Source organism: Streptomyces sp. NPDC059740, from assembly GCF_042733155.1.
Lineage (GTDB): Bacteria > Actinomycetota > Actinomycetes > Streptomycetales > Streptomycetaceae > Streptomyces.
On sequence record NZ_JBHWGP010000007.1, the window covers coordinates 56,867 to 172,209 of the forward strand.

The following is a 115,343-nucleotide window of genomic DNA, read 5'->3' on the forward strand; positions in this document are numbered from 1 at the left end:
CCCGGGTGTCGCATGACCTTCTGTCCGCGGCCGTTGACCTTCACCTCCCGTTCGGCCCACACTCGTGCGAAGTCCTCGTTACGGGTGGCGCATTCCGTGATGAGGTCGGTCAACGCCTGGTCCTCCGGGTGCGCGGCCCACGCTGCACGCAGGTGGGCAACACCCTCACGTACCACGCGTTCGCGGTCGACGTAGTACTTGCGTATTTCCGGGTGTACCAGGCACAGCCACATCGCATTGCGCTGCGCCGGCAAAAGGGTGCCGAAATCCCACAGCAACCTGGCCATTTCGCTGTTCCAGGCCAGGATGTCGTAGCGGTGGTTCGTCAGCATGGCCGGCAGCGGTGACAGATCGGCGACCAGTCGTGCCAGCGCAGGCGCTGCCGTGGTGGCAGGCTTGCCGGCGTTTCGGGGGCGCTGCTGGGCCAGATCGAAAAGGTAGGTGCGCTCGTCGGGCGTCAGCCGGAGGGCCCGGGCCAACGCCTCCACCACGTCCGCTGAGGGCCGTAGCCCCCGGGCCTGTTCCAGCCGCACGATGTAGTCGACGCTGACCCCCGCCAGCTCGGCTACTTCTTCCCGGCGCAGTCCCGGGGTCCGCCGGAACTGCCGACGTGTCGGCAGGCCGACGTCGTTGGGGTCCAGGCGTTCGCGCTGGGTGCGCAGGAACGCGGCCAGCTCCTGAGTCGGGTCCACCGTGCGGCTCGTCATGTGCCGTCCAACAGCCAGGGTGGTACCGGTGTTCCCAGGAACTTCTCTCCCTTACCTCCGGACTGCGCCGGCCACAGTCTTGGTTGTGACAACGGACCACAGGCACAGGAGGACACGATGTCGCTCACCCTCGATACCTATCGGCTGCTGGGTCGCTCCGGGCTGCGGGTGTCACCGCTGGCGCTGGGCGCGGCGACCTTCGGCACGGATTGGGGCTGGGGCGCCGAGCCTGACGAGGCGCGCAAGCTGTTCGACCTCTACGTCGAGCGCGGTGGCAACTTCATCGACACCGCCAGTACCTACACCAATGGCACCTCCGAACGTCTGCTGGGCGAGTTCACCCGCGACAACCGTGAAAGCCTGGTACTGGCAACGAAATTCTCGACGCTTCGCCGGCCGGGCGATCCGAATTCCGGAGGGAACCACCGCAAAGCCCTGTTCGCGTCTGTGGAATCCAGTCTCCGAAGGCTGAACACGCACTACCTGGACGTGCTCTATCTGCACGTGTGGGATTTCACGACGCCGGTCGAGGAGTTCCTGCGGGCCATGGACGATCTGGTTCGGCAGGGGAAGGTCCTGTATGTGGGGATCTGCAACGTCCCGGCCTGGCAGGTATCGCGTATGCAGGCGATCGCAGACCTGCGCGGCTGGACACCGCTGGTCGCTCTGCAGACCGAGTACAACCTGGTCGAGCGTACCGGCGAGCGTGACCTGATCCCCATGGCACACGAGATGGGACTGGGAGTGGTTCCCTTCTCGCCGTTGGCCGGCGGGGTGCTCACCGGCAAGTACAGCCGCGACGACCTGACCGCGGCGAAGGCCCGCGGCGAAGGCACCCGCAAGAGCTTCAACATCGCCAACGGCGCGCTGTCCGAACGCCACCTGGCCGTCGCGGACGTCGTGAAGGAGGTCGCCAGGGAGTCGGGGCGCACCCCTGGTCAGGTCGGGTTGGCCTGGCTCCTGCAGAACCCGGGCGTGACGGCACCGATCCTCGGCGCCCGCACACCTGCGCAGCTGGAGGACAATCTGGGTGCTCTGGAGGTCGATCTCACCGACTCACAACTGACCCGGCTCGAAGAGGCCGGCGCGATCGGGCTGGGCTACCCGCACGACCTCCTCGCCAGCGACAGGGGCCGCAGGCTCAACAGCGGTGACCTCAGGATCGAGCCCCGCCGCTGATGTTCGAGCGCGCGGCGACTGGGCTCCGGACGCGGTTCCGCCCAGCGCCGGCGCGCCACGTTCAGTGCGTTGCGGCTCGCCCACCTCCGGCAAGTCGGCCTTCGCCGCCCCGGAGGAGGCCCGGGGCCTTCGCTGGACCACGGTCCCGGGTGCCTCCCGGTGGGCTGGAGCCGGCCGCCGCCGACGCCTCAGGTGCGTTCGCAGGGGCTATCAGCGCCTGACGTCCGCCGGTGGTGCCCGTTCGGGAGGGTGCCGGCAACGGGCAGCGTGTCACCTTTCGACTGGTGACGTAGTTCACCGGTCCGTCCTGCGCCGCAGTGTCGCCTTCACTGTCCGGGTCGCCCCGGGCGCGGTGTGGTCCTCCCGCCCGGGGCGACCCGCACGACCCGCTGGGGCGGAAACCGTCCCCGGCGGGTCGTGCGAGTTGATCCGGAGGTCCCGGCTCAGGGATCCTTGCAATATGAGCGTCCGATGAGGTCGCGTGGTCTGGTGCCGTGCATCGCAAGGCGCCGGAGAGTCCTCGTAGCGGAGCTACCAGGGCTTTTCGGCAACGCCGCGAGGTGCGGTGCCAGACCACGCGACCCGGGCGGGCATATGGCAAGGACCCCTCAGGCCCGGGAGGGGGCTTCCCGCACGGAGGAGGAACCCTGTGCCGGGGGCCACTGGGTGGCCACCGTCCTGTCTCCGGCCCCGTGCGCCCCGGACGCCGCGGGCCAGACCAGGCCGAGCACCGACAGTGAAAGTACCGCTGAGACAACCACAGCGGTCAGCTTCTTCTTCCCGTTGGGCATGGGGTTCTCCGCAGTGCCTCGACGGGCCGCCGGAGGTCAACTCCCCGTCGACTGGGCGCAATCGGACACATGCTGGCGCGTCAGCGTAACAGGGCGTGCGCGGGTGTCCGCGGCCCTGTGCCCGACCGCGTCCGCCTGCCGGAGTCACTGTCAAGATCGGTGGATCGAGCCGGCATGAGGCTGCTTGGTGGACATCCGGATCTTGATGTGGTTCTCGCCATGACGAGTGACTTCGCGCAGGCCCAGTCGCCGGTAGAGGGCCTGGGCCCGCTGGTTGACGACGAGGACGTCCAAGGTGAGGTCCCGGCCCTGCTGGCGGGCCTGTTCCAGGAGGCCGCGGATGAGCCGGCGGCCGATGCCGCGTCCCTGGTGGTCGGGGGGGAGCTCGATCCGCGCCAGGTAGACCTCGGTGGCCCGGTGCTCGACGTGCAGCATGCCGGCGTCCGTGCCGTCGACGGTGATGATCTGCCATCGGTCCGGAGTGAATGCGCGGGCGTGGAAGTCGCGTTGGGCCTGCTCGTCCCAGCCCCAGACGGCCGTGATGTAGGTGCCCATGGCGGCCTTGTGCAGCTGGAAGCAGTACTCGCTGTCCGCAGAGGTGACCGGCCGCAGGCCGATAGCCGTCATGCCGCCCGCTCCTGGGGCCGTTCGATCAGCCTGCCGTTGAGCACGAGCGCGCCTTCCCGACGGGTGCTGCGAACACCGGCCCACTCGACGACCACCATTGATCGCTCGGGAATATACGCCCTTCGCGTGCTCCCCGAGCTCGATCCACCGGTTCTGAGCATGGCTCCAGTTGATGCCGGGGGTGCCGAGGTGCCGGTGAGACGGGGTGCCGGTGAGAAGGTTTCACTGGTGGAACTGTCGGACCCCAGCCTCAAAGTCGAACACGTACAGCCCTCGAGAACCACCGACAGCAAGCGCCCGGTCATCGTCGAACCAGCGACATGCCGCGAGGGAGCCGTTGGTGCGCATCTCCGTGATGAGGTCGTCGTCGAAGTCCCAGACCCGCACTGTGCCCCGGCTTTGAACGGCGGCGATCCAGGCACCGTTGTCAGAGAAGGAGAGTCCGTTGACTTCTCCTCGGTCGGGGTCAGTGGTCAGGTAGCGCACGGCGTCTCCCGAGCGGGCCCCCCATATTCGTATCGTTCCATGGCGGTCAGCAGTGGCCAGTTGTTTGCCGTCTCGCGAGAAGTTTCCGCTGGTGACGTTCCTGGCGTTGAGGGAGCGCAACAGGGTGTGGCTGTGAACATCCCAGATCTGCACCGCGTCGACCTCATCGACGAGCGCCAACGCCTTCGTCCCAGCGGACAGTGCCAGGAGCCGCACCGGCTTGCGTGTGCTGATGACGGGCCCCATCAAGGTGTTGAGGTTCGGGCCCTCATGGTGACCGTAGAAATGGCGCAACCGCACGTTCCCCGCACCGTCCAGGCTCGCGGCCGTGGCCCCGTCAGGCGACAGCACCGGCCGGAACCCGATGATCGTGTCGTGCTGCCAGCGCCGCTCGACGCGGCCGGTGTCGATGTCACGTATCTGGTGGGAACCGAGGCGCCTGCCGACGATCAGCTGAGCGCCGTCCCGTGTCACGGCGATCGTCTCGACGCCCTTGTCGTCCTCCCCTTCGACTGCACCCGCCGAGCCTTGGCGCGTGTCCGACGGTACGGTGTTGAGGCGTAGGAGGCCGCACGCACCGCGAACGTCCACGTAGAGGAGAGCGGTGACGTCGGGGGTGAAGGCCGCCGCTCGTAACCGTGCCGGTGCCCCGGGCACTCCCAGAGCCTCGCCGGTGGCCGCGTCCCACAGGTTCACCGTCCCGTCGAACGCCGAGATACCGACCTGACCGTCGCGGCGGGAGCAGGCGAGGGCCTGGATGCCGGGGCCGCCGCCGTCGGTGAGCGTCCGCGTCGCGCGGTGCCCCTCAAGGTCCCAGATCCGCACGGTCCCGGAGTGATCTGCGGTAGCCAGAGTCGAGGCGTCGGCTGCGAGGGCGACCGTGTCCACCCCGACGCCGGGTGTGAACGAGTGGAGAAGCTGGTTGCCGGCGAGGTCCCAGACGTGGACAGTCCCCCGTCCATGGACCGTTGCGAGGTGGGAGAGCCCCCGGGAGAAGGCGGCGGCCCGAACCAGGCCACCGCTCGCACCCGGCAGCAGGTTGAGCACCTCACCGGTGTGGGGATTCCGCACTCGCACCCTGTCGATGCCCTCGACCGTTGCGATCCGAACCGAGTCGGCGCAGAGGGCGACCGTGCGTACGGACTCCGTTCCCTCCGCCGAGTGGACGCTGATCACCTGGCCGTCGGCCGGATCCCACACGCAGACGTCGCCTGCGCCGTAAACGGCGGCGACGCGTGTGGTGTCCGGAGAGATGGCGACCTGGCGCACCAGACGGTCGCGATAGGCGGCCGGCCGCTGTATGGTCCTGCGGTTCGGGTCCGGTTGGTCGACGTCGGGAAGTGCCCAGCGAGGCCGGAGCACGGGGTGCGATGACTGCCAGGCCAACGCCTGCTCCCGCCAGGGGGCATAGGCGCCCAACCTGGCCCGCAGCACTGAGGCGCGGGCATGAGCAGGCGTGGTGGGCCCCAGCAGGTGTGCGGTCGCCGAGAGGTACTCGCCCGGGGAACGGGCACCGTGGCCGCCGGCGTGGTCGTAGTCGGACACCACGCCTGCGACGCCACCGTGATCCAGGCGCCACTCGATCCAGCGTAGGTCGGTGACGAGCGCTGTCACCTGCTCCTCCTGGCCCGCCTCGGACAGGTGGGCCGTCAGGTGGTCGATGAGGTACCTGTCAGAAATGTGCCACCAAGCGTATTCGGGGCCCGCGCCGTCTCCGGGACGCGGATCAGCGGCCGGTACGGTGCGCGCAGCGGTCTCGATGAGGACGGAGTTCAACCGCTGCAGGCTCTCCCCGCCCAGGCGGGCTCGCAGGAACTCGCGGATCACGTCGTGGAGCTTGAGGCGGCCGCCTCCGCCGGGGTCGAGATGAACCAGGGACATCCTGGCGAGCACAGTGCACAGGTCGCGGGTCGCGGACTCGCTCAGTGACGCGGTCACCCGCCAGAGTCCCGCGACGAGGGAGACGGGAACGTACTCGTCCTCAGCGAAGACGCCCAGTTCGGTGAACCGTTCGTACCCGCCCGGAGGCAGCAGGAGTGCGGCAGCCTCGATCGTGGCCCGCACGGCCTTGTTGCGCTGGCGGGGGTCGTCCAACTCCACGGACAGGGTCGGGTCATCAACCGCGGCGGGTCCGCTCCGACGCAGTTGCTCCATGATCTCGGCCGCCACGGCGGTGGGATCGGCGCCCGTCGCGATGCGGCGTGCGGCGAGCCGGTTGACCAGTCGCAGCAGCAGTGGCCAGCGACCGGTCACGTCGAGCAGACCCTGCAGGATGTCCGGCGGCCAAGGAGGATCGATGTCCCGCGTCAGCAGGCTCTCCGCCTGGCGCGGGGACATCTCGTCGACGAGCACGCACTGCGCTCCCTGGGGCAGCAGGTCAGGGACGCGCGTAGTCACCAACCGGACGCACTGGCCGGCATCCCCGGTCATGAACGGCCGGATCTGCTCCGGCCACCAGACGTCGTCGATGATGAGCAATGTCGGCGGGCGCACCCTGAGAAGCCGGTCCAGGTGTGCCCCGGCCAGTTCAGGGTCCTCGAAGACCGTGGCGTCGCCCGTGATGAACCGCGCGGCCTCGCAGACCTTCGCGGCCACCTCCGCGCGGCTGCGTACATCACGCCCCAGGACAACCCGGTAGATTCTCCCTCCGAACCGGCGCTGTACCCGTCTGTCCGACCAGACCAGCTCCGCCACCGTGGTCTTTCCGAAACCCCCCGCGCCGTGGAGGGCCGCAGCGGCGGTGATGCCGACGGTGGCTGATCGTCGCTCCTGTCGCAGCGCGGCCACCACCTGGTCGACCTGGTCCCGGTCGACCACCCACTCGGGAACCGTCGGAGCCGTCGGAGGCGGCGGATCGTCCGGGAAGCCGGCAGGGACGGACGAAGGGCGTAACGAGCGCAGGGCGATCACGAAAGCCACGGCCAATCCCACGGCCAGTACGGGCCATGCGTGCCGCCGCACCTCCTCCAGGGGACCCGGCCAGTGGTCCTGCCCCGTGGCGGCGTTCTCCGCCATCGAGGTCACCGCCGTCACGGCAGTGGTCAGAACCGCCGACACGACCAGACCAGGACGGTGTCCGACCGCCATCGTCCCCGCGCCTCCCGTCTCTTCGGAGCCCGCCAACCCCAGCGCACTGCCGCATGGTCCCACTTTCGGGTCCGCGCCGTCCCTGGTTCACCGGCGGGCAGCGGGGATCAACGGGAGGTTCCTTCATGCGACCTGTGCCCCGACCGCAGAAGTCGACCCAGAACCGAACTTGTGGACATCCGACAGTGAGTCTGACTTTCTCCCGAAGAAGGACTGAGAGCAGGAGCCTGCAGTGAAGTTGGGCGCCTGGGGCGGAACCCCCGCGGGGCCGGGCCGCGGCGCTGACGCAGAAGAAAGTGGAGCGGCTCTCCGCCACAGAGGCGCGGTGGGTGCAGGCCAGAGGTTCTCAGGAAACCTGGGGGCAATCCGCCACCGGGTCGACCTGGTCCGTTTCGCTCTTCTTCTCCTCCTCGCCACGATGCGTGTCCGCTGCCTCGGAACCGCTCTTCGAAACCCTGGAACGTCGGCGTGCGTCGGTTGCCCAGACGATCAGCGCACAGGTTGCGAATCCGGCCCCGAGGAGGCTTGAGGCGACCCAGCCGTGGGAGGTGAAGACGGCGGTGGTGGCGGCTGCACCCAGGGCGGAGCCGAGGGAGTAGAAGACCATGTAGCCCCCGATGACGGTACTGGTGCGCTCGGGATACACGGTGGTGAGGAAGTGTTGGTTGCTCACGTGTACGACTTGGACCGCGAAGTCGAGCACCACGACGCCGACACCGAGCGCCCATAGGGACCACGACAACTGAGCGGTTGCAGCCCAGGAGAGGATGAGCAGAGCCAGCGCGAGGCCGCTGACCGGGATCGCGCGCCCCGCGTCCGCCCACCGTCCCGCGCGCGCGGCTCCCAGTGCGCCGGCGAGTCCGGCTATGCCGAACAGTCCGATCCGGCTTTCGCTCAGATGCCACGGCGCGTTCGCCAGCGCGAGGGACAGAGCACTCCACAGGGTGCCGAAAGAGGCGAACAGGAAGAACGCGATGAGGCCCCGGAGCAGAAAGAGACGCTGCCTGAACAGCCCGCCGACCGGGACGACGGCCTCTCGGTAGCCCGCGGGCCGGCGTGCTCCGCCTTCGGGCGGCAGCGCGCGCAGGGCGCGGGCGGCGAAGGTGAGCGCGAGCACACCGAGCACGGCGTATGTGCTTCGCCAACCCCACGCTTGAGTGAGCACGCCGGTGACGAACCGAGCGCCCAGGATGCCCACCACCACGCCTGACGTCACTACGCCGATGTTGCGTCCGCGCTCGGCAGGCGGCGAGACCGACGCGGCGTAGGCCACGGTGGTCTGCACCACGACTGCGAACATTCCGGCCAGCGCGAGCCCTGCGAAGGCCGTCCACGCGGCCGAAGCGACAGCTGTCAGGAGCAGGCCTGCCGCGGTGACGGCCATGTGCACCGCGATGAGTCGACGCCGCTCGGCGACCACGTCACCGAGCGGCACCAGCAGCACCAGGCCGACCAGGTAGCCGCACTGGCCGGTCGAGACGATCCACCCGGCGTGCCGCGCCGTCACCCCGAGGCTCTCTGCCATGGGTGGCAGCACTGTCTGCGCAGCATAGATGCCGGCTACCGCTACGCCGCACACGGCCGCGAGGAGTAACCGTCGCCATACGTCCATCGCTCCCCCGAAAAGATGAGTAGCAAAGTGAAACCAATTTGACGGTAGGGCATGATGGTCTTGATCCGCAACTCGTCGGGAGGTGTCGTGCCGCGCCCCGCCACAAGCACTCCGAGCTCTGCCTGGACCGATTCCGACTGCCCGGTGGCCCGCGCGCTCGACCTCGTCGGCGACCGGTGGAGCCTCCTGGTCATCCGGGACGCGATGGACGGGGCACGGTCCTTCACCGAGTTTCAGCGACGGACCGGCGTCGCCCGCAACATCCTCGCCGACCGCCTGCGCAAGCTGACCGCCCACGGAGTCCTGGCCCAACAGACCGCGCCCTCGGGACGCCGCCAGCACTACGTACTCACCGACGCCGGCCGCGACCTCTTCCCCGTCCTCCTCACCCTGCGCCAGTGGGGGGAACAGCACACCTTCGAACCCGGTGAGCCACACTCCACACTGGTCGACCAACACGGTGCCCGCGTGCCGCACATGAAGCCGACCGGCGCCGACGGTGCCCTCGTCGATGTCGACACCACCCACGTGCAGAAGACCGGCGGCGAAGAACACCGGTGAGTCGGCGGCCGACGAGACCGTCAGCGTCTGTGCGCTCCGGCACGTACAGCGACGCGGTGTGCCCCGCCCGTCCGCGGGCTGTCCCGTCCCCCACGGTCCTGCTCGCACTCGCTGCGGCCGGGCTCGCGCGACAGCGAAGTCCAGCAGACGCCGAAGCGGCGAACCCGCTGCCGGGTCCCGGTGCCTGACGGACGTGGCCGGTGCCTCAGCGGTGGTCCCGCAGGAGCGCTGCGGCCGGCACACCGCGCGAAGAGCGTCTACGGGCAAGGGAAGCCCTTGCGGGTGCCGTTGGGCGGAGGCGCCCGGGTGCAGGCCGGTGGGGTGAGGCCAGTCGCCGGCGACGTCGCCGCCGCGCTCAGTCACGCGTTCCTGATCCGGCCGGCGATCCGGACTTCGGCCCTTCGGAGAAGCTCGCGATGCTGCCGACCTGATCAGGAACGGTCACCAGCTCCTGCCCGCCCACCTCGGGCTCAGCGCTGGCGGTCCCCGGGCGCCGTGAGGGTGCCGGCGGGGGCCGGCTCCCGCGACGGCGCTCTCAGATAAGTCCAACAGCCGGCGAGGGAGAGTCCTGGCGCCCCCGCGAGTGCGGGCGTTGGATACCGGGGACTCCCCCGCCGACCGGAGGCCATGTGATGCCGCACTCCCGCCGTTCCGTCCTCGGAGCCCTCGCCGGCGCCGCCGTCCTGGCCGGCACTGGTGCCGGAAACGCCCTCGCCGCCCCGGCGGACGCGGTCGGCCGGGCGTTGCGGCGCCTGCTTCCGCGCCACGCCGGGCAGGTCTCCTTCCGCCCGTTGCCGCTGTCGTCCTCCGGCCGCGACCGCTTCCGCGTCACGGGCCGCAGGGGGGCGATCCTCGTGGAGGGGACCACGCCCGGCACGCGGTTGACCGGCTTCCACACCTACCTGCGTGAGGTCGCCGGCGCGCACTTCTCCTGGAACGGGCAGCAGACGGAACTGCCCGGCCTGCTGCCGGCCGTGCCCTCGGAGATCGCGCGCGAGGCGGTCGTAGGCCACCGCTTCGCCCTGAACGACACCAACGACGGGTACACCGGCGCCTACCACGACTGGGCCTACTGGGAGCGCGAGCTGGACGTGCTCGCGCTGCACGGCTACAACGCGGTGCTGCTGACCATCGGGACCGACGCCGTCTACCACCGTGTGCTGCGCGAGTTCGGCTACACCGAGGAGGAGGCGCGGGCCTGGGTCCCGGGACCCGCCCACCAGCCGTGGTGGCTGCTGCAGAACATGTCGGGCTACGGCGGTCCGGTGTCCGCCGGCACGCTCGCAGAACGCGCCGCGCTGGGCCGGCGCATCGCCGACCGGCTTCGCGAGCTCGGCATGACCCCCGTACTGCCCGGCTTTTTCGGGACGGTTCCGGTCGGGTTCGGCGACCGGAACTCCGGCGCGCCGACCGTGCCCCAGGGCACCTGGTGCGGGTTCAGCCGCCCCGACTGGCTGGACCCGCGGTCGAGTGCGTTCCGCGCCGTCGCCGCCTCCTTCTACGCCCACCAGGAGGCTCTGCTCGGCAGCTCGTCCATGTACAAGATGGACCTGCTCCACGAAGGCGGCGATCCCGGTGACGTGCCGGTCGGCGCCGCTGCTGAGGCCGTCCAGACCGCGCTGCACACGGCCCGCCCCGGGGCGGTGTGGGCCGTCCTCGGCTGGCAGAGCAACCCCCGCGCGGAGATCCTGGCGGCCGTGGACCGCTCGCGCATGCTGATCCTCGACGGGCTGAGCGACCGGTTCCCCACCGTCACCGACCGGGAGTCCGACTGGCAGGGCACCCCGTACGCCTTCGGCTCGATCTGGAACTTCGGCGGCCACACCACGATGGGCGCCAACACCCCTGACTGGCACGACCTGTTCACCAAGTGGCGCACCAAGGCGGGCAGCGCTCTCGACGGGATCGCGCTGATGCCGGAGGGTGCCGACAACAACCCTGCGGCGTTCGCCCTCTTCAGCGACCTGGCGTGGGCGAGAACCGCACCCGACCTCAAGGTCTGGTTCCGGGACTGGAGCCTCTCCCGGTACGGCCGGCGTGACGCGCACGCCGAGGCGGCCTGGGAGGTACTACGGACGACGGCCTACGGCACGACGCGCGCCGACGGCTGGAGCGAGGCGCAGGACAGCCTGTTCTCCGCTCGCCCCGCGCTGGACGTTGCCTCCGCCGCGGCCTGGTCGCCCCAGGAGGCCCGGTACGACGTGCGGGCATTCGAAGCCGCCTTGCCCCACCTACTGGCCGTCGCACCGGCGTTGCGCTCCGGCCCGGCCTACCGCTACGACCTGATGGACGTCGCCCGCCAGACGGTGGCGAACCGTTCCCGGACCCTGCTGCCGCTCATCCGGGCGGCCTTCGAGGCGCGGGACGGCGACACCCTGGCGCGGCTGTCCTCGCAGTGGCTGGACTGGATGGACCTGCTGGAGAAGATCGTGGCGACGGACCGGGGTCACCTGCTGGGCCGGTGGGTGGCCGACGCGCGTGCCTGGGGTGGCACGGCGTCCGAGCGCGACCGGTACGCCGGGGACGCGGTGTCGCTGATCACCACCTGGGCGGGCCGCGTCCCGGCGGACGACGGACAGTTGGCGGACTACGCCAACCGCGAGTGGTCCGGGCTGGTCGGCGGCCTCTACCGTCTGCGGTGGCACCTCTTCCTGGCAGAGTTGCGGAACGCGCTGCGCGAGGACAGGGCGCCCGCGGCGATCGACTGGTTCGCCGTCGAGTCGGACTGGCTCGCCGACCGGCCGGCACTGTCCACGTCCCCCGCCGGTGACCTGGAGGCGCTGGCGCGGAAGGTGGTCGCACGGCTGCGGCGGTGACGCGGGGACCAGCGACGGGCGGTACCGCCGGGCCTGGCTGCCGTATCCGTGACGGCAGCCCTGGTCGCACTCGGCATCCACGCAGCCACCGACTGACGCCGGCGCGTGGTAGGTCTGGGCGGCGCGGAAGTGCGCGGATGGCGGTGGGAGGTGCCTGGGATGTTGGTGACGCTGAGCGGAGGAGCCGGTGCGGGGAAGACGACTCTGGCCGCGGTGATGGCCAGTAGTGCCCCTGCGGGGCCGGTATGCGTGCTGCACGGTGACGACTACTACTTCCAGGTGCGCGGGCGGGGCGTGTGGGTCCGCGATGAGACAGGGGTCCCACGGCTGGATGTGGGTGATCCCCGCTCGCTGGACATGGAGCGGTTGGGGCGCGATACCGGGGCTGCTCTGGCCTGCTGTGCCGTCGTCATCGTCGAGGGGGCTCTTCGTCCGCGATGTCGCTCCGTGCAGTGCGGGAGCCCGATTCGACGTGTTCGTGGACCTGGCCGCGGACCTGCGCCTGGTACGCAAGATCGAGCGGAAGTGCCTCCGCGAGGGGTCCCCCCTGGAGGTGCTGCTGAGCAACTACCGCAACCACCGCCGCGCCGCCCACGACAAACACGTCGAACCCCTGCGCCACAGGTGCGACCTGGTCGTCGACGGGAACCTCGCAGCCGAGGTTCCCGCCCGGCAGGTATGGACAGCAGTCGCAGCACACGGGCACGCACCGGGAAACCGGTAGGCCGGGCAGGTGTCTCCCTGCCCGGCCTCACCGGTGCGCCTGAGCCCCGCCGCTCCCGGCTACCGGGGCAGCTGTCCCCGGAGCTCAGACGGGCTGTGTCAGTCCGCTCGGCCTGATCAGTAGGCGGAGTTGACGTTGTCCATCGAGCCGTACCGGTCGGCCGCGTAGTTCGTGGCCGCGACGATGTTGGCGACGGGGTCGGTCAGCGAGTCCTTGGTGCCCTTGACGTGGTAGGTGTCGAAGGTGGGCTGGATCACCTGGAGCAGACCCTTGGACGGCACGCCCTTCTGAGCGTTGACGTCCCAGTTGTTCTGCGCGGTCGGGTTACCGCCGGACTCACGGATGATGTTCTTGTGAATGCCGTGGTAGCTGCCGGGGATGTGCTCGTAGTGCATCACGTCCAGCGCCGTGCGGATCCAGCCGTCCAGGTTGTCGCCGTGCTTCTTCTTGCCCTGCTCCACCAGCTTGGCGACCTTCGCCGCCTCCTTGGCCTGCGCGCCCTTCGCGTCGCCCTTGGCCGTCTTGGCCTTGTCGGCCTGGTGGGCCACAGCGGCGGCGGACACGCTCACGGGGGCGTGCGTGGGGGCCGGGGCAGCATGCGCCGGAGTCGGCGCCAGAGTCGCGGCGGCAGCGGCGGCAGCGGCGGTGGCGATACCGGCGACGGTGTACTTGCGGAAACGGGTGGCCGTGAGGGTGGTGGCAGTCATGGCGTACCTCTCCATACGGGGGACATCGTGGGGAGGCCGACAGGCTGTCGGCGGCAGCACCCAGGCCCGGAGGCTCCGGTGCGTGCCCGACGCGGCGGGCGCGTCATGGGGCCGGTGTCAGGCTCAGGCGAGAAGGACTCCCGCCCGGTCCGGCGCTGGCTCCCCGGTACGTCCACCACCTTGGGAACCGGCTCCCGACCGGCGCGAACATGTGACCTACGGCCCGGCGTAGCAGGCAGCGTCCGGCCGGACCGTGTCAGGGGCACATGATGCTGATCCGGCCTACTAACAGGCTTCCGGGGTGACGGGGGTCCCGTGCCCGCCCTCACACCGCAACACCGCAACAGGCAGACCGGGCAGCCGTGATGTGACTGGGGGGTCAGCGACTGACCACAGCCCAGCCGGAGCGCAGCGCGGCAGGGCCGGTGGGTTGCCCGCGACTGCGGCCGAGCAGGTCGCGTGCCAGTGCCAAAGCGCCCGCACGGGACGACAAGGGAGAGAGAACTCCGTGGCGGAGCGCCCCATCACCCGACCTGCCACGGCCGTTTCCTCACGGTGGCGGCTCTCTCACACCTGGCGCGGGGCTTCTGCGTCGGCGACGCCGTCCTCGGGCGGGTGCGGATCGTCCTCCGCGTCCACCGGCCCGTCGGCCATCGGAACGCAGCTCCCCTCCGACGGTGCCGCGCCTGCCGCCTGCCGCTCCCCGGCACCGGTGCGGGACCCGCCGGCGGCCGCTATCCGGCCTGCCGTGCGGGACCGCAGTCTGTCACGCAGGGCGACCAGCACCACCAGGGCGGCCAGTGTGCCGCCCAGCGGGACCAGGAACCCGCTGTGCGCCTCGTAACGGTCCACCAGCCGCCCGGTGATCGTTGCCGCGGCTGCCTGTCCCAGGCCCACCGCCCCCGTCAGCCAGGTGAACGCCTCGGTGCGGGCCGACGCCGGCACCAGCCGCTCCACCAGCGCGTACCCGGTGACGAGGCCGGGTGCCAGCCCCAGGCCGATCAGCACGCTCACGCTTGCGAGCAGCGCGGGTGAACCCAGCGCCCACAGCGGCGTCAGCGTCACCACCAGCACGGTGTACGCCATCAGCATGCGCCGCACGTCGCCGCCCCGGCGCGGCAGCGCACCGCAGGCTGCGCCGGCGAGCATGTTGCCGGTGGCGAACACCCCGTAGAGCAGCCCGTTGAGGCCCGGCTGCCCGATCTCGTCGGTGAACGCGGTCAGCGAGACCTGCATACCGCCGAAGACCGCCCCGATGCCCAGGAATGCCACGGCCAGCACGCGCACCCCGGGGACGGCCAGCGCCGACGCCGCCGAGCGCTGCCCACCGGACGTGGTGCGCACCGGCGGCTGGCTGTCGTGGCGGGAGGCGAACAGCAGACCACCGAGGACGGTCAGCACCAGCTCCGCCGTCAGGCCGGCGGCGGGGTGGAGGCCGGTGCACAGCGCCGTGACGACCACGGGGCCGACCACGAAGGTGAACTCGTCGGTGACCGACTCGAAAGCCGCTGCGGTGGCCGCCAGTTCACCGCCCGAGAGACGGGTCGCCCAGCGCGCCCGCACCATCGGCCCCACCTGGGGCGTGGTGGCACCGGCGCACACCGCCACCACCACCAGCAGCCACAACGGCAGGTGCGCCAGGGCCAGTACGACCAGGGCGGACACCGCCGCGGCGTGCAGCAGCACGCAGGGTACGAGGACCGCGCGCTGCCCGAACCGGTCCGCGAGCCGGCCGCAGCGCGGGGCGGCGAGCGCCATGGCGACGCCGGTGACCGCCGAGACCGTGCCGGCGTCGCCGTAGGAGCCGGTGGTGTGCTGGACCAGGAGCAGGATGCCGATGGTCAGCATGGCGAACGGCTGCCTGGCCAGGAACCCCGGAAGCAGGAACGTCCAGGCACCGGGGGTTCGGAGCAGGCGGACGTAGCCGGGGCGGCTGCGAGTGGTGGCGGATGCCACGACCTGGGCCTTTCTGCTGCCTGGTGACACGGCGGCCGTGACGGCCGGTGGGCGTGCCGAGAGCTGTCCTCTCGCGCGGAACCGAGTGATACCGCGTGGTCCGCACCGGGAAGGTGGCGCTGCGCGTGGCAGGGGACCGCGGCCGCCGAGCGGTCGCGCCAGCTCTGCGTCAGGCAGAGGTGGATCGTTGTGGTTCGTCTTCGGTGCACGAACCGTCCTGCGGGGCGTACGGCACAGCGCACCCGCACCGACCGGGGACCTGTCACCCCCGGGAGCCTGCCCGGACGAACGGCACCACCGGTAACTGTACAACCCCGCCCCGGTACCGCTCGCGCCGCATCCCCGACCTGATCAGCGGCCTGGACCACCGCACGACACCGGCTCCCACCACACTGCCGAGGTGATCGCGAGGGCGGCGACCACTGCGCGGCCCGGCCCGGTATCCGGTCTGCTGTCCACCGTCGTACAGCGCACGGGTCCCCGCTTGTTGCCAGGTACCGAGCCTTGACGGTCCGGGCCGGGGGTACGCCTGCTTCCGGCAGGTGTTGCTCGACCACACGGAAAGCGAACCCCGGGGGGCGGGTTCCTCGGCGTGCGCGCCGAGGACTGCGCTGCCCCTGGTCGACGGTGCACCTCGCGCCGTCGTCCAGTCCGGGGCCGGAGCGTGCGGCCGACCTGTTGGCTGTCGGCCGGGTGGAAGAGGCCGGGCCCGCCCGGTCGCGGCACCGCGCGAGCGGGCGGGCCCCAGGAGGCCGCCGACGCCCACCGGGCGAGCGCCCGGTGGGCTGGGGGTGAGGGTCTCTGACGTGCCCCGGCCTCTCAGCCGTCCCCCCTCATGGTGCGGCCGCGTCCCGGGTCTCCTGCCTGCACCGCTCCTGCAGCTCTTCCAGGTAGTGGGCGGGATCGGCGTGGTGCTGGTCCTGAGCGCCGTGTCGGTGGAGCTCCAGACGGCCGTCGGAGTGCAGGCGGACGGTGGTGGTGGCGCGCCGCCGCGTTCCGGACACCGGTGAGGGTGCGTCGCGCGGTTCCGGCACCGTCAGGACGGGGACGGCGTCGGAGAACATGGCCAGCGCCTCGGCCGTGGTGGCGGCAGGCTGGTGTCCGGTGCGGTTGGCGCTGGAGACGTACAGCAGCGGGTGTCGGTCCAGCAGGGGCCGCAGGGACTCCCAGCGGGCGCCGAACAGCAGCATCCAGCCGTCCTTGACGGCCGGGGGCGCCCAGTCCGGTGTGCCGGTGCCGTCGTGGACGGGTACCAGGACGGTGAGACGTTCCTGCGTCAGCAGCCGGCGGGCTGTCGCGCGCTCCTCGGGGCCCAGGGCCCAGATCTGTTCGACGGCACTGAGGGTGTCGGGGTGGTGCGCCCACAGGGCGACGGATTGACCGGCGGGGCGGCCCTTCGCCTCGTTGACGGTGGAGGCCCGGCGGGCGGTGACGACGTGGGTGAGTGGTGCCGGGTTGGGCACCACCACGGCCGCCCCCTCCGCCAGAGCCTGTTCGGCCTGCGCCAGATCCGCCGCGGCACGCTCCGCGCGTCCGTGCAGTGTGCCCGTCATCGGTCCCTCTCGCCTCGTCCCGCTCCGGGCGAGACCTGCCCGAGGACGGACCCCGGCAGTACGGCCGGACTCTGCGCGCAGCCGGCACAGCCGCTGCGCGATGCCGGGGCACCGGACCGGCATGCCGGCATCCCCACCAATCCGTTCACCCCTTGGGCCGCAGCCGTTCCCGTAGCCCGTCGAAGTGCCGGTGCATGGCCTCGACCGCACGGTCGCCGTCGCCCGCCTCCAGGGCCGCCACGATCTCGCGGTGCTGCTGCCAGGTCTGAAGCGGGTCCGCGTGGGGGCTGCCGTCGAAGTCGTCCCGCACCCGGCGCAGCGCGTCCCAGAAGGCATCCAGCACCTCGCTGAGCAGGTGGTTGCCGAGCGAACGGTAGAGCGCGAGGTGGAAGGAGCGGTCGGTGAGCACCTCGACCCTGCCCGCGGCCGCCTCCTCGGCCATCCGGTCCACCAGGCCGTGCAGCACCGCCAGGTCCTCGGCGGGCAGGCCGCTGGCCACCGCGCCGATCAGTCCGGCCTCCAGCGCCTCCCGCACCTCCATCAGCTCGTAGAGGCTGGCCTCGCCCTGGTGGTGGCGGACCGCCGCCCGGAAGGCGACCCCCTCGACGAACGGGTCCAGGGAGAGGGAGCCCACGTAGGTGCCGAAACCGTGCCGGATCTCGACGATCCGCATCGCCTGGAGTGCCTTGAGCGCCTCGCGGACCGAGTTGCGGCTGACGTCGAGGAGTTGGACGAGTTCCGCCTCGGTGGGCAGCGCGTCGCCGGGGACCAGTCGCCGGGCCAGGATGAGCTGCTTGATCTGACCCTGGACGTCCTCCGACATCGTGCCGCGTGGCATGTGATCTCCCTCTCCGTGTGCCGACCGCCGAGCCAGGAACCCTTGACCGATGGGATTCTCCCGTGCCTATTGTGACCCACACATAGGACATCCCATGTCCTATGTCCGGTCCTCGGGTTCCGTTCGTCGACCGGTGAGCCCAAGGCCGAGGCCGGACGCCTCCCCGCTGCCCTTCCGCACCACCTGGAGCCACCCCATGGCACTGCCCACTCCTCTCCGCGGCGTCGTACCGCCGGTGTGCACCCCCCTCGACCAGCAAGGCGAGGTGGACACCGCCTCCCTGGCCCGGCTGGTGGACCATCTGATCGAGGGCGGCGTCCACGCCCTGTTCGCCCTGGGGTCGACCAGCGAGGTCGCCTACCTCACCGACCGGCAGCGCGACACGGCGCTGGAGACCGTCCGCAAGGCCTCCGACGGGCGGGTGCCGGTACTGGCAGGGGTGATCGACACGACCACGGGGCGGGTCGTGGACCACGCCCGGCGCGCCCGTGACCTGGGCGCCGATGCGATCGTCGCCACCGCGCCGTTCTACACCCGCACCCATCCCCGGGAGATCGCCGCGCACTTCCGCGGCATCCGGGCGGCCGTGGACCTGCCGCTGTTCGCCTACGACATCCCCGTCTCGGTGACGACCAAGCTGCCGGCCGGGCTGGTGCGCGAGCTGGCCGTGGACGGGACGCTGGCAGGGCTGAAGGACAGCAGCGGCGACGAGGGCGGGCTGCGTCGGCTGCTGGTGGAGCTCGGCGGCCGCGACGCGAGGGGCGACGGCCCGGCGCCCGGCTTCAGCGTGCTGACCGGCTCCGAACTCACCGTGGACGCTGCGCTGCTGGCGGGGGTGGACGGCGTGGTCCCCGGTATCGGCAACGTCGATCCGGCCGGGTACGTCCGGCTGTACGAGGCCGCGCTCGCCGGGGACTGGGCCCGGGCAGTCTCCGAACAGGAGCGGCTGACGGCGCTGTTCTCGATGGTGGACGTCGGTCCCGAGGCCGACATGGGTCGCTCCTCCTCGGCGCTCGGCTCGTTCAAGGCGGCGCTGCACCTGCTCGGCCTCATCGACCACCCCGCCACCGCGTTGCCGCAGCAGCCGCTGAGCGAGGCCTCCGTGGCCGAGGTCGGCCGCCGGTTGACCGCCGCCGGGCTCACACCGGTGCGGTGACGGCCGGGGCCGGGCGCGGTGCCGTGGACCGGCTCCGGGCTCGCCCGGCAGCATCCGGTGGGCCGCCCGCTCCCCTGCTTCGACGGATGCGGACCGCGGGAACGGGCGCGCCCCGGCGGCCCAGGCGACAGCCGCGACCGGTCCCGTCCGCCTCGGCAACCGTCACCAACCTCTCCGAACAACACACCTAGGACCGTCGCCACGGGCCTGGCCGCGTCTGCCGGCAGCCGCCGCCACCGGTCACGTCACCGCACCCGTCCCCCGGCTCGTCCGTCCCGCCCGGCCCCCAGCCGGACCGGCCGCCAGGCCGCCGGAGGCGGGTACGCACCGCAGGGCCCCCGGCAGCAGCCACCCGGCACGCCCCGAGGGCCCGCCTCACGGCGGCGGTACCGTCGCCACCCCGGCCCACCCGCCCCTCCGTGAAACGCACTGACCACCGCGCTCGACGGCGAGCGTCCGGAACCCTGGAGTCACCGTGCAACCGACCACCGCCCCGCGTCCGCCCTGGTACAGAGAAGTCGGGGCGACCCAGTGGAAGTCGTTCCTGGCCGCCTGGATCGGCTACGTCCTCGACGGCTTCGATTTCGTGCTCATCACCCTGGTGCTCACCGAGATCAGCGACGACTTCGGGCTGACGACCGTGCAGGCGGCGAGCCTGGTCTCCGCCGCGTTCATCAGCCGGTGGCTGGGCGGAGCAGCTCTCGGCGCGCTCGGGGACCGCTTCGGCCGCAAGACGGCGATGATCGTCAGCATCCTGCTGTACTCGCTGGGCACCTTCGCCTGCGGGTTCTCCTGGAACTACCTCAGCCTGTTCACGGCCCGGCTGGCGATCGGCATGGGCATGGCCGGGGAGTACAGCGCGAGCGCCACCTATGTGCTGGAGAGCTGGCCGACCCGGGTCCGCAACCGGGCCTCCGGCTTCCTCATCTCCGGCTACTCCCTGGGCACCGTGGCCGCGGCGGAGGTCTACAAGTGGGTGGTGCCCGCCTTCGGCTGGCGCTGGATGTTCTACATCGGGCTGCTCCCCGTCCTCATCGCGCTGTGGGTGCGCCGTTCGCTGCCCGAGGCGCAGGAGTGGAAGGCGACGGTCAGCGCGCGGGGCGAGAAGCCACCGAACCCCTTCGCCCCGTTGTTCGCCACCCCGAGCAGGGCACTGGTCAACGTGGTGCTGACGGTGGTCGCGGCCGGGTCGCTGTTCTGTGTTTTCACCCCGGTGGGCGCGGGGCTGGTGCCGGTGCTGTCGGTGCTGGCGGGGCTGGCGCTCGCCGCGTTCGCCGTCCAGTTGGGCGGGCGCCGCGGCTGGCTGCTCTACCTGTCGCTCATCGTCACCGTCTTCGTGGCGTTCCTCTACACCTGGCCCATCCAGGCACTGCTGCCGACGTACCTCAAGAGCGTCCTGCACTACAGCCCGGGCCAGGTCACCGACGTGATGTACTTCGCCGGATTCGGCACCATGGCGGGGTGCTGGCTGGCCGGGTTCGTCGGTGACTGGCTGGGCACCACCAAGGCGTACGCCCTGACCCTGGTGGCCTCGCTGGTGCTGGTCTTCCCGGTGTTCGCGGTCAAGGACGACCTGCTGCTGCTCGGCGCGCTGCTCTTCGTCCTGCAGGCCCTCAGCTTCGGCATCTCGGGGCTGCTGCCGCGCTACATCGGCGGCCACTTCCCGACGGCGACGCGGGGCGCCGGGCTCGGCTTCACCTACAACGTCGGGGCGCTCGGCGGGGCGGTGGCGCCGGTGCTGGGCGCGCGGCTGGCCGAGGGGATGGAACTGGGCAGGTCGCTGGCGGTGCTGACCTTCGCGTTGACGATCCTGGTCGTTCTGCTGGTCGGCTTCGACGTTCCGGGGCGTCTCAACCGGCTGCTCAACCCCGGCGCGGTCCGCGACCATCTCGGCGCCCAGGCGGCGGCGGGTGCCCCGGCCGAACCGGGCGCGCACCGTCCGGCCGGTCGCGCGGCCGGGTGACGCGACGGCGGCGGCGGGGCACCAGTGCGCCGCGGTGGTCGTGCGGAGACCGTCCGACGGGCGGTCCCGCACGACCACCGCGGCGTCTTTGCGTTCCGCGGCGATGCCGTCTCAGCCGGCGGCGGCCGGCCCGGTCAGTCGATGGTGATCTCCCCCATGGCGCTCCACCCCTCGGCCCCCGGGATGGTGGTACTGACGATGTCGGGGGTCCGGCGGAGCAGCGGGCGCATGGTCTCCAGCGCCGCCCGGAAGTGGTCGGAGGTGACGTGCGCCTCGGCCGCGTCGTCCTGGAACGCCTCGACCAGGACGTAGGTGTCGGGCTCTTCGAGGCTGCGCGACCACTCGAACCACAGGTTGCCCGGCTCCCGGCGGGTCGCGGTGGTGAACGCCTCGACGTGGCGCGGCCAGTCCTCGGCGTGCTCCGGCTTCACGGGAAATTTGACGACGATGAAGATCATTGCTTCATCCTACGAGCCCTGGCCCGGACGGACGCTGAGCTCCCGGCGGGGGCCGGCGGGCGTGCCGGTCCGGACACGGACGCTGAGCGCCCGACCGAGGCCGGTGAGCGTGCCGGTCCGGACACGGACGCTGAGCTCCCGGCCGGGGCCGGCGGGCGTGCCGGTCCGGACGGGGTCATGGCGCAGCCCGCCGACCCGCGACCGCCGATCCGGGACGGTCGCGGGACCGTCGGGGCGGCCCGCGGAGCCGGGAGCGGCCCGGCCCCAGCCGATGGGGCCGCGCGGGGTCACGGACCGGCGTCGCGGCCCCGGTCTCGCGAACGGCGGGGCCGCGAGCCCCGGTCCGCACCGGCAGGCGCCGCCGCCCCGCGGTCCGCCTCTGCCGCGGCGGGCCGGCAGCGATGAGCCGTCAGCCGTCCGTGGGCAGCGCCGCAGCGAACCGGGACGCGATGGCGGCGGGCGCGGTGATCGCACCGCCGACGACCACGGCCCAGGCACCGGCGGCGATCGCGGCTCCGGCCTGCTCGGGGGTGTGCAGGCGGCCCTCGGCGACCACCGGGACGTCGATCAGACCGGCGAGTTCGGCGACGAGTTCCAGGTCGGGGCCGAGTTGCTGCCGACTGTGGGACGTGTAGCCGGAGAGCGTGGTGGAGACCAGGTCGGCCCCGAGCGCCGCGGCCGCGACGCCCTCGGCGGCGGTGGAGACGTCGGCCATCAGCAGGCGCCCCATGGTGTGCACGGCCTCGACGGTCTCCCGCAGCGGGCGGCCGTCGGGCCGGGGCCGGTCGGTGGCGTCGACGGCCACGATCTCCGCGCCCGCCTCGGCCACGGCGCGCGCGTGGGCGGCGGTCGGGGTGATGTAGACGCCCTCGGCCCCGTCCTTCCAGAGTCCGACGAGGGGCAGGTCGACAACCTCGCGGACGGCACGGATGTCGGCCGTGCCCTGCACGCGGATACCCGCGACGGGCGCGCCGGCGGCCACCGAAGCGGCCATCGCGGCCATGTGCTCGGGCGCGCGCAGCGGATCTCCCGGGGGCGCCTGGCAGGAGACGACGAGGCGGCCGCGCAGCGCGTCGAGCAGTTCCCGCACGCGTTCGGGGGGCAGAGTGGTCCGGCTGGGCGCGGGGTCGGTCATGGGATGCTCGGCCTTTCTGGTGGGTTCACACCGGTCGTGCGTCAAACCGGCGGGGGCTCCGGGGGCGGGGTCGGGCGGGCAGGGCGGGGGTCACTCCGCGCCGGACGCGCGGTCCTCCAGGAGGAGGGCGGCGGCGCCGACGACGGCGGCGCGGGGGCCGAGCGCCGCCATGACGGGGCGCAGTGCGGCCGGTCCCGGCAGCAGTTCCGCGGCGAACGCGGCGGTGAGCGGCTCCCAGAACAGGGCGCCGACCGAGGCGACGCCGCCACCGACCACCACCCGCTGCGGGTCGAAGGTGTTGACGAGGCCCGCCAGGGCCCGGCCCAGCGCGCCGGCGCCCGTGGCCAGGGCGGTGCGGGCCGCCCCGGCGAGCGTGCCGTCCGCGGCCTGGGCCAGGGTGACGACCTCGCGCAGGTCCCTGAGGTCCGGACGGCCGGTCAGTTCGCGGCCGAGCGCGGTCATGGCGGGTCCCGCGGCGACGGCTTCCAGGTGTCCGGCGCGGCCGCAGTTGCAGGGGCGGCCGGCGGCCTCGGGGACGGCGATGTGACCGAACTCGCCCGCGGTGGAGTGCGCGCCGCGCAGCAGCCGGCCGCCGGCGACCAGGCCGCCGCCGATGCCGGTGCCCACGCTGACGTACAGCGCCGAGTCGCAGCCCGAGCCGGCGCCGAAGGTCTGCTCGGCGAGGGCGAAGACGTTGGCGTCGTTGTCGGCGGCGACGGGCAGCCCGAGCCGGTCCGAGAGCTCCTGGGCCAGCCGGGTGCCGGCCCAGCCGGGCAGCAGGTCGTTGGCCGAGCGCACCACCCCGTCCCGGCGGTCGACGACGCCGCCGGTACCGATGCCCAGGCCCGCGGCGGCCTCGTGGCCGGGCAGTTCCCGGACCGCGGCCGCCACGGCGTCGAGCACGGCGAGGGGTCCCTGCGCGGCGGGGGTGGGCCGTACCAGGGAGGTCAGCAGGGTGCCGTCCGGCGAGACGAGTCCGGCGGCGATCTTGGTGCCGCCGACGTCGACGCCGAGGAGCGGACGCGGTGCGGCGGGTGGGCGGGGGGCTGTGGTCATGGTTGCGTCCTGCGTACCGTGAAGCGGATGTCGTAGCGGTCGGCGCGGTAGGTGGTGGTGGTCGCCTCGACCGGCGTCTCGCGGTGGTCCAGGCCGACGCGCTCGACGCGCAGTCCCGAGCCGCCGGGTGCCACGCCGAGCAGCGCCGCCTCGGTGTCGTCGAGGTCGGCGGCGCGCACGATCTGTCTGGCCGAGCGGATGAGGAGCTGGTGCCGCTCGGCCAGCAGGTCGTAGAGCGAGCCGGTGAGGTCGGCGTCGAGCAGGCCGGGGACTCGGTGGGCGGGGAGGTGCACGTTCTCCAGGCACATCGGGGAGCCGTCGGCCAGCCGCAGCCGGCAGACCCGGACCACCTCGGCGTCGGGGGTGGTCTCCAGCAGTTCGGCCATGCGGCGGCCGGCCCGTACCGTCTCGGCGGCCAGCACCCGGGTGACGGGCTCCAGCCCGCGGGCGTGCATGTCCTCGGTGAACGAGGTGAGGGTCAGGGATTTGGACACCACGGCCGGGGAGACGAAGGTGCCGGCGCCCTGCACGCGGTAGACGCTGCCGGCCGCTACCAGGGCGTCCATGGCCTGCCGGACGGTGTTGCGGGACACCCCGTGGCGGGCGGCGATCTCCCGCTCGGTGGGCAACGGGGTGTGCGGGGGCGCGCCCGCGGTCTCGGCCAGCAACGCCAGCCGCAGCTCCTCGTGTTTGGCCGTCCTGGCCACTCACACCACTCCTTCGTCCCGCCCGAAGACACCGGGCTCCCACCGCGAGGCGCGAGTCGGCTCGACGGCGTCCGATGAGGCACCCAGATAGGTACCAACCAATACGTCGATTATTACGTCGACTCTTGTGTAAATCCAAGAGCAATGCCAAATTGGACCCATCCAATGCGGGATGCTGAGGCAGGCGATGCACTCTTCGCCGGCTGCCGGGCCGTCCGCCGGGCGTCCCGGCGCACGGCCGGGTGGCGGCCACCCGCCGTACGTGAAGGGACGTTGCCCATGGCGTCACAAGGAACGACCGTGACACCGGGGGGCGGCGGGCTGCGACCGGTGATCGGCGTCGCGATGGTCGCCGCGCTCGGTGGTCTGCTGTTCGGCTACGACACCGGCGTGATATCCGGTGCGCTGCTCGCCATCGAGAAGGACTTCCACCTCACCTCGCTGGCGTCCGGTGTGGTGGTGAGCTCGATCCTGGTGGGGGCCATGATCGGGGCGGCCGGGGCGGGGACGCTCGCGGACCGGTACGGGCGGCGGCCGGTGCTGGTCGGCGCCGCCGGAGTCTTCACGGTGGGCGCCCTGCTGGCGGCGCTGGCCCCGACGGCGGTCCTCCTCACGACGGCGCGGGTGGTACTGGGCCTGGGGATCGGCGTGGCCTCCAACGTGGTGCCGGTCTTCCTCGCCGAGGTCGCCCCGCCGCGCTACCGGGGACGGCTGGTGAGCCTGAACCAGCTCATGATCACCCTGGGGATCGTGCTCGCCTACGCGGCCAACTACGGTCTGGAGAACGTCGCCCACAGCTGGCGCTGGATGTTCGGCCTCGCCGCGCTGCCCGCCGTGCTCTTCGGCACGGGGATGCTGGCGCTGCCGGAGTCCCCGCGCTGGCTGGCCCTGAACGGGCACTCCGACCGCGCCCGCGCCGTCTTCTCGCGGCTGCGGGGCGCCGACGGCCCGGAGGCGGTGGAGCGGGCACTGGCCGAGGCGGCCGCCGGGGTGAGGGAGACGCAGGCCCGGGACTCCCGCCGCGGCAGGCTGCGGGCGCTGACGGACCGGTCGGTGCGGCCGGCGCTGGTCGCGGGGATCGGCATCCAGATCCTCGGCCAGGCGTCCGGCGTCAACACAGTCATCTACTACGCCCCGAAGATCTTCGAGAGCAGCGGGCTCGGATCGTCCTCGTCCGTGCTGGCGACGGTCGGCGTGGGCCTGGTGAACCTGCTGATGACTCCGGTCGGCATGGCGGCGGTGGACCGGTTCGGCCGCAAGCGGCTGCTGGCCGCCGGTGCCCTGGTGATGACCGTCGCCCTGGCGGGCCTCGCGACGACGCTGGCCGCCGGCGGCTCCTCGGTGGCCTGGCTCGCGGTGCTGTTCGTGGTTCTCTACATCGCTGCCGTCGCCACCACGCTGAACGTGGTCGTCTTCGTCATCCCCTCCGAGCTGTACCCGCTGCGGGTCCGCGGCACGGCGATGAGCGCCACGATGTTCTCGAACTGGACGATGAACTTCCTGGTCTCGCTGACCTTCCTGAGCCTGCTCGACGCGCTGGGCGGGGCGGGCACCTTCACCGTCTACGCGGTGGTCTGCGCGGCGCTGACGGTGTTCGCGCTGCGGAAGGTCCCCGAGACCAAGGGGCGGAGCCTGGAGCAGATCGAGCAGGATCTCACCCGGCAGGCGGGCGTCACCGCCGGGGAGCCCGCGGGGCGGTGACGGCGATTCCGGCGCTGCCCGGCCCCGGCCGCCGGAGGCGCACCGGCGTGTGCCCGGCTGTGCTCAGCGGGCCGGCGGCGGCTCCCGCAGGACCTCGTGCCGGTCCGCCTCAACGGGATCGGCCGCCGGGCCGAGCCGTCCTCGCCCTCGACGGCTGCACCGGTCGAAGGCGGCGGTGGCCCGCGCGGGTACCGGCCACAGCTGCCTCAGGCGGTCGCGGGTGCGGCGGCTGAGGAACGCAGTGTGCGCAGGATCAGCCACTGGTCGCCCCAGGCCATGACCGTGCCCAGTACGGCCATCAGGACGCCGACGAGGGTCCCGCCGGTGGCCGTGCCCAGCGCGAAGCCCAGGGCACCGAGTGCGCCGCGCACCGCGAAGCGGACGCCGACCAGGCCCAGTACGAGGAGGCGGGTGCGCCTGTTGCGCCACAACGCCTTCATCAGGCGCATGCGGGTGCGCAGCACGGTCAGCGTCAGAACCAGGTTGGCGCCCACCACGACCGGGATCGCCCAGTAGAGGACCGGGTGGACACGGGCCAGGTCGAAGACGCCTGCGAGGCAGCCCATGATCGGGAAGTACCAGAGGGGCAGGCCCCTGAAGTCCGCCGCCCGCGCCGCCTGCTGCGCCTGCTCCACCGTCATCGTCTTCGTCGCGCCCATGTCCTGCCGCTCCTGCGTCCGCTCGGTCCTCCGACGTCACCGAGCGTCCCGCAGCGGCACTCCCCCACGGTAGAACGAGCCGTCCCGACCCGGCCGGTACAAATGTCACCGCGTGGTGCGGTCGCGGTGTTCGCACCTCGGCGGAGGGCAGAGCGCCACCTGTTCGGTGTCATTCCGCGGCGGGCGGTGAGGAGCGCACGGTCCCGGTCGTCAGCCACCCTCGGCACCGGGCGGGCGGTGTCGGTGAAGCATCGGTTTTCAGCTGACGGCGACGCGCCAGGCCGCGGCCGGCGCCCCTGTGCCGAGCACGGAGTCGCCGCAGCCTTCTGGGGGCTGTCCAGTGATTCCTGGTGGATCAGCGAGCGGCCTCCAGTGCGGTGCATCGCACGGCGGAGAGTCGCCCGCATACTGGTTGTATTCGGTCGATTCGACAACGCGGCGAGGCGTCGTGCTGGGCGTCGCGAGGCCGCCGGGGATGACGGGACAACCCTTAGCATCGCCCGGTGGACACGACTCGGTTACGCGACCCGTTCATCGACGCCGCCGTCGCGATCGGCTTCGCGGTGGTGACCGGTATCGCCGGTGCCTGTTACCAGCCGCCCGGGTGGCGCGCGTTCGACGGGCTCGGGTACGCCCTGGCCGCCCTGACTGCGCTGCCTTTGGCGGCCCGGCGGCGTGCGCCTTCCCTGACGGTGCTGGTGTCCGCCGGCGTCTACACCGTCTACCTCGGCTGCGGTTACCAGCCGACCGTGGACTGGTGGGCCCCGGTCGCCGGACTGCTCAGCCTGGCCGAGTGCCGTCCGGTCCGGGTCGCCTGGGCGGTGGCCGTTCCGGTGGCGACGGTCATCGCGCTGAGCGGGATCGCTGGTCGCCTGCCCCTGGCGCTGACGGCCGCCCAGGCGCTCCTGGTCCCGGTGGTGGCGGTCTGGTTCGGCCGTACCCGTTTCCTCCTGGCCCGCGTCAACGCCCGCCTGCGTCAGGTCACCGCGGACCTGGCGGCCGAACAGGAGGCACGCGCGCGCGACGCCGTCACGCTCGAACGCATTGCCATAGCGAGGGAACTCCATGATGTGGTGACCCACCACATGTCGGTGGTCACCATCCAGGCCGGGCTCGCGGAAGCGGTGCTCACCTCGGACGTTGCGGCGGCGCGCGGCGCCCTGCGGACCATGGCGGAGGCCGGGCGCGGTGCACTGGACGAGCTGCGGAGCCTGCTCACCGTGCTGCGCGTCCGGTCCGACGAAGACGGCGAGGAGACCACCCGTCAGGCGGCTCCCCGCCTCGACCGACTGCCGGACCTGGTCGACGGCGCCGCGTCGGCCGGCCTCGGCATACGGTTCGTGGTCACGGGGGCACCCGTACCGTTACCGCCCGTGGTGGAGGCATGCGTCTACCGGGTCGCTCAGGAAGCACTCACCAACGTCATCAAGCACGCGCCGGGCGCGGGGGTGCTGCTCACCTTCGGCTACACGCCCGACGAGGTCGTCCTTGAGGTCCGCGACGACGGAGGTGCCGAGCCCCCAGCAGGCCGACCGGATCCCGCCCCCGGAGCAGGCCTTGGCTTGATCGGCATGCGCGAGCGGGTCAGGATCTGCGGAGGACGGCTGTCCGCGGCGCCGTGCGACGGGGGCGGTTTCGAAGTCAGGGTGGTCCTCCCGGCACATGCGCGTCGGCGCGCGTGCCCGGAGGGGCCGGGGGGCGATTGCAGTGACACGTGTGCTCGTTGTGGATGACCAGGACCTCACCAGGGCCGGTCTGGCCGCCCTGCTCCGGACGGCTCCGGACATCACCGAGGTGGGCGAGGTGTCCGACGGTGAGGCGGCCGTTGAGGCAACCGTCCGTGAGCGGTGGGACGTCGTCCTCATGGACATCCGGATGCCGGGCATGAGCGGTGTCGCCGCCACCGAGGAGATCCTCCAAAAGGTACCCGACCCGCCCCGTGTGGTGGTGCTGACGACCTTCGACATAGACGAGTACGTGTACTCGGCACTGCGCGCCGGCGCTGCCGGTTTCCTGCTCAAGGACACGTCGCCGGGGCGGCTCATCGAGGCGGTCGGCGTGGTGGCCCGTGGGGAGATGCTCTTGGCTCCGGCGGTGACCAGACGCCTGGTGGAGACCTATACCCGGCGGCCGTCGGCGGCGGTCGATCCGGCGGCGCTGTCGGAGCTGACCGCACGGGAGAAGGAAGTGCTCCGGCTGGTCGGCCTGGGCATCGACAACAGCGCCGTCGCCCGCCGACTCCACGTCACCGAGGGCACGGTCAAGACACATCTGCACCGGCTCATGGGCAAGCTCTCGCTCAGCAGCCGGGCGCAGGCCGTCGTCATGGCATACGAAAGCGGGCTTGTCGTCCCCGGACAGGCGGGGTGACCGCGCGGGGCCCGCCTCCTTGCGGAGCACCGCGCGGTCGGCGGGTCAGCCGTCGCTCGTCTTGTTCGCGCTGGCGCAGGAACTCAGGACGTTGTCCGAGTTGAAAAGGCACACCTTGAGACCCACATTCTGCCCGTTGGTGACGTTGCCGAAGGGGTCCCAGACGACGGCGGACCCGTTCAGGCCGTTGGTGTTGTTCCTGGCGCCCAGGTACTTGCTGCCGATCCAGGCGTAGGCCCTGACGCCCTTGCCGTCCGAGCAGTAGTCGTGGATGACGGCGTAGTCGTCATTGTTGCCGCCGCCCGCGGCGCCCGGCCCGTAGTCGACGAACTCGACCGAGCCGCATCCTCCGTTCGTCTTCACCGTGAAACTGTCGTCCGTGGCCGCGGAGGCGGCCTGGGCACCGATCAGCATCGTGGCGACCGCGATCGCGGAGGTGGCGAAGGCGGCGTGCGTCGCCATGGCACGGAAGGTCATGGTGATCCCCCAGTTTCGTGTCGTCAGCCGCCCGGTCGGTTCCCGGCGGCCGTCCCTGACGGGCCGTTGCGCGGACCCGGAAGCGACACTACGAGCGCCCGTCCCGGCGGTCGTCAGGCTCAGACCTGATATGCACGGGCACTTCCTCTACGCCCCGTTGTACGTCTGTGGTTGACCGGGGACGCCAGAGTTCAGCCGGCTGGACACCCGCATGGCGCTGGGTGACACCCGTCCTCACCGGAGCCCCCGGTCACCTGCAAACCCTCAGCCCAGTAGCCGCCCCCGAGCGGGCGGTCGGTCTGCCCTTCGCAATGCGGTGGGGAGACCGACCTCGGCGGTGTCACGCCAGGGGGACCGAGAGACCGGCCAGGTCCCCCGCCTGAACCGCTTCCCTGTCGACGGTCAGGTCGCAGTAGTTGCCGACAGCGGCGCAGACCGCCTCGGGCAGCCGGGGCCCGCGCTCCGGGTCATACGCCACAACGGCGACTTCACCCACGTCCCCGATGGCTGGAAAGACCGCGCCCGCCGCGTGGAGGGCCGCGTCCAGACGGAGCCCTGGCCGGTGTCCTCGCCGAACTCGGCCCGCCGGGGCATCTCGTCGGCTGCCACATGGACGAGTGTCTGCGGCGGGCTGACCGAGTTCAACGTCAGGCAGACGATCTCCTCGCCAGGGCCCGGCCACATCGACTCCACTTCCCAGTAGCCGCCGGCCCACGTGGCCATGCCCCAGTCCTCCAGCACGTACACCCACTCCCCCGGACTTCGGCTACCTGTTCCGCCGATGCCAGCCAATCGCAAGAACGATGAAGGCGATCAGCACTACCGCCACGAGGGCCCAGATCGGCAGACCAGCCATGCCTTTGTACGCCAGCGACACTACAGGTGTGATCTTCATTCGCACTCCAAGAAGGCAATGACGACCGTGCCTCAAGAGCTCTTGCGGGGTACGGCCCTCAACACTCCGCACTTCGCGACCCGCCCCCACGCCACATTCCACCTGGTAGGGGGTCTCCCCCTGGTCTACACGGAGTCGCGCATGCCCGCGGGTTCGCCGATGAATCCTTTCGGTCGGCGCCGCCTGTGATCTGTCCGGTGACGCCGCACCGCCGGCTCCCAGGCGAGTGCCACCTACTCCTTCCAGCCCAGGGGGCCCTGACCGGCACCACGAGGAGGAGGCTGTAGCGGTGTTGCGGGCAGCGAGGACCGATCCGGCCGCCCTGTTGGGCGAGGACATCGTGGCGGCGGGCCATGTTCCATCTGGCCTGGGGAGGCGGGCCGAGGGAGCCGGGTCAGACTGCGCGGGGACTGGGACGCCCTGGGTGCGGGGCATCCTTCCGGCTGCACAGGGCTACGGGACGTTGGGGACGGGGGCCGACTCGGGACGCCGCGGCGGTGCGCCGCCATACCGCCGCTGCGTGCTGCCGCCTTCGCGCCCGGCAGCACCGATGTCCGTCCCTCAGGTCCGGGCCCGGGCCACCGGCCGCCCGGCGCGGTCGGCATGGGGGTTGACGCGGCGCAGCCGGGCCTTGCGGACCACCTGCGGGCCCACCTCGGCGGCACGGCGTACCAGTGCCGGGCCGTCCCAGTCGGTGGGCCAGCCGTGCCACAGCCGCAGCCGACCGTCGACGAAGACCGCGGTGATCTGGTCCCGGTCGGCCATCCGCACCAGTTCCCACGACAGGTCGTAGGAGGGGGTGAGTTCCGGCAGCCGCAGGTCGACCAGGAGGAAGTCGGCGGCCTTTCCGGCGGCGACCTCGCCGGTGACGCGGCCGAGGCCGAGGGCGTCGGCGCTCAGGGACGTGGCGTGGGTGAGCCACAACGCACCGGCCCCGCACACCGTGTCACCGTTCGCCAGGCCCGTGGTCAGGCGCTGCGCGGTCTCGGCCGCCTCGACCAGGCGGAAGCCGTCCCCGCGGGTGCTGTCGGTACCGGTGCCGAACCGGATCCCCATCGCGTCCATCACCGCGGCCTGGGCGACCGCGTTGCCCTTCCAGACGCTGGCCACCGGGTTGTAGCTCACCGCCGCCCCGGTGTCGGCCAGGTAGCGCAGCTCGGTGGGCGACAGGAGTGTCGCATGGGCGCCGAGAGTGTGCGGGCCGAGCGCCTTGATGTGGTGGAGGTAGGCCACCGGTCGGCGACCGACGCTCTTCAACGACCTCTCCACTGCGGCCAGATGCTCGTTGACATGGGTCTGGAAGACGGCTCCGGCCTCGGCGCACAGGTCGGCCGTCTGCTTCAGGACGGCCGCGGTGGCGTCCTCGGGAACCGGAATGGCGAGGGAGGGGTGCACCAGCTTCGTTCCGTGCCAGCGCTCCAGGTGGCGTTCGCCGCCCTTGCCGTCCGAGACGACCTTGCCCAGCACGCAGCGCACGCCGACCTGCTGTGTGGCCTCGGCCAGCACCGCGACGTCGACCGGCGCCCTGGTGCCGGCGTCCGCGACCGTGGTGAAGCCACCGCGCAGCGACTCCAGCGCGGCCAGCTTCGCCGCCAGGTGTGCGGTGTCCTCGTCCAGCGCCTTCTCCAGGGGCTCCCAGATCGTGGTGAAGATCTCCGACGGCTGCCCGTAGGCCAGTGCCTTGCCGAAGCTCTGGGTGAGGTGGTGGTGGGCGTCGACGAAGCCCGGCATCAACAGCGTGCCCGGCAGCCGCAGCGGGGTGAGCTCCCGGTGGCGCCCGGTCAGCCGTTCGACCGGACCGACCTCCTCGAAGACTCCCTCGCGCACCAGGACCGCCTGCCCGGTCGCCGGTCCGGTCGCGAGCAGGACGACCTCCGGTACCAGGAGGAGGGCAGGGCCGTGCAGGTCCTCGGGACGCAGTGCGTGGGGCCGACCCGCGGCGGTGGTGGTGGCAGCGTGGACAGGGGGAGCCGCACCGGCGTCGAGCAGCCCGGCACCGGCGAGCCCGGCACCGATGACGAATCCGCGCCGTCCCACACCGGTCCGGCCCCCCGCGTCCACTCCCGCCGCTTCGGTGGGTCGGGACGTCGCCGCATCGCACGGGACCGGCTCCTCGCGCGCAGCCGCCGGCTGGTAGGGACGTGGTGGCTCCTGGCCGCCGGCCGGCCTGCCGGTGGGCGGCCCGCTCGTGTTGCTGCCCGTCCTCCCGGCCGGCCCTCCGCTCCGCGGGGCGCTCGCTCCGCCCCGGCTGTCCGCCAGCAGTTCCGACCGTTCCGGCCTGGTTGGCTTCGCCACCACGTGTTCCTCCGTGTCTTGCGCACCGCCGTGGACACCCCACCGCGGGCGGCGGCGGGGTTCGAGCGGCCCGACCCTAGGACAGCCCACCAAGCGGAACAAGGATTCCGACACATGGAAAGCACAAGGGGCGCGTCCGGGGTGGCGCAACCGTCCACGTCTGACTCCATCGCTGCACGTCCCAGCGTTGTCGCAGGTCAACGTGGGTGGCGTAACGCGGGCGAAACATCGGGCGCCTACTGTGGACGTCATCGCCAGCGCGTCCGCCGTCCGACGGCGCCGTAGGGGCGGACACTCCGTTCGTCGCCCCCGCACCGGCGGTTCCAGACCGCCGGCCGGCCACGTCCCCTCGGCGGGAGGCACCGCAAGCGAGCTCCTGGAGATCCCATGCACCAGCCCCCTGGCGAGCCGACCGGCACCACGTCGGCCAGCACCCCCTCGCCCCGCCCCGACGCTGCCGCCCGCCGCACTCCGGGTACCGCGGGGGCGAGCGGTGGGCCCGCCCGGCGCACGCGCGCGGACCGGGCGCGCCAGGTCGCCGAAGTCCTGCGCCGGCAGATCACCTCCGGCGCCTTCCCCTCCGGTGTGCTGCCCGACGAACGGACGCTGATCGGGGACTTCGGCGTCTCCCGCAACACGGTCCGGGCGGCACTGGGCAGCCTGCGGGACGAGGGGGTGGTCGAGCGACGCCGGGGCGTGGGCACGGTGGTCAGGCGCCGCCCCCTGGAGCACACCCTGGAACGGCTGACCGGCCTCGCCGAAACGCTGGACGTCCACGGTCCGGTGAGCAACCGGGTGCGGGTGGCCGACACCGTCCGCCCGCCCGCCGAGGTGGCACGGAAGCTGCGTGTACCGGAGGGCGGGAAGGTGGTCTACATCGAGCGGCTCCGACTGCTCGCGGGCGTCCCGCTGTCCCTGGACCTGACCTATCTCAGCGAGGACGTCGGCACGCCGTTGCTGAGGGCCGACCTGACCGGCCGGGACCTGTTCGGGCTCATCGAGCAGAGCACCGGCGGCCGGCTCGGTTCGGCGAGCGTCACGGTCCAGGCCGTGAGCGGCGACCCGCACACCTGCGCCCTGCTCGAAGTCCCCGCCGGTTCCGCCGTGTTCTCCGTGGAACGGCTGAGCCGGCTGCCCGACTCCCGCCCGGTGGACCTGGAGTTCCTCTACATCCGGGGCGACCGGCTGGCCTTCCACGCCGAGTTGCTGCGTGAACCGGCCACCGGCGCGGGCCCCGTACGTCCCCCCTTGGAGGGCCACGCCGATGACTCCCGTTCACCGGACGGAACCGACGGAACCTGAGTTCGCGCCGTCCGCGCCTCCCCGGCGGCCGACGCCCTGCGCCGCGGGCGGACCGGACCGGCTCACCGTGGTGGTGCTGTGCCTGTGCGTCGCCCTGGTGGTGGGCATGGTCTCCGCCGTCAACCTGGCCATCCCGGCCCTGTCCCGCAGTTCTCTGCACCCCTCGGCGGAGGCGGTGCTGTGGATCGTGGACGGTTACGTGGTGTTCTTCGCCTGCCTGCTGGTGCCCGGCGGAGCACTCGCCGACCGGCTGGGCCGCAAGGGCACACTGGCCGCCGGGATGGGCCTGTTCACTGCAGGCTGTGCGGTGTGCGCGCTGGCGCCGGACGTCGGTGTGGTGATCGCCGGACGGGTGGTCAGCGGGGTGGGGGCCGCCGCGGTACTGCCGACCACACTGGCCCTGATGGTGGGCGGTGCCGATCCGGACCGCCGTCCCCGGCTGGTCGCGGTGTGGGCCTCCATGACGGGTATGGCCGCGGTACTGGGCAACGTGGGCGGTGGCGCGGCCTTGCAGACCGGTTCCTGGCGGGCGCTGTTCTGGTGCGTGGTGCCGCCGGCTCTTCTCGCCCTCGCGCTGGTCCTGGCCTGCGCGCCGGCGCCGCCCCGGCACGACCATCCGGTGTCGGTCGTCTCCGGCGGGCTGCTGACCGCGGGTTTCCTCGCGCTGCTGTCCGGCATCGTCTCGGGGCCGCAGTCCGGATGGACCAGCGCACGCGTACTGGCCGGGTTCGCGGCCGCCGCCGTGCTGCTGACCGGCTGGGTGGTGCACGAGCTGCGCAGCGCACGTCCGTTGCTCGACCCGCGGTTGTTCGCCGTTGCGGAGGTACGGGCCGGGGCGGTCGGCATGGCGCTGGCGTTCGTCGGGATGTTCGGGCTCTTCTACGTCAACGGCCAGTACCTCCAGTACGCCAAGGGGTACACGCCACTGGGTGCGGGGGTGCGGTTGCTGCCGATGGCGGCCGGCCTCTTCTTCGCCCCGCGCCTCGCGGTGGGGCTGCAGCGGCGGCTCGGCCCCCGGGGCACTCTCGGGACGGGGCTGCTGGTGCTCGCGGCCGGCCTGGCCACGGTGTCGTTCGCCGGGCCGCAGACGCCCTATCCGCTGTACGCGGCCGGGGCGACACTGACGGCGGCCGGCTGCGGTCTGGCCACACCGCTGCTCTCTCACGCCATGATGTCGGCCCTGCCGGCCCACCGGGCCGGAACGGGTTCGGGGCTGCAGAGTCTGGCCCGGGAGCTGGGCAGCGCACTGGGTGTCGCGGTGAGCGGCAGCGTGGTGGCGGCCGTCTTCACCTCCCGCCTGCCGGCTGCGCTGCGCGGACCGCACGCGCCCACCACGGTGCCGGCCGCCGAGGAGCGGCTCGCCGCCGCGTCCGGGGGCGCCTCGACCGGGGCGGGCCATGCGGTGGTCGCCGACTTCACCGCCGCCATGGACACCGCGATGCGGGTGCTGGCCCTGGTGGTACTGGTCGTCGGCACCCTCGTCGTCGCCTGGTACCCCTCGGACGCGCCGGCCGCCACCCCGCACGAGGAGTGAGCGGGCGCGGACCGCCTGGGTCCACCTCTCGCCGAGGGCTGCCAGCGCAGGTACGCCAAGGCCTGGTCAGCGCTCGGCCCCTGCCGTGCGCAGGTCGAGGATCTCCAGGGCTCGGCGCCCCCAGCGGAGGTTCTCCTCCTCCAGGGAGATGCCGCGCAGCAGCGTCAGGTACGGACCGATCCGCTCCCCGTCGCGCAGGAACTCCTCCTCGGTCATGCCCTGCAGCAGGTGGGCGCGTACGCGCTCGTAGCGCGCGAGCTTGCCCGTCGCCCACGCCATGCGCTCCTTGATGTGGGCCCGCACGGCGGCCGTGTCGCCGACGTCGGCAGCCTGCACCTTGACCATCAGTTCGTCCCGTACCGCGATGGGCCGCGGCTCCTCGGCCGTGAACGCCGCGAGGTGTGCGCGTCCGGCGCCGGTGAGCGTGAACAGCCGCTTGTTCGGCCTGCGCTCCTGGAGCACGACGCGGGCCTCGATCAGCCCGTCGGACGCGAGCCGCTCCAGCTCGCGGTAGAGCTGCTGGGGCGTCGCCGCCCAGAAGTTCGAGACGGACACGTCGAAGATCTTCGCCAGGTCGTAGCCCGAGGCCTCACCCTCCAGCAGGGCCGCGAGCACCGCGTACTTCAGAGACATCTGGACACCATACAGCGATGCGATTACCTTCCATCACACCTATTCAACGAATTGAGTACAGGGCTGCGGGCCCTGGAGAGGTGGCGTCATGCAGGCGTTCCGCAAGGCCGTGGAGGCGAACGACCACGACGCGATCGAGGCCCTCCTCGCCGAGGACGTCGTCTTCACCAGCCCCGTGGTGTTCAAGCCGTATGCGGGCAAGGCGATCACGGCGGCGATCCTGCGCGGGGTGACGCGTGTCTTCGAGGACTTCCACTACGTGCGGGAGATCAACGATGCGGGTGGCCGCGACCACGTCCTCGTGTTCGCGGCACGCGTCGGCGACCGCGAACTGGGCGGCTGCGACCTCCTGCACGTCAACGACGAGGGCCTGATCGACGAATTCACCGTCATGGTGCGGCCGTTGTCGGCGGCCCAGGCCCTGCAGGAGGCGATGGCCGCACAGTTCGACCGGATCGCCTCGGAGGTCGCGCAGGACAGCTGAGCGGCCGCCGCCGGCGCGGTCCGCTCAAGTCCGCGCCGCGCGGCCCTGCCGGCAGGGGTTTCGCCTCGGGTCGATTCGTGAGCCCGTCGACCTCCACGGTCCTCGCAGCGCTGCCGAGTTCCCTGGGGGCGACGCGCTGCCCACACGCGTTCCGAGTCGGAGGATGGACTGCGTTCAGCAGGTAGGCAGCGGTCGGCGCAAGCAGTTGACAGGTCCTGCCCGGGCCGGATCCGTGACGGGCTCCGACGACGGGCACCCTTGCCCGTGTTCTGCGGATGCTGCTGGGGCCCTACCGGACGGCAGGGCCCCGGATCGGTTACTTCATGGCGGCGAGCGCTTTGTCCACTCCCGCAGCGGGGGAGCCCAGCCCGGTCACGGTGTCGTAGCCGGGGCCTGCCTCGCACTCCGCCCCGCAGGCTCCGTTGGACCCCTCGGTGATGTCGCGCAGGGCGCCGCCGAGCGCGTAGACCGAGGCGTGGACGCTGTCGCCTTCCGGACCCGCGACGGCGAGCGGCTTCTTGCCCGCTCCGGCGCGGAGTTGGTCCGTTGCGGCCATGATGGCCGCCCAGATCGGGGAGGAAAGGCTGGTGCCTCCCACCTCCAGCCACTGCGGCGTGCCCGTGGCGGTGGTGTACACGGCGACACCGGTGTGCGGGTCGCCCACGAAGCTGACGTCCGGAGCACCCCGGTGCGCTGCGGGGTTGACGCCCTTCTGGTAGGCCGGACGCGGCTCGAAGTAGCTCAGGCCGCCGCCGGTGGCCGTCCACGCCGTCTCGTCCGTCGTCGCACCGCTGTCATCGAGGACCAGGTGAGTGCCGCCGACGGCCAGGGCGTAGGGGTTGGTGCTGGAGTAGCCCGCGGGGTGGCCGGCGTCGCCGGTGGACTGGGTGCACACCGAGGCCGACAGCTTGCAGTGCTTGTCGTAGTAGGCCTCCCCGGAGAACTCCGGCATGCCCCAGCTGTTGTTGACGGCGGCCGGGTGGTAGGTCGCCGCCACGTCGATCGCCTTGTTCAGTGCGGTGGCGGAGGCGTCCGAGGCCTCCACGAGCACGATCTTCGCCTTGGGTGCGACGGAGTGCGCCCATTCGATGTCGAGGGCGGCCTCTTCCGACCAGTTGGCGTTCGCCGCGGGCCTGGTGCCTTCGGCGTGGACCTGTTCGAACGTGAAGCAGTCCGTGCCCTCGGCCACGCTGTCGCAGGTGGGCGGCAGGCCGAAGTGGGCGGCGAAGTGGTTCAGGTCCGCCCGGGCGCTCGGGTAGTCGTACGCGACCGTCACGGCGACCGTCTCACCCGTACCGTCGCCTGTGAGCCCCAGCCGCTTGCTGATCTGCTGCGGGGTGTAGCCGACCGTCGCCTCCTCGCTCGGGGCCTGCTCACCGGTGGCGGCCAGGGACTTGCCGACGCGTGTGAAGGGGGCGGCCGTGCCCAGCGGCAGGGTCGGGGCGTGGACCGGTGCCGCAGTCGTCGGTGCGCTGGTCGGCCGGGAGGCCGCGGCTCTCCGGCCGGTGGCGCCCGTGCCCGCGTCGGATACGGACAGTACCGAGATGCCGTGCTGGTAGTTGTCGGTGGCCACCGGGTCGGCGCCGAAGCCGCCGACCTCCTCGTCGAGGTCGTAGGCGGGCCAGTCGTGCTGCAGTGCGATCAGGTCGGTGGCCTTGTCGCCGTTCAGGTCTGCCGGGACGACGGCGCCGGCGAACAGGGCGAAGGCGGAGTCGGCGGAGCTGGTGTAGGCGTCCTCGTCGTCGGGGAAGGGCTGGTCGTACCGGAGCAGGCCGCCCGCTGCGCCGACGAACGTCTGTGCGCCGCTGCTCGTGCGGGGGAAGAGGGCCTGCTGGACGTTGGGGATCGTGCTTACGTGGTACAGGGCCGAGCCGTCGGCCGGGTGGACGGTCATCATCGCGTTGTGCAGCTCGACCAGTCCGTACTTCTTCGAGGCGGCGAACCCCTGGAACGTGGCGGAGCCCGCGGAGCGGTCGCTGGTCAGCACCTTTCCGGTCCGGCCGTCGACGGTCTGGACGAGGTGGGCCCGGGTCTCCATCCGGTCACCGCCCCAGGCGAAGGCGACAGCGTGGCCGCCGGCGCCGGGGATCGCGGAGTCGGCGAGCACCCCGGCCTGCTGCTGTATCCAGGCCGCGGCGTCGGAGTCGGGGCGCAGGGACCACAGCTCGGTGCCGTGCGCGGGGTCGAGGGCGACGGCGGTGGGCGCCGGGTCGGAGGGGCCGGTGCCGACGGTGCCGCGGGCCCCGCCGTACTCCAGGTAGATCCGGCCGTCCGCGGTGGCGGGCACGGAGTAGTAGACCTGCTTGCCCGCGGTGCCGGCCGGGCGGTAGCTCCAGGTCTTCTTGCCGTCGGCAGTGTAGGCGGCGAGCGTGTCGCCGGAGGCGATGACCTCGCCCCGGGCGACGGCGATGCCCTGCTGGTAGGCGCCGGTGGTCACGTCGGAGACCACGGTGCCGTCCTTGGGGGTGAGGACGGCGAAGCCGTAGGAGGTCGCGGCGACGAGGCGGGTGGCGCTGCGGCCGCGGCCGTCGACCAGTTCCGTTGAGGTGAGCTGGTGCACGGCGCCCTTGACGGCCACGTGCCACAGCATGCGGGGGCTGCTCGCGCTCAGGGTGCGGCCGTCCAGGGCGAACACGCCGCGGCTCTGGCCGCCGACGACCAGGTCCTCGACGCCGTCGCCGTTGACGTCGGTCGCCACGGCGGCGTAGGTGTCGCCGAGCAGTGGCTGCGCCGTCGCGGCGCCCTTGTCCGGGTCGATGCGGTAGGCCGTCAGGTCGTAGCCGACCGTCAGCAGGCCGCCGCGGTATGCGGTGACCTGGTCACCCACGACGGGGCCCTCCTTCTGCCAGGTCAGGCGGCCGTCCGTCGCGTCGAGGGCGAGCAGTTGGCTGTGCACGGGGCCGTCGGGGCGGGAGAGCGTCTGCGGCACCGGGTCGGCGACCGCGGCGTAGACGTGGCCGCGTCCGCGCGCGTCAGCGGTGACAGCGAGCGTCGGTGCGCTGTCCCGTCCGACGGTGCTCCGTGTGGTGTGCGTCCACAGGGTGCGCCCGTCGCCGTTCCAGCCGGAGACGCGGCTGGCACCGTCGGAGAGGTCGGCGTTGATGCCGAGTTCGGCGACGGCGTACCGGGCCTGCTTGCCGTGGGCGTCCTTGTTGACGACGAGTGCTTCGGGGATCGTGTCGGTCCGCGTGGTGATGACGGACCGTTTGCCGGAGGGGACGGAGATGGCTGTCAGGTCCCAGCGAACGGCGTCCAGGGGGTCGTTCTGCTCGGCCACGAGTACCCGGTCGGCGTCCGGGTCCTTTCGCACCATGCGCGGGTAGCCCGGTGTCGCGACGTCGGTGAGGACGCGGCCGCGGGAGACGTCGAGGACGAGGACGTGGCCGGCGGCGGGCCGGTCGCTGCCCAGGCCCATCGGGGTGTCCGTCCAGGCAGTCGCCACGCGTCCGGCACCCATGTCCTCAATGTCGGACCACAGGGCCCAGGGTGCCTTCGTGCTGTACGTCCACGCGGTGCGTCCGTCGACCTGACCGTGCCGGTCGGCGGTGAGGTCGTAGGCGACCAGGGAGCTGCGGCTGTCCCCCTGCTCGGCGACCGGGTTGGCGTTCCAGCTGGGTCCGGTGACGTCGGCGGCGATCAGCCTGCCGTCCTGAGCGGCGAGCGAGCCGACGTAGCCGGGGAGCAGGGTGTGCCAGAGCATGGCACCGGTGCGGCCGTCCAGCAGCGAGACGAACGTACCGCTCTGCAGGTCGGATCCGGGCGAGGTGAAGGGGCGGGCCGGGTCGGCGCCGACGCTGTAGGCGACGGCTATGTCGTCGGTGCCGTCGCGGTTGAAGTCGGCTTGGGCAAAGGGGTGGGTGCCCGAAGTGCCCGGCTGGTAGGGGTCGTAGCCCTGGTACAGGACGGGGCTGTACTCCTCCTGCTGGTAGGACTGCTTGGGCTTGACCTTCCAGTCGGTGTACAGCGAGTGCGAGGTGCGCTGCCACACCGGGGTGCCCTGCGCGTTGTAGCGGGTGATCTGGCCGCCGCTGAAGATGCCCACCCAGTCGCGGGTGCCGCCGAGCGCCAGCGTCGATGCCACGCCGCGGGGAGTCTCCCAGCTTCCTTTCGTGGTCAGCGATCCGGCCGCCGGAGCGGAGGAGGCCGCACCGCCCTTGGCTGCTTTGCCGCCGGGCTGGTCCACCGTGTCCGACGGGGTGTGCGTGCCCTGCCGGGCGGCCTGGGCGACGAGGCCGGGGATTCCGTCGCTGCGCTGAGCGTACTGCTCGCTCAGTCGGTCCAACGCCTTGGCGGTCAGCCGGACGGGCGCGCTCGGACCGGGGGCCGCCTCGGCCACGGGCGCGGCCTGCAGCGCGCCTGCCAGGGCGAGGACGGCTGCCAGGCAGGCCGAGCGTATGCCCGGAAGTCTGTGTCTCACGGAGGTCTGCTCCTGTCATGCGTCGGGGGTGGTCGCACCCTGCCAGTCGCAGCCCTGCTGTTGAGCGGATCTCACTGGCCGATACCGGTCAGCGTCCGGTTCCGGTCAGGCGGTAGTTTCCACGCCCGAAGCTGCGGCCGAGGGAGAGACATGCTGGGACCGGTGGGGCTCGACGACCCGACGGAACGCGGATACCTGCTGCTGCTGCGCGAGTTGCACCTCACCGCCCAGGAACTGGCCCGGCTGACGGAGATGACGACGGGCCAGGCCCGTCAGATGCTGGACCACCTGGTCTCCCTGGGCCTTGCCACGGCCACCGGCCGGCCGGCCCGCTACCACGCCGTCGACCCCCGACTGGGACTCACCGCACTGATCCGGGCCCGGCAGAGCGACCTCAACAGCGCAGCGGTCGCCCTGGAGTCGTACGCCGCCGAGTACCACGAACGCGCTCTGCGGGCCGACCCGCACCGCCTCGTGGAGGTGATCGAGGGCCCGGCAGCGGTCACCGGCCGCCTCAACGAACTGCTGCACGGCGCCGAACGGGAGATACTCGCCTTCGACGCGCCGCCCTACCTCTCTGCGTCACCCAAGGCGTCCGAGAAGGAAGCCGAGGCTCTCGCCCGCGGAGTGACGGTGCGGGCCGTGTACGCGGCGGAGGCGCTGGAGGTGCCGGAGCGGTCCGACTCGATCAAGGCGGTCGTGCGCCTGGGGGAACAGGCCCGGCTGGTGTCCCGGGTGCCGTTGAAGATGGTGATGGTCGATCGGCGGGCGGCGATGGTCCCCCTCACCTCCAACGAGGAGAGCACCCGCACCTCGGCCGCCGTGGTGCGCCAGTCCCGTCTGTGCGACGCGCTGGTGGAGCTCTTCGAGGCGAAGTGGACCCAGGGGGTACCGGTGTTCGCCGCCCACCAGTCTCCGTGGCAGCCACTCCCCCACCCCGACGACCGGGCCCTCCTCTCGCTGCTGGACGCCGGCCTCAAGGACGAGGCGATCGCACGGCACCTCGGCGTGAGCGAGCGCACGTTGCGTCGGCGGATCGCGGCCCTCGTGGACCGGCTCGGCGCCACGAGCCGCTTCCAGGCCGGGGCCCAGGCGGTACGCCGCGGCTGGCTGTGAGTCCCCGCGCCGCCCCGCCGAGGGGCGGGGTGGACGGATCGGGCCGGCCCCGGCGAGCCCCTACCACCCGGGGGAGCCTGCAGACGGGCAGGACGCCGGCCGTGTGTCGCGGTCCGCCGACCCAGGCGGGTGGACGGTGCGGCGCCGGCGTCCCGGCCCCACCCGCCCCGCGTGACGGGGGCGCCGCGTAGGGTCACACCATGGGTGAGCAGCAGGGGCAGGGCGCGCGGAGGGGGCCGGGCAGACCGCGCCAGGCACACGTCACCCGGGCCGTCCTGGACGCCGTCGTCGAGCTGGTGGCGGAGAGCGGCATGAACGCGCTGACGATGGACGCCGTGGCGGCCCGCGCGGGCGTGAGCAAACCCGCGATGTACCGGCGCTGGCCCACCAAACAGGAGCTCGTCATCGCCGCCGCCGAGTCCCGGATCGGTCCGCTGACCGTGCCCGACATGGGGGACTTCCGCGCTGAGCTGCGGGCGGTGCTGACCGCGCGCCTGGAGGCGTACCGGCAGCCCGGCGTCGGCCGGCTGCTGGCCGGAGTGATCGGTGCTGCCGCTGAGGCCGGTGCGGAACCCGGAGGGTACCGGGACTACACCTCGCGTGTAATGGGCGAGACGCGGCACCTGCTGGAGCGCGGGATCGCGCGCGGCGACGTCCGACCGGACCTCGATGTGGCCGACGCGGCGACGCTGGTGGCGGCCGCACTGGTCTTCCGCATGGTCGGCGAGCAGCAGATGCCGGACGAGTCGCTCGTCGAGTCGATGGTCGACCTGATCGGCCGGGCGGTCGGCACCCGGCACTGACCCGGGCTCACCTCACGCGGCGCGCGCCGGGCCGTTGCCCCGGCGCGCTCTCGGCCGTGCCCCGGAGCGGGAACGGCGGCCGCCTGGCCGGCCGTCGAAACAACTTCCTCCCACCCCTTGCCCCTGCCATGGACCTATATCGATACTGCCGGTTACGTAATCCGTTGACCCGCTGTCGGGAGGTTCCCCATGCAGGCCGTCGCTGCGACCCCTGTGACCGACCCCAAGCCCGTGCTCGACAAGCCCCTCATGCATTACGGCAGCCGCGTGCTGGAGCGACTGGCCCCGGGAACGGAGCAGTTCTCCTACCGGCTGCTCGAAATCGCTCCGCTCACCCCGCACTTCGGCGCCGTGCTCGGTGGCGTCGACCTGACCCGGCCGATCACCCCGGAACTGGCCGCGGAGCTGCGCCAGGCACTGCTGGAGTGGAAAGTGATCTTCTTCCGCGGCCAGACCGGCTTCACCTCCGAGCACCAGCTCGCCCTCTCCGGGGTCTGGGGCCCGCCGGAGGCCAACCCCTTCTTCGCCCGGACCGGGACACCCGGCGTCTCCCGGCTCGCCAAGGACGCCAAGGCCGCCGGCAACAAGAACATCTGGCACAGCGACCACTCGTTCATGGCCAACCCCTCGCTCGGTGCCGTCCTGCGTGCCGTGGAAGTGCCCGCCGCGGGCGGCGACACCATGTGGGCGGACATGGCCGCCGCCTACGACAACCTGCCCGACGAGCTCAGGCAGCGCATCGAGGACCTCACCGCCGTCCACGACTGGGAGGCGAGCTGGGGCGCCCTGATGGACGCCGAGCAGAAGGCCGCGTTCCGCAAGTCCTGGCCGCAGGTCGAGCACCCGGTCGTGGTGCGCCACCCGCGCAGCGGCCGCAGGACGCTGTACGTGAACGAACCGTTCACCCGCCGCATCAAGGGGCTGTCCGAGGCCGAGAACCGCGAACTGCTCGACATCCTCGTCCTCCAGGCCCGCATCCCCGAGTTCCAGGTCCGCTTCCGCTGGGAGCCCGACTCCGTCGCCGTCTGGGACAACATCGCCACCCAGCACTACGCGGTCAACGACTACTTCCCGCAGCGCCGCGTGATGGAGCGCATCGCCGTCGCCGGTGTCCCGCTGTCCTGAACGGCCTCCCGTCTCTTCCCCAGGAGTAACCATGACCGCGGCGTCCGCCGTGTCCCCGCACCCACCGGGGGCGTGCCAGGCCTCCAGCGGAAGCCGCCGGCGTGCCTGGACGGTGACCGTGCTGCTCGTGCTCTTCATGATGGTCAACTTCGCCGACAAGTCCGTCCTCGGGCTGGCAGCCGACGAGATCCGTGCGGATCTCGGCCTGACTGCCACCGAGTTCGGGCTGGCGGGCAGTGCGTTCTTCCTCCTCTTCTCCGTGGCCGCGGTCCTCGTCGGGTTCGCCGCCGACCGGCTGTCGCCGAAACTGCTGATCCTGGTGATGGCCGTGGCGTGGTCCGTGGCCCAGGTGCCGGCAGCCGCCGGTGGAGGCCTGGCCGTCCTGGTCGCCTCCCGCGTCGCTCTCGGGGCGGCAGAAGGCCCCGCCTTCCCCCTCTCCCAACAGGCCACGCTGGCGTGGTTCCCCGACCACCGGCGCAACCTCCCCGGCGCCCTGATCACGCTCGGGGTCACTCTCGGTGTGATCGTCTCGGCCCCCGGCCTGTCCTGGGTGATCCAGCACCACGGGTGGCGAGCGGCCCTGTGGGTGCTCGCCGCCGCGGGGCTCGTGTGGACCCTCGCCTGGGCGGTGCTCGGCGCGGACGGGCGGCACCGCACCGCCGCAGCCGGTCGCACTCATCCCGCTGAGCCACGCCGGGCCGCGGTCCCCTACCGAAAGATCTTCACCAGCCCCACCTGGATCGGCGCCACCCTCGCCTACTTCACCAGCTACTGGACCGTGGCCCTGATGCTGACCTGGCTGCCCTCCTACCTGCGCAACGCCCTCGGCTACTCGGCCCACACGGCCGGCACCGTCGTCGTCGTGCCCTGGGCGATCGGCGCCGTGGCGCTCCTGGCGCAGGCCGGTCTCACCGGTCGGCTCATGCGGCGCGGGGCCGGCAGCCGCCGCGCCCGGGGCTGGGTCGGCGGCTGGCTGCTGACGCTCGGAGCCGCCAGTTGCCTGGCACTGCCGCTGGTCGACGGTACGGCGGAGAAGACCGTGCTGATCGCCCTCGGTTTCGGGTTCGGCGGCTCGTACGCCACCGTCGCCGCGACCACCGTCGCCGAACTCGCCCCACCCACCCGCGACGGCGGCGCACTCGGCGCCATGAACGCGGTGGTGACGGCCGCCGGTCTCGCCGCGCCTGCCGTCGTCGGAGCTCTCGTCGACGCCCAGGGCAGCGGCGGCTACCAGAGCGCCGTACTGCTGGCCGGAGCACTGCTGGCCGTGGGCGCCGCAGCCTCCTTCGTACTCATCGACCCCGCGCGGGACACAGCCCGCCTGGCCCGCTGACGCGCCCGCCCCACCCCACAGGAGCAACCTTGACCACCGCGCCCCCACTCGACACCGCCCCCCTCGACCTGGCCCTCGCCGACCTGCGCAGGCACGCCGAGTCGTGGACCACCACGTCACTGGCCGAGCGCATCGGCCTGCTGGAGAGGATGCTCCGCCGGACAGGTCAGGGGGCATCCGCCATGGTCGTCGCCTCCGCCACCGCCAAGGGCTACGAGCCGCAGTCCGGCTGGGCAGCGGAGGACTGGGTCGCTGCGCCCTGGGCGCTGGCCCAGACCGTCAGTGCCTACCTGCACGTGCTGCGGCGCCTGGCCGCCGGGCGCGAACCGCTGCCCGCGAGGGCCGTGCGCTCCCGCGAGGGCCGCACCGTCGTCGACGTCTTCCCCGCAACCGGCGCCGACCGCCTCCTGCTCAGCGGCTTCACCGCCGAGGTGTGGACCCTGCCCGGCACGACCCGTGAGCAGGCCCTGGCCCGCGCCGCCGGCGAGTACCGCGGCCGGCCTGGCGAACCGGCCGTCGCCCTGGTGCTCGGCGCCGGCAACGTCCCTGCGATCACCCCGCTCGACGTCCTGCACAAGCTGTACACGCAGGGCCAGGTCGTCCTGGCCAAGATGAACCCGGTCAACGCCCACCTCCGTCCCCACTTCGAGGCGGTCTTCGCGGAGTTCGTCGCCCACGGCTGGGTCCGCTTCGTCGACGGCGGCGCTGCGGAAGGTGCCTACCTCACCTGCCACGACGACGTCGACACCATCCACGTCACCGGCAGCGAGCGGACCCACGACGCGATCGTGTGGGGCACCGACGCGCACAGCGAGGAACGCCGGCGCACGGACACCCCGCTCAACGACAAGCCGTTCACCAGCGAACTGGGCGGTGTGAGCCCCTGCATCGTGACACCCGGCCCCTGGAGCGCCGCCGACTTCCGCTTCCAGGCCGAGCACGTCGTCACCAGCAAGCTGAACAACTCCGGCCACAACTGCGTCGCCACCCAGGTGCTGCTCGTGCCGCGCGACTGGGACGGCACCGAGCGACTGCTCACCGAGATCCGTCGCGTACTGCAGGAGTTGCCGCAGCGCCAGGACTACTACCCCGGCGCCGCCGACCGCCTGGCAGCGGTGATCGGCGCGCATCCCGACGCCGAGACCTACGGCCAAGGCACAAGCCGCGTCCTGGTCCCGGACGTCGACGGCGGCGCCGACGTGATGCTCACGGACGAGGTGTTCGCCAGCGCCCTGGGCGTGGTGCGGCTGCCGGGCGACGACGCGCCCGCGTTCCTCCGCGCGGCCACCGACTTCGCCAACGACAGGCTGCCCGGCACCCTCGGCGCCACCCTGCTCGTACACCCCCGTACCCAGCGCGTCCACCGCGCCGCCGTGGACGAGGCCGTCGCCGCGCTGCGCTACGGCACACTCGGCGTCAACTGCTGGTCGGCCTTCGGTTTCCTGCTCGGCTACACGCCGTGGGGCGCCTTCCCCGGCCACACCCGCCGGAGCATCGGCAGCGGCGTCGGTTTCGTGCACAACGCGTTCATGCTGGAGGACGTGGAGAAGACCGTCCTGCGGGCACCCTTCGCTCCTGCGCCGCGCGGCCTGTTCGCCGGCTCGCCCTCGCTTTCCCCACGGCCGCCCTACTACGTCACCAACCGCACCGGACGCACCACCATGGCCCGCCTCACGGCCTACACCACTGACCCCAGGCCGGCCCGGCTGCCGGGCATCTTCACCTCGGCTCTGCGCGGCTGAGCCACCCCACGGCCCCAGCAGTCCAACCGGGCCCCGCCCTCTCAGCGCGCCTCGACTCTCCGCGCGGGAACCTGCTAAGCCGCCGGCTGGCCCGGACCGGGGGCCGGGGCCGCGGCACGCAGCGAGGCTTCGACCCGGCGGTTGGTGGTCATGGTGGCCGTGACGCCCGTCATCGCGAGGAGGAGGACGGCGGCGGCGGCGAGCGGGGTGCGGACGTCGTAGGTGGTGGCCAGCCAACCGCCGAGGAAGGCCCCCACGGGGGCGGCGCACATGGCGAGCATGCGGGAGGTGGAGGCCACCCGGCCCATGAGGTGGGCCGGGACGATCGCCTGCCGGAGGGAGGGACCGAGCACCGTCGTGGCGCCCATGCCGGCCCCGCAGACGGCGAGCGCCAGCCCGGCCACGTACGGGTTCGGGGCGGCGGCGAGACCCAGGACGGCGAGCCCTTCGGCTGCGGCCGTGCAGGTCAGCGCGGTGCCGGTGCCCAGTCGCCGGCCAATACGGGAGGCGACGCCCGCACCGAGGAGGCCGCCGGTGGCCTCCGCTGTGAGGAGCAGGCCGAAGCCGTAGGTGCCGGTGCCGAGGCGGTCGTGCGCGAAGAGGGCGAGGACGGTCTCCACGGCGAGGAAGGCGATGTTCCCGACCGCCGGGCGGAGCGCGAGCCCGAGCAGCAGCCGGTCCCGGAAGACGTACGAGGCCCCGGCCCGCGCCTGCCGGAACAGGGGCTCGCGAAGCTCCGGCGCCGGCCGGGGTACCGGCGGGAGCGACCGTACGAGCAGCGCGGAGAGCAGGAAGGACACCGCGTCGGCGAGCAGCGGAGCCGTTCGCCCGAGCGCGAGCAGCGCACTGCCCGCGGGCGGCCCCACGAAGCCGGACGTGGCGCTCTGAGCGCCGCGCAAGCGGGAGTTGGCCCGCTCCAGGAGCACGGGGTCGCGGCCGAGCAGATCCGGCAGGAAGGCCGTGGCGGCCGTGTCGAAGAACAGTGCGCCGAGGCCGAGCAGGAAGGCGACGGCCGCGAGCAGCGCAATGCTCAGCGCGTCGAGTGCGGCCGCCACCGCGGGTATCGCGAGCAGCGCCGCACGCAGCGCGTCCGTGACCCACATCGTGCGCCGCCGGTCCCAGCGGTCCACCAACGCGCCGCCGAGCACCCCGAAGAGCAGCCACGGCAGCGTTCCGGCGGCCGTGACGACGGCGAGCTCCATCGGGTCCCGCGTCAAGGTCAACGCGAGCAGCGGCAGCGCGGCATGCGTCACCCCGTCACCGAGCGAGGACACCGTCTGCGCAGTCCACAACCGTCCGAACCCGATCGGCAACTTCCCAACGGCTGACGTCACTTGTTCTCGCCTTCGGTCTGCTCGCGCGATGCCGGGTGGAACAGCGCGAAGACGAGTGAAGCGTCCGGCAGCGACGGATCGGACAGCTCGCGGTACTCCTGCGCCAGCGCCTCCAACCGCGCGCCCAACTCCGCGAAATGCTCCTCGCTGAGCCGCAGATGCGCCATCCGCACGTACCGCTCGCCCGCCGCCGGTGCCGCCTCCAGGTCCGCCACCGCATGCCGCATCAGCACGTCCGGGCCTCCCTCGCCCGGATCCGGCAGCACGATCGCCCGTGCGGCCATCGCGTAGTACCGCTCGGTGACTCCCCGGACCTTCCGCGTCCGCACCACCTTCACCAGGCCGGCCCGCTCCAGCAGCCGTACGTGATAGCTGGAACTCCCCTTCGCGAGGCCCACTCGCTCGGCGATCTGCGTGATCGTCGCGGGCTCGAAGCGGAGCACCGCCATGATCCGGTGACGCGTGAGACTGGAGACGGCGCGTAGCTGCTCGTCAGTGGTGACGTGAAACGCCTCGGGGACGTCATCGGTAGGCATGACCCAATGGTCAACATTTCTTGACCATTGGGCAAGGGATTTTCGTCCGGGCTTACGGACCCTTCTTCTCGGCCTCGCCCGGCCGGCCCCCGGGCGCCGGCCCGCCCGGCGCGGAAACACAGCGCTCCCAACCCTCCGGCCATGACGGACGGTCGGGGCCGGCACGGAACGCGCACACGCTCACTGTCGCGACCTCCGCCACGGCGGTACCGGGGCCTCCCGTTCGCCGCCGAGCGACGGAGGGCGGTCGGACCGGCATCGCGAGGCGGTCGGTCACTTGGAGTCGATCCGCCCCAGGGGGTCGTCGGCCGCGGCCAGGGCCCGACGGACTGCGGGCCACGCGTCGCCGTCGAGGCCCAGTGCGGTGCGCAGATACGCCAGGGTCGCGTGCTGGACGAGGGCGACACGCTCGGGGCTCTCGTCGGTGGTCCGCGTGTCGTGGGTCCCCTGGATGCCGCCGAGCCCGTGTTCCGCGCCGAACAGGGTCAGGAGATCGGTGGCACCCGGGCTGAGGTGGTAGCCGTCAGTGAACCAGTCGGGGCCGCGCACCGTCAGCGGGGACTGGTCGCGGTCTCCGGCGACGACCAGGCTCGGCGTCTTCATCTGGGCGAAATCAGGATGCATGAACGGGAAGTACTGGCTCGCGAGCGGACTCAGGTCGGCGCCGCCGGCGCCTGGCAGGCACAACAGCAGCGCCGCCCCCACGCGCGGGTCGGCCGCGTTCTCGCCAGGGATGCCGTCGGCGTCGAGCACTCGCGCCCCCGCGAGTGTGCTGGCGGTCTGGGCGCCCCAGGAGTGCCCGGCGACCGCGACGCGGTCGCGGTCGATGCGTCCGGCGAGGCCGGGCACACCGGCCTCCACGGCGTCCAGCCGGTCGAGGACGACGGTCAGGTCGTCGGTCCGGATCCGCCAGATGAGCGGCGTGCGCGGGTCGTCGGGGAGCAGTCCCAGCGAGTCGAGGTGCGCGGGCTGGACGACGACGAAGCCGCGGGCGGCCCAGAAGTCGGCCAGGGGGGCGTAGTCGTTCATGGTCAGGGTCATGCCGTGCGAGAGGACGACCACCGGCAGACCGCGTCCCCTCGTCGGGGCCGAGACCCGTATGTGCAGGTCCTGCCCGCGATCCGGGGTGGCGAGCACGATCGGTGCGACCGAGACGACCGGGGTGGTGGAGTCGTCGGCGACGGGGAGGGAGGGGGCGTGGGTCATGAGGCGCATACCTTTCCTGGTGGGCGCAGGTGCCTGCACGGCGCAGCGCCCTGAGATGATGGAAATGCGGAGCCCTGCTCCGCATCACGATACGGAGTCTCGCTCCGCTTTGCAACGGGAGGTGTTCACGATGTCCCCGGACAACACGTCGTCGCCCAGGACCGGTCGGCGCAAGAGGTCCGACGTCCGCCGGAACGAACAGGCGCTCCTGGACGCCGCCGCTGCGGTGTTCGTCCGTGCGGGGGTCAACGCCCCCGTGCGGGAGATCGCCGCCGAGTCGGGGCTCGGCATGGGCACCATCTACCGCCACTTCCCCACCCGGGCGGATCTGGTCGTCGCGGTCTTCCGGCACCAGCTCGACGCCCTCGCCGCCACCGCAGACGTGCCGCCTGCCGCCGGCACCCCGTACGACGTCCTGCGCTCGTGGGTCGACCGGTTCGCCGACTTCCTGGTCACCAAGCACGGCCTGGCGGAGGCGATGCACTCGGATCAGGCCGGGTTCGAGAGTCTGCACGCCGAGTTCGTCGAACGACTGATGCCCGTACTCGACCAGTTGCTGACCGCCTCCGCCGCCGCCGGTCAGACGCGCGCGGACGTCCGCGCCTACGACCTCATGCTCGCCATCGGCAACCTGTGCATCGGTGCCGGGACCTTCCCTGACTACCAGGCGCGCCGCATGATCGACCTGCTGCTCGCCGGCCTCGCACAGCCCGGACCGGGCGCCGAGGAGCAGTGAGTTGGAGAAGCGGGACGGCCGCGCGGGGCTCGGCAGGGTCCCGCCCCCCGGGGCCCGCCGGTGGGATCGGACGGCGGCAGTGTCGCGCCCCGCCCGAGCGGGCGGCCTCCGCCACTCGAATCGGGCGGCGGAGACCCGCTCCCCCGCGCCTGCACGTCCTCCTGAGCCGGTGCGTACGCACCGGCCGGGCAAGCCACCGTCCGCGCGTCACGCGGACGGTGGGAACCCGTGGGGCGGCCCGGGTCAGGCCAGCAGCGGCAGGAGAAGCGCCGCCGACCAGCTGAAATTGGTCGAGTTCAGCTGCTTTCCGGTCTCCGAGTCGTAGTTCTCGCCGATCGGTGCGTTTCCGCTCAGACCGGCGGCGCGGCTGATCAACCTGTCGGTGAGGGCCCGGGCGTCCCTGTCGTAGCCGTAGCGGCGCAGCCCCTCGAGCGCGAAGTACGCCTGGTCGATCCAGACCGTGCCGCGCCAGTACGCCGTCGGGTCGTAGTGCGGCGAGCTCTTGGCGGTGACCGGCAGGGGCACGAACGTGTCGAACTCCGCCGGGTCGGTGAGCTTGTGCCGTACCGCCCGCGCCTGCCCGGCGTCCGCCGTGCCGGCCCACAGGGGCACAGCGCCCTCGATGCCCCGGCCCCGCGCGGTGAGTGGCTCACCGTCCAGCGAGGTGTCGTAGAACCAACCGGAAGCCTGGTCGTACATCCGGTTCCGCACGGCCCGGTGTGTCCCGGCCGCGCGGGTGCGCCACCTGGCGGCCTCGGCCGGCATGCCGAGGATGTCGGCGATCTTCGCCAGGAAGTCCTGCTCGGCGGCGAGGTAGGCGTTGAGGTCCACCGACTCCTGCCGGAGCGAGTAACCCAGGAGGCTTCCGTCGGCGGCGCGGTTCTCGGTGCTGGTGGCGCCGAGCGCGGCGTCAAACCGCGGGGCGTTGTCCATCCCGCTCTCCCAGCACGCGGCGAGCCGACGCTGTTCGTCACTGTCGTTGGCCGGATCGGCGGTCGCTCCGTACTCGGCCAGACCGTCACCGTCGTGGTCGCGGTTGCGGTACCACCACGCCTGGTATGCGGCGAGCTTGGGATACATCTCCCGCAGGAAGGCACGGTCACCGCCGTACCGGTAGACCTCCAGGACCGCCCACGCGGCCAGGGGCGGCTTGGAGTTGCGCTCGTTCCAGTTGGTGCCGCCGGTGCTGGGGTCGTTGTAGAAGACGCAGTCCGGGATCATTCCGGCGTCCTGCGGGCGGTCGGCGGAGTCAGGCTGTATCTGGTGGTCGAACATGGCCCGGATCTGGTCGGCGCCCAGGTCCGGGGCGAAGCGTGCGGTGCCGACCGCCTGCTTCCAGGTGTCCCAGGCCCACATGCCGCTGAACCACTTGTAGGAGATGGACGGGGTGATGCCGTCGTGCCTGATCTTCCCCGCGGCGGAACGCCAGTTGGTGATCAGCGTCTGCACCGACTTGGCAGCCAGCCGGCGGCGGTCGGCGGGCACGCCACGAGTGGCCCGGGAGAGGTAGGTGGACCAGCGGGCCGTGCCCTGGGCGGCCACCGCGACAGGTGCCAGCAGGGCACGACGGGCTGCTGCGGCGTCACGCTCGCGTTCGGCGGCGGTGAAGGTGTAGCTCTCGACCCGGTCCAGGGTGCGTGCGGCGCGGGGTGCGAGGGTGACGGGCTCGACCAGCTCGGTCCGGTAGCCGTCCCCGTGCACCGTGGTGCGGACGGCCTCCCGGTACGTCACCTCGAAGCGTTCGGTACCGTCCGTCAGGTAGTCCGAAGCCTCCCGCACCCGGGCGAACCCGACGGCCACACCCCGGTCGGTGGCGTGCAGCGACGGCGCGTCCCGCTGCGGCCCGTCCGCGGGGCGCAGCAAGCTGGCTCCCCAACTCACGCTGAGGGTGCGGGTGGTGCGGCCCGTATTGGTCAGCAGGGCTCGCACCAGCGCCGTCCGGTTGGAGGCGTAGCGGAGTTCCAGACACAGGGAGAGGCCGGAGCCGATCCGGTAGCTCTGCCGCAGCAGCCCGGGCAGGGAGGTGAGGCGCGGGGTGCCGCCACCCACCAGGTCCAGCTCCCTGCCGTCCTCCACAAGCCGTATCCGGGTGAAGCCGCTGCTCAGCCACCAGGGGTACTCCTGCGCGAGGTAGAGCGGGCCGGTGAAACCGCCGAGCGAGTCGGGCTGGTCGGCGCGCGGGAGTGCGTAGGCGTGCCAGGCGCCGAGGTCGGCGAAGACGTTGATCGGGTTGTTGTCCGCCGAGTCGCCGGGCAACGCCGCCGTGGGCACGCCGCCCAGGTCGAGGACGTCGGCGAACTCCTCGGTCGGTTCCGGGTGGCGGGGATCGCGGTCCTCGGGGCCTTCGGTGAGTGCCGGTTCGGCGGCTGCGGCCGTGGTGGCGGCTGCCGGGGGGAGGACAGCGGCGGCGGTGAGGGTGAGTGCACCGGCCGTGGTGATGAAGCCCCGTCGGTTCAGTTCGGTCATGCGTCCACCTCGGCGGGTCGGGCGGCGCCCACCGCGGTGGTCCCGTGCCAGGTCGGACACACCGGTCCGGCCGCAGCGACGCCGATGCGGCAAGTCCGGACGACATTACCCCTGCGTGAACTGGGCGCTTCCCCCGCATCGTTCCTGGGCCGGCCCGCGCATGCGATCGGTTGCCCGCCGCGCACGGCACCGCAAGGATGGACGTATGCGCCGACTGCCGCTCCTCGCCCCGCTGTTGCTGTTGACCGTCGGGTGCGGGGTGGTGCAGTCGTCCGAGGAGGAGGCGACGGATGCTGCTCGGGAGGCGGCCAGGAAGGTGGGCGAACAGCTCTACGGTCAGCGACCGCGCACGGCCGAGGAGGTCGGGCGCTCGGCTTCTCACCTCGACGGGGTCGACGTGCTGCGGGTGACGGGGATCTCGACGCGCGACGCGGACGGTGTCGACGTGGTGGTCCGCACGTCCGGCTCGGCGTACAGCGGATGGCTCGATCCTGAGGCGATCGTGGTGCGGCGCTGCTTCGCGGTGCGGGTCTCCCCCGACTCGCAGTGGGGTGAGGAGCCCCGTGACGTGGACTGCCCGCACGGTCCCCCACTGACCTTCGCCCCGCCGCCCGAACCGCCCCGGCTGCCCTACGAGCAGCTCCGAGCAGCACTTCCGCGCGTACCGAAGGACGGCAGGGTGGACGAGGCGGGGGTGCGGCGTGCGCTCACCGCACTGCGTCTTGATGCGGCGATCCGTACCGAGGTGAAAGCAGACGACGGCCGGGTCGGCGTTCTCCTGTCGGTCAAGGGCAACGGATTTGACGCCCAGGACTGCCTCCTGGCCCGCGTGGCTCCCGGCAGTACCGAGGTGTGGGTGCCGCCTCACATCCAGCGCATGCCCGGAGAAGGCGGCTGCACCGTCGGCAACGCCCTGCATCCCAAACCGTCACCGCACTGAACACGCTGCTGGGCCCGCTGCACCTGCGGTGGACGGCGTGCCCTGCGCGCCTGGCAGCGCTGAGCCCCGGCAGTGGTGGCCGGGCGCCCGGAATACCTCGCTCCGCAGCGAAGTTCATCAACTGGCCCTGCGCAGCGGCATCCTCTTCCTCGGCGCCGGGCGCACCGCAGGGACGAGCGCAGGACAGGTGAGAGATGAAGGCCATCATGCGGACGGCTGCCGGCGGACCTGAGGTCCTCCAATTCGTCGAGCGGCCGGTTCCCGAACCCGGGCCGGGCGAGGTGCGGGTCCGGGTGCGTGTCTCGGGTGTCAACCCGACGGACTGGCGCAGCCGCCGGCGTCCGCTTCCGGCGGGAGTGGACGAGCAGGTGCCCCACCAGGACGGTGCCGGGGTGATCGACGCCGTCGGTCCTCAGGTCGATCCGGAGCGGGTCGGGCAGCGGGTGTGGATGTGGGAGGCCGCCTGGGAGCGGCCCTGGGGAACGGCTCAGCAGTACACGCTCGTCCCCGACCGGCATGCCGTGCCCCTGCCCGACCACGCCTCGTTCGACCTCGGAGCGGCCCTGGGCATCCCTGCTCTGACCGCCCACCGCGCGCTGACCGTCCACGACGGCGGGCCCGGGCGCATCGCGCCCGGCTCTCTGCGGGGTGTGACGGTGTTGGTGGCGGGCGGTGCCGGTGCGGTCGGCAATGCGGCCGTACAGCTCGCCTGCTGGGCGGGGGCTCGGGTGATCACCACCGTCAGCAGTTCCGCCAAGGCCGCGCTGGCGCACGCCGCCGGTGCGCACCGGGTGGTCGACTACCGCAGGCAGGACGCGGTCGGGGAGATCCGGGACTTCGCCCCCGAGGGTGTCGACATCGTCGTGGAGGTCGCACCGGGCGCCAACGCCGGTCTGGACATCGCGGTGGCTGCACGGGGGGCGGTGGTGGCCTACTACTCGGGCGGCGAGGACGAGCGGCTTTCGGTCCCGGTACTTGCCTCGCTGCCGGCGAACCTCCGCTGGCAGGGCGTCTTCGTCTACACCGTGCCGACCGCCGCGAAGCGGCAGGCAGTCGCGGATGTGACGGCAGCCGTGGGCGCGGGCGCGCTGCGCGTGGGTGAGGAGGCCGGACTGCCGTTGCACCGCTTCGCGCTGGAGCGCGCCGCCGATGCCCACGCCGCACTCGAAGAGGGCCTGGTCGGGAAGGTCCTGCTCGACGTCCCGTGAGCGTCGTACCGGTCGGGGCGGGGAGACTCCGGGCCACAGGGCAGCCGGCTCGGTCGGGATCTCCACCACGGACGGCATGGCGCCGGCCGATGCCCAGTACGCGGGCCACCGTTACTGAGGCGGATCGCACCGGTTTCCCTCCCCGCTCTGGTGGCACGGTGGCCACGCCCCCCGACTGGCGGCCCGAGTGTGCAGTACGGGGTGGCCGACCTGAGGTGGCTGAAGCGGGTCCCGACCCGGACGGCGGGCTGCGAAGGGGCAGACCGAGCCGTGCGGGCAGCGGGCAGGGTGCCCGGAAGCTGACAGGGTAGCGACAGGGCGGCAGCCGACCGGGACAGCCGGTGGGGGGCGAGGGCCGGACGTGCTCAGGGAAGCGTGCACGCCCTGCCCCGGAGAGCCGTTCGCCTGCTCCCGGCCCCACGACCCGCGCGCCCGCGAGAGGGAAGGAGCACCTGTGGTAACGAAGCACTTACCAGGCCACCGGGCCCCGAACGACCGTCCCGGCCCGCCTGAGGGCCGGGACCCGAAGGCTCCGGCCGTGGGGCGCACCACGGTGGCTGCGGGGTGTGCGACGGGCGAGGCGATGCGGCGGACGGACGAGGACGGCGTCCCCGCACTGGGAGGACAGCATGCGGCGAGCGGTGCGGTGGGGTCCGGCTGAGCGGCTCGAACGCGACGTCCGGCGGATTGTGCGGGTCGGCAACGAGTTGGAGTTGCTTCACCGCGCGATGGCCTTCGCGGCGTTCGGCCTGGTCACCATCGCGCCGCTGTTGATCGTCGTAGCGGCGACCGATCCGCGCGGGCCGCGGGGTTTCGGCAGGTGGATCGTGGACGGCATGGGTTTGTCAGGCCACGCGGCGCGGGAGGTGCACGCGCTGTTCAACGCGCCAGGGCAGGCCCTCACGGCCACCGGCGCACTCAGCATGCTCGCCGTCGTGCTGTTCGGCCTGAGTTTCGCGGCGTGCGTGCAGACCGGCTACGAGCGGATCTGGGGGCTGACCACGGCGCTCTGGCACCGCCTGTGGCGACAGACGCTGTGGCTGGTGGTGCTGGTGGTCTACCTGTACGCCGAGGAGCAGACCGCGGACGTCTCGCCCGGCGGACTGCGGGTCGCCGTCACACTGGTCACCGGCACTCTGTTCTTCTGGTGGGGGCAGCGCATGCTGCTCGGCTCCCGGGTCTCCTGGCGGGCCCTGCTGCCCGGCGCCCTCCTGACCATGACCGGGCTCATCGGACTGCGCGAGGTGTCCGTGCTGTTCTTCGCGCCGCTGCTGGTGACCAACGCCCTCACCTACGGTCCGGTGGGCACGGTCCTCGTGGTGGAGAGCTGGCTCGTGGGCGTCGGCTACGTGGTGTTCGGCGGCGCGGCGCTCGGCGCACAGTGGGAGTACCGGCGCAGGCGGCACGGCAGGGCTGCACGGGCACTGCGGACGGAGGACGACGGCAAGCCCGGCCCACCGGGCAGTGCGTGAGGTGACCGTTCGGGGCGGGTGGACGGCCCGGGGGTTCCAGCCCACTGGGCCTTGCCCTCCCTTCACGGGCACACCTACAATTGCGCATACGTATGCACGTTTACGGTGCCCGTCCGCCCACACCGCCTCACGGACCGCGCCATGGGCGAGGCGACGCCGGACGACACCCCGTCAACGGCACAGTGGCCACGCTCCTCACGTACGACACCTGAGAGTATCCACGTGCAGGAGGCATTCCGGTTTGGCATTCGTATCTACTGGTAGCCCGGGACAGCGGGATCGGCGAACCGTCGCCCACGCGGTCGCCCTGGCGGTGTTCATCCCGCTGCTCGCCGCCGCGGGTCGCCTCCCGGACCGGATCGGTCGCAGGCCCCTGCTCCTGGCCGGGTCCGTGTGCACGGTGGTGCTGATCCCACTGAGCTTCTGGGTCGCGCACGGCCGCACCCTCGGCGCCGCGCCGGGCGCCCAGCTCATCTATCCGGTACCCGAGTTCTGCATCGCCGTGCCCCTCGCCGCCTGGCTGCCCGAGATGGTGCCCACCCGGCTGCGCGTCACCGCGACGGCCCTCGGCTTCAACGTGCCGTTCGCCCCCTTCTCCGGCACCGCCACCGTGATCGCCACCGCCCTCGTGGGCCGGCCCGGGAGGCTGTACTCGGTCTGCCTCTACCTCGGCGGGCTCGCCGCGATCTCCTTCGCCGGCCTCCTGCGTGGTCTGCAGGAGGCCGCCCAGGGGGACTCCCCCGCGGCCGTTTCGCCGGAGCCCCTGCCCGGCACGGCCTCCGCCCCACCCGTTCCCCAGGAGGGATGGCCTGTGCCGACACCCACCACCCCCGATCCCGGCGCCCACGCCCCGTACGCGACGGTCGAGGAGTACGTCCGGGTCTGGACCGACCGTATCTGGCAGGAGAGGGGGGTAGGACTGATCCGCGAGTGCTACGCCCCCGAGGTCGTCGTCCACGGTGCGCTGGGCACCGTCACCGGTGTCGAACCGGTGGTGCACGGCACGCTTCAGCGCATCACCGCCTTCCCCGACCGCATAGGCGGAGCTGAGGACATCATCTGGGAGGCGCGCGGAGCCGACGCGTTCCTCAGCTCCCACCGGTCCCTGCACACCGGCAGCCACCGCGGCCACAGCGCCTACGGCCCGCCCACCGGTCGCCCCTTCGCCTTCCGGGGCATCGCACACTGCCTGGTGCGGGACGGCTGGTTCGTCGAGGAGTGGCTGGTGCGCGACGAGTACGAGCTGGTGCGCTCCCTCGGCCTGGACCCGGCTCAGGTCGCCGCCGGGATCGCCGCGCACGGCGGTGCCGCGTGTCCCACCGTCCAGGAGCCCGGCGGTGACCTGCTGGCCGCCGGCGTCTCCGGGGGCCGCCCTGCTGCGCACAAGGCGGAGTGCGAGCTGGTACTCACCCAGTTCCACGAGCTGTGGAACCAGTGCCTGCTGGACCGCACCGAGCGGTTCTTCGCCCCCGACGTCCGCTGCCACACCACCCGCTTCCGTACGCTCCAGGGCCGCGACCAGTACCGCGACGAGGTGATCTCGCTGCTCGGCTGCCTCCCCGACGCACAGGTCACGGTGCTCGACCTGGCGGCCCACACCGCCGCTGACCGCGGAACCCGGGTGGCGGCCGTGTGGCGGCTGGAGGGCCACTACACCGGCGTCCCTGCCTACGGCCCGCCCACCGGTCAGCCGGTCACCGTCCTCGGCATCAGCCACTACCTCGTCCGGGACGGGCACATCACCGAGGAGTGGCGGGTGTACGACGAACTGGCCCTCCTGGTGCAGATCGAGGGGCAGCGCCAGGCCGGCTGACGGCCCGCAGCGACCCGTCCCCGGGCGCCGGCTTCTCAGAACCAGAGAGGGCCGTGGCCGGCTGGAGAAGGGAGCCGACCACCGTCCTGCCGCGGCCCCGCGGGTCTCCCCGAGGGGCGGCGGGGCAGGGCCGGACAGCCGGCGACGTGACTGGCCGGGCGGGGGGGGGTGGTGTGTCCGTACGTCCTGCAGGCAGGATCGCGTGATGACCCATCTCGGACTGACGACCATCGTGGTGCAGGACTACGACGAGGCCATCGCCTTCTACCGGGACGCCCTCGGCTTCGAACTCCTGGAGGACACCCGGCTCGACGACGGCAAGCGGTGGGTGGTGGTCGCTCCGCCGGGTGCACGGGAGACCGCCGTGCTCCTGGCCAGAGCCGTGACCGGTGAGCAGGAGGCCCGTGTCGGGGACCAGACCGGGGGCCGGGTCGGCTGGTTCCTGAACACCGACGCGTTCGACCGCGACTACGCGCGGATGCGGGCGGCCGGAGTCGTGTTCGAGGAATCACCACGGCAGGAGCCGTACGGCACGGTCGCCGTGTTCCGGGACCTGTACGGGAACCGCTGGGACCTGCTCCAGCTGCGCCGGCCCGGCGGCCCCGCGCGGTGAACCGGCTCCGGACTGCGGCGGCGTCGGTCACGAAGGACGTCCGTGAGGACGTCCGTCCCAGCGGACGCACCTGAGGCGCTTGACGGATCCGACCGCGGGTTCCCGGTCGCCCACGGGGTCAATCGACTCGCCCTTCACGCGGGTCGATCGGTGTGAGAACGCCGAGCCGCTCCTCGATCAGCTGCGCCGCAGCCAGACACAGGTCCTCACGGAACGCGCGCCCGACGACCTGTACCCCCGTCGGCAGCCCGTCGGTCACTCCGGTCGGTACGGCCACGCCGGGGACGCCGACGAAGCTGGTCACCGTGCACAGGCGCATGGCCAGGCCGACCCGGTCCCGCCCAGCCCTGTTGTGGGACTCCAGCCCCGGCTCGACGGGTGGTTCGGTGAACACCGGGCCGAGCAGCAGCGGATACGCGTCGAGGAACTCGGCCCAGGAACGGCGGATGTTCATCCAGGTACCCATCAGCTTCATGAACTTCTCCACGCCGACCGGCGGGGTCTGCTCCATGGCCATCTCGATGTAACGGTCCCCGCCCGCTCCGAGCAGCCCGCGCACCGCCGGCCACGTCGGGGCGAACTCGGTCACGGTGATCCGGCCGTACGCCTCGAGTGCCTCGTCCAGTCGCGGCACGTCCGGTACCTCACGAACCTCGTACCCGGCGTTCCGCAGCACCTCGGCCGCGGCCTCGACGGCCTCCCGGACCACCGGGTGGACGCCGTGCCCACCCGGGTCCGCCACGACCGCGACCTTCACCGGTCCCGGGAGCGGCTCTCCGTGGACGGGCACCGGTACGGCCCTTGGGTCACGCGGGTCGGTGCCGGCCAGCACCTCGTGGACCAGCCGCAGGTCGTGCACGCTCCGGGCCAACGGGCCGTCCGTGACCAGGATCTGCGACGCCGGACCGGGGTCGTCGGAGCCGAGGACGCGGTGGTCCGCGGGGAAACGTCCGCTGGTCGGCTTCAGTCCGGCCACGCCGCAGAACTGGGCGGGGATGCGCACCGAGCCCCCGGAGTCGTTGCCGAGCCCGAACCCTGCCATACCGGTGGCGACGGCCACCGCGTCGCCACCGCTGGTGCCGCCCGGGGTCCGGGTGCGGTCCCACGGGTTGGCGGTGTCGCCGAACAGCTCGCTGCGCGTGTGCATGCCCGCGAGGGCCAAGGTGGGCATGTTGCTGTGCCCGATCGGGATGGCCCCGGCTGCGCGCAGTCGGGCAACGGGAGGTGCGTCCGCCGGTGCGACCAGGTCGCGGAAGCGTTCCGTGCCGAACGTGGTCGGGACGCCTTCGACAGCAGTGCTCTCCTTCACCGTGAACGGCACGCCCGCGAGCGGCCCCAGCACCTCGCCGGCTGATCGCCGACGGTCCGTCTCCTCGGCGGCCCGGCGTGCGCGCCCTGCCAGGAGTTGGGTGACCGCGTTCACCTGGGGGTTGACCTCGGCAATGCGCTCCAGGTGGCTGTCGACCAGTGCGGCAGCCGAGACGGATCCGCTGCGCACCGCGTCCGCCTGTGCGGCAGCCGGCATCCTCCACAGGGGGCTCTGCATGGTCTCGCCTTCCTCATCGTATCGATGCGCTCGTATCGGAACTGTAGCCTCGAAGCGATACAGGTGCATCGAATAAGCTGGCCCGCGACGCGGAACGCGGCACAGCAGGGAGGCGGCAGGGGTGCCCAGACAGGTGGATCACGCGAGCCGGCGCCGCATCATCGCCGAGGCGGTCTGCCAACTCGCCGACGAACGCGGGTTGGAGGGCGTGACGTTCCGGGACGTCGCCGCCCGTGCGCAGGTCTCGACGGGCGCGGTTCAGCGGTGCTTCCGCACCAGGGAAGAGATGCTCGTGTTCGCTCTCGAGTACATCGGCGAGCGGATCAGCGAGCGCATGCACGCCCGTCTCGTCAGGAGCCCGGCCCAGTCGGCGGGCACCGCCCTGGGTCACGCGGCCACCGAGATCTCACTGCTGGACGAGGAGCATCGCGCCGAAGCCAGGGTCTGGCTCGCCTTCGTCGCACAGGCGGCTGTCGACGAGGCGCTGGCCGAAACGCTCAGAGCGAACTACGCAGCTCTGCAGAACGCGTTCGCCCGTCTCGTCTCCGAAGCCGGCGAGAGCGCCGACCGGACCCGTCCCCTCGACGCGCAACGCGAGGCCCGCACCCTCCTTGCGCTCACGGACGGCCTCACCGCTCAGGTCCTCGTCGGCCACCTCACGCCCCAAGCCGCGCAGGACGTCCTCCACGCCCACCTGAGCAGGCTCTGGGAACGGTGAACCCGGTCGCCGCACACCACCGCGTACACCCCCGGCCACCAGCACCGGCCCGGGCCGCGCCGAGGTGGCGACAGCGAGGGCAGCGACGGTGAACCGGGCGGTCCGGGGAGGCCGCCTCCTTCGTACGCGGTCGTCCTCGTACCGGTCGCCGGCCGGCACTGGCCACGGCACAAGCCGGGCTCAGGACCGGCTCATGTTTTTTCGCCGCTTGTGAGGGGCGTGAGGAGGAACACCCGCACCTTCCGGTGGCTGCGTTCGGCGTACGCGTCGAAGGGGGGCATCAGCTGCAGAATCCGTCCGCGGGCGGCATCTTGTTCTTGCGGCGTGAGCTGCCGGGCCCGGACCCGAACGGAAGTACCTCTCCAGTTGATGACGGCCCGAGGGTCTCGCAGGAGGCGATCGGACCATCTCGGGTGCCGTGTCCGGCCGAAGTTCGTCGCCACCACCAGAAAACCGCCTGAACTGTCCCGGTCGGCGAGCAGGGGAGTCAGCCGTGGTGTGCCGTCACGGCTGACGGTGTGCAGTACGGCCACCGGACGCAGCAGGCGGCTGGGCATCCACCGGCCGTTGGTGCGGCGATAGGTCCAGAGGTCCAGTCGTGGGAGAAGGCGCGGTCCCCAGCGGCGCAGAAGCCCACTGTAACCCACCCACAGCAGGAGTTTCCGGTGCAGACGGGCAGTTGCTCCAGCGGATCGCCCGGTCATGACGGGGAGGCCCGGGGGTGGGCTGCCCTGGGAAAGGGATGGCCGGTGAGTCGCTGCGACAGTCGCCACAGGTGCTCGGCGCTACGGGAGTCGCCGGCGCGGCGTGCGGCTCTGGCCTGTACGGGGGGACCGGACCATTCCCATCGGCCGCCGGGGCCGACCAGCGTCCCGCCGGCGAGGTGCGGGTCGGTGGCAGCGCGCAGCAGCGGTAGGGCCGCCTGTTCGGGACTGTGCCATCGGGCCTGAAGCCATTCCAGGGCCCGGGCCCGCGCACGATGGTCGTCGGTGCGCAGGGCCCGGGAGCCGAGCGTGGTGTTGACCAGGCCGGGATGGGCCGCGAGTGAACGCAGCGGCAGGTCACGGGCGTTGGCCCAGGTGTGGAGGCCGTGGGTGAACAGGAGGTTGGCCAGCTTGGAGTCGAAGTAGGCCGTCCAGCGGCGGTAGGGGACCGGTCGGAGAATCTGGTGGGGGCGGAAGCGGCCGAGCCAGTGGAGCACTGACGTCACGTTCACCACCCGCGGCTCGGGCGAGTTCAGCAGTGCGGGCAGCAGGTGGCCGGTGAGAGCGAAATGCCCGAGGTGGTTGACGGCGAAATGGGCTTCGTAGCCGTCCGCGCTGCAGGTGGGAGGGAGCGCGGCCACACCGGCGTTGTTGATCAGGATGTCCAGCCGGCCTCCGGTGAGGCGGGCGATGCGCCGAGCCGCTTCGCGGACCTTCCCGAGGTCGCCCAGGTCACAGGCGACACTCTCCGGGTGAGCCCGCGGCACCCGGCGCCGCACCGTTCCTGCCGCCGCGGCTGCCTCCTCGCCGCACTCGCAGGCCAGGATCACCTCAGCGCCGTGACGGGCCAGGTGCTCGGCGACTGCCAGACCGATGCCGCGGCTGGCTCCGGTGACCAGCGCGATGCGCCCGGACAGGTCGGGCACTTCTCCGGGCGACCAGGACTGCTGCGCCGGGCCCCAGCGTCGCCATGGTGGCGGGACGGCGAGATCATGCGCGCACGTCCCGGCACGCACTGCCGGTCTCCGGTCTTCGCTCACATCCGCTCAACGACGACGCGAGGACGAGGTGGCGGCCGCTCAGCGCACTGGACACGGACGGGAAGGGCGCCACGCGTTGCCGGGTACGCCGCAGCATCCACCCAGGCGTCAGCGGCTCCAGTACGCGGTGGCGCAGCAGACTGCTGTGCCCAGCCCGGCTCCCGTCAGGACCTGGGGCGGGGTGTGTGCGCCCAACTGCAGGCGGGACCAGGCGATCGCGGCCACCAGTACGTAGAGCACGGCCCAACGCACGTCCACCAGGAGGACCAGGAGAGTGGTGCTGGCGGCGGCCGCACTGGTGTGCAGGGAGATCTTGCCGAAACACGTGCATGCCAGTACGAGGGCGACCAGCAGCGGGGCCACGGCTCCCACCGCAAGCAACGGGCGTGGCGCCCCCAGGTGCCTGCAGAGGAGCCACACCGCAGCTCCTGCCATGACACTCGCCGTCAGCAGTACGATCCGGTGCCCGCGCCGGGAAGGAACCGGGTCCGGCCACCACCGCAGTCGTGCGCCCACGAAGGCGAGGGCCGCGCAGGACAGCGCCCAGGAGCCGCTGCCACCCAGCCCCCACAGGAGGCCGGCCAACGGAGGTTCGGAGCCGTACCAGCTCACGGCGCCGCCTGCGAGAACCGGCAGGAGCGGTGGAGGGAAGCAGGTGCTCAGGTAACGCGCCAGTCGTGACCGGCCGGACGCGGAGATCGTGATCGTTGCCACGCCAGATGAACGAGCCGGCAGCAGTGAAGTTGCCGGCACACCACAGCCGACGGGACACAACCGGCGGACTTTCTGGGTCAGTTGCCGTGACCGTGCCTGCTCGCGTCAGTTGAGAGGGGCGACGTCTGGATTCCGGTCAGGGGAACGGTCATGGCAGAAGGCCCACAGTTGCACCTCAGCGCAGTGCACAAGGCGTACGGTCGGCGTTCTGTACTGCGCGGAGCCGATCTCACCGTCGAGCCCGGCACGCTCGCGGGAGTGGTGGGCGAGAACGGGTCGGGCAAGAGCACACTGCTGCGCATCGCGGTCGGGCAACTCGCCCCGGACCACGGCACCGTCCGGTGCGGCAGCCCGCCGGGGTACTGCCCGCAGCAGGCGGTGGTGAACGACATGCTCACCGTCGCGCAGCACCTTCGGCTGTTCCAGGTCGCCTACCGGTTGCCGCAGCTGCGCTATGCCTGGCAGCTGGTGGACCTGCTCGGCTTCCAGGACGAACGTCGCACCCGGGCGGGAGAACTCAGCGGCGGTACCCGGCAGAAGCTGAACCTGACCCTGGCACTGATGCACGACCCGCCGCTCCTCGTGCTGGACGAGCCCTACCAGGGCTTCGACTGGGACACACACCAGCGCTTCTGGGATCTGGCGATCCGCCTGCGCGACCGAGGACGCTCGGTGGTGGTCGTCTCCCACCTCCTGCACGACCTGCAGCACTTCGACACCGTCCACCACCTGCGGGAGGGCCGACTGCATCGGGAGGTGACGCGATGAGACACCAGTGGACCGCGTTCACGGTGGCCCTCGGCTTCACTCTCACCGGCCATCTGCGCAACCGCCTGGCGGCGAGCATGACCGCGTTCTTCGTCCCGACCTGGATCTACCTGGTCCGCGTCACCGCCCTGAACAAGGACATCACCTTCCACAGCAGCGCCCTCGACATCGAGGTGACCGCCTCGATGAACCGCACCATCCAGGTCTCCAGCGCCCTGCACGCCGTCATCGTGGTCGTCGGGTTCATGATGTTCATGGCCACCTTCAACTCCCGGCAGCTGGACCTGCGCCTGGTGCTGGCCGGTTACCCCCGTCTGCAGTTGCTGGCCGCCAAACTCGTGGCCCTGCTCGTCATCACCACGCTGCTCACCTGCTACTGCGTCCTCTTGCTGGAGCTGTCCTGGCCGCTGGCCCGGCCGTGGGACGTGGCCGCCGCTGCGGCGTCGGCCATGCTGGCCTACGGAGGACTGGGCCTCATGGCCGGCTTCCTGCTGCGCGGCGAACTCGAGGGCTTCTTCGTCGTGGTGATGACCACGCTCATCGACGTCGGCATGCAGAGCCCGGTCTCCAACCCCGCCGGAGACCAGTGGGGGTTGAGCGCCCTGCCTCTGTACGGACCTGCCCAAGCCGCCCTGGCCTCGTCCTTCACTCACACGGCTTCCCTGACGTGCGCCGCCAGAGCTCTTGCGTGGTTCGCGGCCACCGGTGCCGGGGCCCTGTTCGTTTTCTGCATGCGCACACGTCACTACGCGCGCTCCGGCGCAACTTCGCCCCGACCCGACCCGCTCGGTGCCGACCGGGCGGGCAGTTCTGCGGCCGGCAGGTGTGCCGCGACCGCCGACTCGACGACGAGGCGGAGCGAGGACGCGGACCCTTCCAGGACGGTGGTCGATCCGTAGACCTGCACGCTTCCCGCGCCGCGAGCAAGGTGTCGGCGGGGTCATCATTCCGCCTCGTAGGCACAGGTGTTGAGGCGGGCCGTGGCGGGCGCGGTCGTCCCGGCGCCGTCCGTGGTTCCCCGGCATCGACCGGAAGTCGTACGCCGGCATGGCCGGGCACACGACATGGCGGGTGTCGACCCGGCCCGGAGTCGTCAGAGGTGCGGCCGTCCCCCTTGTGGGGAGCGACCGGCACTCCTACGATCGACCGCACTTAGTTAAGCCCTTAGGTAATCGTCGTCACCACGGGGCCGCGGCGTCGGCGCCTGTGCGGAGGGCGGTCGAACCGGCCTCGCGGGCTGTCGGCGGGCCGACGGTGAGGTGGAGGCCACGGTGGAGAAGTCCTCGACGAGCGTCCCGGAGCGTGACGGACGGCACGGGGTGGCGCGGCGCCGCTTCCTGGGGGCGTCGGCGGCGGCCGCCACGGGACTCGTGGCCGCGGCGCCCCCGGGGTACGCAGCGGCCGGCGTTGACACCCCGGCGACGCGCCCCCGGACCGCCCCGCAGCCGTCGGGGGGCGGCGGGCGGAGCCACCGCAGCGAGGTCGTGCTGCTCGGCGTGCTCGGCGGGCCGCCCCCGGAGGCGACGGCGAACGGCATCGCCAGCGCCCTGGTGGTGGGTGACCGCGTCCACCTGATCGACTGCGGGCGCGGCGCCGTCTCGCAGTACCTCCGGGCCGGACTGCGCCTGGCCGACCTGGCGTCGGTTTTCGTCACCCACCTGCATGCCGACCATGTCTGTGACTACTACGACTTCTTCCTCCTCGGCGGCTTCGGGCCGAACGACGAGGGCGACGCGGTGCGCCGGCCGGTGCACGTCCACGGTCCCGGACCCGCGGGTGCGCTGCCGCCGGCAACGGCCGGGCAGAGCACCGTCTCACCGGGCGACCCCACCCCGGGCCTGGCCGGGCTGACCACGTACCAGATGGCCGCGTTCGCCTACCAGACGAACCTCTTCATGCGGTACTCCGGCACCACCGACCCCCGTGAACTGGTGCGGGTCCACGAGATCGACGTGCCGTCAGTGGGCGCGAGTCCCCTGGGCGCCACCGCTCCCGACATGGAACCGTTCCTCGTCACCGACGACGGGACGGTCCGGGTGAGTGCCGTGCTCGTGCCGCACGGCCCCGTGTTCCCCTCGTTCGCCTACCGCTTCGACACCCCGGACGGGTCCGTGGTCTTCTCCGGCGACACCACCGTCTCCCGGAACGTGGAGCGTCTGGCCCGCGGCGCGGACATCCTGGTGCACGAGGCGATCGACCTCGACGCGCAGGCCGCGGCCGGAGCGCCGCCCGGGCTCCTGGCCCACCTGCGGGAGTCGCACACCGACGTCGACGCCCTCGGCCCGCTCGCCGAACGCGCGGGGGTCGGCACCCTGGTCCTCACCCACCTCATGCCCTCCGCGGTCCCGGCCCGGCGGTGGGCCCGCAGGGCGGGGCGAGGTTTCCGGGGCCGGGTGGTCGTCGGCACCGACCTGGCCCGGATCGCCCTCCCGGGGGGCCGAGGCTGACCGTCCCGGACACCGGCTGAACCGTCAGCCCCCTCGCGGAACGCCGCCGCCCCGCGTCCCGTGGGCACCGTTCGGCGGACGTCCCTCCGCCGACGTGGCTCGAACCCGCCTCGCCGCTGCCGGTCGCGACAGCAGTAGGCCGCGGAGGACGCGCGCCGCAGGCGCAGTGCTGCCCTCAGGCGTTCCCGGCCTGCGCGCCCTCGTCCTCCGCCGGCCCGGCGGCGACCACACGGGACTGCGTCCGGGCACCGGTCGCGCGCCACGGCAACCTGCCCTGCGTCACCGCGATCACGGCGCCCAGCACCAGCACCAGCGCCCCGATGCCCTGGACCCAGCCGAGGGACTCGTCCAGGAGAAGGGTGGCGCACAGCGTGTTGATGACGGGCACGTTGAACATCATGAGGGAGGCCCGGGCCGGGCCGACGGTGCCCACTCCCCGGTAGTAGAGGAGGTTCGCCACGGCTGCGGCGCCGACGGCCAGGAAGGCCGTGTTCAGCCAGACGCCGACCGGCAGGTCGCTCCACGCCACGTCGGCCGCGTCGGGCGCCGCGAGGACTCCGAGGAGCAGGGCACCCGCGCAGGTCGCGTACGTGGTGGCCTTCAGTGGCTCGACGCCCGTGAGGACGCGTGGACCCGCCAGGGTGTACGAGGCCCAGCACACCGCACTCAGCAGGAACAGCGCGTCGCCCGGAAGACGGGAAGATCCGCCGCCCCCGCTGCCGCCGGCTCCGAGGAAGAAGGTCCCGGCGCCGGTGAGTCCGAGGGCCAGGCCGGTGACGCGCGCCCAGGTCGGCTTCTCCTTGCCGGTTGCCAGGAGGAACGTGCTGGTGAGGACCGGGCTCATGACGGGGATGAGAATTCCGGCGTCCAGGGAGGGGGCGAGTGACAGCCCCCAGAAGAAGAAGCCGTTGTAGGCGAAGACGCCCAGCACCCCGGCGGCCGCCGCGCGCCAGCCGTTGCGGGCCGGTACGCGTGCCCTCCTGCTGCCCGACACCGCCATGGCGAGCAGCAGGGCCAGCGCGGCGCCACCGAATCGCAGGAAGGCGCCCACGGAGTGCGGTACGTGCCCCACAAGGGACTTGGAGCTGGAGAAGGCACTTCCCCAGAGCAGCATCGTCACCATCAGCAGTGCGTACGGACTGCGCAACCTGTTCGTCTTTCCCATCCGTCGACCCTGCCCGACGGTTCTCTTCCTGACTTGAACGCTCGTGCGCCACGCGCCGGCCTGCACTCGCTGGTGTGCACTCACCGGCCTCCCCCACTCCGGCATGAACTCAGCGGTCTGCACGCGCCGCTCTGGTGCATCGGTCCGGTGCTGTGCTCGCATGCCGTACCCGCGCAGGCGGTGGTGCGGCGTGGACGAGCCACCAGGACGACCCGTCCACCCCACTCCCCCGGGTACGGGACGAGCAGCCCTCCCCCATCGGCGTCCGCCGGCCATGGCGAGGCGCCGACGCCGGGCGCCGAGGCGGGTAAGGGGTCCTTGCCATATGAGCGTCCGATGAGGTCGCGTGGTCCGGTGCCGTGCATCGCAAGGCGCCGGAGAGTCCTCGTAGCGGAGCTACTAGGGCTTTTCGGCAAGGCCGCGAGGTGCGGTGCCGGACCACGCGGCCCGGGCGGGCATATGGCAAGGACCCATAAGCGCCCCGGCGCCCCTCACCGTGGGGAGGAGACGGACGTCTACCGCGCCGCCGGGCGCTCCGGCCAGTCGCTGTCGCCGGCCGCCGCGAGCCGGCGGCGGCACAGTTCGGCCGCTGCGAAGAGGTCGCTGTCCGGGCCCTGTGCGTACAGGTCCATCTCACGTGCCGCCTCGGCGAGGTGGCGCCAGAAGGCGTGCGGTGGAGCGAGTTCCTCGCCCAGGTAGACCAGCATGTCGAAAGCGAGTTCGGTCTCGTTGAGGCGGAGGAACTCGTCCGTCTGCGGCAGTGCCGCCTTGGGCACCCCTGCCGCGCTCAGGTCTGCCTCCGGCAATCGGGAGAGGAGGCGGCGGGCAGTGTGGAGGTGACCACGGGCCCGCCTCCAGCTCGCGTGAAGTTCCGCTCGGTCCACGGCCATGACAACCAGTCTCTCCACCGCAGCAGAGGCTGTCCGCAGAAATCGGCAACCGGTGACTGCGCCACCGCACGGACCGGCCACCGACACGGCCGCCCAGCCGTCGCGCGCGTCCCGGGCGGGCGGACCCCGGTGAGGCGGGCACGGCGTCCCGCACCGGTCGGCCCGGGTCGACCAGGCGGCCGAGGCCAGGTGTCCCTGGAGCCGTGGCGGCCGGCGGCCTGGTCGGTCGCCGCCACGCCGCCGGGCTGCGGCGAGTCCCGGGGGTCCTGGACACGGTAGGCGCCGAGGTCCGGCGTCTCGCATCCGAGACCGAGCCGGTCGCACGCGGCGGTCCGTACCGGAATGCGGCTTACGCTACGAGCATGTCCACGGTCCCCGCAGCCGCTCAGGTGCTGGCCGTCCTGCGGTATCTGGCACGTCAGGTGGGTCCGGTGCCGGCCGCCGCCATCAGCCGTGACGTGCACCTGCCCCGTTCCACCACCTACCACCTGCTCGACACCCTGGTGCAGGAGGGCTTCGTCGTCCACCTGCCGGAGGAGCGGCGGTACGGCCTGGGCGTGAGCGCCTTCGAGCTCGGTTCCGGCTACAGCCGGCAGGCGCCGTTCCAGCGGCTGGCGCGGGTGCCGCTGGCCCGCCTCGTCGACCGGACGGGGCACAACGCCCACCTCGCGGTGTTGCACGGGCGTGAGGTGATCTACGTGATCGAGGAGCGGGCGCCGGGGCGGGCGCCGTTGGTGACCGAGGTCGGTGTGCGGCTGCCGGCACACCTGACCGCCAGCGGCCGAGCCCTGCTCGCCTGGCTGCCGCATCCGCAGGTCCGGGCGCTGTTCCCGAACCCGTCGGCCTTCGTGCTGCGCAACGGCACCGGACCCGACTCGCTGTCCGCCCTGCGGCGGTTGCTGGCCGAGGCCCGGCGGCGGGGTTACGCGACCGAGGAGGGCGAGGTCACCGTGGGTTGTTCCTCGGTCGCCGCGCCGGTCCTGGACCACACCGGCCACCCGATCGCGGGCGTGGCGGTGACCTTCCCCGGCGAGGAGGTGGACGCGCCGGCCCGGCAGGCCGTCGCCGACGAGGTGTGCCGGACCGCCCGGGAGCTGACCCGCCGGGTGGGCGGCGTCGTCGAGACACCGCCCGCCGGGGCCGAAGCGGCGCAGCACCACGGGTGACCGGTGCGGTCCGTGACACGGCCGGTCAGGTACGAGTGGCCCGTACGGTCCGTGATCCGGGCAGTCGCTCTCGCGCGGCCACGGACCACGCGGTTTCCGGCCCCCTCCCCCGCGTCGGACCCCTTGCCGGGGCGCGGGTGACAGGCCCCCGTCGCGCCCCGGCCGGGGTTCCGGGCGTCAGACCAGGCTGCCCACTGCGGACTCGGCGGCGGCCACGGCCCGGCCCGAGGCCACGTACTGCACGGCCTCCTCGATCTCCGGGGCGAGCCAGCGGTCGGTGCCCGGGCCCGGGACGGTCTCGCGCAGGCCGTCGCGCACAGCAGCGGTGCCCGGGGCCGGGGTCAGCGGGGCACGCAGGTCCAGGGCGCGCGCGGCGGTGTAGAGCTCGACGGCCAGGACGCGGGTGAGGCCGTCCAGGGCGCGCCGCAGCTTGCGGGCCGCGGACCAGCCCATGGAGACGTGGTCCTCCTGCATCGCGCTGGACGGGATCGAGTCGACCGATGCCGGCGTGGCCAGGCGCTTGAGCTCGGAGACGATCGCGGCCTGGGTGTACTGGGCGATCATGTGGCCGGAGTCGACGCCGGGGTCGTCGGCGAGGAAGGCGTTGAGCCCGTGGTTGCGGGCCACGTCCAGGAAGCGGTCGGTGCGCCGCTCGGCGACGGACGCCAGGTCGGCGACCGAGATGGCCAGGAAGTCCAGGACGCAGGCGACGGGCGCGCCGTGGAAGTTGCCGTTGCTCTCCACCCGGCCGTCGAGGGTGACGACGGGGTTGTCGACGGCGCTGGCCAGTTCGCGGGCGGCGACCGTCTCGGCGTGCGCGAGGGTGTCGCGGACGGCGCCGTGCACCTGCGGCGAGCAGCGCAGCGAGTAGGCGTCCTGGACCCGGGTGCACTCCGGGCCGCGGTGGCTGGCGACGATGGCGGAGTCGGCGAGCAGCGAGCGGAGGTTGGCGGCGCTGTCGGCCTGGCCCGGGTGCGGACGCAGGGCCTGCAGGTCGGCGGCGAAGACGGCGTCGGTGCCGAGCTGGCCCTCCACGCTCATCGCGGCGGTGATGTCGGCGGTGCGCAGCAGCTGCCGCAGGTCGTGGGCGGCCAGGACGAGCATGCCGAGCATGCCGTCGGTGCCGTTGATCAGTGCCAGGCCCTCCTTCTCCTGGAGGACGACCGGGGTGATGCCGGCGGCGGCCAGTGCCTCGGCGGCGGGCTTGCGGTTGCCGCCGGCGTCCCGCACCTCTCCCTCGCCCATGACGGCGAGGGCGCAGTGGGCGAGCGGTGCGAGGTCGCCGGAGCAGCCGAGCGAGCCGTACTCGTGGACGACGGGGGTGATGCCGGCGTTGAGCAGTGCGGCGTAGGCCTCGGCGGTCTCGGTGCGCACGCCGGTGCGGCCGGTGGCCAGGGTGGACAGACGCAGCAGCATGAGCGCGCGGATGACCTCACGCTCCACCTCGGCGCCCGAACCGGCGGCGTGCGAGCGCACGAGGCTGCGCTGGAGCTGGGCGCGCAGCTCGCCGGGGATGTGCCGGGTGGCCAGCGCGCCGAAGCCGGTGGAGACGCCGTAGTGCGGCTCGACGTCGTCGGCCAGGGCCTCGATCACCTCTCGGCTGCGGGCGATCTCCTTCAGGGCGTCCGGCGCCAGGGCCACGGGGGCGTCGTGGCGGGCAACGGACACAACATCGTCGGCCGAGAGCGGGCCGACACCAACAACAACAGTCATGTCTTCAGTGAACGCGCATGTCAGGGGCGTCCGCGAGGGCTGAGAGGGAGAGTATGTCTGGGATCCCAGACGTTGTCTGCCGTCCCTCCCGCCCCGGTGCGCGTCCCGGGCCACAACGGGCGGGGCCCGCCGCCCGGTCCGGCACGCGCGGTGCGGGAGCGGGCGGCGGGCCCCACTTCGGTGGTGATCCGCCGGTGCGGTGATCCGGCGGCCGGGGTCCGGGCGGTGACTCAGCCCAGTCGCTGGTAGGCCGCCGCCTGGTCCTCGTGGTCTGCCGTGGCGTGGCCGGAGGCTGCGGTCCCGGAGGCGGCGGGGTCCGGGCCGACGGCACCGTTGCGACGCGTTCCCACCGCGTAGGCGACCCCGAGCAGGGCCAGCCAGACCACGCCGACCAGCAGGGCGACCCGGGTGCCGGCGGAGAACCCGAGGAGGACCAGGACGCCGACCATGAAGACGATCGCGACGATCTGTCCGTAGGGCCAGAACGGCGCCGGGTAGCGCAGGGTGTCGGATTCGCTCCTGGGCATCTTGCGGCGGGCGTTGAACTGCGTGAGCAGGATCATCAGCCAGACCCAGACCGTGGCGAACGTCGCGATCGAGGAAATGATGAGGAAGACCTTCTGCGGTATCAGGTAGTTCAGCAGAACACCGACCAGAAGCGCCACGATCATGATGAGGACGGTCATCCACGGAACGCCGTTGCGGGAGAGCCGGCGCATGACGGCCGGCGCCTGCCGGCGTTCGGCCATTCCGTACATGATGCGTCCGGCGGCGAAGATGTCGCTGTTGATGGCGGACAACGCCGCGACGATGACGATGAGGTTGAGCAGGGTGGCCGCGAACTTCACGCCGAGCCCGGCGAAGATCTCGACGAACGGCGAACCGGCGGAGTCGACCTTCGTCCAGGAGTTGAGCGACATGATGACGGCGAGGGTCAGCACGTAGAACAGCACGATGCGGACCGGGATGGAGTTGACCGCGCTGGGGATGGCCCTGTCCGGCTCCTCCGCCTCGCCCGCCGTCACGCCGATGATCTCGGTGCCGCCGAAGGCGAACATCACGACGGCGAAGGACATGACGAAACCCTGCGCGCCCTTGGGGAAGAAACCGCCGTGGCTCCAGAGGTTGGAAACACCCACCTGGTCGCCGCTGAGCCCGAAGACCAGAATGGCCAGGCCGGCGATGATCATGGCGATGATGGCGGCGATCTTCACCAGCGAGAGCCAGAACTCCAGCTCCCCGAAGACCTTGACGCTGAAGAGGTTCAGCGCCCCGATGACGAGGACCGCGGCCAGCAGCCAGATCCAGCGCGGCACGTCGGGGAACCAGAATCCCATGTAGACGCCGAGTGCGGTGATGTCCGCGAGGCAGACGATGACCATCTCGAAGGCGTAGGTCCAGCCGGTGGAGAATCCGGCGAACGGTCCGAGGTATTTGGTGGCGTACTCGCCGAAGGAACCCGCACACGGCCGGTGCACGGCCATTTCACCGAGGGACCGCAGCACCAGGAAGACGGCGGCGCCGCCGATCAGGTAGGTGAGGAGAACCGCCGGCCCGCCGACCTTGATGGATTCCGATGACCCGTAGAAGAGTCCGGTGCCGATGGCGGAACCGAGTGCGATGAAGCGGATGTGGCGAGACTTCAGTCCCCTGCTCAAGGTCGGCGTGTCGGTAGTCAACGAATGCCCTCCTTCGGGACTCCAGTGTCCCGGACGGGGTGACGGGGGGTGACGAGGGGGAGGGCGGCGACCGGACGCGGGCAGGGCGGCCCTCACGACGAAGGCACCTGTATATTCCTGTATATACAGGTGCGTCAAGAGGGTGATCCAGTGAGTGAACACGAGATGTCGTCGAGCACCTCACCGGCGGTCGGGCGGGCGTTGGACATCCTGCTCCACCTCGCCGGACGCTCCGGACCGGTCCGGGCCTCGGCCCTCGCCCGCGACCTGGGTATCCCTCGCTCGTCGGCCTACCACATCCTGACGGTGCTGGTGGACCGCGGCTTCGTGACCTACCTGCGGGAGGAGCAGACCTACGGCCTGGGCGTCTCCTCCTTCGAGATCGGGTCCGCCTACCTGCGCCACGAACCGCTGGAGCGCCTGGCCCGCCCCATCCTGCGCCACCTTGCGGGCCAACTCGACCAGACCGTCCACCTGGGCGTGCTGTACGGGGCGGAGACCGTCTACCTGCTCAAGGAACGCCCCGCGACCTCGCGCACCGGCGACGCCGACGTCTCACTGGTCACCGACATCGGGGTCCGGCTGCCGGCGCACCTCACCGCCAGCGGGCGGGCGGTGCTCGCGCACAGCACGCAGGCGCAACTACGTGCCCTGTTCTCCCGCCCCGGCGGGCTCGTCACCCGTACCGGTCGCGGACCGCGCTCCCTGAGTGAGCTGTTCCAGTTGCTGAAGGAGGACCGCGCCCGCGGCTGGTCGGAGGAGGTCGAGCTGGTCTCGGAAGGGTTCCGCTCGGTGGGCGTGGCCGCCTTCGACCACCAGGAGCGGCCGGTCGCCGCGCTCAGCAGCACCTGGAACCGCAGCTACTGCCGACACCGCCCGGAACACGTGCGCGAGGTGCTCCGGCAGGGCGCGGCCCGGCTGACCGCCGCGGTCGCCGGCCGCGCCCCGTCCCCCTCGCGCGAAGAATGACGCCCGGCGCGACGGGCGCCCTCGGCCGGTCCGTTGCCGGGTCCGGCCGTTCTCAGGCGCCGAAGGTGCCCGCCAGGCGGTAGCGCGAGCCCGGGTGCAGCAGTCTCGCCACACTGACCAGCGCCTCCCCCGACCACGTCCGGCGCTGGATGAGCAGGCACGGCTCGGACGGTTCGACGCCGAGGATGTCGCACTCCTGCGCCGAGGGCAGGACCGCCTCGACGACGTGCTCCCCCTTGCCCAGCGGAGCCACCTCGGTCAGGAACGTGTAGGGCGTGCGCCGGGTGAAGTCCTGGTCCAGGTAGCCGGGCGCGAACTGCGGGTTGACGTAGCGGTCCTCCAGCTGCACCCCGACGCCGTCCTCGAAGTGCACCACCTGTGAGTGGAAGACCGGGCTGCCCACCGCGAGCCCGAGGTCGCCACCGACCGTGGGCCCGGCCTGCTCCTCGCGCACGCACAGCACCTTCGCGTGGTAGCGGTGACCGCGCAGCCGCACCTCATCGGCGATGTTGTGCACCTCGACCAGTGCCGAACTCGCCTTGTGCGCGGCGACGAACGAGCCGACGCCCGCCACCCGCCGGATGACGCCCTGTGCGGTCAGCTCGCGCAGGGCCCGGTTGACCGTCATCCGCGACAGACCCAGGCAGGCCACGAACTGGCTCTCCGAGGGCAGTGCGTCGCCCTCCCGCCACCGGCCGCTGGTGACCAGCTCGGTGACCAGGTCCTTGATCCGCTGGTAGGCGGGCACGCCGCTGGCGGCCCGTGCCCGGTACAACCGGGTGAGGTCCGCCGTCTCGACAGCCACGCGGTTCACCATCCCTGTCGTCGTCCCGCCCGCGTCGCGCCTGGCCGGCGGGCGGTCGGGCAGCCCTGGCGTCCCGGCGAATTCTAGTGCCGCGACGGGCGGCGCGGGACGCCGCCGCGGGGCCGTGCGCGGCCGTGCGCGGCCCCGCCGGCCGGACCCGCCGGAGCAGGCGGTTTCTCGGATCCGAGAAAAGCACCGGCGACAGGTGGTTCCGGCGGGAACCGTCACCTGTCATGGAGCCGCAAGACCTTGATCTTCCTGTCAGGAGGCAGCATGCCCAGCGTTTCCCCGGACGCCCGGACCGTCCGCGCCCCCCGTGGCACCAAACTGAACTGCCTCGGCTGGCAGCAGGAGGGCGCCCTGCGGATGCTCATGAACAACCTCGACCCGGAGGTCGCCGAGCACCCGGAGGACCTGGTCGTCTACGGCGGCACCGGGAAGGCGGCCCGGAACTGGGAGGCCTACGACGCCATCGTGCGTACCCTGAAGACCCTTGAGGACGACGAGACGATGCTCGTCCAGTCCGGCAAGCCGGTCGGCGTGATGCGGACCAACCCGTGGGCCCCGCGGGTGTTGATCGCCAACTCCAACCTGGTCGGCGACTGGGCGAACTGGGAGGAGTTCCGCTCCCTGGAGGCCCGTGGCCTGACCATGTACGGCCAGATGACGGCCGGTTCGTGGATCTACATCGGCAGCCAGGGCATCCTCCAGGGCACCTACGAGACGTTCGGCGCGGTGGCCCGCAAGAAGTTCGGCGGTTCGCTGGCCGGCACGATCACCCTGACCGCCGGGCTCGGCGGCATGGGTGGTGCGCAGCCGCTGGCCGTGACCATGAACGACGGCGTGGCCATCTGCGTCGACTGCGACCCCAGCCGGATCGAGCGCCGTATCGCCCACCGCTACCTGGACGTGGCCGCGGACGACCTCGACCACGCCCTGCGCCTGGCCACCGAGGCCCGCGACGCCCGCCGCCCGCTCTCCGTCGGCTTGGCCGGCAACGCCGCCGAGGTCTTCCCCCGCCTGCTGGAGATGGGCGCGCCGATCGACATCGTCACCGACCAGACCTCCGCCCACGACCCGCTGGCCTACCTTCCCGTCGGCGTGAGCGTGGCGGACTGGCACGAGCAGGCCGCCAAGGACCCGGCCGGCTTCACCGAGCGGTCCCGGGCTTCGATGGCCCGGCACGTGGAGGCGATGGTCGGCTTCCTGGACGCCGGCGCCGAGGTCTTCGACTACGGGAACTCCATCCGCGACGAGGCCCGCAAGGCCGGCTACCAGCGCGCCTTCGACTTCCCCGGCTTCGTGCCGGCCCACATCCGGCCGCTGTTCGAGGAGGGCCTGGGCCCGTTCCGCTGGGCCGCGCTCTCCGGTGACCCCAAGGACATCGAGGCGACCGACAAGGCGATCATGGAGCTGTTCCCGGAGAACGAGCACCTGCACCGCTGGATCAAGATGGCCGGCGAGCGGGTCGCGTTCGAGGGACTGCCGGCGCGCATCTGCTGGCTCGGTTACGGCGAACGCCACCGCGCGGGCCTGAGGTTCAACGAGATGGTGGCCTCCGGCGAGCTGTCCGCGCCGGTCGCCATCGGCCGCGACCACCTCGACTCCGGTTCGGTCGCCTCCCCCTACCGCGAGACCGAGGCCATGCTCGACGGCTCCGACGCGATCGCCGACTGGCCGCTGCTCAACGCCCTGGTCAACACCTCCTCCGGCGCCTCCTGGGTCTCCATCCACCACGGCGGCGGGGTCGGCATGGGCCGCTCCCTCCACGCCGGCCAGGTCTGCGTGGCCGACGGCACCGAGCTGGCCGCACAGAAGATCTCCCGGGTGCTGACCAACGACCCCGGCATGGGCGTCATCCGCCACGTCGACGCCGGCTACCAGCACGCCGCGGACGTGGCACGCGAGCGCGGCGTGCGCATCCCGATGGCCGAGGACGAGAGCGCCACGGACACCCCGGACGGGAAGTGAGGACGCCATGACAGTGGCCACCGACGTGCCGTCCCAGCCGTGGACCGGCCGGGACGACGGCCCGGGCACGGACACCCTGCGCTGGCACCACGCGGTACGCACCGAGCCCCGTCCCGGGCAGGCGGCGAGCGCCCGCACGGTGCCGGACGACGGGACCGAGACGCCTGACGCCGCCCTGGTCGGCTTCCGCAGCGACGAGGGGGTGCGGCGCAACCAGGGACGGCAGGGCGCGGCGAACGGTCCGGCCGCCCTGCGCCGGGCGCTGGCGTCGATGGCGCTGCCCGCCCCGGACCAGGTGTGGGACGCCGGAGACGTGAGGGTCGCCGACGGGGACCTGGAGGCCGGTCAGCACCGGCTGGGCGCCGCTGTCGCCACACTGCTGGACGAAGGGCGTCCGGTGGTGGTGCTGGGTGGCGGGCACGAGGTGGCCTACGGCAGCTACCTCGGCATCGCCCGGAGCCGCGCGCTGCGCGGGGCGGCCCGCCTGGGCGTGCTGAACCTCGACGCCCACTTCGATCTGCGCGACGACGTGCGCCCGAGTTCGGGCACTCCTTTCCTGCAGATGGCACGGGAGGAGGAACGGCAGGGCCGGGCGCTGAACTACTGGGTGCTGGGCGTCAGCCAACCGAGCAACACCCAGCGGTTGTTCCACACCGCCGACAAGCTCGGCGTGCGGTACCTGCCGGACACCGAGTGCGGTCTGCTCGGCCTGGAGCGCGCCGAACGGTTCGTGGACGCCTTCCTCGCCGAATGCGACCTCGTCCACCTGAGCATCGACCTGGACGTGCTGCCGGCCGCCGCGGCGCCCGGGGTCAGCGCGCCGGCCGCCTACGGTGTGCCGATGGAGGTGGTCGAGCGGGTCTGCACGCGGATCGCGGCGAGCGGCAAGCTGGCCGTCTGCGACGTGGCCGAGCTCAACCCGGACCTGGACGTCGACCAGCGCACCGCGCGCGCCGGCGCCCGCCTGGTGCATTCCGTCCTGACGACCCGGAACGCCGCCGTCCGCCCGATGTGACAGGCCAGTCGGCCGGCCGTACCGCGGGCACGGGACGGGAACGGACCGGAGCGTGCTCCGGGTGCGCCCCCGGCAAAGGGGCGCACCCGGAGCAGCGCACTGTCCTCAGTGCCGGTTCAAGGCCGGCGGGGCGGCGTCGACGCCCCAGTCGGTGGGCCGGTCGGAGAGCCCGATCCGGATCGTCCCGGAGCGCAGCAGATCCCGGTGGGAGAGCCAGCTCTGGTGGAGGGTGCCCTGCCGGGTGGTGACGCGGGAGACGTACTGGAGCTTCGAGGCGCTCGCGCCCGGGGCCTCGACGGTGAGGCGAGGGCCCTGCTCGGGGCGGATCTCGACCTTGTCGAACATCGGTGCGGAGATCACGTAGTCGGCGGATCCGGGCTGCGCCTCGAAGATGCCGGCCATCGCGAAGACGAGCAGCGAGGAAGTGGCGCCGAGGTCGTCGTTGCCGGGCATGCCGTAGGCGTCGTCGGTGAACAGCGTCCGCATCGCGCGCAGCACGGCCGAGGTCTTCCACGGAGCGCCCGTCCACGCGTACATCCACGGCGCATGGAAGTCCGGCTCGTTGTTCGGGTTGAACGCGAAGTTGTTGTGGTAGTCGTACGCACCCGTCACCCACGAGTCGGAGGCGGCCTTCCCCGGATCGGCGAGGACGGTCGGCATGTCGAAGAAGGTGTCGAGCCGCTGCTCGGCCTGGGCCGGTCCGCCCATGAGTCCGAAGAGGGTCTGCGGGTCCTGCTGGGCGAGCCACTGGTACTGCCAGGCCGTGCCCTCGTGGAACGCGCCGAGCTGCGTCGGGTCCGGGTCGCCGGCCACCGTGCCGTCCGCGTTGCGCGTCACCGGGAAGCCGGAATAACCCTTGGAGGTGACCGAGGCGTCCCAGAGCTTGGTGAAGTTGTCGCAGCGTGCGGAGAGCGTCGCGGCCTTGTCCCGGTAGCCCAGTCCGGAGGCCATGCGGGAGAGGGCGCAGTCGGCGAGGGCGTACTCCAGGGTGGCCGAGCCGGCCTGGCGGCTGTCCCCGTACGTGTAGCCGGGCAGGTTCTGGTAGCCGACCCAGCCGTTCTTCAGGTAGCTCGGGTTGCCGTCACGGCCCCGGAAGGTCGACTGGTCGGCGGGGACCTCGTTGGCGTTCTTCCACAGGGCGTCGAAGAGTGCGTGCGCGGTGGACCTGTCGAGCAGGCCCCGTTGGTAGATGTCGACGATCCAGGGGGTGACGGGATCGCCGCTCATCACGTTGGTCTCGCTGTTGCCCAGGCCCCAGCGCGGCAGCCAGCCGCCGTCCTGGTAGACGCGGAGGAGGGACTCGGCCATGTCGGCCGCCTTGCCCGGGTGGAGCAGCGCGACCAGCTGGTTCTGCGAACGGTAGGTGTCCCAGAGCGAGAACATCTGGTAGTACGTCGACTTCGCGCGGTGCACCCGGTCATCGAAGCCGCGGTAGCGGTGGTCCACGTCGGACCCGATCGACGGGTGCAGCAGCGAGTGGTAGAGCGCGGTGTAGTACGTGCGCTGGTCGGCGGTGGTGCCGCCGGCCACGCGCAGACGGTTCAGCTCCTCGCGCCAGGTGCCGTGCGCCGCCGCCCGGGCCCGGTCGAAGGAGTGCGGTTGCTCGGCCCTGCGGTTGAGGCGCGCGCCGTCCACGGAGGTGTACGACAGGCCGACCGAGGCGCCGACCCGGTGGCCGCCTGCCGGGTCGAAGGTCAGCCAGGCGCCGGCGCGTTGCGAGCCGCGGGAGGCGGTGCGCCGGCCGGGGGTCAGCTTGTCGTCGGTCCAGGTGCCGAAGGAGGAGAACTGCCGGTCGAACCTGGCGCTGAAGAAGATCCGGTACCGCTCCTTCCCGGTCTCCCCGCAGAAGTTGCCGCCCTGGAGCCAGCCCTCGACGGTGTCGTCGCCGACCACGTGGACGTCGCCGGCATAGGTGCTGCCGTTGCTCTGCCCGACCTCGATCAGCACGTTCTCGGGGCCCGAACCGGCCGGATAGGTGTAGCGGTGCTGGCCGGTCCGCTGCGTCGCGGTGAGTTCCGCGTGGATGCCGTTGTCGAGCTTCACGCCGTAGTAGCCGGGAGCGCGGTCCTCGTCAGCATGGCTGAACTTCGCCGCGTACTGCGCCGGGTCGGAAGAGGTGACCGCTCCGGTGGTGGGCATGAAGCGGAAGTTGCCCATGGTCTGGCAGCCGACGCCCGACAGGTGGGTGTGGCTGAAGCCGAGGATGGTGTTCTGCGCGTAGTCATAGGAGGCGTACTTGTTCAGCTGGGTGTCAGGGCTGAGCTGCACCATGCCGAACGGCACCGAGGCACCGGGGAAGGTGGTGCCGTCCCCGTTGTTGCCGATGGACGTGTCGACCAGCGTGGTGGGATCGGCGGCGAACGGCGGCGCGGCCCCGTGGGCGCTCGCGACGCCCGCGGAGGCCGCTGTCACGGCGATGGCGAGCGTCACTGCGGCGAAGGCCCGTCTCAGCGATTTCATCGAATCCTTCCTGACAACGTTGTCAGCTGGGGGCCTCCGATCTTCGCCGTCCGTGGGCCGAACCGTCAACCCCCGTGGTGCTCGTCCTGGTTGCCAGTCGCCGGCGCGGCCGAACGGCATGCCCCCACCGCGGACGGTCCGGCCGGACGGTGCGGTAGCCACCCTCGCGGGCAGGGTCCAGGGCCCCTGCGATCCCCGTCGGTCGGGCAACCCCGCAGCCAGTCTCCCGGCCGCCCTCCCACCGACGGCCGTGTTTGCAGCCTCCGCCGTCCGCCCGGGCCGAGCCGGTACCGGGCCCACCGGACCCGGCACCGGCTACTGCCGGGGGTGCGCCGGCTCAGCCCAGCGCGGGCTCCTTGCCCTGCCCGTCCTCCGGCGGCGCGGGGTGAGGCCTTTCCGGACCGGTGGCGGCCAAGGGACCGGCGGACTCCGGACGCGGCCCGCCGGAGGCGACGACCAGGGCCGGCTTCCGTCCCCGGCGCCAGGGCGCGGCCAGGACGCGCTCGGTGTGCTGCTCCTCGTGGAGGTCGACCCGCCTGGCCGTCAGCAGGTCGCGCAGGCTGAGGATGCCTTCCGCCCGGGCGGGTTCGTCCCGGGACACCACCACGACACGGGTCACGTGCTGGGCGGCCATCCGGTTGGCGACGGTCCGGAGCGTCTCGTCGGAGTAGGCGGTGAGGGCTGTCCTGGCCAGCTCGCCCAGCGGGCGCTGGTCCTCCGGGGAGCCGTGCAGCAGCTCTGCCCGGGTGACGACGCCCGCCAGCCGGCCGGACCCGTCCAGCACCGGGTAGAGCCGCTGGGCGAGGATGCCGTCGGCGTCCCGGGCCTCGTGCGCGGCCTGCAGCAGTGCCGTGGCCTGACCTGCGGCCGCGGTGGTGCGGAAAGTGGTGACCAGCGGCGTCTCCAACTGCCTGACCAGGTGCACCTCCAGCGGGTCCACGGAGTACTCCCGGGTGAGGTGCAGGCCCCTGCGGGCGAGCTTCTCGGTGAGGACCGACCGCTTGAGCAGGATCACCGAGAGCAGGTACGCCGACGAGGCGGTGATCACCATCGGGATCAGGGCGTTCATCTCGTGCGTCAGTTCCAGGCAGAAGACGATGCCGGTGAGCGGTGAGCGCATCACCCCGCCCAGCACTCCGGCGAGCGACACCAACGCCCAGAAGCCGGGCCCGACGTGCGGGAAGACCAGCCCCTCGGCGGCACCGAGGGCTCCCCCGACCATGAACATCGGCGCCAGGACACCGCCCGACGTCCCCGAGCCCAGGGACAGGCCCCAGATCAGGGTCTTGACCACCAGGATGCCGAGGATCAGGCCGACCGTGGCACGTCCGGTGAGCAGCTGGTCGATGACGTCGTACCCGACGCCGAGCGCGCGCGGCTCGAACAGGCCGCCGATGCCGATGATCGCGCCGCCGATGGCGGGCCACCACATCCAGTGCAGCGGAATGCGCGCGAAGAGGTCTTCGGACAGGTAGACGAGGGCGGTGGCCAGAAGGGCGAGCCCACCCGCGGCGAGCCCGGCGACCACGCACAGGCCGTACGCGGACAGCGGCAGCGAGGCCGGTACGCGGGCCCCGCCGAAGAGCGGCTCGGTACCGAGCAGCGGGCCGCGGACCAGGGTCGCGGTGACGGCGCCGACCGCCACGGGCAGGTAGGAGCGGGGGCGCCACTCGAAGAGCAGGAGTTCGACGGCGAGCAGGATGGCGGCGAGCGGCGCGTTGAAGGTGGCGGCCATACCGGCTGCGGATCCGGCCACCAGCAGCGTCTTGCGTTCGTCGGTGGTGACCCGCAGGAACTGGGCCAGGATCGAGCCGACCGCCCCGCCGGTCATGATGATCGGCCCCTCGGCGCCGAACGGGCCACCCGTGCCGATGGATATCGCGGACGAGGCGGGTTTGAGCACGGCGACCCTGGGCTGCACCTTGCTGCCGCCGACGAGGATCGACTCGATGGCCTCCGGCATGCCGTGGCCCCTGATCTTCTCCGAGCCGTAGCGCGCCATCAGCCCGATCACCAGGCCGCCGAGCACCGGCATGAAGAGGATCAGCCACCAGTGGGTGGTGGTGGCGGGGGTGGTGTCGCCGAAGGACAGGCGGCCGTGGAAGCAGAGGTTGGTGAAGAGCGCGATCAGCTTCAGCAGGCAGACGGCGACGAGGGCGGCGAGCGCACCGACCGGCACGGCCAGGGCGGTGATCACCGCGACCCTGGGCGGTACGTGGAAGTCGCCCAGGTGCGCGACTTTCGTCACGCCGGACGGGCTCGGTCGGTGCGGGGCGGCGTGTGGCGCTGCCACGGAGGACCTCCGGTTTCTGGGAGCGGATCTGGGTTGCGGATGGTTTGCGGGAGGCGGGCGGGCGCCGACGGCCGGGAGCGTCCGGGGCGTCCCGGCGCGCCGATCGGAACGCACTCGGTGGGGGCGCGCCGGCGAGCAGGCAGGCGAGGTCCACCGGGCGGGCTTCATTGCCCGTGCGATGGACGAGGGGTACGGGCGCGGACCGGTGCGCGGCGAGGCCGGCCCGGCGACGATCGGCGTTCCCGGGCGGCCCGCGAGCACGCGGGCCCGCCCGGTGTGCCGGGCGGCCCGTTCCGGGCAGCGGGGTTCAGTCCGGCAGGTCGCGGGGGCGGCCGTGACGGACACGGGGTCCGGTGGCGGCGGCTTTCGCCCTTCCGGGAGTCGGCGTCAGCGGCGGGGACAGGGGGTGCCCGCCGGGAGGGTGTCAGGCGTGCGGATCACCCTTCCCGTGCGTCGCGGGGCGCATGTCGTACTCCGTCTCCCATCGGTGGCTCGGGCGGACGTGGAACATGCTCGTGGGCCGCCTCGGAGGTTACGGTCGATCACATCGCTGCACCGGTGCGGCTGCGCCCACGCCGCGCCGGAATCGATGTTCCGAGCGTATCATTGCACTCTGCAATGGTGGCGGCGGTGTCACGGAACGAGACACGGAAAGACAGACACAATGGGTCAGAACGGGCACGGAAAGCAGTCGCCGGTGACGACCGGGGCCGGCACGGGGACGGAACCCGTCGCGGAGACCCGGGACACGGCCAGCGGCCGGAAGGAGCCTGCGGGAGGCCCGGAACCCCGGGGTGCCGTGCCGGTCCAGGACGGGGACGGGCCCGTGCCGCGGGACGGGACGCACCCGGCGGACCGCGCAGCCGCAGGCGGATGCGGCGCTTCGGCCGGCTCCGTGCACAGCGCCGGTGGCGACCTCGACCAGGATGCCGCCGAGGTGACCGCCAGCGTGATGGCCGCCTCGCGCCTGGTGGTGGCTCTCTCGGCCCGCGCGCTCGCGGAGGCGGACAGCGCCCTGACGTTGCCGCAGCTGCGAGCGCTGGTCGTCCTGGACGGCTGCGGGCCCGTGAAGCTCGCCGCTCTCGCGGCCACGCTCGGCGTCAACCCGTCCACCGCGATGCGCATGGTCGACCGCCTGGAGGCCGCGGAGCTGGTGGAGCGCAGGACCAATCCCGAGGTCCGCCGCGAGGTGGTGCTCCGGCTCACCGGACACGGTGCCGACCTGGTCGCGCAGGTGCTCGCACACCGGCAGCGTGAGGTCGCGGAGCTGGTCAGCCGGCTGCCGGTGGATGTCCGCGCCGGCCTGGTCACCGGTCTGCGCGCCCTGACCGAGGCCGCGGCGGAGCCGGGGGTGACGCCCGCGCCGGGGCAGCCGCCGCGGGCGGACCTCGCCGGCGGCGCCGGCCTCTGAGCGCTCGCCCGCACAGCCGGTGCGGGAGGTCCGGCAGCGGCCTTCCTGCCGGCGCTGCTACCGCGGCGCGGCCAGTAGGAGCCCTGCCCGGACGCCGCCTCCGAACCGCATGGGTACCGGCTCTCAGCGGTGGCATCCGGGACGCGGGGGGAGGTTCCGGCAGCCGCGCCCCGGTGGACGGTCAGAGCCGGGTCGCCTCCGTCACGTCAGGGGGATGCGACCCCGGTCAGTGCCAGTTCCAGTCGATGAGGGTGCTCAACGTGTCCGAGTGGAAGTCGGGGAAGTCCATGGGGACGACACCGAGGTGCGTACGGTCCGACAGACGGCCGCTCAGGTAGCTCTGCACCCCGGGCATGATGGCGTCCGCGTTGACCTTGGGCCACCCGCCGCCCGCGTAGCTGGTGAAGTTCACGTACATCTGCGAGGAGTCCTGGTCCCGGGTGGCGTTGTCGAACTGCTCGGTCACCTTGGCGCTCTTCTGGGACGGAGAGGACAGCCCCTGGTAGATGTCCTGGAGCGAGAACCACTTGTTGGAGAGGAAGTCGTTGTCGCCGCCCGGCCATTGCAGGACCGGCCAGTCGTTGTCGAACTGGGCGATCAGGACGATGCGTCCGCGCGCCGCGCCGAGCGAGGGGACCTGGTCGGTGAGGAGGAAGGAGGGACGCCAGCCCTTGGTGTCGAGGTAGACGTTCAGGACGTCCTTGAAGTGCGCGCCGACGTCGTTGTTGGTGCCGTTCTCCTTCTTCAGCCGCATCAGGATCGTCTCGCCCGGGTGTTGCCGCAGGAAGTCCCCGCATTCGGTGAGTACGCCGTCGAAGGTGATGCCCTGGTAGTACCCGGAGTGGTAGATCCCGAAGGAGTCGTCGAGATGGCCCTGGAGTCCGTTGGCGCGGATGTCCAGGAACCGTATGCCGCGCTGGAGTTGCTCGGTGATTCCCCAGTTCTGGGTGTGGGACCACTCGGTGCCGTTGGCCGGGTCGGTGCAGCAGGAGTCGTGGGTCCCGGGGATGGTCATCCGCAGCAGCGACAGGGTGTCGGGCAGCGCGTCCATCCAGTCGGCAGGAGACGCGCTGCCGACGGTCGCGGCGGTGCGCGCGGTGGTCGCGGCGCGCGCGGACGCACCGCCGCCGCCGAACACCAGGGCGGTGGTGGTGACGGCGGCGGAGCGGATGAGGAAGCGGCGGGTCAGTGTCATGGGCGTTTCCTGCCCCCTCGGGGAGCGTTCGCAACGTCCTCTCCCGCCTCAACGGCCTCTGGCGCGAGGAGGCCGCGCCGGGCGTCGGGACGCCGCCGAAGTGGCCGGACGAGGATCTGTCCGGTTTCCTTCAACGGCTCGGTGTGGGCCGGCACTCCGTGGGACGTCGACGTCGTAGCGGTGGTGTGCGAGCGGGGGGTGAGGACAGCTCGTCGTCGCATCGGCCCTCGCCCGGACACTCGTGGCCCCCTCCCCCGCCCGCTTCCCGGCCATCACTCGGACGTATGCGAGCGGCTCCCGAGCGTGGCGCCGCCGGCCCACCCGTCTCCGTGCGGCCGCTCGACGGCCCGGGAGCAGCCGCGGGTCACCGCAACCTCTGCTCGCGCAGCAGGAACCAGGTCGCGACGGCGGCGGCCAGCAGGACCACTGCGCCCGCTCCCGAGGCGAGTGCGAGTCCCTCGGTGAAGGACCGGCGCGCGGCGTCCAGCAAGGCCGCGGCGGTCCCCTGCGGCAGGTGGGCGGCGGCCTCCGCGGCCCCGCCCAACGAGGTGCGCGCGGCCTCCGGCGTGCCGGCCGGGCCGGTGAAACCGCGGTAGACGCCCGTCAGCACGGAGCCGAGCAGCGCGATGCCCAGGGCGGCGCCCAGCTCGTACGCCGTCTCGGACACGGCGGAGGCCGCGCCGGCCTGTTCCTCGGGGACGCTGGAGAGGATCACGTCGGCGGTGACGGTGAACGAGAACCCGGCGCCGAGGCCGACGACCAGCAGGGCGGTACCGAGCAGGGGGTAACCGGTCGTCTCGCTGATGCCGGTGAGCGCCGCCAGCGCCAGGCCGACGGCGGCGAGGCCTCCGCAGACGACGGCCCGGACCGAGAACCGGCGGGCCGCACGCCCGGCGACCAGGCCGGACGCCACTGCGCCCACCGCGGTGGGGAGTTCCGCGAGGCCTGCCTCGAACGGGTGCCTGCCCTGTACCAGTTGCAGGTACTGCGAGAGGAAGAAGGCCAGCCCCGAGAGGCCGAGCACGGTCAGGAGGTCGGCCAGCACGGCACCGCAGAAGCCGCGGCTGCGGAAGAGCCGGGTGTCCAGCAGCGGGACGCGCAGCGACGACTGGCGCCGCACGAAGCCGTACAGGGCGGCGACGCCCAGCAGACCGGCGGCAAGAGGGACCCGGGCGAAGCCGTGTGCGGCCGTCTCCTTGACCGCGTAGACGACGGCCACCATCCCGACCAGGGACAGCACGACGCTCCCCGGGTCCCAGGGTCCGGGCTCGGGGGCCCGGCTCTCCGGCAGCAGACGGATCCCGACGAGCACCAGGACGGCCATGACGGGCAGGTTGATCAGGAAGACCGAGCCCCACCAGAAGTGCTCCAGCAGGAAGCCGCCCAGCACCGGACCGACCGCGGTTCCGGCCGAGGCGGCGGCGCCCCAGACGCCGACGGCGAGGCTGCGCTCGCGCGGGTCGTGGAAGAGGTTGCGGATGAGGGCCAGCGTGGCCGGCATCAGGCAGGCACCCGCCACGCCCAGCAGCGCCCGGGCCAGGATCAGCAACTCGGGCGAGGGCGCGTAGGCGTTGAGTACGGACACCGCCCCGAAGACCGTGGCGCCGACCAGCAGGACGCGCTTGCGGCCGATGCGGTCGCCGAGGTTCCCCATCGAGACCAGCAGCCCGGCTATCGCGAAGGAGTAGACGTCACCGATCCACAGCAACTGGGTGGCCGAAGGGCGTAGGTCCTCGCTGATGTACGGGGTCGCCAGGCTGAGGACCGTCGCGTCCACGGCCACCAGGAGCACCGCGAGGACGAGGACGGCGAGCGCCGTCCAACGGCCGGGCGCCCTGACCGGTGCCGCCATCTCGACCGACTGCACGCTGGTGGTCACGATTGCCTCCCGCGGCAGACCCCGCCGAGCAGCAGCTCCGCGATCATGTGGGGAAAGTCGTTGCGGGCCGCGCGGCCCTCGTTCACCGCCCACGCCCCGGAGGCGAGCAGTCCGTAAAGGGCCTCGGTGAGCCAGACCGGGCTGAGGTCGATGCGGAACTCGCCGCTCTCCTGGCCACGCCGGAACAGTGCGGCGAGCCGGGCGTCGATGCGCGCCCATCCCTCGTTCAGCGCCTCGCCCTCGAAGAGCTGGCTCTCGGCGTACAGGAAGGCGAGCAGACCGGCACAGGGCTCCAGGGCAGGGACCAGGCGGCGCACCGCTTCGGCAGCGGGTCCCTCGTCGAGGTCCGCGGTCGTCAGGGCGGCGTCGCACTCGGCGATGCCGAGGTCCTCCAGGGCACGCACCAGGGCGTCGCGCCCGGCGAAGTGGCGGTGCAGCGTGGCCCGGCTGATCCCGGCGGCGCGGGCCACCTCGTCCATCGTCGAGGTGGCCCTGCGGCTCAGCAGGGCGGCGGCGGTCCGCAGGACGTGATCACGGTCGACAGGCATGAGACAACTGTAAATCATATGAGACGCACATGTCTCATTACGGACGGTGCGCGGGCGCCCCCCGACTTCAAGGACACGTTGCGGGGGCGGGAGGCCGAGGTCACAGGGCGATCAGACCTGCCGCTGTCCCCCGCCCCTCGTACGCGATCGTCATACTCGACCTCGTCGGCGGCGGGGCGTCACGACCGGGGACGAGGCGGAGCCGTTGAGCGTGGCCCGGTTTCCCCGGGGCCGCCGGAGCCCGTGTACGCGGTGCGCCAGGCAGCGGGCGGCGTGCCGGCCTGGCGTCGGAAGAACGTGGTGAAGTTCCCGGTGTCCCGGAAGCCGAGGCGTCGGGCGCAGCTGCTTACCGGAAGGTCGGTGTGGGCGAGCAGCCTCTTGGCTTCCAGCAGGATGCGCTGGTCGAGGAACGTCTTGGCGCCCGCGCCGGTGGCGGCACGCGTCGCCCGGGTGAGGGTGCGCACGTCGTAGCCCAGTGCCCGCGCGTAGTCGGCCACCTGGTGCCAGTCGGTGAAGTGCTCCTCGACGGTGGCCCGGTAGGTGCGGAACACGTCGGTGTGCCGGCTGCCGGATCGCCTCGCGTCGGTCGCGGGCGGCGTGTCGGGGAGGGTGCGCAGCACGAGCGCCGCCAGCAGGTGGGCGAGCAGTGCGGGAGACGCCAGGCGGGGTGTCCGCACTGCCGTGCTGTGCTCGCGGTCGAGGTGTTCGGCTGCGAGCAGGGCGAGGGAGAGGCGCTGCCGGTCCAGGTGCCAGCATGCCGGTGCGGCGGCCTCTGACGCTGTGAGGCCCGGGAGGAAACCGGGCTGGAAGAGGACCAGTGGGCCGTCGCAGTCGTCGATGTCGCTCCAGCGGTGCACCATTCCCGGCCGGATCCACACGACGCCGCCTTCCCGCAACCGGTAGCTGTGGAAGTCCGCTTCGTGGGTGCCGGTTCCGGAGCCGACCAGCGCGAACACGTGGAAGTCGGGGCGCTGCGGCTGTACGCGACGATGCCGGGTGTCCATCGCACGCAACCCGGCGAAACTGAGGACCTCCACGCCGTACGCCGCCCCGAGGGCAGGCAGGTAGCGCAGTTGCCGCACGGTGTTGAGTCCGTTTTCCACAAGCAGTCCGCTGCTTTCCGCCAAGGAGGGGGCGCCCTCTTGCCTACTGTCGGACTGAGCCTGCCATACAGGGCAGGTGCACGGTTCAGAGCTGACCGGCAGGGTGGCGGGAGCCGCCTTCCGCAGCAGAGAGAAAAGACGCGAGGATGACGGAAACAACAATGACGGTTCCCGTGGCGGGCGGGTCCCTCGACGTGCGGGTAGGGGGCCAGGACGGACCCACGCTGGTCTTCGTCCATTACTGGGGCGGCTCGGCCGACACCTGGAACGGTGTGATCGGCCACCTGCCCGACGGGCAGGCGACTCTCCGCTTCGACCAGCGCGGCTGGGGCTCCTCGACGGCGTTGCCCGGCCCCTACCACCTCGGCCGGCTCGCCGCCGACCTCCTGGGTGTCGTCGAGACGCGGGTGCCGGGGCCGTTCGTCCTCGTCGGCCACTCGATGGGCGGCAAGGCGAGCCAGCTCGTCGCCGCCCGCCGCCCGGCCGGGCTGTCCGGCCTGGTGCTCCTCGCACCCGCACCGCCACAGCCGCCGCCCACGGTGACCGAGGAGTACCGGCTGGGCCTGTCGCACGCCTACGACTCGCCCGAGACGGTGCAGTACGCCCTCGACCATGTCCTGACCGCCTCGCCGCTGACCGGGGCGGTGCGCGCCACCGCGGTGCACGACAGCCTCGCCGCCGGAGCTGAGGCCCGGCGCGAGTGGCCCCTGCGCGGGATCGCGCAGGACATCACACACTCCGTACGGGACATCGAGGTCCCGGTCCTGGTGCTGGCCGGGGAGAAGGACGTGGTGGAGCCGGAGCACGTCCTGCGCGACCACCTCCTGCCGCACATCCCGCACGCCACACTGACAACCGTCCCGGACACCGGCCACCTGCTGCCTGTGGAAGCCCCCGGGGCCGTCGCCGCGGCCCTCACCGGCTTCCTCACGGCCGTGCAGCGCTGACCGCGCGGACGGAATGCTCGTCCTGCCGGTGCCGAGCGCCGCAGCCCGGCCGCCGGCGGCTGTCCTCGGGCGCCGTCGACGACGGGAACCGGCTGCTCCCTCTTCGTGCGGACGCGGGAGAAGGGTCGTGGACCCTCTTTCCGCGATCTTGAGACGGCCTCCACCGGCAGTACCGCTCCACCCGACCCGCAGCGGTCGGCACCGCGCTCCGCGCGCAGGCTCACCGCCTCGCCGATCCGCAAGCCCGACCGGGACGCCTGGGCGGCCGGCCGGAGCGCCCCCCTCGTGGTGCTGCTCCTGCCGGTGCTGCTCGCGGTCTCCCTGGTCGGCGACGTCGTCGAGGTGCTGCACTACGGCGGGCTGTGCCTTGGCCACGCACCGGCCGGCCCGCCGCTGGGCAGTTCTTCGCTCACCGCAGGGACCTACCAGCGCAACCCGCATGCCTCGACCGGTGACCGAGACCAGCTGGACCGGTAACCGTACGCCGCCGGCGGTCACAGGTCACCGGAGTGCCGGGCTTCTCGGCGCACTGCCGGCAGGTGAGTGCCTGAGGCCCCGCAGCAGGCCGCTGAACACCGCGGACGTCACGGCCGGGGCCTGTGTGCGAACACCCACCGGTTCCCCTCCAGCGCGTCGTTCGGCTCCGGCAGGGGTCCTCGTCCGTGCCGGCGGGTGTGGTCGAAGGGGGTGTGCACCGAGGTGGACCAGCCCCTGGCCGTCAGGGCGCCCGCGGAGTCGGGTCGTGGTCCCTTGTCGAAGAGGTGGAGCAGGTCGATGCCGATCTGCTCTCTCGTCGCCGTGTAGATCGCACTGTCGCGGTATGCCAGCAGGTCCTTCTCCAGCTTGGCCTCGAAGGCCAGGGCGCTGCCTTCGGTGGTCAACCGGTCCACCGTGTCGATGAGGTACGTCTCGGCTGGGCCCGGCAGGTAGAAGAGCAGCCCCTCGGCCAGCCAGACGCTCGGTGCGCCCGGGTCGAAGCCGGCCGTGGTGAGTGCGGTGACCCAGTCGGCGCGCAGGTCGACCGGTACGGGGACACGCTTCACCCCCGGGGTGGCCGACAGGTCCGTGAGCACCTGGTGCTTGAACGCCAGCACGCCCGCTCGGTCGATCTCGAAGACCACGCAGTCGGACGGCCAGTCCAGTCGGAAGGCGCGGGTGTCCAGACCGGCGCCCAGCAGGACGACTTGGTGGGCGCCCGCGCGGACCGACCGGAGGAGGAAGTCGTCGAGGACTCTGGTCCGCAGGCCGAAGTAGCGGGCGAACCGTCCCCAGAGCGGGTTGCCGTCCCCGTCCGGGACCTCCTGGATGCGCAACGGCCAGTTGGCACACGCCGGGGCGGCGCGCACGAAGTGTTCTGCGTAGAGGTCCCTGGCCAGGCTGTCGTGGCGGTGGGTCTCGATCGCCCGTGCTGCTGCGACCAGGAGGGCGGTCAGGCCCACGCCGCCGTCCACCCCTTCCACGTCCGTGTGCTGCGGCGCGGTGCCGGCCATGTGCCCTCCGATGGCGGGAGTAGGGACTACGGGATGCGTGCTTGCCTCATGTGCGGAGTCTGCGGTGCCGCGTGTCCGGCTCAACGGCTTCTTCCCTTCGGGAGCAGGACGGGCTTGACCACGCGGCCCGCCTCGCAGTCGCGTTCGGCCTGGTTGATGTCGGCCAGCGGGTAGGTGCGGATCATCCGGTCGAAGGGGAAGCGGCCGGCCTGCCACAAGGCGGTCAGCCGGGGGATCAGCAGCCCGGGGACCGCGTCACCCTCGCAGAGGTGGCGGATGCTGCGCCCCCCGTCCAGCGTGCCCGGTTCGAGCGGCAGCGCGGTGTGGAGCCGTGCCACCAGGCCGAGACTGCCGGTGGGGCGCAGTGCCCGGAGTGCGTCGTTGATGAGCGGGGGTGAAGCCGTGGTGTCCAGCGCGTACTGCGCGCCGCCGTCGGTCAGCCGACGGATCTGCTCGGGCAGCCCGGACGTGGCGGCGGTCAGCGCAATTGCCCCGAACTGTTCGGCCAGGGCCAGCCGCCCGGGATGCCGGTCGACGGCCACGGTCAGCGCACCGGCAGCGGTGGCCGCCATCACCGCGGCCAGGCCCACCGCGCCCGCGCCGAAGACCGCGAGGGTGTCGCCCGGACCGACGCCGAAGGTGTTCAGCACGGCTCCGGCGCCGGTGAGGAAGCCGCAGCCGAGCGGTCCGAGCAGTTCGAGGGGCAGTGTGGGGTCGACCCGGACGGCATTGCGGGCCGGGACCAGCGCGTACGCGGCGAAGGAGGACTGGCCGAACCAACGGGGGGCCAGCGCTCCCCCGGTCGCGTCGGTGAGCCGGGGCGCCTCCTCCTTGCGTCCTCCGAAGAGGTTGAGGGAGGCGAAGGAGTCGCAGTAGGAGGGGGCCGCGGCACGGCAGTTGCCGCACTGTCCGCAGGAGTCGAAGCTCAGCACGACGTGGTCGCCCACGCCGATCGCCGTGTCCGGACCGCCGCCCGTGCGCACCACGACCCCGGCCCCCTCGTGCCCCAGCACGGCCGGCAGCGGGCTGCGGCCGGCCGATCGCCGGACCGCGAGATCGGTCCGGCACATCCCGCAGCCCGCGATCTCGACCAGGATCTCGCCGACAGCGGGTTCCGGGGGCAGGGCCACCTCCTCGATCGTGAACGGGCCCTCGTAGGAGCGCAGTACCGCTGCCTGGAACCTGGTCATCCTTCCTCCTGTGGACGGTGGACGACGAACGGCCGGAGGTTGCCGTACAGCCCCCACGGTCCGCCCGCGACACCGACGCCGCTGTCCCGGATGCCTGCGAAGGGCTGGGCGAGGGACAGTTCGGCATGGTGGTTGATCCACGCAGTGCCGCATTCGAGCCGGTCGGCCACCGCCTCGGCCCGGTCGGGGTCGGTGCCCCACACGGAGCCGCCGAGACCGAAGCCGGTGCTGTTGGCAGCGTCGACGGCCTCGTCGAGGCTCCGGTACGGCAGCACCGGGAGGACCGGGCCGAACTGTTCGTCGCTCACCACAGCGCTGTCGGGTGGGACGTCGGTGAGGATGGTGGGGGCGAAGAAGTAGCCCGGCCCGTCCAGCCGGTGGCCGCCGGCCGCCGCACGGGCGCCGTCCGCCAGGGCCTCCTTCGTGACCTGTTCGACCCTGGCCAGCTGGGGGGCGTTGTTGACCGGGCCGAGCCGGGTGTCCGGGTCGAGGCCGGACCCGACGGCGACACTCTTCGCGCGCTGGGCGAGGGCTTCGACGACCTCGGCCTGGAGCCGGGCCGGGGCGTAGACGCGTTTGACCGCCATGCAGACCTGTCCGCAGTTGCGGAAAGCAGCCCAGAACAGCCGGTCCGCGATCCGGTCCACCTCGACGTCGGGCAGCAGGACGGCGGCGTCGTTGCCGCCCAGTTCCAGGGTGACCCTCGCGAGCGAGGCCGCCGCCGCTCCGGCGACGGCCCGTCCGGTGGGTACCGAGCCGGTGAAGGTGACGTGCCGGATGCCCGGGTGGGAGGCGAGGCGGGCGCCGAGAGGTTCCCGGCCTGTGACGACGGTCAGTACGTCCTCGGGCAGGGCGGCGGCAAGGACGGAGCCGAGCAGGCGGGTGGCGAGGGGGGTGTACGGGGAGGGTTTGAGGACCACGGTGTTGCCGGCTGCGAGCGCGGGCGCGAACTTCGCCGCCGCGAGCTGGAGGGGAAAGTTCCACGGCACGATCGCGGCGACGGGGCCGAGGGGGCGCCAGCGGACCTCGCTGTGCACGGGCCGGCCGTCGGTGATCCGCCGGGTTCTCGGACTCAGGTCTGAGAAGTAGCGCAAGCGCGCCGCTGTACGGGCGACCTCCGCGTAGGACTCGGTCAGCGGCTTGCCCTGTTCCCGGGTGAGCACGTGGGCGAGGTCGTCTGCGGCCCTCTCCACGGCGTCTGCCGCCGTGCGCAACGCTGTGGTGCGGGCGGCGGGGTCGGCGCGCCAACGGTGCCAGGCCCGGTGGGCCCGGTACACCACGGCGTCCAGCTCTTCCGGCTGCTGGTCGGGGGCCTCGTCGAAGGTCTCCCCGGTGGCCGGGTCGACGACGGGGAAACGCGCGGCCCGGCGTCCGGGGACGCGGGCGGGCTCGGAGTCCGGCATGCCGCGAGGTCAGCTCGCGGCGGGCACGGCGGCCGCGTGCTCCCGGACCTGCCGGTCCATCTCCGCCCGGAAGGCGGCCACCAGATGAGGCTGAATCCTTCCCGCATTGCGGTCGCCGCCCTCGCAGACCGCTCCGCGCACACCCACGATGTCCGTGCCGATCCGGGTCAGCGGACCGAGGTCGGCCTGTTTGACGCTGCCCGCGAGGGCGGCGAGCAGGCCGGACGCATGGGCCAGCCGGACGAACTCGGCACAGACCTCCGGTGGAACGTGGTCGAACAACCGCGTCCCGTCCTTGATGGCGGTGTCCAACATGGCCGCGTCGGCGCCGGAGCGGGCGGCGATGTCGGGCAGGGCCAGCGGGTTGACGCAGCCGATCCGGTGGGCGTCGGCGTAGCCCGAGGCGACGACGAGAGCTTCGGGGCGGTGGTCCTTCACTGCCCGGACGACTGCGCGCATGACCTCGATGCCCTGATCGGGTGTCGTGCACCCGTAGAGGCCGACCTTGATGTACGTGGCGCCGGAGACGACCGCGCCGAGCGCGGCCTGGGCCACCGTTCCGGGCTTGTACGGGACGTCCCCGACCGTGGCGGACACCGGTTTGTCCCCGGGGACAGCGTCGCGGATCTCTCTGATGACCCAGGGGAAGTTGGCGCCGAGCGAGCCCTCGTCGGGCTTCTTGACGTCGACGATGTCGAGGTGCTCCGCCGCCTTGGCGCAGTCCAGGGCTTCCTCGACGCTGTCCGGGGAGATGAGAAGCAACATCACGGTCTCCTTCCGCCGCATGTCCACCTGCCCGGGGGCAGGATGCGGTCCGAGTGGTTCACGTGCGGTGTGCTCATCATTTCCGCCGCCCGTGGGCGCTGGTAGGGCGCGCGGAGTTCCCATGAGGCGCTGCGTCCCCGTTCAGTGCGCCGTGCGCGCCGGTGTGAACCGGCTGCACCGACCCTCTGTCCGGCCGAGGTGGTGGTCCGGGGATTACGTCCGCCTTCGAGCTGTACGGGCTCGGCGAGGAGAGCGGGGAGCGGTGAGGGCCGGGCAGGAGTGTCCTGCCCGGCCCTCACCGTGTTCCTGGGCCCCGCCGCGCCCGGCGTCCGGGGCGGCTGTCCCCAGAGCCCAGGGGCTGTGGGTCACCCGCGCCGATCAGTAGGCGGAGTTGACGTTGTCCATCGAGCCGTACCGGTCGGCCGCGTAGTTCGTGGCCGCGACGATGTTGGCGACCGGGTCGGTCAGCGAGTCCTTCGTGCCCTTGACGTGGTAGGTGTCAAAGGTCGGCTGGATCACCTGCAGCAGACCCTTGGACGGCACGCCCTTCTGCGCGTTGACGTCCCAGTTGTTCTGCGCGGTCGGGTTGCCGCCGGACTCACGGATGATGTTCTTGTGGATCCCGTGGTAGCTGCCGGGGATGTGCTCGTAGTGCATCACGTCCAGCGCCGTGCGGATCCAACCGTCCAAGTTGTCGCCGTGCTTCTTCTTGCCCTGCTCGACCAGCTTGGCGACCTTCGCCGCCTCCTTGGCCTGCGCGTCCTTCGCGTCCGCCTTCTTGCCGTGGGCGACGGAGACAGCCGCGGGCTTGGCCTCGTGAACCGGAGCGGCATGCGCCGGAGTCGGCGCCAGAGTCGCGGCGGCAGCGGCGGCACCCGCGGTGGCGATACCGGCGACGGTGTACTTGCGGAAACGGGTCGCGGTGAGGGTGGTGGCAGTCATGGCGTACCTCTCCAATACGGGGGACATCGTGGGGAGGCCGACAGGCTGTCGGCGGCACATCCCGGAACCCTTGGGGGGCGTCCGGTACGTGCTCGACGCGGCTTCTCGCGTCGCGGGGCCGGTGTCAGGCTCGGGCGGAAGGACTCCCGCCCGGTCCGGCGCTCGGCTCCCCGGTACGTCCACCACCTTGGGAACCGGCTCTCCACCGGCGCCAACCTGTGACCTACGAAAGCGCGTAATAGGAGGCTCCGAGCCAGTGCGCTCCTGGCGCGTGCGAATGCCGGTGATGGCTACTACCCGGCCGGGGCTGTGACGCGGGTCCCGTGCCCGCCCTCACACGGGAAGGGGCACATCAGGGCCCGCGCAGCAGGTGGTGTGACGGACGGTCCAGTGACTGATCACCACCGGCGCAGGGACAGTCGGAAGGAGGCCGCACGGACAGTCAGCAGCGGTCGCGGACCGGCCCCCGGTCGGTCCGGCCGGGAGGCCCGCCCGCGTCCGGCCCGTCCGCGTCCGGCTCGGCCGGCACTGTTACACCGCTGTGGCACGGCTCGAAGAACCACCGGCGCCGCAGCGCCCTCTCTGTAGTGGAAGGCTGCACCTGCAGCCGGACGACAACGGAGGAATGCCCGCATGAACACCCGCCGCGTGACCCGTCTCGCCGCCGCCCTCGCCGCGTCGGCCGCTCTCGCCCTGACCGCCACGGCCTGCGACGCCAGCGAGAGCTCGGCGAAGGGCTCTGCGTCCTCCAGCGCTGAAGACGCCGGCTCACAGTCCGCTTCCACCGGCAAGGGCTCCGCGCACACCGACGCCGCCGGCAGCGGCTCCGCACGGGTGGACGCCGCGGCGGGCAAGGGCACCGGCGCCGCCGTCACGTCTCCCTCGCCCAAGGCCGCCGCTCCGGCGGCTTCGAAGACGGCGTGCACCGGCGCAGAGCTGAAGCCGTCGATCGTGCACGGCACCGACGCCGACCCCGACCCCGAGGCGTCCCAGACCACCGCCACCCTGCTGTTCACCAACGTCGGCAAGCGCACCTGCACGGTCCAGGGACACCCGGGCGTCGACCTGGTCACCGCCTCCGGCGACACGTGGAGCCTCATGTGGCAGAAGAAGACGGCGGAGAAGGTCACCCTCCGGCCGGGCGTCGCCACCATGGCCGAGCTGACCTTCCTGCCCGTCAGCCCCTCCTCCAAGGCCCCGGACCAGCAGCCCTTCCTCCCCACCGGCCTCAAGGTCACCCCGCCCGACACCACCGCGACCGCGACGCTCACCTGGCCGTGGCAGGACATCGCCGTCCTGCGCCAGGACGGCGCCACCCACCCGGGCACCTACATCAGCACGGTGGAGGGCACCGCGAGCAGCTGAGCGACGGAGCGACCCGCACACCCGCGTCCTGCTCCTGGCCTTCCGGCGCCCCTGACCAGGTCACGCGAGGCGGTGACGGCGAAGGGCACCGTCGTCACCGGTGCTCCCGGGCAGCACAGCTGAGCGCGCAGGCCATGCTGCTCGCCGCTGCGGCCGTCACCGCAGCGGCGAGCGGTCCGGCGGCGTACGGGCACGACGCTGCGGTGGGACGGCTTCCCGTGAGGCGGCGTCCGGGTGACGGCGCACGGCCGAGCGTGTGCCTCGTCGTTCACCGCACGTCGATCGGCCGGACCGATCGGCCGGTCGTCGGTCGCATCGACGCGGACGCCCGCCGGGCGGGCCGGAACGGTCAGCCCCTGATCTCCTTGATCTTGAGCATGCGCGTGATGACGACCGGTCCACCAGGGCGTGCTTGAGGGCGACGTCACCGCGGAGGTTGTGCCGGTCCATGGCCTCGCGGCTCGGAGTGGTCCAGGCGCAACCCGCGAAGCGTGCCGAGCCGCCGACGTCCGCGGCGATCTCCACGAGCGCACCGGACAGGCCGCATTCCACGGCACCAGCGCCGGCGGTCAGGCCCGCCATGCCCGCACCCATGACCAGTAGGTCGACGCCTTCCGTGCGCATGTGACTCCCCATCGGTCGAGGGGCTGGCCCAAAACCTCGCGCCCGGCACCTCCAGCATCACCGGCGCGACTGGTCAACTGAATCCACTTCACCATCTCGATACGCCGAACCGTAGACGCCGGCACCCGCGACGGGCAACACCCGGGCGTCACGCAGGGACGCACCCGGGGACCAGCGAGACCGCTGCGCGATGCCGTCGGCGTCCGCGCCGCCATGCCGGTCTGCGTGGGGCCGGGCGCGACCACGTTCACCCTGATCCCGGTGCGCCACGGCGTCGAGCCGCCCGCCTTCCGGCAGGACGTCACCCACGGCTGCGTCGACGGCCGAGGCGTCCACCACGTCCAGGGACACCGCCCGACCGGCGGCCAACTCCTCGGCGCCGGCCCGGGCGTTCCCGCTGTTCACGTCGGCGAGTACCACGGCCCGTGCCCCGTCGGCCGCCAACTGCCGGGCGACCGCTGCCTCTGCGCCCGAACCCGCGCCGGCCCCATCGTGGCCTTGCCTTCCCGACGGCCCGCCCGAGTACCACCGCTCATTCCGCAACCTCCAGTCGCCCTGCGGGCGGCCATGGCCGCTTATTGAACTGACTTCGCCTCTGTTACCGTCCCTGTCAAGGATGACAAGAGCCGGGACGGTGACCCATGAGAGCCGTAAGGCTGACGGCCTGGGGACGAGGCAGACCGACGCTCGCGGACGTCGAACCTCCCGCTCCGCGCGGACGCGAAGTGCTGGTCCGGGTGGAGGCCGCAGGGCTGTGCCAGTCCGATGTGCACGTCCTCGACGCGGCGGCCGGCGCACTCCCCTATCAGCCTCCCTTCACCCTCGGCCACGAGGTCGCCGGGCACGTCGAAGCCCTGGGCCCCGACGCCGACCGCACGGTCACGGGCGAACGCGTCGTGGTCTACGGGCCCTGGGGCTGCGGCCGTTGCGACCGCTGCGCCGCCGGACGTGACAACTACTGCGACCGGCGGGCCGGTCTCGGCTGGCACGGCATCGGGCTCGGACTCGACGGCGGGATGGCTGAGTACGTCCTCGTCCCGTCCATCCGCCACCTGGTGCCAATCGGCGAGCTGGCGGCGGACCAGGCCGCACCGCTCTCCGATGCGGCCCTGACCTCGTACCACGCGATCGCCGGGCTTCGGCAGGTGCTCGGGGAGGGCAGCGCTGTCGTGGTCATCGGGGTCGGTGGCCTCGGTCACCTGGCCGTCCAGGTCCTGCGTGCCACCACGCCGAGCCGTGTTCTCGCCCTCGACGTCCGAGAGGCGGCGCTGACGCTCGCCCACCGTTCCGGTGCCCACAGTGCGACCCTGGTACGGGCGGACACCGGTCGACGGCTTCGCGAGGCGACCGGCGGCAGGGGCGTCGACGCCGTTCTCGATTTCGTCGGCGGCAAGGCCTCACTCGAGCTCGCCACCGCGTCCCTGCGGCCGGGAGGAGAGCTCGTGGTCGTCGGCAGCGGCGGTGGTCACCTCACCGTACGCAAGCCGGGGTTGCTTCCGCCCGGCTTCCGACTCTCCCTTCCGTTCTGGGGTACGCGACCCGAACTGGCCGAAGTCGTCGCCCTGGCACGCGCCGGGGCGCTCCACGTCGAGACGGAGCAGTTCCCGCTGTCCGCGGCCGAGGAGGCGTTCGAGCTGCTGAGGAACGGTGCGATGCGAGGGCGAGCCGTGCTGGTACCCGACCCGTAGCCGACTTCCGGAGTGAGCATGGCGCAGCCGGTCCGCTGCCGCCCTGGCCTGGTCTGCACGCCGGTCGGGTCCGCCCGGGTAGCGGTGGCGGGCCGTGAACGCACCGCACCCGGTCGTCCTCCTCCGTACCGGGCCCGCTGCGAACGCGGCCGTCTTGCGCACACCCGAGGTGCACGCAGCCTGAGGGCCACGGTCGCACCTGAAGCCCGCGCGTCCCGGGCCGCGTGGCGCTGTGTGCTGTCGGGGCCGGTTCTACGTCAGGACTGTTTTCCGGACCGGGTCTGCTTCCGGGCCGGTTCAGGAACGGTCGGGTGCGCGGCGCAGGATCAGGGAGACGAAGCCCCAGGTGTCACGGTAGACGCGCAGCCATTCGGAGCGGCGGGTGGTTGCCGTCCTGAGCGCTTGCGCGCTGTCCGGATCCGCGGGATGGTCCAGGGCCCATGCGGCCAGTGCCCCCCAGCAGGCCCATTCGTAGTCGTCCAGCTCACGCCGGGTGCTGACGTGCCCATCGACGGGGACCCACCCGTCGGCGACGACGCGGTCCACGGTGCTCGCCAGGTCGGTGAAGTCCCCGAGCATCTCGATGGCCTCCTGGGAAGGGGCGCGGTCCCAGAATCCCTCACCCACAAGGACGCAGCCGCCGGGAGCCAGATGCCGGCGAGCCGCCGCGAGCGTGGGGAGCAGACCACCGAAGGCGTGCGTGGCCCCGACACTGAGCACCAGGTCGAACGATTGCGAGGACCTGAGGTCCTCGGCCTTCTGGTGGTGGAGGGTGAGGCGCTCCTGGACGCCGAGGTCGCTCGCTGCCCGACGGGCTCGTGACAGAGCGCCCTCGGAGACGTCCACGCCCTCGGCTTCCAGGTGCGGGTGCATGGCCAGGGCACGCAAGAGCCATTCCCCGCCACCGCAACCGAGGTCGAGCACACGCTCGTTGCCACCCGGTACGGCCCGTTCCAGGAGCCGGCGCACCGAGTCGTCGTCGAGCGGAGACTTGATCGGGTGATCGGCATGGGCGATGTCAGAGATCCGTTCACGGTTCACCGGCGCAGCCTGTCAACCACTCAGGCGGGACGCACCCTGTTTTTCGTCCGCGGTCCGGAGCCTGCCGAGGGCAACCGCCACTCCAGGGCCTTCGTGACTCTTGCCGGCCCCGCACCACCGGTTCTCCGCGCCCCCCTGAGACCGTGTCACCGGGGGTTTCCCACAAGATCGACGGTGGCCTCGCCCGGTCGCGGAAGCCGCAGGCCACCGCCGCCTGCGCGCTGCGGCAGGTGCGGCGGTGGCACGCTAGGGCCCGGTCGCAGTCCGGTGCGCCTGACCCTCATCCTTCTCGCGCGAGCTCAGGGCCCGGATTTCACACGTCAGCGCTTCTCCAGCAGGGCGAAGCCGAGCGAGACCTGGTCACCTTCCACCTTGTCGGCAGAGACCTCCATGGTCTTGTCCTGCTCACCGAAGACAGCGGTGCACCGGACGACCTTTCCCTCCTTCGCGGGCAGTCCGCTCGGGCAGCTCACCGAGTCCGGTGCGTCGCCGTCGAAGGGGAAGTCCTTCGTCGCCCGCTGCTCCACCTCTGCTCGCGGCACCATCTGCCCGCTGGCAGTGGCCACCGAACCGTGATCCGCCATGTTCCACACGGTCACCGCGCCAGCTACCACCACGGCAACCACGGCCAGGGCGATGATGATGCGCTTTTTCACGCTCAGCTCCTCATGTATCTTTTCGGGCCGCAATCCTCTGACCCGCTGGACGTCCCTCTCCACCTTCGCGGTGGCTCCCTTGCCCGCCGGACGGGCGCGCTGGAACGATCAGTGGGACGTCGGCCGAAGGCTTCGCGTTCTGCGGGGCAGGAACCTGTTACACGCCTGTCGACCGGCCGTTGCTTTGTTCCCGTGCTCTCGCTGACACCGGGCAGACGACGTCGCTGTGCAGGAGCCGGCACCAGATCGTGGCAGGGCGGTATCCCCTGGCACCGGCACCAACGGGCACAGGCACCGCAGTGAACAGCTGTCCGCAGCCGGGACGTCGGCAGTTGCTCACCTGGGCGCCCGGGAGCCGGAGCGGGGCCGTGCTGCGGCCCGCCCCGCCGTCGAGCAGGGGCGGATCACCACGCGTACCGGTAGCGCGTTTCCGTCAGCGTGACGTCGTCGTAGACATCGCCCTGGACGACTCCGTCGGATCGGTACCCGGCGCGTTGGTAGAAGCGGCGGGCGCCTGCGTGGTCACTGAGGACCCACAACAGCGAGGCCGTGAAGCCCTGCTGCCGCATGCGTGCATGCGTTTCGCCGAGCAGTGCGCTGCCGATGCCCTGCCCGGTGAGACCGGGGCGAACGTAGAGCGCGTAGACCTCACCTGCGTCGTCGAGTTCCGGCTCCTTGCCGCGCCAGGGCCCGAAGCTGATCCAGCCGACGGGGGTGTGCCCGTGGAGGGCTGTCAGGTCCGTCGACTGGCGCTCCGGATGGCTGAACCAGATGCGCCGCCGGCACGCGTCGTCCTCTACCGTCATGCGCGTCAGGTAGCTGCGCGGAACGAGGCCGGCGTACGCCGACTGCCAGCCCCGCACCCGGATGGCCGAGACCGCTTCGATGTCGGCTTCACGCATCTCCCGAACCTGCACCACGCAGCCACCGTACCGTCATCAGGCGCTTTCAGCAGGGCAGTTCACCGGGGTTGCTCGTCCCGGGTGAAGAAGCTGATCACGTCTTCCTCCGTGGGGTTAACGGGGAACGCCGTCTCGGCTTCGGTGACCGCGGCGCCACGGGCGAACATCGCCTGCTCGTAGGTGAAAAGGGCGGCCTCGACGTCGTCGGGGTGCGCGGCGAGGGCGGCACCGAGCTCGGCGCCGTCCAGCATGGCCAGGTTGGCGCCTTCGCCGTTCGGAGGTATGAGGTGGGCGGCGTCGCCGACCAGGGTGGCCCCGGGCACCCGGTCCCACCGGTGCCCGAGCGGCAACGTGTAGAGGGGGCGCAGGACCGGTGCGGTGTCGCCGTCGGTGATCAGGGCGGTGAGTTCGGGCGCCCAGCCGTCGAACTCCTTCGCGATCCGCGCTGCGGCCTCGCCGGAGCGGGCGAAGTCGATGTCGGCGAACCAGTCCAGGGGCTTGTTCAGGATCACGTAGGTGTGCAGAGTTCCGCCCTTCTCCCGGTGTGCGGCGATCTGCCCGCCCCCCGCTCCGAGTACGAACATCGTCCCGCCGCCGACCGTCTTCGCGACAGCGGGGTGCCGGGTCTCGGCGTCGAACAGGTAGGTCTCGACGAACGACATGCCGGTGTACTCGGGCACGGCGTCCGAGAGCAGCGGCCGGACCCGTGACCACGCGCCGTCCGCGCCGACCAGCAGCCGCGTGGCGACGGTGGTGCCGTCGGCGAAGGCCACCTCGTGGCGGCCCCCGCCGAGAGGGCGGACGCCACTGGCCTTGCGTCCCCACCTCACGGTGCCGGCCGGGAGCGAGTCGAGCAGCATCTGCCGCAGGTCACCGCGCTGCGCCTCGGGGCGTCCACCCGTGCCGTCGTCGGGTTGGTCGAGCCGGACGTTCCCTTCCCGGTCGAGGATGCGCATCGCCTGGCGGCCCTCCAGGATGATGCTGCGGAACTCGTCCATGAGGCCGGCCGCACGGACCGCCAGCTGTCCGTTGTAGTCGTGGATGTCGAGCATCCCGCCCTGCGCCCGCGCCGTCGGTGAGGGCTCCGCCTCGTAGACGGTGGCCGGGACGCCGTGGACGTGGAGGACGCGGGCGAGGGTGAGGCCGCCGAGCCCGGCGCCGATGATCGTGACATCAGTGGTCATGGTGGGTCCTTACCTGTGGCACGCCTGCCGGACGGGCACCCGGCAGGAACTTCTCCGCCAGATTTCAGGCACCTGCCGACAGAGCACCGACGACCGGCCGACAGCCCCGACAGGTGACCGGCACCGCGCCTCCGCCACCCCAGCGCCCGCCCGGACCGGGTCAGCCGGCAGGGCCGTGCAGACCTGCCCTCGTGAGGCCCGGTTCGACGCAGCCTGGGGCCTGATCCCGCTGCGGGCGTGCCGAGAGGACGGGTGACCCGCGCGCCCGCGCGGCAGCGGGTCACCGGGTGGCGGTGCGTACGGCGGTGGTCGCCAGAGTGGTGTAGTGCATGGTGAAGCGGCCGCCGAGAGCGTCGACGGCATGGCCGACCGCCTCGAGTATCTCGGCCAGCTGCTCGGAACGCAGCCGGGTCAGGCCGCCGGTGGTGGGCAGCACGTCCAGCCACTGGTCGCGCGAGTAGGACTGCTGCCAGTCGAAACGCCACTGTTCCGGCTCGCCGAACTGCTCGGTCTCGCGGATGCTGTCGGCGATCTTCGCGTATCCCGCCTGGTACGTCTCCAGCGGGCGTCGCGCCGGCTGGCTGCTGAACGGGGAGTCGGGCGCCACTCGACGGAGTGCAGCCGCGAACGGCTCGGCCACCTCGACAGGCGGCTCGTATACGTGCCCGAAGATCGCCAGGCGTCCGTCGGGACGCAGCACCCGCGCCGCCTTCGCGGCGCCGGCGGCCGGGTCCACCCAGTGCCACGACTGGGCGGCGATCAGCGCGTCGAACGCTCGGCCGGCCGACTCCCAGGCTTCAAAGGTCGCCACCTCGACCTGGAGGCCACGGGCCTGCGCGAAGCCGGCCATCCGCGCATCCGGCTCGACACCGAGCACGGAGCAGCCGGCGGCCTGGAACTGGCGGGCCGCGATGCCCGTACCGCAGCCGACGTCGAGAACGTCAGGGCCCGGGCTGCCGGCGACGACACGTGCTACCAGGTCATCGGGGTAGGGCGGCCGGGCCTGGTCGTAGCGTTCGGCATCCGCTCCGAAGGACTCAGCCATCCGTCGGGCCCGGTGCAGTTGTACCGGCTCAGGCTGCTCTCGCGGTATAGTGGGCATGCGTTCACTTTAGTGGGCGCGCGCCCATAAGCCAAGGATGCCAGACGTCTGGCGGAGGAGGACCGGTACGTGCCGACCGGGGTACATCTTCGCGACGCCCGGCAGCAGCTGTTCGACGCGGCCGAGCGCGTGCTGTTGCGGGACGGCCCGAGCGGGCTGACCAGCCGGGCCGTCACCGAGGAGGCCGCCTGCGCCAAAGGCGTCCTGCACCGGCACTTCACCGACTTCGACGCCTTCCTCACCCAGCTGGTGCTGGACCGGGCCGCACAACTCGACCGGCACGCGGACGCGCTGCGCGAGACCGTCGGCACCGCCACCGTGGCCGACAACCTCACCAGTGCCCTGACCGCCTTCTTCGGACCGGTTCCCGTGGCGATCATCCCGCTCATCACCTTCCGGGACGCGTTGCGCGCGAGCCTGCGGGACACAGTGCCCGGGGGTGGCATCGCCATCCTCGCCCAGGTCACCGCCGCGGTCCGCGCCTACCTGGCCGACGAACGCGAACTGGGCCGTATCTCGGCCGACGCCGACATCGACTCACTCACCCTCTCCCTGGTCGGTGGCGGGCACCTCCTGTTCGCCGACCGGGACCACAACCCACCGACCAGGGCCGCCGTCAACAAGCTCGTGAGCTCGGCTCTCTCCGACGTCGTGCAACAGCGGCCACGCTGAACCCACCGCGAAGGTCTGCTCCGCCTCCGGCCGGGGACGACCCCCGACAGGGCACGCCGACGCCCTCGTCACTCCTCGCCCGGGGGCCGGCCGCATGCCACCCAGTGCCACGGGAATTTCCCGTGCAGAGGTCGAGCACCCCCTCTACGATGATCCGGTGGTTTCGGTCAAGCAGGTACAAGTCACGTTCGACTGCGCAGAACCTGAGCGCGTCGCTCGTTTCTGGTGCGAGGTGCTGGGTTACGTCGTGCCACCGGTCCCGGAGGGCTTTGCCACTTGGGACGATTTCGATCGCTCCCTTCCGCCCGAGCGTCAGGGGGCAGCCTTCGCCTGCGTGGACCCGTCAGGTGTGGGCCCGCGGCTGTTCTTCCAGCGCGTTCCGGAAGGCAAGGTCGTCAAGAACCGGGTCCATCTCGACGTGCGGGCCGGCACCGGGCTCGTGGGGGAAGAGCGGGTGGCCGCGCTCGAGGCCGAGTGCGCACGACTGGTCGCGCTCGGTGCGGTGCGCATGCATCTCCTGCCTGCCGACGACGTCAACGAGTCGTGCCTCCTGATGCAGGACGTCGAGGGGAACGAGTTCTGCCTCGACTGAGCGGCGGCAGACCTGGCACCGTGGCGCGCCGACCGGGCAGTTCGCCCTCACTGAAGGTTGCCGTCCCGCGGTGCGGCCACGGTTCCGGTCCGGTGCGACCTGCCCGGTCCGCGCTCGGCGGACCGCGCGTCCGGGCAGGTGCGCCCCACCGCAGCCGGTCAGATCCCCCTCATGCCGCCATCCCGGCCTCGTCGGTGACGTGGATTTCGACCACCGGACGCCTGCGGGTGCGCTGGATGGCCAACAGCACGCCACCGACCAGCAGGACGATCCCCACCACCTCCGACAGTGGCGGCATGCGGCGATACCAGGTGAAGACGTAGATCAGGCCGGAGATCATCTGGACGACGGCGAGCTGCCCGGCGATGGAGATCGGCACCAGGCCCGAGGAGCGGTTCCAGAGCACCGTGCCGACCCAGGAGACGAGGACGCCGAGAACCAGACTGCCGATGAGGACGGGGACGAGGTCGACCCGGTCGAGGTGTATGCCGCCGGAGACCGCGGCCACCGGCAGGGAGACCGACGAGAGCGCCAGCGTGCACACACCCATGAGCGTGGACCACGTGGACGACGAGATCTCCGGGTGCCTTCGGAGGAAGTCGGCGTTGGCCACCGCGTAGCCCGTCCACAGGACGAGCGCCGTCAACGCCGAAGCGATGCCGATCACCCAGGTCGGCCCGGAACGACCGTTGAAGGCAGTCCCCCAGTCGACCTCCTTGAGGTTGACCAGGATCAGGCCGACCGCGATGAAGCCGAGCGGAAGCAGCAGGCGTGCGAGCGGGAACTCCTTGCGGAGCCAGTTGCCGGTCAGTGCGACGGTCACCGGCAGCGTGCCGAGGATCACTGTCGTGATGGGCGATCCCGCATGGGTGATCCCCTGCACCAGGAAGAAGTAGTAGCCCAGGTGACCGGCGAACGCGAACACCAGCGCCGTGCCCCAGACACGCCGGCCCAGGCCGCGGATACCGGCGCCGCGCGTGACGGCGACGATGCCGACCGACACCACTCCGAAGCAGAAGTACCGCCCCAGCGCGAGTACGACGGAGGCCGAGGAAGGGAGCATCAGCGGTATCAGGAAGGCCAGGCCCCAGAGCATGTTGGCGCTGATGCCGCACAGCACCCCGATGAGAACTGACGGTGTTTGGGTACGCATCTCACTGCTTCTTCGTTCTGTGTGCCGTCCGGGTCCGGTTGCCGCCGGGGATCAGCGGGCATCCCGGTCGTCAGCGCGGTCATGAGACGTCTCGTCCGCCGACGTCGTAGTGGTAACGGAACTTCGCCTTCGCTGTGGCGCCCATGCGCTGGTAGAAGCCGACGCCGAGCGCGTTGTCCGTGGGAGTCTGCCACTCGGCCCAACCGCAACCACGGGCCAGGGCGAACTCCCTCAGCCGCTCCAGGAAGACGCGGCCCAGCCCCATCCCGCGATACGGCTCGCGGAGGTAGAGGCAGTCCATGTGGGCGAAGGGTTGGGCGCTCCAGGTGGCGTAGTCGACGGTGACGGTCATGAAACCGCAGGGTTCCCGGCCCGCGGTCGCCATCCAACCGTGCAGCGTCGCCGGCTCCGCGAACAGCGCCGAGCGCCAGCGCTCGACCTGGCCGTTCTCACGGAAGTCCGCCTTCTCGTAGGCCGCGTGCTCGCGACACAGCGCCAGGAGTGCGTCCAGGTGGCGTGACTTGATCGGCTCGACCTTGATGTCGCGGCTCATACCCGCTCCCGGAAGGCCGGGCACGACGCGTACGTCGGCGCGTGCACGCGGCGACGCTCACCCCCCGCGGGCCGGCGGCCTCCCTGTGCCCGTTCCCCTCCGCGCTGCCTCAGCCCGTCACTGCCGCAGGCCTCCTCGACAGACTTGGTTTCCGTCGCGGGACTTCTCACGCCACCCCCTCCAACGATTCCTCCGTGAGCGCCGACAGCCCGCACGGTCGACGGGGCCATCGGATCACAGAGAGGTGAGGGGTGAACTATGTGCGGCCGCCCCCCGTTTGCTGCGCAGGATGCGAAGAACACGACCGGAAAACGAGCCCAATTGGCGGGAACGCCGGTCCTGGTCCGTGCAGGCCGGACGGGCCGTCCCCGAGCACCGGCGGGACGCGCGGGGACGGCGCGCGCCCCGCCGGGCGGCTCGAAGCTACCCCTCCTCCCCCACGTCCGCTCCCGTCGGCAGGGGCGGTTCCCTCTCAAGCAGTCGGACCTCCCGGTCGGTCAGCAGCCGCGACCTGAGGAGGAACCGGACCCCTTCGGGCGCCTCCAGGGAGAAGCCGGAGCCCCGCCCCGGGACCACGTCCACGGTCAGGTGGGTGTGGCGCCAGTAGGTGTACTGGTCGGAGCTCATCCAGAACGGCGTGCCGCCGTACACCAGGCCGAGCAGCACGTCACGGCTCCCGACCCGGAAATCGCCCCGCGGGTAGCACATCGGTGAACTGCCGTCGCAGCAACCACCGGACTGGTGGAACATCACGGGCCCGTGCTGGGCCGTGAGGCGCTGCAGCAGCTCCCGCGCGGCACCGGTCAGCGCGACCCGCTCCACCCGCTCGCCCCGCTCCACACACGCCATCAGAAGAGTCCGAGCTTTTTCGGTGCGTAGCTGACCAGGAGGTTCTTGGTCTGCTGGTAGTGGTCGAGCATGCGCAGGTGGTTCTCCCGGCCGATACCGGACTTCTTGTATCCACCGAAGGCCGCGTGCGCCGGGTAGGCGTGGTAGCAGTTGGTCCAGACGCGTCCGGCCTTGATCGCCCGGCCGAGCCGGTAGGCGGTGGAACCGTCCCGGGTCCAGACCCCCGCGCCCAGCCCGTACAGCGTGTCGTTGGCGATGCGGACCGCCTCGTCCACCGAGTCGTAGGTGGTGACCGCGACCACCGGGCCGAAGATCTCCTCCTGGAAGACGCGCATGTCGTTGGTGCCCCGGAAGATGGTCGGCTCCACGTAGTAGCCGTCCTCCAGGCCCTCGACGGTGCGTGGGCCACCGCCGGTGAGGACCTCCGCCCCCTCCTTGGTGCCGATGTCGATGTAGGAGAGGATCTTCTCGTACTGGTCGTTGCTCGCCTGCGCCCCGATCATGGTCGCCGGGTCCAGCGGGTTGCCGCCGGTGATGGCGCGGGTGCGGGCCACGCAGCGGGCCATGAACTCCTCGTAGATCGAGCTGTGGATCAGGGCACGGGAGGGGCAGGTGCACACCTCGCCCTGGTTGAGGGCGAACATCACGAACCCCTCGACCGCCTTGTCCAGGAAGTCGTCGTCCGCCGCCGTCACGTCGGGCAGGAAGACGTTGGGGCTCTTGCCTCCCAGTTCCAGCGTGACGGGGATGATGTTCTCGCTGGCGTACTGCATGATCAGCCGCCCGGTGGTGGTCTCCCCCGTGAAGGCCACCTTCGCCACCCGCGGGCTGGACGCGAGCGGCTTGCCCGCCTCGGTGCCGAAGCCGTTGACGACGTTCACCACGCCGTCGGGCAGCAGGTCGGCGATCAGGTCGATGAGCAGCATGATGCTGGCCGGGGTCTGCTCGGCCGGTTTGATCACGACGCAGTTGCCCGCCGCGAGCGCCGGCGCAAGCTTCCAGGTGGCCATCAGCAGCGGGAAGTTCCAGGGGATGATCTGTCCGACCACGCCGAGCGGTTCGGCGAAGTGGTAGGCCACGGTGTCCTCGTCGATCTGCGAGAGGGAGCCCTCCTGTGCACGCAGAGCGCCGGCGAAGTACCGGAAGTGGTCGACGGCCAGTGGCAGGTCGGCGGCCAGCGTCTCCCGGACCGGTTTGCCGTTCTCCCAGGTCTCGGCGACCGCCAGCCGCTCCAGGTTCTCCTCGATGCGGTCGGCGATGCGGTGCAGGACCAGGGACCTCTGAGCCGCCGGTGTGCTCCCCCACCGGTCCGCGGCCCGGTGCGCCGCGTCCAGCGCGAGTTCCACATCCTCCGCGGTGGAGCGGGCCACCCGGCAGAAGGTCCGGCCGTCCACCGGCGACGGGTTGTCGAGGTAGCGGCCCTGGACGGGAGCGACCCAGGAGCCGCCGATGAAGTTCTCGTACTGGTCGGCGTAGCTGACGACGCTGCCCTCGTCACCCGGCTTGGCGTAGACCATCGTTCCTCCTCGCAGCTCACGAAGCCGGGGGCGTCCGGTGCCGCCCGGCCGCTCGGCAGGGTGCCGTCCGGAGGTTGGTGAAAGGTTGGCGCCGGCCGTGCCGCGGCCCGCTACGAGGCGCAGCCCGCCAAGCGGGCCAGCACCAGGGCGCGCCGGGGGTCGCGGGGGCCGAGCAGGTCGAGTGCCCTGCGGTGGACGGCGCAGCTGTCGGGGAAGCGCTCCCCGTACGCCACCGCGTCGTCGGCGGTCCCGCTCTGCAGCACCGCCTCCTGGAGGGCCACCGCCAGGTGGTCACGCCACTCCCTGACACCGGGCGCGTCGGAGCGCGGCAGCAGGGGGCCTCGCCCGAGGCGGACGGCGGTGGCGACGTCGCCGCACCGCAGGGCGTCGAGCAACCGGGTCGCGTCACAGGCGATCGGGTGCGACAGGCGGTAGCTGCGGGTGGTGAGCAGGCCGCCGAGGCTCTGCCGCAGACGTGACACCTCCGCTTTGAAGGTCGAGGTGCTGACGGGACGTTCGCCGTACAGGGCGTCGCGGAGCTCCTCGGGTGGGTAGCCGCGCGGCCGGAGCGCGAGCAGGGTGAGGATCTCCAGTTGGCGGGGCGGTATCCGCAAGGGCACGCCCTCCCGTGTCACCCTCGGCTCGCCCAGGCAGGTCAGGCTGACCGCGCCCTGCGGGGCGGACGACCGGGGTGGCCGGGGCGGGAGGTCGCCTGCCAGGCCCACCTCGACGGCGCGGGCGAGGCCACGCACGGTGGACATCGCCAGCGGGTGCGAACGGTCCCAGGTGGTGGACAGGTCCAGCACCCCGAGGACCTGGCCGTCCGGCGCGGTCAGCGGTGCGCAGTAGCAGACCCATCCGTGCAGTGCGGCGACCAGGTGCTCGGCGGAGAACACGGTGTGCGGCAGACCGGTCCGCAGGGCCAGCGAGAGGGCGTTGGTGCCCATCGCGCTCTCGTCCCAGCGGCCTCCCGGCGCGAAGTTGACGTGTTCGGCGGCCCGCCGCATGACGCGCCCGCCGCAGGTCCACAGGATGGTGCCGGTCGAGTCGGTGACGGCGGCCACGAAGCCCGCGTCCTCGGCGACGCTGTGCAACTCGGCGGCGATCGTCTCCACCGGCCTGCGCAGCGGTGAGTCGCACCACCGGCGGTCCACCGGCCCGCCGGTGTGGCTGGGCGCGCTGGCCCGTTCCGGGTCGACCTGCCCGAAGGAGCGTCGCCAGGAGTCCGCCACCGTGGTCCGCACGATGCGTGGGGGCTCCGGCGGGGGGACCTTCGCGCCGGGCACCGCTCGTGCCCACGCGTCCTCCAGGGCGGCCCGGCGCCTGCGCAGTTCGGTGCTGGGGGTCATGACGCTCCCGACTTCCTCGTCGCTCCCGTCACCGCCCATTATCGGCACGGGAGGCGGTGCCGTCACCGGCTGGGCACGGCGGCGCCCGGTGACGTGGCCGGACGCGGCTCCCCCCGGCCGGCCGTGCGGCGAGCGGGGGCCGGGCTCGGGGGCGCCGCACACAGGGGCACTGCGCAGGGACGGGAGGGCGGCCCGGCTCTGCTGCGGTGTGGGCCTTCCGCGCCGCCCCCACCGCAGTCCGTGCCCTGCTGCCTCCACTCCCGGGTGGGGTGGGTCAGGCCCGCAGGTAGGTGAGGACTGCCAGGACGCGGCGGTGTCCCCGGCCGTCCAGGTGGAGTTCGAGTTTCTGCAGGATGTTGCCGACGTGCTTGTTCACCGCGGCCTCGGTGACGTGCAACACGCGGGCGATGGCCGCGTTGTTGTGCCCCTCGGCCATCAGCGCGAGGACCTGACGCTCGCGCGGGGTGAGGCGTTGCAACGGGTCGCGGCGGCGGTTGAGGAGTTGGCCGACCACCTCGGGGTCCACGACCGTCGCGCCCCGTGCCACCCGGGTCACCGCGTCGACGAACTCGCTGACGGCGCTGACGCGGTCCTTGAGGAGGTAGCCGACGCCGGCGTCGCTTCCCAGGTCGGGGAGGTGGGCGGCGTAGGACTGCTCGATGTACTGGCTCAGCACCAGGACGGGCAGGGCGGGGTGCTCCCTGCGGAGGGTGATGGCGGCGCGCAGGCCGTCGTCGGCCTTCCCCGGTGGCATGCGGACGTCGGTGACCACGATGTCGGGGCGGTGCGCACGCACCGCGGTGACCAGGGCGTCCGCGTCGCCGACCGCGGCGAGCACCTGGTGGCCGAAGCGGGTGAGCACGCCGACCAGGCCGTCCCGCATGAGTGCGGAGTCCTCGGCGACGATCACGGTCAGCGGCACGGCAGCTCCACGTGGAGGAGGGTGGGCCCGCCCGGCGGGCTGGACAGCCGCAGTCTGCCCTCCGCGGCGGCGACGCGGTCGGCCAGCCCGACCAGTCCGGTACCCGTCTGCGGGGACGCTCCCCCGGTGCCGTCGTCGCTGACGGAGAGGGTGAGGACGTCGTGGTGCAGGCGGGCATGCACCTCCACGCGGGTCGCCTCACTGTGTTTGGTGGCGTTGGCCAGAGCCTCGGCGACGACGAAGTACGCCGTGGTCTCCACGGGCACCGCCATACGGTGCGAGAGGCGGATGTCGACGGCGACCGGCAGGGCCGAGCGCGCCGCCAGGTTCCCCACCGCGGCGGCAAGGCCCTGGTCGGTGAGGGCCTTGGGGTGGACACCACGGCTGAGCTCCCGCAACTCCTCGACGACGAGCGTGACCTGGTCCTGTGCGTCGGCGAGCTGCGCCGCCAACCGGGAGTCCGAGGGAGTGTCGAGGCGGGCCTGGCCCAGGAGCATGTTGAGCGAGACCAGCCGCTGCTGGGCCCCGTCGTGCAGATCCCGTTCGATGCGTCGCCGTTCAGCGTCGAAGGCGTCGACCAGCCGCGCCCTGGAGGCCCGCACATCGGTGAGCTCCCGCCCCAGTTCGCTGTCCCGCGGCGTCAGCATCAGACGGGTCACCGCGGCCCTGGCGCCGGCCCACGCGGTGATGGTGTACGGCGCGGCGGCGAGGAGGAGAAGGCCGACGACCGCGAGCGGCCAGGCGCCCGGGTCGTCGAGGGGGGACGTCATCACCAGCACGGGTACGACGAGGGCGAAGCCGAGGACGAGGAGGTCCATCCACCACAGGGCGGTCGCCGAGACCGCGGTGAACCCCAGTTCGCGCCAGGTCGCCGGCTCCCGCAGCCGGGTCCGCAGCCAGGCGAGGGGACCGGAGCGGTCGGGGCAACGGTGCGGGTCCGGCACCGGGTCCAGGTCCACCAGGCGCAGGCGCCACCGTTCGAAGCGGGTGACGGCGACCCCGGACAACGCCACACCGAGCAGGACCGCCGCTCCCACCAGCAGCACCAGCGAGACGATGCCGGCGGCCAGGGCGAGGACGAGGACCGCGGTGGTGACGGAGCCGAAGGCGACCCCGGAGAGCAGATAGGCCAGGGACCGCCAGGGCCAACTGGAACGGAGCACCTTCAGCGGGTTCTGTCCGAGCGCCTGCCAGGCGGTTCGATATCGCACCGTTCGACCCTAGTGAGCCGAGGGACTTCGCACGGTAGTGCGGGCACTACCTTCGTGCTCTCCCGTACGCCAGTGCGCGCGGGCGGGGCGGGCGGGTCCACTGGTCCCCATGAAGACGTTCACCTTCCGTGCGGGTGCGGGGCGTGGGGCAGGGGCCGTGGTGGCCGCGCTCGGCATCACGGTCGCGCTCGCCGTACCGGGCGCCTGCGCCGCGCCGTCCGCCGGCACCCTGGATCCGGCCTCGATCGACCGTTTCGTCCACGACTACGTCGCAGCGACCGGGCTGCCGGGGGCGGTGGTCGCGGTGACCAGGGGCAACCGGGTCGTCCACACCGCCGGATACGGGCACACCGCTGCCGGGCAGGCCATGACGGCGCGGACGCGGGTGCCCGTGGCCTCGCTGTCGAAGGCCATGACCGCAGTGGCCGTCATGCAGCTGGTCGAGGCCGGCAGGGTCGACCTGGACCGGCCCGTGCACCGCTACCTGCCCGAGTTCGTCATGGCAGACCGGCGAGCGGAGCGGATCACGGTCCGGCAGCTGCTGACCCAGACCTCGGGTATGGCCGACTCCGCCTACCCCGACCTGACCCGGGCCCAGCCGCACACCCTGAAGGAGGCGGTCGCCGCGATGCGCGGGGCCCACCTCGCCGCGGCGCCGGGCAGCGAGTACCACTACCACAACCCCAACTACTTCGTGGCGGCCCGCCTGGTGGAGGTGGTCAGTGGCCAGCCCTTCGCCGCTCGCCTGTCCGCCGGCGTCTTCGAACCGCTGGGGATGACGCACACCACCTCCGTGAACACCACCGCCGAGATGCCCGACCGGGCGCGGGGTTACGTGCGCGCCTACGGGACGACCCTGCGCCGGCCGCATCCCCTCTGGTTCACGGCGGGGGGCCACGGTGTCGTCACCACCGCGGAGGACCTCTCCCGGTGGCTGATCGCCCAGAACGACCACGGGCTGTCCGCCGAGGGCCACCGCATCGTGAGTGCGCGGACGATGGAACTCACGCACACCCCTCCGAAGGTGCCCGGGGACACCGACTACGCGATGGGCTGGTCCTACGACCGGCAGGACGACGGGTTCGAGGAGATCCAGCACACCGGCGAGCTCCTGACCCACAACTCGATGGCGACCCTGCTGCCCGACGCCGGGGTCGGCATCGCGGTGGTCACCGACACCGGCATGATCTCCGGCGACGACGCGCCGCAGATCACGCAGGGGCTGGTCGAACTCGCCCGGGGACGTGCCGCGGAAGTGGCCGAGCCCTTCTCGATGACGGCCGACCGGGTCCTGGCGGCCCTCACCCTCCTCTCGGCGTGTCTGGGTCTCCTCGGAGTACTGCGTGCACGCCGGTGGGCGCGGCGGGTGGCGGCGCGACCATGGTGGCGTGGACTGTTGCGGGTCCTGCCGCAGGCCCTCCCGATACTCTTCCTCAGTCAACTCGCCACGTTGATGGGTCTGTTGATGAACCGCGTGGGAACCCTGACCCAGGTCGCCTACGCCTGGCCGGCCCTCGTCGTCCTCGCGGCCGTCGGCGCCCTCGCCTCCGCCGCGGTCGTCATCGCGCGGGCCTTCGCCGTCTTCTCGCGCCTCCGGCGCGGCCGGCACGGGGGTGGGGGCGGCCTCGCGTGGCGCAGGCGTACGGCAGGAGAGAGCGAGGGAGGGCGTCACCTTCCCCGCTGACGGAGTGGTTCCGG

96 protein-coding genes (1 of these 96 cut by a window edge) are annotated in these 115,343 nt (G+C 72.1%); 39 read left to right on the forward strand and 57 right to left on the reverse strand.

What is annotated here, in order from left to right; genetic code table 11:
• Positions 1-692, reverse strand: partial view of a helix-turn-helix transcriptional regulator gene (locus ACFV3R_RS11425; RefSeq protein WP_385579292.1) — the 5' portion only. 127 nt of this gene lie to the left of the window's left edge; the window shows 692 of its 819 coding nt (coding positions 1-692); the start codon lies at positions 690-692; its stop codon lies beyond the left edge, outside the window.
• Positions 693-824: 132 nt separating this feature from the next.
• Here ACFV3R_RS11425 and ACFV3R_RS11430 point away from each other — a divergent pair, with 132 nt between their 5' ends.
• A complete protein-coding gene (locus tag ACFV3R_RS11430) occupies positions 825-1,886 on the forward strand; it encodes an aldo/keto reductase (RefSeq protein WP_385579295.1) in 1,062 nt (353 codons plus the stop codon).
• Between the two features lie 941 nt (positions 1,887-2,827).
• Here ACFV3R_RS11430 and ACFV3R_RS11435 read toward each other — a convergent pair.
• The 3 genes from ACFV3R_RS11435 to ACFV3R_RS11445 all read right to left on the reverse strand — a co-directional run bounded on the left by ACFV3R_RS11435 (position 2,828) and on the right by ACFV3R_RS11445 (position 8,489).
• A complete protein-coding gene (locus ACFV3R_RS11435; RefSeq protein ID WP_385579297.1) occupies positions 2,828-3,304 on the reverse strand; it encodes a GNAT family N-acetyltransferase in 477 nt (158 codons plus the stop codon).
• A gap of 222 nt (positions 3,305-3,526) precedes the next feature.
• On the reverse strand, positions 3,527-6,847 hold the full coding sequence (locus ACFV3R_RS11440) for an NB-ARC domain-containing protein (RefSeq protein ID WP_385579301.1): 3,321 nt from the start codon (positions 6,845-6,847) through the stop codon (positions 3,527-3,529).
• A gap of 376 nt (positions 6,848-7,223) precedes the next feature.
• The gene (locus ACFV3R_RS11445; RefSeq protein ID WP_385579304.1) at positions 7,224-8,489 is read right to left on the reverse strand and encodes an MFS transporter; all 1,266 of its coding nucleotides are present in this window, start codon (positions 8,487-8,489) and stop codon (positions 7,224-7,226) included.
• An 87-nt stretch (positions 8,490-8,576) separates the two neighbouring features.
• Between ACFV3R_RS11445 and ACFV3R_RS11450 the strand changes: the two genes are divergently transcribed.
• From ACFV3R_RS11450 to ACFV3R_RS11460, 3 genes are all read left to right on the forward strand, one after another.
• Positions 8,577-9,050 (forward strand): winged helix-turn-helix transcriptional regulator, encoded by a 474-nt coding sequence (locus ACFV3R_RS11450; protein WP_385579912.1) that lies wholly within the window; start codon positions 8,577-8,579, stop codon positions 9,048-9,050.
• 632 nt (positions 9,051-9,682) lie between these two features.
• A complete protein-coding gene (locus ACFV3R_RS11455; RefSeq protein ID WP_385579307.1) occupies positions 9,683-11,866 on the forward strand; it encodes an alpha-N-acetylglucosaminidase in 2,184 nt (727 codons plus the stop codon).
• A gap of 472 nt (positions 11,867-12,338) precedes the next feature.
• On the forward strand, positions 12,339-12,590 hold the full coding sequence (locus ACFV3R_RS11460; RefSeq protein WP_385579310.1) for a hypothetical protein: 252 nt from the start codon (positions 12,339-12,341) through the stop codon (positions 12,588-12,590).
• Positions 12,591-12,706: 116 nt separating this feature from the next.
• On the opposite strand, the gene ACFV3R_RS11465 is transcribed toward ACFV3R_RS11460, so the two are convergent.
• From ACFV3R_RS11465 to ACFV3R_RS11480, 4 genes are all read right to left on the reverse strand, one after another.
• A complete protein-coding gene (locus ACFV3R_RS11465; RefSeq protein WP_385579313.1) occupies positions 12,707-13,297 on the reverse strand; it encodes a transglycosylase SLT domain-containing protein in 591 nt (196 codons plus the stop codon).
• 567 nt (positions 13,298-13,864) lie between these two features.
• Positions 13,865-15,253 (reverse strand): MFS transporter, encoded by a 1,389-nt coding sequence (locus tag ACFV3R_RS11470; RefSeq protein ID WP_385579316.1) that lies wholly within the window; start codon positions 15,251-15,253, stop codon positions 13,865-13,867.
• Between the two features lie 833 nt (positions 15,254-16,086).
• The gene (locus ACFV3R_RS11475; protein ID WP_385579319.1) at positions 16,087-16,806 is read right to left on the reverse strand and encodes a hypothetical protein; all 720 of its coding nucleotides are present in this window, start codon (positions 16,804-16,806) and stop codon (positions 16,087-16,089) included.
• Positions 16,807-16,951: 145 nt separating this feature from the next.
• Positions 16,952-17,644 (reverse strand): FadR/GntR family transcriptional regulator, encoded by a 693-nt coding sequence (locus ACFV3R_RS11480; protein WP_385579322.1) that lies wholly within the window; start codon positions 17,642-17,644, stop codon positions 16,952-16,954.
• Positions 17,645-17,840: 196 nt separating this feature from the next.
• On the opposite strand from ACFV3R_RS11480, the gene ACFV3R_RS11485 reads away from it, so the two are divergent.
• On the forward strand, positions 17,841-18,800 hold the full coding sequence (locus ACFV3R_RS11485) for a dihydrodipicolinate synthase family protein (RefSeq protein WP_385579324.1): 960 nt from the start codon (positions 17,841-17,843) through the stop codon (positions 18,798-18,800).
• 475 nt (positions 18,801-19,275) lie between these two features.
• Complete coding sequence (locus ACFV3R_RS11490) at positions 19,276-20,763, forward strand: sialate:H+ symport family MFS transporter (RefSeq protein ID WP_385579327.1); 1,488 nt, start codon at positions 19,276-19,278, stop codon at positions 20,761-20,763.
• Positions 20,764-20,897: 134 nt separating this feature from the next.
• On the opposite strand, the gene ACFV3R_RS11495 is transcribed toward ACFV3R_RS11490, so the two are convergent.
• From ACFV3R_RS11495 to ACFV3R_RS11510, 4 genes are all read right to left on the reverse strand, one after another.
• Positions 20,898-21,221: a putative quinol monooxygenase gene (locus ACFV3R_RS11495; protein WP_385579332.1), complete on the reverse strand. Its 324-nt coding sequence runs from the start codon at positions 21,219-21,221 to the stop codon at positions 20,898-20,900.
• A 409-nt stretch (positions 21,222-21,630) separates the two neighbouring features.
• The gene (locus ACFV3R_RS11500; RefSeq protein ID WP_385579334.1) at positions 21,631-22,356 is read right to left on the reverse strand and encodes an N-acetylmannosamine-6-phosphate 2-epimerase; all 726 of its coding nucleotides are present in this window, start codon (positions 22,354-22,356) and stop codon (positions 21,631-21,633) included.
• 90 nt (positions 22,357-22,446) lie between these two features.
• The gene (locus ACFV3R_RS11505) at positions 22,447-23,412 is read right to left on the reverse strand and encodes an ROK family protein (protein ID WP_385579337.1); all 966 of its coding nucleotides are present in this window, start codon (positions 23,410-23,412) and stop codon (positions 22,447-22,449) included.
• On the reverse strand, positions 23,409-24,119 hold the full coding sequence (locus ACFV3R_RS11510; RefSeq protein WP_385579340.1) for a GntR family transcriptional regulator: 711 nt from the start codon (positions 24,117-24,119) through the stop codon (positions 23,409-23,411). The genes ACFV3R_RS11505 and ACFV3R_RS11510 overlap by 4 nt, the downstream gene beginning before the upstream one ends.
• A gap of 300 nt (positions 24,120-24,419) precedes the next feature.
• Between ACFV3R_RS11510 and ACFV3R_RS11515 the strand changes: the two genes are divergently transcribed.
• Positions 24,420-25,820 (forward strand): sugar porter family MFS transporter, encoded by a 1,401-nt coding sequence (locus ACFV3R_RS11515; RefSeq protein WP_385579343.1) that lies wholly within the window; start codon positions 24,420-24,422, stop codon positions 25,818-25,820.
• A 206-nt stretch (positions 25,821-26,026) separates the two neighbouring features.
• On the opposite strand, the gene ACFV3R_RS11520 is transcribed toward ACFV3R_RS11515, so the two are convergent.
• The gene (locus ACFV3R_RS11520) at positions 26,027-26,479 is read right to left on the reverse strand and encodes a hypothetical protein (protein WP_385579346.1); all 453 of its coding nucleotides are present in this window, start codon (positions 26,477-26,479) and stop codon (positions 26,027-26,029) included.
• A gap of 503 nt (positions 26,480-26,982) precedes the next feature.
• Between ACFV3R_RS11520 and ACFV3R_RS11525 the strand changes: the two genes are divergently transcribed.
• Complete coding sequence (locus ACFV3R_RS11525) at positions 26,983-28,212, forward strand: sensor histidine kinase (protein ID WP_385579349.1); 1,230 nt, start codon at positions 26,983-26,985, stop codon at positions 28,210-28,212.
• On the forward strand, positions 28,142-28,849 hold the full coding sequence (locus tag ACFV3R_RS11530; protein ID WP_385579352.1) for a response regulator: 708 nt from the start codon (positions 28,142-28,144) through the stop codon (positions 28,847-28,849). Before ACFV3R_RS11525 ends, ACFV3R_RS11530 begins: the two co-directional genes overlap by 71 nt.
• A 45-nt stretch (positions 28,850-28,894) precedes the next feature.
• Here ACFV3R_RS11530 and ACFV3R_RS11535 read toward each other — a convergent pair whose 3' ends face one another.
• The 4 genes from ACFV3R_RS11535 to ACFV3R_RS11550 form a co-directional block, all read right to left on the reverse strand.
• The gene (locus ACFV3R_RS11535; protein WP_385579356.1) at positions 28,895-29,326 is read right to left on the reverse strand and encodes a hypothetical protein; all 432 of its coding nucleotides are present in this window, start codon (positions 29,324-29,326) and stop codon (positions 28,895-28,897) included.
• A 340-nt stretch (positions 29,327-29,666) separates the two neighbouring features.
• Entirely contained in the window at positions 29,667-29,804 is a 138-nt protein-coding gene (locus tag ACFV3R_RS11540; protein WP_385579359.1) for a hypothetical protein, read from the reverse strand.
• 288 nt (positions 29,805-30,092) lie between these two features.
• The gene (locus ACFV3R_RS11545) at positions 30,093-30,221 is read right to left on the reverse strand and encodes a hypothetical protein (protein ID WP_385579362.1); all 129 of its coding nucleotides are present in this window, start codon (positions 30,219-30,221) and stop codon (positions 30,093-30,095) included.
• A 561-nt stretch (positions 30,222-30,782) separates the two neighbouring features.
• Positions 30,783-32,258: an amidohydrolase family protein gene (locus ACFV3R_RS11550; RefSeq protein ID WP_385579365.1), complete on the reverse strand. Its 1,476-nt coding sequence runs from the start codon at positions 32,256-32,258 to the stop codon at positions 30,783-30,785.
• Between the two features lie 645 nt (positions 32,259-32,903).
• On the opposite strand from ACFV3R_RS11550, the gene ACFV3R_RS11555 reads away from it, so the two are divergent.
• Together ACFV3R_RS11555 and ACFV3R_RS11560 are read left to right on the forward strand one after the other, a co-directional pair.
• A complete protein-coding gene (locus tag ACFV3R_RS11555; protein ID WP_385579369.1) occupies positions 32,904-33,818 on the forward strand; it encodes a GntR family transcriptional regulator in 915 nt (304 codons plus the stop codon).
• Positions 33,781-35,352 (forward strand): MFS transporter, encoded by a 1,572-nt coding sequence (locus tag ACFV3R_RS11560; protein WP_385579373.1) that lies wholly within the window; start codon positions 33,781-33,783, stop codon positions 35,350-35,352. Before ACFV3R_RS11555 ends, ACFV3R_RS11560 begins: the two co-directional genes overlap by 38 nt.
• 66 nt (positions 35,353-35,418) lie before the next feature.
• Here ACFV3R_RS11560 and ACFV3R_RS11565 read toward each other — a convergent pair whose 3' ends face one another.
• Positions 35,419-35,985 (reverse strand): PadR family transcriptional regulator, encoded by a 567-nt coding sequence (locus tag ACFV3R_RS11565; RefSeq protein WP_385579376.1) that lies wholly within the window; start codon positions 35,983-35,985, stop codon positions 35,419-35,421.
• Between the two features lie 88 nt (positions 35,986-36,073).
• On the opposite strand from ACFV3R_RS11565, the gene ACFV3R_RS11570 reads away from it, so the two are divergent.
• Entirely contained in the window at positions 36,074-36,469 is a 396-nt protein-coding gene (locus tag ACFV3R_RS11570; RefSeq protein WP_385579379.1) for a nuclear transport factor 2 family protein, read from the forward strand.
• 316 nt (positions 36,470-36,785) lie between these two features.
• Here the strand turns inward: ACFV3R_RS11570 and ACFV3R_RS11575 are convergent, their stop codons facing one another.
• A complete protein-coding gene (locus ACFV3R_RS11575; RefSeq protein ID WP_385579382.1) occupies positions 36,786-40,886 on the reverse strand; it encodes a hypothetical protein in 4,101 nt (1,366 codons plus the stop codon).
• A 150-nt stretch (positions 40,887-41,036) separates the two neighbouring features.
• On the opposite strand from ACFV3R_RS11575, the gene ACFV3R_RS11580 reads away from it, so the two are divergent.
• The 5 genes from ACFV3R_RS11580 to ACFV3R_RS11600 all read left to right on the forward strand — a co-directional run bounded on the left by ACFV3R_RS11580 (position 41,037) and on the right by ACFV3R_RS11600 (position 47,005).
• Positions 41,037-42,002, forward strand: a complete 966-nt coding sequence (locus tag ACFV3R_RS11580) for a TrmB family transcriptional regulator sugar-binding domain-containing protein (RefSeq protein ID WP_385579385.1) — start codon at positions 41,037-41,039, stop codon at positions 42,000-42,002.
• A gap of 200 nt (positions 42,003-42,202) precedes the next feature.
• Positions 42,203-42,805, forward strand: a complete 603-nt coding sequence (locus ACFV3R_RS11585) for a TetR/AcrR family transcriptional regulator (protein ID WP_385579389.1) — start codon at positions 42,203-42,205, stop codon at positions 42,803-42,805.
• A gap of 189 nt (positions 42,806-42,994) precedes the next feature.
• Complete coding sequence (locus ACFV3R_RS11590; RefSeq protein WP_385579392.1) at positions 42,995-43,930, forward strand: TauD/TfdA dioxygenase family protein; 936 nt, start codon at positions 42,995-42,997, stop codon at positions 43,928-43,930.
• Positions 43,931-43,961: 31 nt separating this feature from the next.
• Complete coding sequence (locus tag ACFV3R_RS11595) at positions 43,962-45,263, forward strand: MFS transporter (protein WP_385579395.1); 1,302 nt, start codon at positions 43,962-43,964, stop codon at positions 45,261-45,263.
• A 29-nt stretch (positions 45,264-45,292) separates the two neighbouring features.
• Positions 45,293-47,005 (forward strand): aldehyde dehydrogenase family protein, encoded by a 1,713-nt coding sequence (locus tag ACFV3R_RS11600; protein WP_385579397.1) that lies wholly within the window; start codon positions 45,293-45,295, stop codon positions 47,003-47,005.
• A gap of 74 nt (positions 47,006-47,079) precedes the next feature.
• Here ACFV3R_RS11600 and ACFV3R_RS11605 read toward each other — a convergent pair whose 3' ends face one another.
• The 3 genes from ACFV3R_RS11605 to ACFV3R_RS11615 form a co-directional block, all read right to left on the reverse strand.
• Entirely contained in the window at positions 47,080-48,339 is a 1,260-nt protein-coding gene (locus tag ACFV3R_RS11605) for an MFS transporter (protein ID WP_385579400.1), read from the reverse strand.
• Complete coding sequence (locus ACFV3R_RS11610) at positions 48,336-48,875, reverse strand: ArsR/SmtB family transcription factor (protein ID WP_385579403.1); 540 nt, start codon at positions 48,873-48,875, stop codon at positions 48,336-48,338. The genes ACFV3R_RS11605 and ACFV3R_RS11610 overlap by 4 nt, the downstream gene beginning before the upstream one ends.
• A gap of 273 nt (positions 48,876-49,148) precedes the next feature.
• On the reverse strand, positions 49,149-50,081 hold the full coding sequence (locus ACFV3R_RS11615) for an alpha/beta hydrolase family protein (protein WP_385579406.1): 933 nt from the start codon (positions 50,079-50,081) through the stop codon (positions 49,149-49,151).
• A 130-nt stretch (positions 50,082-50,211) separates the two neighbouring features.
• Between ACFV3R_RS11615 and ACFV3R_RS11620 the strand changes: the two genes are divergently transcribed.
• Positions 50,212-50,817 carry a TetR/AcrR family transcriptional regulator gene (locus ACFV3R_RS11620; protein WP_385579408.1) on the forward strand — a complete coding sequence of 202 codons (606 nt, stop codon included), beginning with the start codon at positions 50,212-50,214 and terminating at the stop codon, positions 50,815-50,817.
• A 243-nt stretch (positions 50,818-51,060) separates the two neighbouring features.
• On the opposite strand, the gene ACFV3R_RS11625 is transcribed toward ACFV3R_RS11620, so the two are convergent.
• On the reverse strand, positions 51,061-53,283 hold the full coding sequence (locus tag ACFV3R_RS11625; protein ID WP_385579412.1) for a trehalase family glycosidase: 2,223 nt from the start codon (positions 53,281-53,283) through the stop codon (positions 51,061-51,063).
• 205 nt (positions 53,284-53,488) lie between these two features.
• Between ACFV3R_RS11625 and ACFV3R_RS11630 the strand changes: the two genes are divergently transcribed.
• From ACFV3R_RS11630 to ACFV3R_RS11650, 5 genes are all read left to right on the forward strand, one after another.
• Positions 53,489-54,223, forward strand: coding sequence for a translation initiation factor IF-2 (locus ACFV3R_RS11630; RefSeq protein WP_385579413.1), 735 nt, complete (start codon positions 53,489-53,491; stop codon positions 54,221-54,223).
• 194 nt (positions 54,224-54,417) lie between these two features.
• Entirely contained in the window at positions 54,418-55,431 is a 1,014-nt protein-coding gene (locus ACFV3R_RS11635) for an NADPH:quinone reductase (RefSeq protein WP_385579416.1), read from the forward strand.
• A gap of 629 nt (positions 55,432-56,060) precedes the next feature.
• Positions 56,061-56,903, forward strand: a complete 843-nt coding sequence (locus ACFV3R_RS11640) for a ribonuclease BN (protein ID WP_385579419.1) — start codon at positions 56,061-56,063, stop codon at positions 56,901-56,903.
• A 241-nt stretch (positions 56,904-57,144) separates the two neighbouring features.
• Positions 57,145-58,716, forward strand: coding sequence for an ester cyclase (locus tag ACFV3R_RS11645; RefSeq protein WP_385579422.1), 1,572 nt, complete (start codon positions 57,145-57,147; stop codon positions 58,714-58,716).
• A 205-nt stretch (positions 58,717-58,921) separates the two neighbouring features.
• Positions 58,922-59,329, forward strand: coding sequence for a VOC family protein (locus tag ACFV3R_RS11650; protein ID WP_385579425.1), 408 nt, complete (start codon positions 58,922-58,924; stop codon positions 59,327-59,329).
• A 118-nt stretch (positions 59,330-59,447) separates the two neighbouring features.
• Here the strand turns inward: ACFV3R_RS11650 and ACFV3R_RS11655 are convergent, their stop codons facing one another.
• Positions 59,448-60,875, reverse strand: a complete 1,428-nt coding sequence (locus tag ACFV3R_RS11655) for an amidase (RefSeq protein ID WP_385579428.1) — start codon at positions 60,873-60,875, stop codon at positions 59,448-59,450.
• Positions 60,876-60,996: 121 nt separating this feature from the next.
• On the opposite strand from ACFV3R_RS11655, the gene ACFV3R_RS11660 reads away from it, so the two are divergent.
• Positions 60,997-61,593 (forward strand): TetR/AcrR family transcriptional regulator, encoded by a 597-nt coding sequence (locus ACFV3R_RS11660; RefSeq protein ID WP_385579431.1) that lies wholly within the window; start codon positions 60,997-60,999, stop codon positions 61,591-61,593.
• Positions 61,594-61,784: 191 nt separating this feature from the next.
• Here ACFV3R_RS11660 and ACFV3R_RS11665 read toward each other — a convergent pair whose 3' ends face one another.
• The 3 genes from ACFV3R_RS11665 to ACFV3R_RS11675 all read right to left on the reverse strand — a co-directional run bounded on the left by ACFV3R_RS11665 (position 61,785) and on the right by ACFV3R_RS11675 (position 63,949).
• The gene (locus tag ACFV3R_RS11665; RefSeq protein ID WP_385579434.1) at positions 61,785-62,297 is read right to left on the reverse strand and encodes a nitroreductase/quinone reductase family protein; all 513 of its coding nucleotides are present in this window, start codon (positions 62,295-62,297) and stop codon (positions 61,785-61,787) included.
• Positions 62,294-63,223, reverse strand: coding sequence for an SDR family NAD(P)-dependent oxidoreductase (locus ACFV3R_RS11670; RefSeq protein WP_385579437.1), 930 nt, complete (start codon positions 63,221-63,223; stop codon positions 62,294-62,296). The genes ACFV3R_RS11665 and ACFV3R_RS11670 overlap by 4 nt, the downstream gene beginning before the upstream one ends.
• Positions 63,224-63,445: 222 nt before the next feature.
• Positions 63,446-63,949, reverse strand: coding sequence for a phosphatase PAP2 family protein (locus ACFV3R_RS11675; RefSeq protein WP_385579440.1), 504 nt, complete (start codon positions 63,947-63,949; stop codon positions 63,446-63,448).
• A 252-nt stretch (positions 63,950-64,201) separates the two neighbouring features.
• On the opposite strand from ACFV3R_RS11675, the gene ACFV3R_RS11680 reads away from it, so the two are divergent.
• From ACFV3R_RS11680 to ACFV3R_RS11690, 3 genes are all read left to right on the forward strand, one after another.
• Positions 64,202-64,819 (forward strand): ABC transporter ATP-binding protein, encoded by a 618-nt coding sequence (locus ACFV3R_RS11680; protein WP_385579443.1) that lies wholly within the window; start codon positions 64,202-64,204, stop codon positions 64,817-64,819.
• A complete protein-coding gene (locus tag ACFV3R_RS11685) occupies positions 64,816-65,718 on the forward strand; it encodes a hypothetical protein (protein ID WP_385579446.1) in 903 nt (300 codons plus the stop codon). Before ACFV3R_RS11680 ends, ACFV3R_RS11685 begins: the two co-directional genes overlap by 4 nt.
• A 372-nt stretch (positions 65,719-66,090) precedes the next feature.
• Positions 66,091-67,266: an MBL fold metallo-hydrolase gene (locus tag ACFV3R_RS11690; protein WP_385579448.1), complete on the forward strand. Its 1,176-nt coding sequence runs from the start codon at positions 66,091-66,093 to the stop codon at positions 67,264-67,266.
• Positions 67,267-67,441: 175 nt separating this feature from the next.
• Here ACFV3R_RS11690 and ACFV3R_RS11695 read toward each other — a convergent pair whose 3' ends face one another.
• Positions 67,442-68,431 (reverse strand): DMT family transporter, encoded by a 990-nt coding sequence (locus tag ACFV3R_RS11695; RefSeq protein ID WP_385579451.1) that lies wholly within the window; start codon positions 68,429-68,431, stop codon positions 67,442-67,444.
• A 515-nt stretch (positions 68,432-68,946) separates the two neighbouring features.
• Entirely contained in the window at positions 68,947-69,237 is a 291-nt protein-coding gene (locus ACFV3R_RS11700; protein ID WP_385579454.1) for a hypothetical protein, read from the reverse strand.
• Between the two features lie 446 nt (positions 69,238-69,683).
• Here ACFV3R_RS11700 and ACFV3R_RS11705 point away from each other — a divergent pair, with 446 nt between their 5' ends.
• On the forward strand, positions 69,684-70,487 hold the full coding sequence (locus ACFV3R_RS11705; protein ID WP_385579457.1) for an IclR family transcriptional regulator: 804 nt from the start codon (positions 69,684-69,686) through the stop codon (positions 70,485-70,487).
• Between the two features lie 177 nt (positions 70,488-70,664).
• On the opposite strand, the gene hutH is transcribed toward ACFV3R_RS11705, so the two are convergent.
• Positions 70,665-72,200 carry a histidine ammonia-lyase gene (gene hutH, locus ACFV3R_RS11710; protein WP_385579460.1) on the reverse strand — a complete coding sequence of 512 codons (1,536 nt, stop codon included), beginning with the start codon at positions 72,198-72,200 and terminating at the stop codon, positions 70,665-70,667.
• Between the two features lie 230 nt (positions 72,201-72,430).
• Positions 72,431-73,879 carry an amino acid permease gene (locus ACFV3R_RS11715; protein ID WP_385579463.1) on the reverse strand — a complete coding sequence of 483 codons (1,449 nt, stop codon included), beginning with the start codon at positions 73,877-73,879 and terminating at the stop codon, positions 72,431-72,433.
• Between the two features lie 165 nt (positions 73,880-74,044).
• Here ACFV3R_RS11715 and ACFV3R_RS11720 point away from each other — a divergent pair, with 165 nt between their 5' ends.
• Positions 74,045-74,848: an IclR family transcriptional regulator gene (locus tag ACFV3R_RS11720; RefSeq protein ID WP_385579915.1), complete on the forward strand. Its 804-nt coding sequence runs from the start codon at positions 74,045-74,047 to the stop codon at positions 74,846-74,848.
• 52 nt (positions 74,849-74,900) lie between these two features.
• Here the strand turns inward: ACFV3R_RS11720 and hutC are convergent, their stop codons facing one another.
• Complete coding sequence (gene hutC, locus ACFV3R_RS11725; RefSeq protein ID WP_385579465.1) at positions 74,901-75,653, reverse strand: histidine utilization repressor; 753 nt, start codon at positions 75,651-75,653, stop codon at positions 74,901-74,903.
• 273 nt (positions 75,654-75,926) lie between these two features.
• On the opposite strand from hutC, the gene hutU reads away from it, so the two are divergent.
• Positions 75,927-77,624, forward strand: a complete 1,698-nt coding sequence (gene hutU, locus ACFV3R_RS11730; protein ID WP_385579468.1) for a urocanate hydratase — start codon at positions 75,927-75,929, stop codon at positions 77,622-77,624.
• A 7-nt stretch (positions 77,625-77,631) separates the two neighbouring features.
• On the forward strand, positions 77,632-78,639 hold the full coding sequence (gene hutG / locus ACFV3R_RS11735; RefSeq protein ID WP_385579471.1) for a formimidoylglutamase: 1,008 nt from the start codon (positions 77,632-77,634) through the stop codon (positions 78,637-78,639).
• Between the two features lie 105 nt (positions 78,640-78,744).
• On the opposite strand, the gene ACFV3R_RS11740 is transcribed toward hutG, so the two are convergent.
• Both ACFV3R_RS11740 and ACFV3R_RS11745 read right to left on the reverse strand, forming a co-directional pair.
• Positions 78,745-81,099 (reverse strand): GH92 family glycosyl hydrolase, encoded by a 2,355-nt coding sequence (locus ACFV3R_RS11740; RefSeq protein ID WP_385579474.1) that lies wholly within the window; start codon positions 81,097-81,099, stop codon positions 78,745-78,747.
• A gap of 337 nt (positions 81,100-81,436) precedes the next feature.
• The gene (locus ACFV3R_RS11745) at positions 81,437-83,347 is read right to left on the reverse strand and encodes a chloride channel protein (RefSeq protein ID WP_385579477.1); all 1,911 of its coding nucleotides are present in this window, start codon (positions 83,345-83,347) and stop codon (positions 81,437-81,439) included.
• 940 nt (positions 83,348-84,287) lie between these two features.
• Here ACFV3R_RS11745 and ACFV3R_RS11750 point away from each other — a divergent pair.
• Positions 84,288-84,803 (forward strand): MarR family winged helix-turn-helix transcriptional regulator, encoded by a 516-nt coding sequence (locus tag ACFV3R_RS11750; RefSeq protein WP_385579481.1) that lies wholly within the window; start codon positions 84,288-84,290, stop codon positions 84,801-84,803.
• A gap of 226 nt (positions 84,804-85,029) precedes the next feature.
• Here ACFV3R_RS11750 and ACFV3R_RS11755 read toward each other — a convergent pair whose 3' ends face one another.
• The 4 genes from ACFV3R_RS11755 to ACFV3R_RS11770 form a co-directional block, all read right to left on the reverse strand.
• Positions 85,030-85,998: a phosphatidylinositol-specific phospholipase C gene (locus ACFV3R_RS11755; RefSeq protein ID WP_385579484.1), complete on the reverse strand. Its 969-nt coding sequence runs from the start codon at positions 85,996-85,998 to the stop codon at positions 85,030-85,032.
• A gap of 364 nt (positions 85,999-86,362) precedes the next feature.
• A complete protein-coding gene (locus ACFV3R_RS11760) occupies positions 86,363-87,850 on the reverse strand; it encodes an MFS transporter (protein WP_385579918.1) in 1,488 nt (495 codons plus the stop codon).
• Positions 87,851-87,873: 23 nt separating this feature from the next.
• The gene (locus tag ACFV3R_RS11765) at positions 87,874-88,425 is read right to left on the reverse strand and encodes a TetR/AcrR family transcriptional regulator (RefSeq protein ID WP_385579487.1); all 552 of its coding nucleotides are present in this window, start codon (positions 88,423-88,425) and stop codon (positions 87,874-87,876) included.
• Positions 88,426-88,604: 179 nt separating this feature from the next.
• Entirely contained in the window at positions 88,605-89,528 is a 924-nt protein-coding gene (locus ACFV3R_RS11770; protein ID WP_385579489.1) for a helix-turn-helix domain-containing protein, read from the reverse strand.
• Between the two features lie 161 nt (positions 89,529-89,689).
• Between ACFV3R_RS11770 and ACFV3R_RS11775 the strand changes: the two genes are divergently transcribed.
• The gene (locus tag ACFV3R_RS11775; RefSeq protein WP_385579491.1) at positions 89,690-90,475 is read left to right on the forward strand and encodes an alpha/beta fold hydrolase; all 786 of its coding nucleotides are present in this window, start codon (positions 89,690-89,692) and stop codon (positions 90,473-90,475) included.
• A gap of 285 nt (positions 90,476-90,760) precedes the next feature.
• A complete protein-coding gene (locus tag ACFV3R_RS11780; RefSeq protein ID WP_385579494.1) occupies positions 90,761-90,952 on the forward strand; it encodes a hypothetical protein in 192 nt (63 codons plus the stop codon).
• A gap of 107 nt (positions 90,953-91,059) precedes the next feature.
• Here ACFV3R_RS11780 and ACFV3R_RS11785 read toward each other — a convergent pair whose 3' ends face one another.
• From ACFV3R_RS11785 to ACFV3R_RS11805, 5 genes are all read right to left on the reverse strand, one after another.
• Positions 91,060-91,965 (reverse strand): class I SAM-dependent methyltransferase, encoded by a 906-nt coding sequence (locus ACFV3R_RS11785; RefSeq protein ID WP_385579497.1) that lies wholly within the window; start codon positions 91,963-91,965, stop codon positions 91,060-91,062.
• An 80-nt stretch (positions 91,966-92,045) separates the two neighbouring features.
• A complete protein-coding gene (locus tag ACFV3R_RS11790; RefSeq protein WP_385579501.1) occupies positions 92,046-93,155 on the reverse strand; it encodes an NAD(P)-dependent alcohol dehydrogenase in 1,110 nt (369 codons plus the stop codon).
• A complete protein-coding gene (locus ACFV3R_RS11795) occupies positions 93,152-94,558 on the reverse strand; it encodes an aldehyde dehydrogenase family protein (protein ID WP_385579504.1) in 1,407 nt (468 codons plus the stop codon). Before ACFV3R_RS11795 ends, ACFV3R_RS11790 begins: the two co-directional genes overlap by 4 nt.
• Before the next feature lie 9 nt (positions 94,559-94,567).
• Positions 94,568-95,323, reverse strand: a complete 756-nt coding sequence (locus ACFV3R_RS11800) for a (5-formylfuran-3-yl)methyl phosphate synthase (protein ID WP_385579507.1) — start codon at positions 95,321-95,323, stop codon at positions 94,568-94,570.
• 378 nt (positions 95,324-95,701) lie between these two features.
• Positions 95,702-96,265, reverse strand: coding sequence for a transglycosylase SLT domain-containing protein (locus tag ACFV3R_RS11805; protein WP_385579510.1), 564 nt, complete (start codon positions 96,263-96,265; stop codon positions 95,702-95,704).
• A gap of 633 nt (positions 96,266-96,898) precedes the next feature.
• Between ACFV3R_RS11805 and ACFV3R_RS11810 the strand changes: the two genes are divergently transcribed.
• A complete protein-coding gene (locus ACFV3R_RS11810; RefSeq protein ID WP_385579513.1) occupies positions 96,899-97,630 on the forward strand; it encodes a DUF4232 domain-containing protein in 732 nt (243 codons plus the stop codon).
• Positions 97,631-97,786: 156 nt separating this feature from the next.
• On the opposite strand, the gene ACFV3R_RS11815 is transcribed toward ACFV3R_RS11810, so the two are convergent.
• Complete coding sequence (locus ACFV3R_RS11815; RefSeq protein ID WP_385579517.1) at positions 97,787-98,266, reverse strand: FAD-binding protein; 480 nt, start codon at positions 98,264-98,266, stop codon at positions 97,787-97,789.
• A gap of 45 nt (positions 98,267-98,311) precedes the next feature.
• Positions 98,312-98,659: a hypothetical protein gene (locus ACFV3R_RS11820; protein WP_385579520.1), complete on the reverse strand. Its 348-nt coding sequence runs from the start codon at positions 98,657-98,659 to the stop codon at positions 98,312-98,314.
• A 236-nt stretch (positions 98,660-98,895) separates the two neighbouring features.
• Here ACFV3R_RS11820 and ACFV3R_RS11825 point away from each other — a divergent pair, with 236 nt between their 5' ends.
• Positions 98,896-99,942: an NAD(P)-dependent alcohol dehydrogenase gene (locus ACFV3R_RS11825; RefSeq protein WP_385579523.1), complete on the forward strand. Its 1,047-nt coding sequence runs from the start codon at positions 98,896-98,898 to the stop codon at positions 99,940-99,942.
• A 297-nt stretch (positions 99,943-100,239) separates the two neighbouring features.
• Here ACFV3R_RS11825 and ACFV3R_RS11830 read toward each other — a convergent pair whose 3' ends face one another.
• The 5 genes from ACFV3R_RS11830 to ACFV3R_RS11850 all read right to left on the reverse strand — a co-directional run bounded on the left by ACFV3R_RS11830 (position 100,240) and on the right by ACFV3R_RS11850 (position 104,827).
• Complete coding sequence (locus ACFV3R_RS11830; RefSeq protein WP_385579526.1) at positions 100,240-100,983, reverse strand: SAM-dependent methyltransferase; 744 nt, start codon at positions 100,981-100,983, stop codon at positions 100,240-100,242.
• Between the two features lie 320 nt (positions 100,984-101,303).
• Positions 101,304-101,639 carry a DUF4333 domain-containing protein gene (locus tag ACFV3R_RS11835; RefSeq protein WP_385579529.1) on the reverse strand — a complete coding sequence of 112 codons (336 nt, stop codon included), beginning with the start codon at positions 101,637-101,639 and terminating at the stop codon, positions 101,304-101,306.
• 404 nt (positions 101,640-102,043) lie between these two features.
• Positions 102,044-102,559, reverse strand: coding sequence for a GNAT family N-acetyltransferase (locus ACFV3R_RS11840; protein ID WP_385579532.1), 516 nt, complete (start codon positions 102,557-102,559; stop codon positions 102,044-102,046).
• Between the two features lie 41 nt (positions 102,560-102,600).
• Positions 102,601-103,725: an FAD-dependent oxidoreductase gene (locus ACFV3R_RS11845; protein ID WP_385579535.1), complete on the reverse strand. Its 1,125-nt coding sequence runs from the start codon at positions 103,723-103,725 to the stop codon at positions 102,601-102,603.
• 280 nt (positions 103,726-104,005) lie between these two features.
• Positions 104,006-104,827: a class I SAM-dependent methyltransferase gene (locus tag ACFV3R_RS11850; protein ID WP_385579537.1), complete on the reverse strand. Its 822-nt coding sequence runs from the start codon at positions 104,825-104,827 to the stop codon at positions 104,006-104,008.
• 69 nt (positions 104,828-104,896) lie between these two features.
• Here ACFV3R_RS11850 and ACFV3R_RS11855 point away from each other — a divergent pair, with 69 nt between their 5' ends.
• Positions 104,897-105,499, forward strand: coding sequence for a TetR/AcrR family transcriptional regulator (locus ACFV3R_RS11855; protein WP_385579540.1), 603 nt, complete (start codon positions 104,897-104,899; stop codon positions 105,497-105,499).
• A 157-nt stretch (positions 105,500-105,656) separates the two neighbouring features.
• Positions 105,657-106,091 (forward strand): VOC family protein, encoded by a 435-nt coding sequence (locus ACFV3R_RS11860; RefSeq protein ID WP_385579543.1) that lies wholly within the window; start codon positions 105,657-105,659, stop codon positions 106,089-106,091.
• 169 nt (positions 106,092-106,260) lie between these two features.
• Here the strand turns inward: ACFV3R_RS11860 and ACFV3R_RS11865 are convergent, their stop codons facing one another.
• The 7 genes from ACFV3R_RS11865 to ACFV3R_RS11895 all read right to left on the reverse strand — a co-directional run bounded on the left by ACFV3R_RS11865 (position 106,261) and on the right by ACFV3R_RS11895 (position 113,645).
• On the reverse strand, positions 106,261-107,244 hold the full coding sequence (locus ACFV3R_RS11865; RefSeq protein WP_385579546.1) for a DMT family transporter: 984 nt from the start codon (positions 107,242-107,244) through the stop codon (positions 106,261-106,263).
• A 79-nt stretch (positions 107,245-107,323) separates the two neighbouring features.
• Positions 107,324-107,797, reverse strand: coding sequence for a GNAT family N-acetyltransferase (locus ACFV3R_RS11870; RefSeq protein ID WP_385579548.1), 474 nt, complete (start codon positions 107,795-107,797; stop codon positions 107,324-107,326).
• Between the two features lie 423 nt (positions 107,798-108,220).
• Entirely contained in the window at positions 108,221-108,646 is a 426-nt protein-coding gene (locus ACFV3R_RS11875; protein WP_385579551.1) for a DUF779 domain-containing protein, read from the reverse strand.
• The gene (locus ACFV3R_RS11880; RefSeq protein ID WP_385579554.1) at positions 108,646-110,163 is read right to left on the reverse strand and encodes an aldehyde dehydrogenase family protein; all 1,518 of its coding nucleotides are present in this window, start codon (positions 110,161-110,163) and stop codon (positions 108,646-108,648) included. The genes ACFV3R_RS11875 and ACFV3R_RS11880 overlap by 1 nt, the downstream gene beginning before the upstream one ends.
• Before the next feature lie 110 nt (positions 110,164-110,273).
• Positions 110,274-111,512 (reverse strand): GAF domain-containing protein, encoded by a 1,239-nt coding sequence (locus ACFV3R_RS11885; protein WP_385579558.1) that lies wholly within the window; start codon positions 111,510-111,512, stop codon positions 110,274-110,276.
• Positions 111,513-111,786: 274 nt separating this feature from the next.
• A complete protein-coding gene (locus ACFV3R_RS11890; protein ID WP_385579562.1) occupies positions 111,787-112,434 on the reverse strand; it encodes a response regulator in 648 nt (215 codons plus the stop codon).
• Positions 112,425-113,645 (reverse strand): sensor histidine kinase, encoded by a 1,221-nt coding sequence (locus tag ACFV3R_RS11895; protein ID WP_385579565.1) that lies wholly within the window; start codon positions 113,643-113,645, stop codon positions 112,425-112,427. The genes ACFV3R_RS11890 and ACFV3R_RS11895 overlap by 10 nt, the downstream gene beginning before the upstream one ends.
• 109 nt (positions 113,646-113,754) lie before the next feature.
• On the opposite strand from ACFV3R_RS11895, the gene ACFV3R_RS11900 reads away from it, so the two are divergent.
• On the forward strand, positions 113,755-115,329 hold the full coding sequence (locus ACFV3R_RS11900; protein ID WP_385579568.1) for a serine hydrolase domain-containing protein: 1,575 nt from the start codon (positions 113,755-113,757) through the stop codon (positions 115,327-115,329).
• Positions 115,330-115,343: the final 14 nt, after the last annotated feature.

Coding starts and splice junctions, on each gene's coding strand:
- ACFV3R_RS11430 (WP_385579295.1), top strand. CDS start 825: ATGTCGCTCACCCTCGATACCTATCGGCTGCTGGGTCGCTCCGGGCTG.
- ACFV3R_RS11435 (WP_385579297.1), bottom strand. CDS start 3,304: ATGACGGCTATCGGCCTGCGGCCGGTCACCTCTGCGGACAGCGAGTAC.
- ACFV3R_RS11445 (WP_385579304.1), bottom strand. CDS start 8,489: ATGGACGTATGGCGACGGTTACTCCTCGCGGCCGTGTGCGGCGTAGCG.
- ACFV3R_RS11455 (WP_385579307.1), top strand. CDS start 9,683: ATGCCGCACTCCCGCCGTTCCGTCCTCGGAGCCCTCGCCGGCGCCGCC.
- ACFV3R_RS11465 (WP_385579313.1), bottom strand. CDS start 13,297: ATGACTGCCACCACCCTCACGGCCACCCGTTTCCGCAAGTACACCGTC.
- ACFV3R_RS11475 (WP_385579319.1), bottom strand. CDS start 16,806: ATGACGGGCACACTGCACGGACGCGCGGAGCGTGCCGCGGCGGATCTG.
- ACFV3R_RS11480 (WP_385579322.1), bottom strand. CDS start 17,644: ATGCCACGCGGCACGATGTCGGAGGACGTCCAGGGTCAGATCAAGCAG.
- ACFV3R_RS11485 (WP_385579324.1), top strand. CDS start 17,841: ATGGCACTGCCCACTCCTCTCCGCGGCGTCGTACCGCCGGTGTGCACC.
- ACFV3R_RS11495 (WP_385579332.1), bottom strand. CDS start 21,221: ATGATCTTCATCGTCGTCAAATTTCCCGTGAAGCCGGAGCACGCCGAG.
- ACFV3R_RS11500 (WP_385579334.1), bottom strand. CDS start 22,356: ATGACCGACCCCGCGCCCAGCCGGACCACTCTGCCCCCCGAACGCGTG.
- ACFV3R_RS11505 (WP_385579337.1), bottom strand. CDS start 23,412: ATGACCACAGCCCCCCGCCCACCCGCCGCACCGCGTCCGCTCCTCGGC.
- ACFV3R_RS11520 (WP_385579346.1), bottom strand. CDS start 26,479: ATGGGCGCGACGAAGACGATGACGGTGGAGCAGGCGCAGCAGGCGGCG.
- ACFV3R_RS11530 (WP_385579352.1), top strand. CDS start 28,142: ATGCGCGTCGGCGCGCGTGCCCGGAGGGGCCGGGGGGCGATTGCAGTG.
- ACFV3R_RS11535 (WP_385579356.1), bottom strand. CDS start 29,326: ATGACCTTCCGTGCCATGGCGACGCACGCCGCCTTCGCCACCTCCGCG.
- ACFV3R_RS11545 (WP_385579362.1), bottom strand. CDS start 30,221: ATGAAGATCACACCTGTAGTGTCGCTGGCGTACAAAGGCATGGCTGGT.
- ACFV3R_RS11555 (WP_385579369.1), top strand. CDS start 32,904: ATGCACCAGCCCCCTGGCGAGCCGACCGGCACCACGTCGGCCAGCACC.
- ACFV3R_RS11560 (WP_385579373.1), top strand. CDS start 33,781: ATGACTCCCGTTCACCGGACGGAACCGACGGAACCTGAGTTCGCGCCG.
- ACFV3R_RS11565 (WP_385579376.1), bottom strand. CDS start 35,985: ATGTCTCTGAAGTACGCGGTGCTCGCGGCCCTGCTGGAGGGTGAGGCC.
- ACFV3R_RS11570 (WP_385579379.1), top strand. CDS start 36,074: ATGCAGGCGTTCCGCAAGGCCGTGGAGGCGAACGACCACGACGCGATC.
- ACFV3R_RS11580 (WP_385579385.1), top strand. CDS start 41,037: ATGCTGGGACCGGTGGGGCTCGACGACCCGACGGAACGCGGATACCTG.
- ACFV3R_RS11585 (WP_385579389.1), top strand. CDS start 42,203: ATGGGTGAGCAGCAGGGGCAGGGCGCGCGGAGGGGGCCGGGCAGACCG.
- ACFV3R_RS11590 (WP_385579392.1), top strand. CDS start 42,995: ATGCAGGCCGTCGCTGCGACCCCTGTGACCGACCCCAAGCCCGTGCTC.
- ACFV3R_RS11595 (WP_385579395.1), top strand. CDS start 43,962: ATGACCGCGGCGTCCGCCGTGTCCCCGCACCCACCGGGGGCGTGCCAG.
- ACFV3R_RS11610 (WP_385579403.1), bottom strand. CDS start 48,875: ATGCCTACCGATGACGTCCCCGAGGCGTTTCACGTCACCACTGACGAG.
- ACFV3R_RS11615 (WP_385579406.1), bottom strand. CDS start 50,081: ATGACCCACGCCCCCTCCCTCCCCGTCGCCGACGACTCCACCACCCCG.
- ACFV3R_RS11620 (WP_385579408.1), top strand. CDS start 50,212: ATGTCCCCGGACAACACGTCGTCGCCCAGGACCGGTCGGCGCAAGAGG.
- ACFV3R_RS11625 (WP_385579412.1), bottom strand. CDS start 53,283: ATGACCGAACTGAACCGACGGGGCTTCATCACCACGGCCGGTGCACTC.
- ACFV3R_RS11630 (WP_385579413.1), top strand. CDS start 53,489: ATGCGCCGACTGCCGCTCCTCGCCCCGCTGTTGCTGTTGACCGTCGGG.
- ACFV3R_RS11635 (WP_385579416.1), top strand. CDS start 54,418: ATGAAGGCCATCATGCGGACGGCTGCCGGCGGACCTGAGGTCCTCCAA.
- ACFV3R_RS11640 (WP_385579419.1), top strand. CDS start 56,061: ATGCGGCGAGCGGTGCGGTGGGGTCCGGCTGAGCGGCTCGAACGCGAC.
- ACFV3R_RS11650 (WP_385579425.1), top strand. CDS start 58,922: ATGACCCATCTCGGACTGACGACCATCGTGGTGCAGGACTACGACGAG.
- ACFV3R_RS11655 (WP_385579428.1), bottom strand. CDS start 60,875: ATGCAGAGCCCCCTGTGGAGGATGCCGGCTGCCGCACAGGCGGACGCG.
- ACFV3R_RS11665 (WP_385579434.1), bottom strand. CDS start 62,297: ATGACCGGGCGATCCGCTGGAGCAACTGCCCGTCTGCACCGGAAACTC.
- ACFV3R_RS11680 (WP_385579443.1), top strand. CDS start 64,202: ATGGCAGAAGGCCCACAGTTGCACCTCAGCGCAGTGCACAAGGCGTAC.
- ACFV3R_RS11685 (WP_385579446.1), top strand. CDS start 64,816: ATGAGACACCAGTGGACCGCGTTCACGGTGGCCCTCGGCTTCACTCTC.
- ACFV3R_RS11695 (WP_385579451.1), bottom strand. CDS start 68,431: ATGGGAAAGACGAACAGGTTGCGCAGTCCGTACGCACTGCTGATGGTG.
- ACFV3R_RS11705 (WP_385579457.1), top strand. CDS start 69,684: ATGTCCACGGTCCCCGCAGCCGCTCAGGTGCTGGCCGTCCTGCGGTAT.
- hutH (WP_385579460.1), bottom strand. CDS start 72,200: ATGACTGTTGTTGTTGGTGTCGGCCCGCTCTCGGCCGACGATGTTGTG.
- ACFV3R_RS11720 (WP_385579915.1), top strand. CDS start 74,045: ATGTCGTCGAGCACCTCACCGGCGGTCGGGCGGGCGTTGGACATCCTG.
- hutU (WP_385579468.1), top strand. CDS start 75,927: ATGCCCAGCGTTTCCCCGGACGCCCGGACCGTCCGCGCCCCCCGTGGC.
- hutG (WP_385579471.1), top strand. CDS start 77,632: ATGACAGTGGCCACCGACGTGCCGTCCCAGCCGTGGACCGGCCGGGAC.
- ACFV3R_RS11740 (WP_385579474.1), bottom strand. CDS start 81,099: ATGAAATCGCTGAGACGGGCCTTCGCCGCAGTGACGCTCGCCATCGCC.
- ACFV3R_RS11755 (WP_385579484.1), bottom strand. CDS start 85,998: ATGACACTGACCCGCCGCTTCCTCATCCGCTCCGCCGCCGTCACCACC.
- ACFV3R_RS11760 (WP_385579918.1), bottom strand. CDS start 87,850: ATGGCGGCACCGGTCAGGGCGCCCGGCCGTTGGACGGCGCTCGCCGTC.
- ACFV3R_RS11765 (WP_385579487.1), bottom strand. CDS start 88,425: ATGCCTGTCGACCGTGATCACGTCCTGCGGACCGCCGCCGCCCTGCTG.
- ACFV3R_RS11775 (WP_385579491.1), top strand. CDS start 89,690: ATGACGGTTCCCGTGGCGGGCGGGTCCCTCGACGTGCGGGTAGGGGGC.
- ACFV3R_RS11785 (WP_385579497.1), bottom strand. CDS start 91,965: ATGGCCGGCACCGCGCCGCAGCACACGGACGTGGAAGGGGTGGACGGC.
- ACFV3R_RS11790 (WP_385579501.1), bottom strand. CDS start 93,155: ATGACCAGGTTCCAGGCAGCGGTACTGCGCTCCTACGAGGGCCCGTTC.
- ACFV3R_RS11795 (WP_385579504.1), bottom strand. CDS start 94,558: ATGCCGGACTCCGAGCCCGCCCGCGTCCCCGGACGCCGGGCCGCGCGT.
- ACFV3R_RS11800 (WP_385579507.1), bottom strand. CDS start 95,323: ATGTTGCTTCTCATCTCCCCGGACAGCGTCGAGGAAGCCCTGGACTGC.
- ACFV3R_RS11805 (WP_385579510.1), bottom strand. CDS start 96,265: ATGACTGCCACCACCCTCACCGCGACCCGTTTCCGCAAGTACACCGTC.
- ACFV3R_RS11810 (WP_385579513.1), top strand. CDS start 96,899: ATGAACACCCGCCGCGTGACCCGTCTCGCCGCCGCCCTCGCCGCGTCG.
- ACFV3R_RS11815 (WP_385579517.1), bottom strand. CDS start 98,266: ATGGGGAGTCACATGCGCACGGAAGGCGTCGACCTACTGGTCATGGGT.
- ACFV3R_RS11825 (WP_385579523.1), top strand. CDS start 98,896: ATGAGAGCCGTAAGGCTGACGGCCTGGGGACGAGGCAGACCGACGCTC.
- ACFV3R_RS11845 (WP_385579535.1), bottom strand. CDS start 103,725: ATGACCACTGATGTCACGATCATCGGCGCCGGGCTCGGCGGCCTCACC.
- ACFV3R_RS11850 (WP_385579537.1), bottom strand. CDS start 104,827: ATGCCCACTATACCGCGAGAGCAGCCTGAGCCGGTACAACTGCACCGG.
- ACFV3R_RS11865 (WP_385579546.1), bottom strand. CDS start 107,244: ATGCGTACCCAAACACCGTCAGTTCTCATCGGGGTGCTGTGCGGCATC.
- ACFV3R_RS11870 (WP_385579548.1), bottom strand. CDS start 107,797: ATGAGCCGCGACATCAAGGTCGAGCCGATCAAGTCACGCCACCTGGAC.
- ACFV3R_RS11875 (WP_385579551.1), bottom strand. CDS start 108,646: ATGGCGTGTGTGGAGCGGGGCGAGCGGGTGGAGCGGGTCGCGCTGACC.
- ACFV3R_RS11880 (WP_385579554.1), bottom strand. CDS start 110,163: ATGGTCTACGCCAAGCCGGGTGACGAGGGCAGCGTCGTCAGCTACGCC.
- ACFV3R_RS11885 (WP_385579558.1), bottom strand. CDS start 111,512: ATGACCCCCAGCACCGAACTGCGCAGGCGCCGGGCCGCCCTGGAGGAC.
- ACFV3R_RS11900 (WP_385579568.1), top strand. CDS start 113,755: ATGAAGACGTTCACCTTCCGTGCGGGTGCGGGGCGTGGGGCAGGGGCC.